Origin of the sequence: Rhodoferax sp. BAB1 (assembly GCF_013334205.1) — a bacterium.
GTDB lineage: Bacteria > Pseudomonadota > Gammaproteobacteria > Burkholderiales > Burkholderiaceae_C > Hylemonella.
The window spans coordinates 3,155,564-3,263,847 of the sequence record NZ_CP054424.1 but is presented as its reverse complement, the minus strand read 5'-3'; the positions used below and the strand labels follow the sequence as shown (position 1 = coordinate 3,263,847).

Sequence of the window (108,284 nt, the reverse complement as noted above, 5' to 3'; positions counted from 1 at the left end):
CGGTCCACTAGCGGCGCCCAGGCCCACTTGAAGGCATAGGCCAGGCCGACCCAGCTCAGGTGGCCGATGGTGGCGCGGTCAATGCCGGCCTCACGCAGGCGAAAACTCAGTGTGCCCAGCACCAGCAGCAGGGGCAGGCCGGCGGCGAAACCCAGGGCCAGCATGCGCAGGGTGGCGGGTTCGAGGTAAACGCGCAGCGTGTCGGCCCAGGAGGGCTTGAGTTGGCCCGGTCCGGGCGCACTTGGTGTCATGCGGGGAATAATAAGCGCAGCACGTCGTACACCTCTACATCCATGATCGACATCCGACCTTTCCTGATCCGGCGCCTGGCCACGGTGCTGGCCGGCCTGTTGTTGGCGGCAGGCAGCCATGCGGCGCCCGAACGCGAGGGGGTGGACGTGGGCAGGAACTCGGCCTTCACCAAGCTGGCCCCGGCGGAGGAGGTCGAGCGTATGGCTTTGCAGCAGTACCGCCAGCAGTTGTCCCAGGCCGCCGAAAAGCGCGCTTTGGCCCCGCCCGACCACCCGCAGCTCAAGCGCCTGCGCGCCATCGCGCAGCGCGTCATCCCGCATGCCCTTGCCTGGAACCCGCGCGCCAGGGACTGGAAGTGGGAGGTCAACCTGATCGGCTCGAAGCAGATCAACGCCTATTGCATGCCCGGCGGCAAGATCGCCTTCTACACCGGCATCCTGGACCAGCTGCAGCTCAGCGACGATGAGGTGGCCATGATCATGGGACACGAGATTGCCCATGCCTTGCGCGAGCATGCGCGTGAGCGCATGGGCAAGAGCGCGGTGACCGAGGGGGTGGCGAGGGTCGGGGGCGCCGTGCTGTCCGCCTGGCTGGGCATCGACCCGCGCCTGACCGACGGGGTGGCGCGTGGTGGCGCCAACCTGGCGGTCCTGAGCTTCAGCCGCAGCGATGAGAGCGAGGCCGACCTCGTGGGCATGGAACTGGCGGCGCGTGCCGGCTACGACCCGCGTGCCGGCGTGACGCTGTGGCAGAAGATGGGCGCCGCCAGCAAGGGGGCACCACCGCAGTGGCTGTCCACCCACCCCGCGGGCAAGACGCGTATCGCCGAGATCGAGCAGAACCTGCCCAAGGTGTTGCCGTTGTACGAGCGGGCCCGCCGCGAGGGCCAGCGCCGGTAATAAAAATCGGCAAGCCCGGGGCGACTGCTCAGTAGCGGTAGATCAGGCCCAGGGACACGCTGGGCAGGTAACGAAAGCCCAGCGCGCCATTGCTCTGGGTCCGCCAGCCGTCCAGGCCAATGGCGGAACTGCTGGCCCCGCTGCTTTCCAGGTCGCTGGACAGGGTACCCAGTGCAACACCCATGTCGGCGTAAACCCCCAGCCCCTTGCTGGCCAGGCCGTGCTGGCCGTAGCCGATGCCCAGGTAGGTCGAGGCGGTCTGGGATTTCGGACGCAACTGGTAGGTGCTGGCCCCCAGGCCGGCCCAGGCACTGCCCAGGCTGTTGGCCGACAGGCCGGCTGGCGTGTCGCCGAAGCTCAAGCCGCCAACCAGGCGGAAACCGCTGCTGGCGAAGGGAAACCAGTCCGCATAGAGGCTGGCCCGGCTGCTCTCGTAGTCGGGGCGCGGGCCTTCAGAGCCTGCCCACTTCAGGCCCGGGCTGTAGTCGCTGCGCAAGGTCCAGCCGCCGCTTGACGGCTGGGCATGCCCCAGGCTGTAGGGGCTGGTTTGCAGGGATTGAGCCGACGCGGAGCCAGCCGTCACGGTAAAGACGGCCAACGCCAGCAGTGCGGCGCGCAGCGGATTCATGAAAAGTCCTGAGTTTCAAACTGGATTTGATTATTCAGGATATCGGGCCGGCCGGTGGTTTACTCAAGTGCCGCTCATGGTCTCTGTGCGGCATTGCAACATGGAGGAAAAGACAGTAGCAGGCGCTTACGTTCCGCCCACGAAAGGATTGGTCTGGCGCTCGCGGCCGAAGGTGCTTTCCGGGCCGTGGCCGGGGATGAAGACAGTGTCGTTGCCCATGGGCCACAGTCGCTCGGTGATGCTGCTGATCAGGTCGTCGTGGTTGCCCTGGGGGAAATCGGTGCGCCCGATGGAGCCGGCAAACAGCACATCACCGACAAAGGCGCGCTGCGCCTCGGGCGAGTGGAAGACCACATGGCCGGGGGTGTGGCCCGGGCAGTGCCGTACGTTCAGGGTGCAGTGGCCGATGCTGACGGTGTCGCCATCCTGCAGCCAGCGGGTGGGGATGAAACGTTCCGACTGCGGGAAACGGAACATGCGGCTCTGCTCGGCCAGCTGGTCGATCCAGAACTGGTCGCCCGGGTGCGGGCCGATGATGGGCAGGCCCAGCTGGCGGGCCAGCTCGGCGGTGCCGCCGGCGTGGTCGATGTGGGCATGGGTCAACCAGATGGCCTTGAGCGTGAGACCCAGGCGGGCGGCGGTGGCGGTGATGCGCGGCAGGTCGCCGCCGGGGTCGATGACCGCAGCTTCCATGGTCTCGTCGCACCAGACGATGGAGCAGTTCTGTTCGAAAGCGGTCACGGGGACGGTCTGGTACTTGAGCATGGCCGGGCAGCAGGGGGGCGGATGAAGAAAACGGTATTTTGCACGGCAGCGTCACGTTATGCCGGCAAAATGCTGCCCATGAATGTGAACGTGTCTGCCGAAACCACCCGCCTGCTGCCTGACGATGACGCGCTGCGTGCCATGTTGCACAACGAGGTGCACGCGCGTCCGTCGGCCCGTATCCGCCTGCCCGCCCTGGTCGTGTACGTGGCCGTGCTCAACGAAGGCATCAGCCGCGAGCAGGAGTGCGAGCACCTGCGCCGCTTGCCCGGCCAGCAGGAGCTGACGCCCGAGCGCCTGCAGGGCAACTTCCTGCGTCTGCGCTTCGAGGGTTACACCGTCAAGTGGGAGCGGCACACCGAGTTCACGCGCTATTCCATCGTGCAGCCGCTGCCCGCGCATGCGCACCTGGGCGCCAGCGACCCCGAGCTGCTGTCCGCCCTGGTGGTGGCACCGCAGTGGTTGCGCGAGATACCGGGCCGTACCATCGCCGCCATCAAGCTGGCCATGGTGCACGGCGACCTGACGACGCCCGAGGCGACCATGGCCCAGGCGCGTGCCTGGTTCGGCGGCCATCCCCTGGTGGCCTCGGTCATGGGCAACAACGGCCACTCGCTGGCGGTCACCGATTTCCAGCTGCGCGACAGCGGCTTCGAGCGCCTGCTGGTCATCGCGCCGCCAGCCACGAGTGAAACGCGTGCCGGCCGTGTCTCGCAGCGCCTGCTGGAGCTGGAGACCTACCGCCTCATGGCCCTGCGCGGCCTGCCCGTGGCCAAGGGCCTGGGCCCCATGCTGAGCGAAGCCGAGCGGCAGCTGGCCGACATCACGGCGCAGCTGGAGAACAAGTCGGCCTCCGAGCAGGCCTTGCTGGACACGCTGGTGTCGCTGGCCGGTCGGGTCGAGCGCGCCACGGCCGAGCACGACTACCGCTTCTCGGCCACGCGTGCCTATGACACCCTGGTGGGGCAGCGCCTGACCGAGCTGCGCGAGCAGCCCGTTTCCGGCACCCAGACCCTGGGCGAGTTCCTGCAGCGCCGCCTCTCGCCGGCCATGGCCACGGTGGTGGCCACTGCGCAGCGCCTGGCCTCCTTGTCCGAGCGCGTGTCGCGCGCCAGCGCCCTGCTGCGCACGCGTGTGGACATCGCCACCGAGGTGCAGAACCAGCAACTGCTGGCCAAGCTCACACGCGGACAGGAACTGCAGTTGCGCCTGCAGTCCACCGTGGAAGGCCTGTCCATCGCGGCCATTTCCTACTATGTGGTCAGCCTGCTGCTCTACGCGGTCAAGGCCGTCAAGGCGGTGGGTGTGCCGCTCAATGCAGAGGTGGCCGTTGGCGCGCTGATCCCGCTGGTGCTCTGGGGGGTGTGGCGCACGACACGGCGTATCCACCAGAGGCTCCACGCAGGTCGCTGAAACGCCGGTCGGCCCTCGCCGGTGCCGACGGCCCCCGAAGTAAGGTTCAGGACCGCCAGTCGTAGTCGATACACAGGGGGGCGTGATCGCTGAAACGCTGTCCCTTGTAAACCTCGGCTGCCCGCGCGCCCTGCGCCAGCGTCGGCGTGGCCAGCTGGTAGTCGATACGCCAGCCCACATTCTTGGCATAGGCCTGGCCCCGGTTGCTCCACCAAGTGTAGGCCTCACCCGTGGTGTCGGGATGCAGCTGGCGGTAGACGTCGACCAGGCCGCCGTCGTTCAGCAGCCGCGTCATCCAGGCGCGCTCCTCAGGCAGGAAACCCGAGTTCTTGAGGTTGCCCTTCCAGTTCTTCAGATCCATCTCCTGGTGCGCGATGTTGACGTCGCCCACCAGGATGAATTCACGTTCCTGCTTGAGCTGCTGCAGGTGCGGATAGATTTCGTCGAGGAAGCGGAATTTGGCCAACTGCCGGTCCTCGCCCGAGGAGCCGCTGGGGAAGTAGCAGCTGATCAGCGAGAACTTGTTGTGAGGCGTGTCGAAACGCAGTTCCACGTATCGGCCCTCGGCATCGAATTCGGAGGAGCCGTAGCCGATGGCCACGTCGCTGGGCTCGTGCCGGGTGTAGAGGCCCACGCCCGAATAGCCCTTTTTCTCGGCGTAGTGGAAGTAGCCGCGCAGGCCGGCGAGTTCCTCGAAGCGCCCGGCCACGTCGCCGGCCTGGGCCTTGACCTCCTGCACGCCCATACAATCCGGACGAGTCTGGTCCAGCCAGGCCTCCAGCCCCTTGCTGGTGGCCGAGCGTATGCCGTTGAGGTTGAGGCTGACGAGTTTGAACAAGGAATTTGCCATGGCGGACGGTGTGGAGAGTGGACGGGATGGCCTGGCCCAGGATTTTGTGGCCTTTGCGGTCGAGTGCGGCGTGCTGCGTTTCGGTGAATTCAAGACCAAGGCGGGCCGGCTTTCCCCGTATTTTTTTAATGCGGGCCTGTTCGACGACGGCGCCCGGCTGGGCCGGCTGGCCGAATTCTATGCCCGCCGGGTGATGGCCTCTGGCATCGAGTTCGACATGATCTTCGGCCCGGCCTACAAGGGCATCCCGCTGGGCGCGGCGCTGGCCGTGGAGCTGGCGCGGCACGGGCGCAACGTGCCCTTTGCCTACAACCGCAAGGAAGCCAAGGACCACGGCGAAGGCGGCACCCTGGTGGGCGCACCATTGAAGGGCAGGGTGCTGATCGTCGACGACGTGATGTCCGCCGGCACCGCCGCGCGCGAGTCCATCGCCCTGATCGAAGCCGCGGGTGCCACGCCCCATGCGGTCCTGATCGCGCTGGACCGGCAGGAAATGGCGACCGAAAACGGCCAGGACGTCCCCTACAGCGCCGTGCAATACGTACGAAATCGCTTGGGATTGCAGGTGGCCGCAATTGCGAAATTGGCCGATTTGCTGCAGTATCTGGAACAGCACAGCAAGGACGGCCTGGCCGCCGATCATGCGCGTGTGTTGGCATATCGACAGCGCTACGGCGTCCAGGACACTTGAACATGAAGCGATTGGCAGAGATGGTAGGGCTGGGGTTGCTGCTGGCAGGGTGTGCCTGGCAGGCCCATGCCCAGGGTGGCGTGGAGGGCGGCATCTATACCTGCATCGATGCCAAGGGGCGCAAGCTCACCTCCGATCGCCCCATCCGCGAATGCGCTGACCGCGAACAAAGACTGCTCAACCCCAGCGGCACGGTGCGCGCCGTCATTCCCCCCACCCTGACCGGGCCGGAACGCGCCGCCCTGGAAGCCAGGCAGCGCCGGGAGGCCGAGGAACGCGCCCGCCAGGCCGAAGAGAAGCGGCGCGAACGGGCCCTGCTGGTGCGCTACCCCAGCCGCTCCGTGCACGACAAGGAGCGCTCCGAGGCTCTGGCCTCGATCAGCATCGTGCGCCAGGCGGCGATGAACCGTGTCAAGGAACTTGAGCGCCAGCGCAAGGAGCTTGACACCGAACTGGAGTTCTACGCCAAGGACCCGAGCAAGGTGCCCCCTTCGCTGCAGCGCCTGGTCGATGAGAATGCGAAGAGCATGGCGGTGCAGGAGCGTTTCATCGCCGACCAGGAAGCCGAGATGGGGCGGGTCAACGGCCGTTTCGACGAGGAACTGGCGCGACTGCAGCAACTCTGGGCCCAGATCGGCGCACCGGCCAACTGAGTCTACCGGCCGGCTTGATCCGGCCTCCAGGAAACTCAAGCCAGCTTGCTGCGCAACAGGTCGTTGACCTGCTGCGGGTTGGCCTTGCCCTTGCTGGCCTTCATGATCTGACCCACCAGCGCATTGAAGGCCTTGTCCTTGCCGGCCTTGAACTGGGCGACGTTGTCGGCGTTGGCGGCGATCACCTCGTCGATGATTTTTTCCAGCGCGCCGGAGTCGTTCATCTGCTTCAGCCCTTTGGCCTCGATGAGGGTATCGACGTCCTGGCCTTCGCCGCTCCACAACGCGTCGAAGACCTGCCGGCCAGCGTTGTTGGAAATGGTGCCGTCTGCGATGCGGGTGATCAGGGCGGCCAGCTGGGTTGCGCTGACCGGCGCCAGCTCAATGGCGAGTTCGCCGGCGTTCAGGCGACGCGAGACTTCACCCATGATCCAGTTGCTGGCCAGCTTGGCTTGCTTGCAGGCCCGGGCCGTTGTCTCGAAGTAGTTCGCCATGGCCTTGCTCTGCGTGAGCGTGGTGGCGTCGTATTCGGGCAGGCCATAGTCGCTCACGAAGCGTGCCGCCATGACGCGCGGCAGTTCCGGCAGTTCGCTGCGCACACGCTCGATCCACTCCGGCTCGATCACCAGCGGCGGCAGATCCGGGTCGGGGAAGTAGCGGTAGTCGGCCGCGTCTTCCTTGGTGCGCATGGACCGCGTCTCGCCGGTGTCGGGGTCGAACAGCACGGTGGCCTGCTGGATGCCGTGGCCATCCTCGATCTGCTCGATCTGCCAGCGCACCTCGTAGTCGATGGCCTGCTGCATGAACTTGAAGCTGTTCAGGTTCTTGATCTCGCGGCGGGTGCCCAGCGGGGCCCCGGGCTTGCGCACCGAGACATTGGCGTCGCAGCGGAAACTGCCCTCCTGCATATTGCCGTCGCAGATGCCGATCCAGGTCACGATCTTGTGCAGTTCCTTGGCGTAGGCCACGGCCTCGTCGCTGGAGCGCATGTCGGGCTCGGTCACGATCTCCAGCAGCGGCGTGCCGGCGCGGTTCAGGTCGATGCCGCTCTGGCCGATGAAGTCCTCGTGCAGGGACTTGCCCGCGTCCTCTTCCAGGTGGGCGCGCACTAGGCGCACGGTCTTCTTTTCGTCGCCGAGAAAGAAGCTCACCTCGCCACCCTGCACCACCGGGATCTCGAACTGGCTGATCTGGTAGCCCTTGGGCAGGTCGGGGTAGAAGTAGTTCTTGCGCGCAAAGATGCTGCGCGGCGCGATATGCGAGCCGATGGCCAGGCCCAGGCGGATGGCACGCTCGACCGCGCCGCGGTTCATCACCGGCAGGGTGCCGGGCAGGGCCAGGTCCACCGCGCAGGCCTGGGTGTTGGGCTCGGCACCGAAGGCTACTGAAGCGCGGCTGAAGATCTTGCTCTGGGTGGAGAGCTGGGCGTGGGTCTCGAAGCCGATCACGACTTCGTAGCCCTGGACGAGTTTGGCTGTCATCTCAAAAGCCTCCCGGGGTGCGGAGGTGGAAGTCGGTCACCTGCTGGTAGCGGTGGGCGATGTTGAGCAGCTTGCCTTCCTGCAGGTAGTTGCCGATCAGCTGCAGGCCTACCGGCATGTGGCCAGCACCGAAACCCACGGGCAGGCTCATGCCCGGCAGGCCGGCCAGCGAGCCGGGCAGGGTGTAGATGTCGGCCAGGTAGGCGGCGACCGGATCGTCGCTCTTGTCGCCGAGCTGCCAGGCCACGGTGGGCGCCACCGGGCCGGCGATCACGTCACAACTCTTGAAGGCCTGCTGGAAGTCGTCGGCGATCATGCGGCGGATCTTCTGTGCCTGCAGGTAGTAGGCGTCGTAATAGCCGTGGCTCAGCACATAGGTGCCCACCATGATGCGGCGCTTGACCTCGTCGCCGAAACCCTCGGCGCGGGTGTTCTTGTACATCTCGAGCAGGTCGGTGTACTTGCCCGTGCGATGCCCGAACTTCACACCGTCGAAGCGCGAGAGGTTGGAGCTGGCTTCGGCCGGTGCGATGATGTAGTAAACCGGGATGGCCAGTTCGGTGCGCGGCAGCGAGATCTCGACCAGCTTGGCGCCCAGCTTCTCGTATTCCTTGAGCGCGGCATCGATGGCGGCGCGCACGTCGGCGGCCAGGCCGGTGCCGAAGAATTCTTTCGGAATGCCGATGCGCAGGCCGTCGAGCTTGTCATTCAGGCTGCGGCTGAAATCCTCCGCGGGTACATCGAGCGAGGTCGAGTCGCGGTCCAGGTCCGGGCCGCACAGGGCCGACAGCAGCAGGGCGCAGTCTTCAGCCGAGCGGGCCATGGGGCCGGCCTGGTCCAGGCTGGAGGCGTAGGCGATCATGCCGTAGCGGCTGGCGCGCCCGTAGGTGGGTTTGATGCCGGTGATGCCGCAGAAGGCGGCGGGCTGGCGGATCGAGCCGCCGGTGTCGGTGCCGCTGGCGGCCGGGGCCAGGCGTGCGGCCACGGCCGCGGCGCTGCCACCCGAGGAGCCGCCGGCCACACGCTGCTTGTCCCAGGGGTTGCGCACCGGGGTCGGCGCGTCGTGGCCCACGGCCGGCACGGCCACGCTTTCGTTGGCCGAGCCCATGGCGAACTCGTCGCAGCTGAGCTTGCCCAGGGTCACGGTGCCGGCCTGCGCCAAGCGAGAGACGACCGTGGCGTCGAAGGGCGAGCGGTAGCCGGCCAGCATCTTCGAGCCGGCGGTGGAGACGAAGTCTTTCGTGACGAAGATGTCCTTGTGCGCGATCGGCACACCGGCCAGCGGGCCGGCCGTACCGGCCGCCAGTGCCGCGTCGGCCGCGCGGGCCTGGGCCAGGGTGATGTCCTCGTCCACGGCTACAAAGGCAGCGAGGTCCTGGTGGGCGCGCTGGCGCGCAAGGAAATGCTGCGCAGTCTCCACGGCGGAGACCTTTTTGTCGCGCAGCTGGCGGGCCAGCTCGGCCACGCTTTGTTGGTGCAGTTCGGAAGACATCATTCGATCACTTTGGGAACCAGGAACAGGCCGCGCTCGACGGCCGGGGCGCTTTGCTGGTTGGCCTCGCGCTGATTCGGTTCGCTGGCCACGTCCTCGCGCAGGCGCAGGGCGGCCTGTCCGGTGATGGCGCCCATGGTGGGATGGGCCAGGGGCTCGATGCCCGTGGTGTCGACGGCGCGCATCTGCTCGACGATGGCAAAAAAGCCGTTGATGCGCTCCCGCATGCGCTCGCTCTCCTCTGGGGAGAGGGCCAGGCGGGCCAGATTGGCGATGCGCGAGATGTCGTCAGGGGTCAGGGACATGGCAGCTGGGGTTGAAACCGGGTGTAATCCCGGGGCCCGGAAGGCCCTGGAACAGGGGTTATACACAGGGGATAAGGTATTATCCCGCCTTTATAGGCGTCGACTGGCTTAGTGGCTGTTTTGGCGTCTCCCCGCAAGAATTTGGAACCGCGTCCAGTGCGCACATGGGCGGTGGCGGCCCGACGGGCCGGTCACGCCCACAGAGAGGATTGAGTAATGTTTGGAGCCTTCCGTCAGTATTTTTCGACTGATCTGGCCATTGACCTGGGTACCGCCAATACCCTGATCTACGTGCGCGATCGCGGCATCGTGCTGGACGAGCCCTCGGTGGTCGCCATCCGCCACGAAGGCGGCCCGCAAGGCAAGAAGACCATCCAGGCCGTGGGCCACGAGGCCAAGGCCATGCTGGGCAAGGTGCCCGGCAACATCGAGGCGATCCGCCCGATGAAGGACGGCGTGATCGCCGACTTCACCGTTACCGAGCAGATGCTCAAGCAGTTCATCAAGATGGTGCACCCGCGCGGCGTGTTCAAGCCCAGCCCGCGCATCATCATCTGCGTGCCCTGCGGCTCGACCCAGGTCGAGCGCCGCGCCATCCGTGAGTCGGCCCTGGGCGCGGGCGCCAGCGACGTCTACCTGATCGAGGAACCCATGGCCGCGGCCATCGGCTCCGGCCTGCCCGTCAGCGAGGCCAGCGGCTCCATGGTGGTGGACATCGGCGGCGGCACCACCGAGGTCGGCGTGATCTCCCTGGGCGGCATGGTCTACAAGGGCTCGGTGCGCGTCGGCGGCGACAAGTTCGACGAGGCCATCATCAACTACATCCGCCGCAACTACGGCATGCTCATCGGCGAGCCCACGGCCGAAGCCATCAAGAAGAACATCGGCTCGGCCTTCCCCGGCAGCGAGGTGCGCGAGATGGAAGTGCGTGGCCGCAACCTGTCCGAAGGCGTGCCACGCAGCTTCACGATTTCCTCCAACGAGATCCTGGAAGCGCTGACCGACCCGCTCAACAACATCGTCTCCGCCGTGAAGAACGCGCTGGAGCAGACCCCGCCCGAACTCGGTGCCGACATCGCCGACCGCGGCATGATGCTGACCGGTGGCGGCGCGTTGCTGCGCGACCTGGATCGTCTGCTGTCCGAGGAAACCGGTCTGCCCGTGCTGGTGGCCGAGGATCCGCTGACCTGTGTGGTGCGCGGTTGCGGCATCGCCCTGGAACGCATGGACCGTCTGGGCGCCATCTTCACCAACGAGTAATCACCAGGGTCTGCTAGCGCTCATTTCGCAAGATGCGTTGCGGATCAAAAACGTCATGCGCAAGGCGCGAAACGCAGCCGGGGTCGGCCCCCGGCAAGGCTTCGCAACGCCGCGCATGGCATTTTTGGCCGCAACCCGGAGGGAACGTGCTTAAAACCGCGCCACTCGTTGTTGCACTCCTAGCCCAGGCGGCCAGCCTGGGCGTCGTCGTGCGCCTAGATTGGCGCGGTTTTAAGCGCGTTCGCACTTGCGAAATGAGCGCTAGCAGGCCCTAGGATCAGCGATGCCACTCGGTACGCTGGACAGGACTCCTCCTCCCTTCTTCCGGCAGGGCGCCTCGGCCCTGTCCAAGCTCATGCTGTTCAGCGCCCTGGCGCTGTTCCTCATGGTGGCTGACACACGCTTCAAGCTCACCGGTCCGGTGCGCGTGGGCATCGCCTCGGTGCTCTACCCCCTGCAATGGGCGCTGCTGCAGCCGGTGCAGTGGACGCGTGACGGCTTTCACCATGTGCGATCCCTGCGCACCGCGCAGGATGATGCGCAGCTGCTGCATGAACAGCTGCGTCTGCAGGCGCCGCGGGTGCAGCAGTTCGACCAGCTGGCCCAGGAGAACGAGCGCCTGCGCCAGCTGCTGGAACTGCGCGAGCGCATGCCCACACCCGGGCTGGCTGCGCAGGTCCTGTACGACGCGGCCGATCCCTATGCGCACAAGGTCATCATCGACAAGGGCCTGATCCACGGCGTGAGCGCCGGCTCGCCGGTGCTCGACGAATCCGGCGTGCTGGGCCAGGTGACCCAGGTCTATCCCTCGATGAGCGAGGTGACGCTGGTGATCGACGCCGACCAGGCCATCCCGGTGCTCAATATCCGCACCGGCGTGCGCGCCGTGGCCTTCGGCGACCCCAGCCTGCATGGCGGCGCCCTGGAGCTGCGTTACATGGGCAGCAATGCCGACGTGCAGCCCGGCGACATCCTGACCACCAGCGGCATCGACGGCGTGTTCCCGCCGGGCTTGCCGGTGGCGCGGGTCGAGAAGGTCGAGCGCCGCGTTGAACTGCCCTTTGCCCTCATCTATTGTGTGCCGCAGGCCCGGGTGGCCGGCGCGACCCAGGTGCTGGTGCTGCCCACGCTTGCCGGCCAGCAGCCGCAGCGACCGCAGGACCTGACGGTGGCCGCGCCGGGCAAGAAGGACGCCGGCACCGGCAAGAGGGGCGTGCAGCGATGATCATGCGTCCTGGTCAGCAACTGCTGCTGCCCGCCAACCCCCTGTTCATCTGGGGCAGCCTGGCCGGCGCCTTCGGGCTCAACCTGCTGTTCAACATGGCCCTCTGGGGCCGAGCGGCCTGGGCACCGGACCTGCTGGCCCTGGCCCTGGTGTTCTGGGGCGTGCACCAGCCGCAGCGCATCGGCATCGGCGCGGCTTTCGTGTTCGGCCTGCTGATGGACGTGCACCAGGGCAGCGTGCTGGGGCAGCACGCCCTGGCCTACGCGGTGCTGAATTTCCTGGCCATCGCCATCCATCGCCGGCTGCTGTGGTTCACGCTCGCCTCGCAGTCGGTGCATGTGCTGCCCATGCTGATCGCGGCCCATGCGGTGGCCCTGGCCGTGCGCCTGATGGTGGGCGGCAATTTCCCGGGCTGGTCCCTGCTGCTGGCGCCGCTGATCGAGGCCGTGCTGTGGCCGCTGGCCTCCATGCTGCTGCTCTTGCCGCAGCGCCGTGCGCCCGACCCCGACGCCAACCGGCCCTTGTAATATGGCCCCCACGCTTGCCACTGCGTGTGCTGCGCTGCCCCCCGAGGGGGCTGGTTCGCCTTGGGGCGGCCCGGCGGCGAACCGGCTGGCGATCGACCAGTAACCCTGACCCATGACCGAACTGCGCAACGTCGAAGCCGACCTGCATCGCTTCCGCGCGCGTGTGTTGGTCGTCTCTGGGTTGGTGTTCGCCTGTTTCCTCATCCTTTTCCTGCGGCTGGTCTACCTGCAGGTGATCCGCCATGCCGAACTCCAGGAGCAGGCCGAGATCAACCGCACCACCGTCGTGCCCTTGGTGCCCACGCGCGGCCTGATCCTGGACCGCAACGGCATCCCGCTGGCCACCAATTACTCCGCCTACACGCTGGAGATCACGCCGGCGCAGGTGGACAAGCTGGAGCAGACCATCAACGAGCTGGCCGAGCTGGTGGAGATCACCCCGCGCGACCGCCGGCGCTTTCGCAAGCTGATGGAGGAGACCAAGGGTGTCGAGTCCCTGCCCATCCGCACCCGCCTGTCCGACGAGGAGGTGGCGCGCTTTGCGGTGCAGCGCTACCGCTTCACGGGCGTGGACATCCGCGCGCGCCTGTTCCGCAACTACCCCTGGGGTGAACTCGGCAGCCATGTGGTGGGCTACATCGGCCGCATCAACCCGGCCGAGAAGAAGGAGCAGGAGGAGTGGGAGGACGAGGACCAGGCCAATTACCGCGGCACCGACTACATCGGCAAGCTGGGCGTGGAGCAGAGCTTCGAGAAGCATCTGCACGGCATCACCGGCTTCGAGCGCGTCGAGACCTCGGCCGGCGGTCGGGCGGTGCGCAAGCTGGCCAGCAGTTCGGCCAAACCCGGCAACAACGTGGTGCTGTCCATCGACATCAAGCTGCAGAACCTGGTGGAAGAGATGTTCGGCCAGCGGCGCGGCGCGCTGGTGGCGCTCGACCCGAACAACGGCGAGATCCTGGCCTTTGTCAGCAAGCCCACCTTCGATCCGAACATGTTCGTCGAAGGCATCGACTCCGAATCCTGGCAGGCGCTCAATGAATCGATCGAGAAGCCGCTGCTCAACCGTGCGCTGCGCGGCACCTACCCGCCGGGCTCGACCTACAAACCATTCATGGCCATGGCGGCGCTGGAAACCGGCAAGCGCACACCGAGCCAGATCACCCAGGACAACGGCTCATGGTTCTTTGGCGGCCACGTCTTTCGCAGCCACGGCGACGCCGGGCTGGGACCGGTGGACATGTACCGCAGCATCGTCAAGTCCAGCAACGTCTACTACTACTCGCTGGCCAATGACCTGGGGGTGGACCTGATCCACGACTTCATGAAACCCCTGGGGTTTGGCCAGCTCACCGGCATCGATATCCAGGGTGAGGTGCGCGGCGTGCTGCCCAGCCAGGAGTGGAAGCGCCGCTTCTACAAACGGCCCGAGCAGCAGAAGTGGTACGCGGGTGAGACCATCTCCCTGGGCATCGGCCAGGGTTACAACACCTTCACCATGCTGCAGTTGGCCTCGGCCACGGCCACGCTGGCCAACAACGGCATCAAGTACACACCCCATCTGACGCTTGGCACCCAGGCCGCCGGCAGCCAGGAGGTGGTGCCCGTGGCCAAGCTGCCGCAACAGGACCTGCGCTACAAGCCCCAGAACCTGGCCATCGTGCGCCGCGCGCTGGCGGCCGTGACCCAGGAGGGCACCTCGGCCCGCTCCTTCATCGGTGCCAAGTACCTCAGTGCGGGCAAGACCGGCACCGCGCAGGCCGTGACCATCGGCCAGAAGGAAAAGTACGACGCGAAGAAGATGGAAGAACACCAGCGCGACCACGCCCTGTACATGGCTTTCGCGCCCGTGGACGATCCCAAGATCGCCCTGGCCGTGATCGTGGAGAACTCCGGTTTCGGTGCCGAACACGCGGCCCCGATGGCGCGGCGCGTGTTCGATTACTGGCTGCTGGGCCAGTACCCGAGCGAGGAAGACCTGGCCGCCGTCAAGCAGGGGCGCGCTGCCTTTCCCCTGGGCAAGCCGCGCCTGGCCGCCGAGGTGGCCTGGCCGCCCAAGGGCAAGGCCGGCGTGCAGGTGCCCATCCAGCCCTGAGAACTTATGAATAAATCTACTGCGCTACCCGATCGCCGCGTTGGGCGGTGTTGGCTCCGGCCGCTACGCTTAACTTTCGCTGTGCGAAAGTTAGCCTGTACCGCAACTTCGTTGTCGCCATCCTCACGTACCTAAAGTACGTTCCGGTGGCTGCGCTCCGTCCGCCTTGCGCTCGGGCCGCTCGCTACGATTTCTTCACAAGTTCTGAGGCTGTTCAGACCTGGCGCAGGAAAGCGTCGTAGCCGGTCTTGAGGATCAGGGCGCTGACGACTACGATGAAAACGCCGCGCACGAAGCCGGCCCCGTGTTTGAGCGCCAGCCGCGTGCCCAGCAGGCTGCCCACGATGTTGGCCAGGGCCAGGGGCAGGGCCAGGTGCCACCAGACATGGCCCTTGAGCGTGAACAGCAGCAGCGCCGAAAGGTTGCTGCTCAGATTGAGCAGCTTGGCCCCGGCCGAGGCGTGCAGGAAGTCATACCCCAGCCAGCGCACGAAGAGGAAGACGAAGAAGCTGCCCGTGCCCGGCCCGAAGAAACCGTCGTAGAAGCCGATCAGCAGGCCCACGCTGCCGGCGGCCAGCAGTTCCTGGCGGCCGGCAAAACGCGGCGCATGGTGGCGGCCCAATTCCTTTTTCATCAGCGTGTAGATCAGCACCAGCAGCAGCACGGCCGGCAACAGCTTGCGCAGGAAATCCGGCGAGATCAGCGTGACCAGCCAGGCCCCGGCCAGCGCACCGGCAAAAGACAGGGCCATGGCCGGGAGCATGGTGCGCCAGCGCAGGTCCACGCGCCGCACGTACTGCACCGAAGCGAAGGCCGTGCCCCAGACCGAGGCGGACTTGTTGGTGCCGAAGAGGGTGGCCGCATGGGCCGTGGGGTAGGCGGCAAACAGGGCAGGCAGCAGGACCAGGCCGCCACCGCCGACGATGGCATCGACAAAACCCGCCAGCAGCGAAGCCAGCGTAACGAGGAAGAATTCCATGGAAGGGACCGGAAATAAAAAGGCACCGGGGTTAGCGGTGCCTTGGTGAACGCCATCTGCTCTGGATGGTATCAATTTTCTTGTTCGATACTTTCGCAGTCTTCCTCGGTTCCTCTCATGCGGCGCCCGGGGCGCGCTAGCGAGTGGGCGTACTGTAAGGCAGGGCCCAGGGGGCGGACATAGGGGTTTCCCCGGTCTGCCAGGAGGGGATTTCGTGTCGTGGCACGGATAGTGCTTTTTGGCTGGTCCGAGCCCTGCAGGAACCAACCATGCTTGAGAGTGAACGCATCGCCATCGCCGCCCATCTGCACGTTCAGCTGCGCCGCGTGACCGGTCGGGTGACCGATACGGAGTGGATGGCCCGCAATCTGGAATACGCCGACGAGGTGGTGCGTTTTGCCCGTGAGGCGGCCCGCGAGAAGGGGCTGGCCGATCTGTCCGAACTGGCGCAGCGCCTGGATGCCGCCATGCAGGCCTTGCGCCCTGCACCAAAACCGGCCAAGGCCGCCCCGGTCGCGGTGCCCCGGGAGGCGCCGGCACCCATGGTGGGGCTGGAGGCGCGCTACGTGGGCCGCCTGCGCTGAGCGCAGCGCCTTACTGGCCCGCGAGGATCAGCTGCGCCGCGCGTTCGGCAATCATCAGCGTCGGTGAGTTGGTGTTGCCGCTGGTGATGGTGGGCATGACACCCGCATCGACCACGCGCAGGCCGCGGATGCCGCGCACGCTCAAGTGCGGGTCCACCACGGCCATTGGGTCGTCGGCCCGGCCCATGCGGGTGGTGCCTACCGGGTGGAAGATGGTGGTGGCAATGTCGCCGGCCAGCCGCGCCAGGTCTTCGTCGCTCTGGTACTGCACACCCGGTTTCCACTCCTGCGGCTGGTACTTCGCCAGCGCCGCTTGCGCCACGATGCGGCGTGTCACGCGCAGCGAGTCGGCCGCTACCTTGCGGTCCTGCTCGGTGCTCAGGTAGTTGGGCGCGATGGCCGGGGCATCCTCGAAACGCGGGCTGCGGATCTGCACCGAACCACGGCTCGTCGGGTTCAGGTTGCAGACACTGGCCGTGAAGGCATTGAAGCTGTGCAGCGGCTCGCCGAAGGCGTCCAGCGAGAGCGGCTGCACGTGGTATTCGATGTTCGGCCAGGGCTGCGCCGGGTCGCTCCTGGTGAAGGCGCCCAGTTGCGAGGGCGCCATGCTCATGGGGCCGCTGCGCTTGAGTGCGTATTCCAGGCCGATCATGGCCTTGCCCCACAGGCTGTTGGCCATGGTGTTGAGCGTCTTCACCCCCTGCACCTTGTAGACCGAGCGGATCTGCAGGTGGTCCTGCAGGTTGGCACCGACACCGGGCAGCTCGTGCACCACGGGCACGCCGTGCTGCTGCAAGAGGGTGCCCGGGCCGACCCCCGAGAGCTGCAGGATCTGCACCGAGCCGATGCTCCCCGCGCTGAGGATCACCTCGCGCTGCGCCGTCACGCTGAGGGCGCGGCCCTCGCGCAGCAGCTCGGCGCCACTGCAGCGCAGCGCGCCGTCGGCATCGCGCGTGAAGTTCAGGCGCCGGGTCTGCGTCTGTGTCCAGACCGTCAGATTGGGGCGCTGCTGCACCGGGCGCAGGAAGGCCTTGGCCGTGTTCCAGCGCCAGCCGCTCTTCTGGTTGACTTCAAAATAACCCACACCCTCGTTGTTGCCGCGGTTGAAGTCCTCGCTGGCCGGTAGCCCCGCCTGCTGGGCCGCCTGCGAAAAGGCATCCAGCACGTCCCAGCGCAGGCGCTGCTTCTCGATGCGCCATTCACCACCGGCGCCGTGCAGGGCATCGGCGCCCTTGTGGTAATCCTCGTGCCGCTTGAACAGCGGCAGCACCTGCTCCCAGGACCAGCTCTTGTCGCCGGTGAGCTGCGCCCACTGATCGTAGTCACGCGACTGGCCACGCATGTAGATCATGCCGTTGATGCTGGAGCAGCCGCCCAGCGTCTTGCCGCGAGGGTAACGCAGCTTGCGGCCGTTGAGGCCCGGGTCCGGCTCGGTCTGGTAGAGCCAGTCGGTGCGCGGGTTGCCGATGCAGTAGAGGTAACCCACCGGAATGTGGATCCAGTGGTAGTCGTCCTTGCGGCCGGCTTCGACCAGCAGCACGCGCTTGCTGGCATCGGCGCTGAGCCGGTTAGCCAGCAGGCAACCGGCGGTGCCGGCGCCGATGATGATGTAGTCGAAGGTTGTTTCGCTCATGGTGTGCTCTGCTGGTTGGCGTTGGCGGGGCTGCCGCAAGCGGTAACTGGCCGGGCTCAGAGGCGCTGCGCTTTGCCACATCGCCCGGTCAGCCACCGCTTGCGGCAGGCGCGTGCGAACAGTGGTCAGAACATCACTTGCTCGTTGGCATGGCGAACTCGGCGCCTTTCCCGATGCTCTCAGGCCAGCGCTGCATCACCGACTTCTGCTTGGTATAGAAGCGCACGCCCTCTTCGCCATAGGCGTGCATGTCGCCGAACAGCGAACGCTTCCAGCCGCCGAAGCCGTGCCAGGCCATGGGCACGGGGATCGGCACGTTGATACCGACCATGCCGACCTGGATGCGGTGCGAGAACTCGCGCGCCACATGGCCGTCACGCGTGTAGCAGGACACGCCGTTGCCGAACTCGTGGTCGTTGATGAGTTTCACGGCGGTGCCGAAGTCCGGCACCCGCACACAGGACAGCACCGGGCCGAAGATCTCTTCCTTGTAGATCTTCATCTCGGGTGTCACGTGGTCGAACAGCGTGCCGCCCAGCCAGAAACCGTTGTCGCAGCCGCTACCGGCCGCGGAGCCCTTGAATGACCGGCCGTCCACCAGTAGCTTGGCGCCTTCCTTGGCGCCGTGCTCGATGTAGCCCGTGATGCGCTGGTGCGCGATGCCCGTCACGATGGGGCCCATCTCGGCGTCCAGTTCCATGCCGTTCTTGATCTTGAGCGCCTTGGTGCGCTCGATCAGCTTGGGCATGATCTTGTCGGCCACGTCACCCACCAGCACCGCGACGGAGATCGCCATGCAGCGCTCGCCGGCCGAACCATAGGCCGCGCCGATCAGACCGTCGATGGCCTGGTCCAGGTCGGCGTCGGGCATCACCACCATGTGGTTCTTGGCGCCGCCCAGGGCCTGCACCCGTTTGCCGTTGCGCGCGCCGGTCTCATAGATGTAGTTGGCAATCGGCGTGGAGCCCACGAAGCTGATGGCTTTCACGTCATGGTGGGCCAGCAGCGCGTCCACGGCTTCCTTGTCGCCCTGCACCACGTTGAACACGCCGTCGGGCAGGCCGGCCTTCTTGAGCAGATCGGCCATGAAGAGCGAGGGGCTGGGGTCGATCGGGCTGGGCTTGAGGATGAAGGTGTTGCCCGCGGCCAGCGCCACCGGGAACATCCACATCGGCACCATCACGGGGAAATTGAAAGGCGTGATGCCCGTCACCACGCCCAGGGGCTGGCGCATGGTCCAGTTGTCCATGCCGGTGGAGACCTGCTCGGTGAAGTCGCCCTTGAGCAGTTGCGGAATGCCGGTGGCGAATTCCAGGATTTCGATGCCGCGTGTCACTTCGCCCTGCGCGTCGGTAAACACTTTGCCGTGCTCGGCGGTGATCAGTCGGGCCAGGTCGTCGCGGTGGTGGTTCATCAGCTCCAGAAACTTGAACAGGATGCGTGCGCGACGCAGCGGCGAGGTCTGTGCCCAGGCGGGGAAGGCGGCTTGCGCGGCGGCCACGGCCTTGTCCACCTCGGCGGCACTGGCCAGGGCTGTGTGGCCGCTGACGGCGCCGGTGGCCGGGTTGAACACGTCCTGCGCGCGGCCCGAGGTGCCGGCGACGACCTTGCCGGCGATGTAGTGGTCAATATTTGCAATGCTCATGATGGAATCTCCGAAAGATGGGCAAGTGTCGTGCAAACGCGGGCATTTTTCCAATGATTTGCTTTGAAGAGTGATATAAATTCAGCAAATATGAATCCAGCGCCCGAGCCCCAGACCCTGCGCGCCTTCGTCGCCGTGGCGCGCGAGGGCAACGTCTCGCGTGCAGCCACCCGCCTGCATCTGAGCCAGCCCGCCGTGAGCCTGCAACTCAAGGCGCTGGCCGAAAGCACGGGCCTGCAGCTCTTCACCCGCACCCCGCACGGTCTGGCCCTCACGCCGGACGGCGCGGCCCTGCTGCCGCAGGCCGAAAAGGCGCTGGCGGCGCTGGCGGACTTCAGCCAGGCCGCGCAGAGCCTGCACAGCACGGTGCGCGGGCGCCTGCGCATCGGCACCATCCTCGACCCCGAGTTCACGCGCCTGGGCGCCTTCCTGTGCGAGCTGGTGGAGACCGCGCCGCAAATCGAGACCGAATTGCGCCAGGGCATGAGCGGCGAGGTGCTGGCGCAGATCGGCCGCGGTGAACTGGACGTGGGCTTCTACCTGGGTCTGCCGGGTGAGGCGGTGACCGAGAGCGGCGGGCCCTTCGAGGCGCGCGTGCTCTCGCATTTCAGCTACCGCGTGCTGGCCCCGGCCGGCTGGGGCGAGCAGGTGCTGGGCCGCGACTGGAAAGGCCTGGCCGCGCTGCCCTGGATCGCTACCCCGCCGGCCTCGGCCCACCACCGCCTGCTGGCGGGCGTGTTCGGCCCCCTGGGTGTGAGCCCGCGCCAGGTGGCGCTGGTGGACCAGGAAGCCTCGATGCTGGACCTGGTGCGCTCGGGCATCGGCTTGTCGCTGGTGCGCGATTCCATTGCCATCCGCGAAACGCAGGCGCGCGGCCTGGTAATTGCCGACCGCGTCAGCCTGGACTGCCAGTTGTGTTTCGTCAGCCTTGCTGCGCGGCGCGGCGAGCCCGTGCTGACCAGCGCCTGGACGGCGCTGGGGCAGGTGTGGCGGTGAGCGCTATTTGCCCAGATACCCCATCCACTGCCAGTAAGTCGCCCCCAGCAGCAACACAAGCGCAAAGCCGATCACCGTGAGCACCAGCCCCGTGCGCACGAAGTCGCGCACCGCAAAGGTGTCGGTGCCATAGGCCACCATGTTCTGTGGCGCGTTCACCGGCAGGATGAAACCGAAGCTCACCACGAACTGCAGCAGCATGGTCATGCCCACCAGGTTCATGGGCGCGGCATCGGGGCCACCGGCGATCTGCTGCAGCACGCTGATCATGATGGGGATCATGGCCGAGGCCAGGGCGGTGGCGCTGGCAAAACCCAGGTGCACCACGATCAGGAAGAGCGAGAGCAGGGCCAGGATCATGAAGGCCGAGGCGCCGGCCAGGCCCAGGTTGGCGACGATGATGTTGGCCAGCCAGGCGGCGGCCTTGGTCTGCAAGAGCGCCGTGCCCAGGCTGATGCCGGTGCCGAACAGCACGATGGTGCCCCACGGTATGCGCGACTGCGCCTGTTTCCAGCCCATGACACCGATGCCCGGGGTGAACATCAGCGCGATGGCGGCGATGGTGGTGGACGAGGTGTCGAAGGGGTGCAGCACCTTCTCGGTGGCCCAGAAGGCCAGCAGGGCCAGGGTGATGAACAGCAGTTTCTTCTCAGCCCAGCTCATGGGGCCCAAGGCGTGCAGCGCCAGGCGGATGGTTTCCTTGCCGCCGGCGATCTCCTTGGTCTCGGGCGGCATCATCTTGATCATCACGAAGTACAGCGCGATGGACATCAGGATGGACCAGGGGGCGGCGGCGACCAGCCAGTCGCCCCAGGTGATGGTCTGGCCGTAGGCCTTCTCGATGAAACCGATGGCCACCATGTTCTGCGCCGCCGCCGTCTTGACGCCCACGTTCCAGATCGAGGCGGACTGGGCGGTGGCGATCATCAGCATGCCGGCGAAACGCGAGCGCTGGTCGACACCGAAGGCCAGGATGATGCCCATGATGATGGGCACGAGACAGGCCACGCGCGCGGTGGTGGACGGCACCAGGAAGGACAGCACGATGCCGACCAGGATGGCGCCGATCAGCACGCGGTTGGTCCGCGCGCCGACCTTGGAGAGGATGAAGAGGGCAATGCGTTTGTCCAGCCCGGTGATGGTCATGGCCGCCGAGAGGAAACAGGCCGCTGCGACGAGAGCTAGCGCGGTGTTGGCAAAACCGCCCAGGGCCAGAGTCAGCGCGGGGCCGGTGCCGAGCACCGCTTCGGGTTTGGCCGCATTGGGCGCCATACCGAGCATGAAGGCCATCAGGGCGGTGATGAGCACGGCGCTGATGGCGTAGTCCACCGCCTCGCTCACCCAGAGGATGACGGAGAACAGCAGCAGACCCAGCATGATCTGCCCGGCCACCGGCAGCGCTGCCGGTTTGGGCAGCAGCATGACAACGATCAGGCCGGCGAGGGCTGCCAGCAGCCCGTAGACGTTGACCGATTCGCGGGCCGGGGCCCGGCTCGCTGTACCAGCTTCATTCGATGCCATGGCGGTCTCCTCCTGTGATGGAATGGTCAGCGCATGCTACGCCCGGTGCCTGGGCGTTTCTTGATATGCATCAAATGCCGGCCCCATCGGGCGCGGCGAACGGCTCAGCGCCCGGGCCAGACCGGCTTGCGCTTGTCCTTGAAGGCGGCCTGGCCTTCTTTCGCGTCTTCGGTCAGCGTGAACAGCGCGATCTGGCTTTCGGTGAAGGACATGCTTTCCTCGAAAGACATGCTCTCGATCTTTTTCATGGTGTACAGGCCACGACGGATGGCCGCCGGTGACTTGTCCAGCAGGCGCTCCAGCAGCCATTGCAGGCGGGCGTCGACATCGTCGTCCACGTAGTTCACCAGGCCGTACTCCAGCGCCTGGGCCGAGGTCAGCGGCTCGCCCGTGAGGCAGAGCTCGGCCAGCTTGCGGCGCGGGATCTGGTGCTGCAGCACGCTGAGCACCTGGGCCGGGAACACGCCCACCTTCACCTCGGGCAGGCCGAAGACCGCGTGGCGCGCGGCCACCGCCAGATCGCACATGCCCAGCAGGCCCATGCCGCCGGCCATGCAGGCGCCGTTGACGCGTGCGATCAGCGGCACGGTGCTGGCCTTGGCCGCGCGCAGCACACGCGCCACGTGGCCCTGTGGCTCGGAGTAGTCGGTGGTGAAGGCCTGGTCGGCCTGCAGGTCGGCGCCGGCGCAGAAGGCCTTGTCGCCCGCGCCCGTGATGACGATGGCGCGGACATCGCGCTGCGCCTGGGCCCCTTCGATGGCACGGGCCAGGGCGGCCAGCACGGCATGGCTCACGGCATTGCGGCGAGCCTCGCGCGCGATGGTCAGCCACAGCACGGGGCCGCGCAGCTCGATGCGCAATTCGTCGGTGGCGGGGGCGTTGCTCATGAACTCTCCTGTGGCGTGCTTGCCATGACGCCGTATTGTGACGGCGAAATCGGGCTTACCATCGGAAGCCAGCACCATCCAACCCAGACCGCCGTCCATGGCCGACACCTCACCCCGTATCAGCCGGCCGTCCCCCCCGGGGGGGCAGGCTGCCGTGCTGTTGGGGCAGTGGACGGCGGCGCGGCTGGCCGAGCCGGCCGCCTGGGCCGCGCTGCAGCAGGCCCTGCGTGAGCCGGCACCGGCCTGGGACCTGCGCCAGATCACGCGTTTTGACCACGTCGGCGCCCAGCTGCTGTGGAACAGCTGGGGCCGCCGCTGGCCGCAAGGGCTGGAGGCCCTGCCGGCGCAGCGCGCGGTGCTGGAGCACGTGGCGCGCCACACGGCGTCCCTGCCGCCGCGCGAACGACACGGGCTGGCCCATGCATGGTGGATGCTCGGGGCCCAGGTCTTGCGCGTGCTGGAGCATCTGCTGGGCATGTTGCGGCTGGTCGGTCAGCTGGCGCTGGACGTCGGCCGGTTGCTGCGCAAGCCCGCGCAAGGGCCCTGGCGCGATTTCTCCGGGCACCTGTACCACTTCGGTACCACGGCGCTGCCCATCACCGCGCTGGTGGGCTTCCTGATCGGGGTGGTGCTGGCCTACCTGATGGCGCAGCAGCTGCGCCTGTTCGGCGCCGACCCGTTCATCGTCAACATCATGGGCCTCTCCGTGATCCGCGAGCTGGGGCCCGTGCTCGCGGCGATCCTGATCGCGGGGCGCTCGGGTTCCACCATCACGGCGCAACTGGGCGTCATGCGCGTGACCGAGGAGATCGACGCCATGCGCGTCATGGGCATTGCGCGCAGCTTTCGCCTGGTGCTGCCGCGCGTGCTGGCCATGACGCTGGCCATGCCCCTGGTGTCGGTCTGGACCACGGTGGCGGCCCTGCTGGGCGGCATGCTGGCGGCGGACGTGACGCTGGATGTGTCGCCACGGTATTTCGTCACCGCGCTGCCTGATGCCGTGATGGTGTCCAACCTCGCGCTGGCCAGTTCCAAGTCGGCGGTCTTCGGGCTCATGATCGCGCTGGTAGGCTGCCATTTCGGCCTGCGCATCAAGCCCAACACCGAGAGCCTGGGGCAGGGCACGACGGCGTCGGTGGTGGTGTCGATCACCATGGTGATCCTGGTGGACGCGCTGTTCGCCGTCGTTTTCAGGAATGTGGGCATATGAGCGGTCGAGCTCTCGTCGAAATCGAGAACCTGAGCACGGTGTTTCGCGCGCCCGGCCGGCAGGCGGTGGTGCATCACCATCTCGACCTGCGGGTCGAGGAAGGCGAGGTGCTGGCCATCGTCGGGGCGTCGGGCAGCGGCAAGACGGTCTTGCTGCGCCAGATCCTGGGGCTGGAGCGGCCCAGCAGCGGCCGGGTCACCGTGCTGGGCCAGCCGGCCTCGCGCATGAGCGAGCCGGGCGCGAGCAGCCGTGTGGGCATGCTGTTCCAGCACGGCGCGCTCTTTCTGGCGTTCAGCGTGCTGGAAAACATCGCCTTCCCCCTGACGGAGCTGCGTACACTGCCGCCGGACCTGGTGCGCGATGCCGCGCTGGTCAAGCTGCAGATGGTGGGGCTGGAGCCCGTGCAGGCGCTCAAGATGCCCTCTGATCTGTCCGGCGGCATGATCAAGCGCGTGGCGCTCGCGCGCGCCCTCATCATGGACCCGCCCTTGCTGCTGCTGGACGAACCGACGGCCGGCCTGGATCCGGACAGCGCCGACGGCCTGTGCCGTCTGCTGCGTTCGCTGCACCGCGAACTGGGCCTGACGGTGGTGATGGTCACGCACGACCTGGACACGATCTTCGATCTGAGCACGCGGGTGGCGGTGCTGGCCGACCAGAAGGTGATAGTCAACGCGCCGGCGCGGGAGGTGGCCCGCTTCGATCACCCCTTCGTGCGTGAATTCTTCCAGGGCGAACGCGGGCGGCGCGCGCAAACCCTGTTGGCGGATACGGACCAGAAAGGCTAGACCTATGGAGAACAAGGCTCACGCGATCGCGGCCGGCATCTTTGTCCTCGGGGTGGCGGCGCTGCTCATTGCGCTGGCGGTCTGGCTCACCCGGGAAACAGGCCTGATGCGCCGCTACGAGATCGTCACGCGCAGCACCATCACCGGCCTGTTGCCGCAGGCCGCCGTGCGCTACCGGGGCGTCAAGGTGGGCAAGGTGGCCCGGATCGACCTCGACCCGAAGACGCCGGGCCAGGTCCTGGTGCTCATGGATATCGACCCCGACACGCCGATGACGCGTTCCACCTACGCGACCCTGGGCTACCAGGGTCTGACCGGCATCGCCTTCGTCCTGCTCGACGACAGCGGTGAGTCCCGCGAGCCGCTGCAGGCCCTTGCGGGAGAGCCGCCGCGCATACCCATGCGAGCCGGGTTCATGGAACAGTGGTCGCGCCAGGGCGAGCGCCTGCTGGGCGAACTCGAGGAAACCACCCGCCGCGTCAACCAGCTGCTGGCGCCCGAGAACCAGCAGGCCCTGCGCAGGAGCATCGACGCCCTGGGCGAGGCGGCCGCGGCCGTGCCGCCGGCCATGCGAGAGGCGGGCGCGTCATTCCGGTCCATGCGCGAGGCTGCCGGCACGGTGAGCGCCAGCGCCGAGCAGGTGCGCAAGACAGCCGACCACTATGCACGCCTGGCCCAGCGTCTGCAGCAGCCCGGCGGTACGCTGGAGCAGTTGCAACAGGGCGTGGGGGCCCTGGCGGCCACCGGCCAGACCGTGCAGCAAAGCAGCCTGCCGCGGCTCAACCGCACGCTCGAAGACACGGGCCGCGCGGTGCGTCAGGTCGGGCGCGCTGCCGCCTCGCTGGACGAACACCCTCAGGCCCTGATTTACGGCCCGGCCCTGTCCCTGCCGGGCCCGGGTGAACCTGGTTTTGTTGTGCCGCGAGGTGCGCGATGAGGAGTCTGCACGTGAACAAGCTTGTGGCCTGGCGCCGTTTTTTCCTGACCGTCCCGGTCGTCCTGCTCGCGGCCTGCGCTGCTTTGCCCGAGCGCGCCCCGGCACCGCTGCGGTATGACTTCGGTCCGTCCGCTGCCGTCCTTGCCCAGCCAGTGTCGGGCGCGCGGCCCTTGCTGGCCCTGCGCGTGCAAGCCAGCCCGGCGCTGGACAGCCCGGCCATGCTCTACCGCCTGGCTTATGCCGATGCCCAGCAGTTGCGCGCCTACAGCCAGTCGCGCTGGGCCATGGTGCCGGCTGAACTGGTGCAGCAGCGCCTGCGCGAGGGCCTGGGCCGGCAGTTTGTGCTACCCCCCGGTGATGTGGCGCCGCGTCTGCTGCTTATCGAGCTGGACGAGTTCAGCCAGCTCTTCAGCAGCCCGGAGCAGAGCGCCGGCCTGCTGCGCCTGCGCGCCACGCTGCTGCAGCGCACGGCCGGTGGCGAGCAGCTGCTGGCCCAACGCGAACTGCAGCTGCAGCAGCCGGCCGCCAGCGCCGACGCCGCGGGTGGCGTGCGCGCTTTGGGTGCGGCCACCGATGCCGCACTGACCGAATTGGTGCAGTGGCTGCAAATGCAACGGTAAGCATGCATATAACTTGGGGTTTGCCCCAAGACGGTGCAAACCCCAGTATCTTCAGTGCCCTGAATCAGGCACGCTCCTTGCGGATAGATGGATATCCATCCACAAACCAGGAGCTTCCTCATGAAACTGGACCGTCGTTCGTTTGTTTCCAAAACCGTCACTGCCGGCGCCGCTGCCGGTGCGCTGGCCTTCCCCATGGTGGCCAAGGCGCAGCAGAGTTTCAACTGGAAAATGACCAGTGCCTACCCCAAGGGCTCACCTTTTTATATGGACGGCCCGGGCAGCGCCACCGACCTGGCCAAGCGCATCAATGACATGTCGGGCGGCCGCCTGAAGATCCAGGTCTTCGGCGCTGGCGAACTGATCCCGGCTTTCGAGGGCTTCGACGCCGTGCGCGCCGGCACCGTGGAGATGAACCACGCCAACAGCTACTTCTGGACCGGCAAGACCTTTGCGGCCCAGTACTTCACGGCCGTGCCCTTCGGCCTGAACTTCCAGGGCATGAACGGCTGGCTCTACGACGGCGGCGGCATCGACCTGTGGAACGAGGTCTACGCGCCCTTCGGCATGGTGGCCATGCCCTGCGGCAACACCGGCGTGCAGATGACGGGCTGGTTCAAGAAGGAGATCAAGAGCGTTGCCGACCTCAAGGGCCTGAAGATGCGCATCCCCGGCCTGGCCGGCAAGGTCTACGCCAACCTAGGCGTGGACGTGAAGGTGCTGCCCGGCGGCGAGATCTTCCCGGCGCTGGAGCGCGGCGTGATCGACGCGGCCGAGTTCGTCGGCCCCTACCAGGACCGCCGCCTGGGCCTGCAGAAAGCGGCCAAGTACTACTACACCACAGGCTGGCACGAGGCCGCCACGGTGTCCGAGCTGTTGATCAACAAGGCCGCCTGGGACAAGCTGCCCAAGGACCTGCAGGCCATCGTGCAGAACGCCTCGGCCGCCTGCAACGTTATCAGCGAAGGCTGGTGCCAGAAGGCCAATTCCGAGGCCATGGACGATCTGGTCAAGAACCAGAAGGTCATTGCCAAGCCGCTGCCGGATTCGGTGATCAAGGCCCTGCGCACCGAGACCGAAAAGGTGCTGGCCGAGGCCGTGGCCAAGGACCCGCTGGTCAAGAAGGTGCACGATTCCTACATGGGCTTCAAGGCCAAGTACGACCGCTGGGTCGAGGTCAGCGAAGAGCAGTACCACAGCAAGGTGCGTGGTTAAGCGATAGCGTGTGTCGTCCCCTTGGCGCCGAGCCTGTCGAGGCGCCAAGGGGACAGTGTCAAGGACCTCGACCCATCCAGGCCCCGCAGGCGTGGCGTGGGTCGAGGTCTGTGTGAAAGGTATGTCATGAAAAACAAGGCGATCACCTCCGTGATGGAGAAGATTGAATCGCTGGTCGATGTCGTCGGGCGGGCCACTCTCTGGGTGGCTCTGGTCATGATCGGACTGGTCGCGGTCAATGTGCTGCTGCGCTACTCCTTCAGCTTCGGCTCGGTCTGGGCCCAGGAGCTGGAGTGGCACCTGCTGGCAGCCCTCATCCTGCTGGGCATGTGCTACGCCCTGCAACGTGGCGACAACGTGCGCGTGGACCTGTTCTACGCCAGCTACTCGGCGCGCAAGAAATTCATCGTCGACCTGATCTCGCTGCTGCTGCTGCTGGCCGTGGCGCTGATCTTCATCAAGGTGTCGATCGCCTACGTGATGCAGGCCTATTCCATCCAGGAGAGCTCGCCCGATCCGGGTGGCATCCCGCTGCGCTGGATCGTCAAGTCGCTGATCCCGATCGGTTATGGCCTGGTGGCCCTGCAGACGGTGGCGGCCTTGTTGCGCCTGTTCCACGAGCGTGCACAGTCGGTGGAGGGTGGCCATGTTTGAACCGCAGACCTATGCCATCCTGATGCTGGTGGGTTTTTTCGCCCTGCTGATGCTGGGCGTTCCGGTGGCCACCACGCTGGCGACCGTGGGTTTCATCTTCGGCTACCTGGGCTTCGGTGACAGCCTCTTCAGCCTGCTGCCGGCGCGTTTCTACGGCATCGTGGCCGGTTACCAGTGGATGGCGATCCCGCTCTTCGTCTTCATGGGCGTGATGCTGGAGAAATCCCGCCTGGCCGACGACCTGCTCGACGTCATGGGCCACATCGCCGGCGGCGTGCGCGGCGGCATGGGCGTGGGCATCATCCTGTTCGGCGTGCTCATGGGCGCGACCACCGGCATCGTCGGCGCCACCGTCATCACCCTGGGCCTGCTGACCCTGCCCACGCTGATCAAGCGTGGTTACAACAAGAGCATCGCCTGCGGCGCCATCTGCGCTTCCGGAACGCTGGGGCAGATCATCCCGCCCAGCCTGATCCTGATCCTGCTGTCCGACATCATGCAGCTCTCGGTGGGCACACTGTTCGCCGCGGCGGTCGGGCCGGGCATGCTGCTCTCGGCCGTGTACATCATCTTCCTGCTGGTGCTGGGCTGGCTCAAGCCCGACCTGATGCCGCCGATTCCGCAGGACGAGCGCGATGGCGTCACGCGCCGCCAGCTCTGGATCCGCTTCTGGAAAGTCGTGGTGCCGCCCATCATGCTGGTGGTGGCGGTGCTGGGCTCCATCGTCGGCGGCATCGCCGCGCCGACCGAGGCCGCCTCCATGGGTGCTGTGGGTGCGGTGCTGATCACCGTCCTTTCGAAGCGTTTCACCTGGAAGGTCCTGAAAGACGTGGCGCTGGAGACCAGCAAGATCACCGCCATCATGATGCTCATCCTCATGACGGCCCAGGTGTTTGCGCTGGCCTTCCGCGGCCTGCATGGCGAGGACCTGATCACGCGCATGTTCGAGGTGCTGCCCGGCGGCGTGAACAGCGACATCTGGTTCATGATGCTGCTGATCTTCGTGCTGGGTTTCTTCATCGAGTGGATCGAGATCAGCTACATCGCCGTGCCCCTGTTCCTGCCGGTACTGCTGGCTCAGGGGGTAGACCCGGTCTGGCTGGCCATGCTGATCACGGTGAACCTGCAGTCCTCCTTCCTGACGCCGCCTTTCGGCTGGGCCCTGTTCTATCTCAAGGGCGTGGCGCCGCCGGAGGTGACGATCAAGGACATCTACAAAGGTGTGATCCCCTTCATCACCATGCAGTTCCTGGCGCTGCTGCTGCTGTTCTTCTACCCGCAGATCGCGCTGTGGCTGCCCAAGGCCATCGGCTGGTAGCATGATGTGACCGTTTGGAAAGGCGCCTGTGGGCGCCTTTCCCTTTCCTGAGGAATTTCGTATGGCCCAATCCGTCTATGGCCGCCGCGGTATCGCGGTGGCGCCCCACTCCCTGGCCGCCGAGTCGGCCGTTGCCGTGCTGCGCGAAGGCGGCAACGCCCTGGAGGCCATGGTGGCCGCCGCAGCCACCATTGCCGTGGTCTACCCGCACATGAACTCCATCGGCGGCGACAGCTTCTGGGTCATCAACGGCCCGGGCAACCGCCCCGGCGGCATCGACGCCAGCGGTCGCAGTGCGCTGGCGGCCAGCCGCGACTGGTACGCCCAGCGCGGCATCAGCGGCAGCATTCCCTTTCGCGGCGGCACCGCCGCGCTGACCGTGGCCGGCACCATTTCGGGCTGGGGCGCAGCGCACCAGCTGTCGGCGCAATCGCTCGGTGGCCGCCTGCCTCTGAGCCGCCTGCTGGACGACGCGATCTTCCTGGCGCGCCAGGGTATCCCCGTCACGCGCAGCCAGGCCAGCACCACGCAGGCCAAGCTGGCCGAACTGAAAGACCGCCCGGGTTTTGCCGAGACCTTCCTGACCCAGGGCCAGGTGCCGCAGGTGGGGGCACTGTTCAAGCAGTCACGCCTGGCCGACACGCTGGCGCTGATCGCGCGCAAGGGCACGGACGAGTATTACCGCGGCGCGCTGGCGAAACAGATGGCGGCCGAGCTGGCCGCTGTGGGCAGCCCGCTCACGCTGGCCGACTTGCAGGCGCACCAGGCCAGACTGATCGACCCGCTGACCGTGCCGGTCGGCGGCGCGCAGCTGCACAATATGGTGCCGCCTTCGCAGGGCCTGGTGTCGCTGCTGATCCTGGCGCTGATGGAGCGTTTCCCGGGCTGGAAGCAGGCCGGCCCCGAGAGCGCGGCTTTCATCCATGCGCAGGTGGAAGCGACCAAGCTCGCTTTCCGTGTGCGCGACCGATACCTCACCGACCCCGACTTCATGGCCCTGCCGCCGGCCGAGCTTCTGACACCGGCGCGTATCGATGCGCTGGCGAAGGAATTCAAGTCCGACGTGGCCCTGCCCTGGGGCAAGAAGACCGATCCGGGCGACACCATCTGGATGGGCGTGATCGACCAGAATGGTCTCGCTGTCTCTTTCATCCAGAGCATCTACCATGAGTTCGGTTCCGGCGTGGTGCTGCCCAGCAGTGGCGTGAACTGGCAGAACCGCGGTTGCAGCTTCTCGCTGGACCCGAAGCACGTGAACACGCTGGAGCCGCGCAAGAAACCCTTCCACACGCTGAACCCGGCCATGGCCCAGCTGGCCAACGGCGGCAGCATGGTCTACGGCACCATGGGGGGCGACGGCCAGCCGCAGACGCAGGCCACCATCTTCAACCGCGTGATGCGTTTCGGCGACCACCCGCAACAGGCCATCGAGCGGCCGCGCTGGCTGCTGGGCCGCACCTGGGGCCAGTCCAGCGACTCGCTCAAGCTGGAGAGCCGTTTTGACCCGGCCGTGCTGACGCAGTTGCGCGCGCTGGGCCACGAAGTGGAGACCATCGGCGCCTGGGACGAGGGCGTGGGCCACGCCGGTATGCTGGTGCGCCACCCCAACGGCGTGCTGGAAGGCGGTTTCGATCCGCGTTCCAACGGTGCGGTGGCAGCGTTCTAGAAACGCTTCAACGTCCGAGGGCCGGGAACAGTTTCATCAGGCCATCGGACATCACCTCCACGGCCAGGGCCGCGAGGATCAGGCCCATCAGGCGGGTCATCACGTTGATGCCGGTCTTGCCCAGCACACGTGCGATCGGCTCGGCCAGCGCGAAGCAGAGGGCCGTGGCCAGCGCCACGACCACGCCGTAGCCCACCAGGGTGCCGAGCTGCAGCAGGTCTTTCGCCTTGTCGGCGTAGATCACCACGGTGGACATGGTGGCCGGGCCGGTGAGCAGCGGGATGGTCAGCGGCACCACGGCGATGCTGGCGCGCGCGGCCGAGCGTTCGGCCGCGCTCTGCATCTCTTCCGCGTTGGACTTGGCTTCGGCCGGTTGTGCATTGAGCATGGCCAGGGCCGAGGTCAGCAGCAGCATGCCGCCGCCCACCTGGAAGCTCGCCAGCGAGATGCCAAAGAAGGCCAGGATCTGCAGGCCCAGCAGGGCGCTGATGGCAATCACCGCGAAGGCGCTGAGCGAGGAGATCCAGATGGTGCGCAGGCGCTGCTCGCGCGTGAAACCCTGGGTGTAGTGGATGAAAAAGGGCACGATGGCCAGCGGGTTGACGATGGCCAGCAGGGTGACGAGGGGTTTGAAGTCCATGACGGGCTCAGGTGGTGGTGGCTGGCGTGCGGCGGCGGAACATGCCCCAGCCTTCCATGTGCAGCACCTTGTCGCCGCGCTGGTTGTGCATCTCCCACAGCGTGCGCACCAGGCCCACGTCGGGCCGGCTGCCCATGGGGCGGCTGTCCAGGATGGTGTGGCGCAGGCTCAGCGTGTCGCCGGGAAACACCGGTTTGGTCCACTTCAGGCTTTCCAGCCCGGGCGAGCCCAGGCCGGCCGCTTCGGACAGGAAGTTGTCGACCATCAGGCGCATGGCCATGGCGCAGGTGTGCCAGCCGCTGGCGCACAGGCTGCCGAAGACCGAGGCCTGGGCGGCGGCCTCGTCCAGGTGGAAGGGCTGCGGGTCGAACTGGCGCGCGAAGTCCATGATCTGTTCGCGCGTGGGGCTGACGCTGCCGAGCTCGCGCGTGCTGCCCACGGCCATGTCTTCCCAGTAGTACCTGAAGGTTTTCGTGCTCATCAGCGCCCTCCCGTCACGTCCAGGATGGAGCCGGTCGAGTAGCCAGCCTCATCCGACAGCAGCCAGACGATGGCGTTGGCGATTTCCTGCGCCGTGCCGGGGCGCTGCATCGGGATCTGTGGCGCCAGGCGTTGCGCGCGCCCGGGCTGGCCGCCGCTGGCGTGGATCTCGGTGTCGACGATGCCGGGCCGTACCGCATTGACGCGGATGCCTTCGGTGGCGACCTCGCGCGCCAGCCCCAGGGTGAACACGTCTACCGCACCCTTGGCGGCCGCGTAGTCCACGTACTGCCCGGCCGCGCCATGCACCGAGGCCACGCTGCCGACGTTGACGATGGCGCCGCCCGTGCCGCCATGGCGTGTGCTCATGCGGCGCACGGCTTCGCGTGCGCACAGCATGGTGCCGAAGACGTTGATCGCGAACATGCGCTGCCAGCGTGCCAGGCTCTGTTCGTCCACACGCTGGGTGGTGTCCACCACGCCGGCGTTGTTGGCCAGGGCCGTGAGGCGGCCGAGCTTGGCGTCGACCTGCTGGAACATGGATAGCACCTGGGCCTCGTCGGCTACATCGGCGCGCACCGCCATGGCCGTGCCGCCACCGGCGCGGATCTGCCGCACCACCTCGTCGGCTGCCAGCGAGTTGCTCGTGTAGTTGACGGCGACCGCGTAACCGCGCTGCGCGGCCAGCAGCGCCGTGGCGGCGCCGATGCCGCGGCCGCCCCCGGTGACCAGTAGAACCTTGTCCAAATCCCAGCTCCTGCAGGTGTGATGACGACAAGATACCATTGCCGCAGAAACAGCCGGAACATGCAAGAGGAGACACGATGAGCCGTACAGTGGACTACTATTTCGCGCCGCAAAGCCCCTGGACCTATCTGGGCCATGCGCGTTTTGCCGCCATGGCCAAGGCCGCCGGCGCCACCATCCGTGTGTTGCCGGTGGATCTGGGCGGCAAGGTGTTTCCCATTTCCGGCGGCCTGCCCTTGCCGAAGCGCGCGCCGCAGCGCCAGGCCTACCGCCTGGTGGAGCTGAAGCGCTACAGCGAATTCCTGAAGATCCCGCTGCATCCCCAACCCAAGTACTTCCCGGTCGGTGGCGACGATGCCGCCTGCCTGATCATCGCGGTGGATCAGCACGATGGCCCTGACGCCGCGATGAAGATCGCCGGCGCCATCATGGCAGCGGTCTGGGCGCAGGAGCGCAATATCGGCGACGATCAGGTGCTGGCCGCGCTGCTGGCTGAATGTGGTCTCGATGCCAAACGGCGGGCACAGGCCGACAGCCAGGAAGTGCGCGAACGTTACGAGGCCTATACGCAGCAGGCCATCGCTGCCGGTGTCTTCGGCGCACCGAGTTACGTCATCGACGGCGAGATTTTCTGGGGCCAGGACCGGCTCGATTTCGTGGCCCGCAAGCTGGGCGTATCCCCTTAAAAAGCAAACCAGGAGAACAGCGCATGGGACAGTTCATCGATCTGAAGGCCGCCGACGGTTTCACGTTCCCGGCCTACGTGGCACAACCGGCGACCAAACCGCGCGGCGGCGTGGTGGTGTTGCAGGAAATCTTCGGCGTCAACGCGCATATCCGCGCCGTGGCCGACGGTTATGCGGCCGCGGGTTATCTGGCGGTGGCACCGGCCACCTTCCACCGCGTCAAGCCCGGCGTCGAACTGGGCTATGCCCCTGACGACATGAGTGCCGGCATGGCGCTCAAGGCCACCGTGGAGGCACTGCCGGCGCCCGGCGTGCTGCAGGACATCCAGGCCGCCATCACCCATGCGGCCCAGGCCGGCAAGGTGGGCGTGGTCGGCTACTGCTGGGGTGGCCTGCTGACCTGGCGCACGGCCTGCCTGCTCAAGGGGGTGAGTGCGGCCGTGCCTTATTACGGTGGCGGTGTCACCACCGAGGCCGAGATCGCGCGCACGCCGAAGTGCCCGGTGCTGGCGCACTTCGGCGAGAAGGACCACTGGATTCCGCTGGAGGGCGTGGCGGCTTTCCAGAAGGCCCACCCGGAAACCGAGGTGCATGTCTATGCGGCCAACCACGGCTTCAACTGCGACCACCGCGGAGCCTGGGATGCCACGGCCGCGGCGCTGGCGCGCGAGCGCACCCTGGCCTTCTTTGCCAAACACCTGGGCTGACATCATGTGGCGCCCGCTGCTGGTGTTGTGTGGGCTGGCCTTGGCCGGCCCGGCCCATGCGGCCGACTACAGCGGCCCGCTGTTCGACGCCCACCTGCACTACAACGAAGAGGCCTATCAGGGCCCGCACCCGCTGGACGATGTGCTGGCCCGCATGCAGCGCAACGGTGTGCGCGCTGTCATCGCCAACAGCCGGCCCAATGACGGCACCAGGACCCTGGCCTCGGCCGGTGTGCAGACGCGCGCGGCCGGCGTGACGGTGGTGCCCTTCATCCGCCTCTACCGCAACCGGGCCGACTACGACAACTGGTTCCGCGACGAGAGCATCTACACCATGGTGCAGACCGAGTTCGCGCGTGGCACGGCGGCCGGGCCCTACCGCGGCATCGGTGAGTTCCATCTCTACGACAGCGCCAATGCCAACGGCCCGGTGGCGAAAAAGCTCATGCAGTTCGCCGCAGAGAAGCAGCTGGCCGTGCTGGCCCATGTGGATGACGTGGCCATCGACCTGCTGATGGCGCATGCGCCCGGCGCGCGGCTGATCTGGGCGCACACCGGCATCGGCGGCTCACCGGCGGCGCGTGTGGCGGCGCTGATGGAGAAGTACCCACTGCTCATGGGTGAGCTGTCCTACCGGCCGGGGCTGACATGCGACGAAAGCCGCCTGTGTCCTGAATGGCGTGCGCTGCTGCTGAAATACCCGGACCGCTTCCTGATCGGCTCCGACACCTGGGTCAACCAGCGCTGGATGTATTACGACGAACTGATGCGCGGCTACCGTCGCTGGCTGGGTGACCTGCCGCCCGAGGTGGCACGCCGCATCGCCTGGGACAACGGAGCGAGCCTGTTCCAGTTGAGCAGACCTTGAGATGAGTTCGACCTTCCAGCTGCCCCTGTTTCCCCTGCAGACCGTGCTGTTTCCCGGCAGTGTGCTGCCGCTGCGCATCTTCGAGGTGCGTTACCTGGACCTGATCCAGCGTTGCCAGAAGGAGGGCGCTCCCTTCGGCGTGGTCTGCCTCAGCAGCGGCAGTGAGGTGCGGCAGCCGCCACGCCCGGGCGAGGCGGGTGAGCCGGCCTTCGGGCCCGAAGTGTTCCACCTCGTGGGCACGATGGCACACATCACCTCCTTCGAGCGGCCGCAGCCGGGGCTGATGCTGGTGCGCTGCCGCGGTGGCCGACGCTTTCGCCTGCTGCGCAGCGAGCAGCTGAAACACGGCCTGTGGACCGGCGAGGCCGAATACCTGGAGGAGGACACGCCGGTGCCGGTGCCGGAGGACCTTGTCCATGTCCGCGTCGGCCTGCAGCGTCTGCTGCAACACATGCAGGCGCAGGCCAAACCCGGTGACGAGTTGCCGATCCAGCCCCCGCTGCAGTGGGACGACTGCGGTTGGCTGGCCAACCGCTGGTGCGACATCCTGCCGGTGAGCCCGCAGCTCAAGCAGCAGTTCCTGGCGGTGGACAGCCCCCTGGTGCGCCTGGAGCTGGTGGCCGATCTGCTGGTGCACCTGAAGATCGGTTCCGGTCCCGACGCCGGGACAGCGCCAGGACCGAACTGAGCTAACGCCCGCTGCGCTCAAGGTAGCGCTTGCGCCAGAACAGCAGGGCCAGGGCGACAGCGGTCAGCCCCATGGAGCCCATGGCCCACCAGAAGCCGCCGTCGCTGTGGATCAGCGGGATGGCATCGAAATTCATGCCGAAGATGCCGGCGATCAGGTTCAGCGGCAGGAAGATGGCGGTCAGCACCGTGAGCGTGCGCATGATGTCGTTGGTGCGGTTGCTCTGGGCGCTGAAGTGCATCTGGACCACGGTTTCGATGCTGTGCTCGAGGCGACGCACGTGGTGCACGACCCGTTCGATATGTTCCAGCAGGTCGCGGCTGCGCACCTGCAGTTGGTCGCGTTCCCGTTGGGCCATGGGTGTGCCGGCTTCGGGCCAGTCTTCGATCACCTCGATCCAGTCGATCACGGCCTGGCGCTGGTCCTCGCAAAGCTCGTCGAGCTGGCGCAGGGACAGGCGCGCATCCAGCAGCGAGGTCCAGTTGGAAAAGCGGGTGCGCGGGTTGAGCAGTTCGGCCTGCCAGTGGTCGAGCTGGCGCGTCAGTTCACGTCGCAGTTCCAGAAAACCGTCCACCATCAGGTTGACGATGCGCAAGGTCAGGTCGGCCGGTGAGGTCGGCAGGCGGCTGTTGGCGGTGCGCAGGTCGTGGGCACTGCTTTTCAGCCGGCTCGCATAGGCATCGCGTACGGCGCAGTCCGATGGATGGACCGACAGCAGCACATTCTCGAAGATGGCAAAGCCGACGGGGCTGGTGTCGATATGCCGCAGGATCGGCGGCCCACCGCGATGGTGGGCGGGCTGCATGGTCGTCGCCTCCCCATTCTGGGACTGGCTGGCCAGGCGACGGAAGACCAGCAGGTCGTACTGCGAGGTGTAGTCGAAGTGCGATGGCAGTTGCGTGTTGACCAGATCCGAGACGTGCAGATCCAGCAGCTGGATGCCGCACAGGGCCTGCAGGCAGGACTGGATCTCGGTCAGTCGCCCCTCCAGTTCCTGGCGGGTGCAGCCGATCCATATGAACCCCTGGTCGGGAGCCTGCGCTGGCAGCGCGTCGCTTTCGCTGATTGCGGTGGCCGTGATGCTGAAGACGCGCATGCCGCGGGGGCCTATTTCTGCAGCAGCCGCGCTGCCGCAATGGCGAAGTAGGTCAGCACGCCATCGGCACCGGCGCGCTTGAAGCCCAGCAGACTTTCCATCATGACGGCGTCGTGATCGAGCCAGCCGTTCTGCGCGGCGGCCTTGAGCATGGCGTACTCCCCCGAGACCTGGTAGGCGAAGGTGGGCACGCGGAACTCGTCCTTCACGCGGCGCACCACGTCCAGGTAGGGCATGCCGGGCTTGACCATCACCATGTCGGCGCCTTCGGCGATGTCCAGGGCCACCTCGCGCAGGGCTTCGTCGGTGTTGCCCGGATCCATCTGGTAGACCTTCTTGTCACTTTTGCCCAGATTGGCCGCCGAGCCCACTGCGTCCCGGAAAGGACCGTAGAAGGCGCTGGCGTACTTGGCGCTGTAGGCCATGATGCGCGTGTGCACCAGGCGGTTGGCTTCCAGGATGCTGCGGATGGCGCCGATGCGCCCGTCCATCATGTCGCTGGGTGCCACGATGTCCACGCCGGCCTGGGCCTGGGTCAGGGCCTGCCGCTCCAGGATCTCCACCGTCTCGTCGTTCAGGATGTAGCCGCTGGCGTCAAGCACGCCGTCCTGGCCGTGGCTGGTGTAGGGATCCAGCGCCACATCGGTCATGATGCCCAGCTCGGGAAAGCGCTCCTTCAGGCCGCGCACCACGCGCGGCACCAGGCCCTCGGGGTTATGGGCTTCCTTGCCGTCCAGGCTTTTGAGCCGGCTGTCGATCACCGGGAACAGGGCCATGGCCGGGATGCCCAGCTTGACGCATTCCTCGGCCACGGGCAGCAGCAGGTCCAGGCTCAGACGCTCGACACCAGGCATGGAGGCCACGGTCTCACGCCGGTTCTGCCCGTCGAGGACGAATACAGGATAAATCAGGTCGTTGACGCTGAGTGCGTGCTCGCGTACCAGCTTGCGGGTGAACTCGTCGCGGCGCAGCCGGCGGGGCCGGCCCATGGGGTAGGGGGCATAAGGTGTCATGGGGAAAATTGTGCCCGATTCCGTTGTGGCCGGGATGGGTATGCAAAAGTGCCAAAAATGTCCGTTCCCGCTGGATTCCGTGGTCCCGGCTTGCATTCCGGATACGTTTTTGTTAGATTCGGCTCTGGGTGGTTCGCCACCCCCCGCTTTTCCTCCCTGAGCGGGGCCTTGATGTGTGACAGCAAAAAAGGCTTGCAACCCCGGCTTATGGCCGGGGTTTTTTTTGTTTCGGCCGTTGCGCTTAACTTGCCCCTGCGGGCCAAGTTAGCCTTCGACGCAAGCCGCTGTGCGGCTTGTGCCCCCGTCACTAAGTCTCGGTCTAAACTCAGCGCATGCTCTGGGTCAAATCACTTCACATCGTTTTCGTCGCCAGCTGGTTTGCCGGTCTGTTTTACCTGCCGCGCATTTTCGTGAACCTGGCCATGGTGCCGGCCGATTCGGTGGCCGAGCGGGAGCGCCTGCTGCTGATGGCGGGCAAGCTGATGCGGTTCACCACGATCCTGGCCGTACCGGCTCTGGCCTTCGGCTTCTGGCTCTGGCTGGGTTACGGCATTGGGCGCGGCCCGGGCAATGGCTGGCTGCATGCCAAGCTGGCCGTGGTCGTGCTGGTGCTGGGTTACCACCATGCCTGCAGCGTTTTGCTCAAGAGATTCCAGCGCCGTGACAACCGGCGCAGCCATGTCTGGTACCGCTGGTTCAACGAAGCACCCGTGCTGCTCTTGCTGGTGGCCGTCGTGCTGGTGGTGGTCAAGCCTTTCTGAGCCCACGGGGCGCCATGCCGCACAAGACATCCGCCTGGCCCCTGAGTCTGGTCTATGTGGGGCTGGTGGTCTATGCCAGCTTGTATCCCTTTGCCGACTGGCGTGACCAGGGGCCCTTGCCCTGGGGGTTTCTCGTTGCGCCGTGGCCGCACTACTGGACGGCCTTCGATCTGCTGTCCAATGTGCTGGGGTATGCCCCTCTGGGTTTCTTGCTGGCCCTGGGTGCGCTGCGCACCGGCCAGGGCAGCCGTGCCGTACTGCTGGCCACCGTGGCAGGAGGCGCCCTGTCCCTGCTGATGGAGACCCTGCAGGGTTATCTGTCGTCGCGGGTTCCCTCCAACATCGACTTTCTGCTCAACCTGGGCGGTGCCTGGCTGGGGGCAGTGACGTCCACCCTGCTGGAAAAGCTGGGGGCCATCGACCGCTGGATCCGTTTTCGCGGCCGCTGGTTCGTGCCCGAGTCGCGCGGCGCCCTGGTGCTGCTGGCGCTGTGGCCCTTTGCCCTGCTGTTCCCTGCGGCGGTGCCGCTGGGTCTGGGCCAGGTGTTCGAGCGTGTGGAAGCGGGGCTGGCTGAACTGCTGCTGGACACGCCCTTTCTGGAGTGGTTGCCGCTGCGGGCCGTGGAATTGCAGCCCCTGGTGCCCGGCGCGGAAATGGCCTGCGTGTTGCTGGGGGCCCTGATTCCCTGCCTGCTGGGTTTCAGTGTCATACCGTCCCTGGGCCGGCGCGCAGGTTTTGTGCTGGCGGTTCTGCTGGCGGCCATGGGCGCCACGCTGCTGTCGGCCACGCTGAGTTATGGGCCGGTGCACGCCTGGGCCTGGTTCAGCCAGCCGGTCCAGGCCGGCCTGGTGCTGGCGGTCGCGCTGGCCCTGCTGCTCTTGCGCGTGCCGGCGCGTGTGTGCGCCGCCTTGCTGCTGCTGGTGCTGGGCTTGTACCTGGTCCTGATCAACCAGGCGCCGGCCAGTCCCTACTTTGCCCATAACCTGCAGATCTGGGAGCAGGGGCGTTTCATCCGTTTCCATGGTCTGGCCCAGTGGCTGGGTTGGCTCTGGCCCTACGCCGTACTGCTGTATGTGCTGGTCCGCGTCTGGGGCCTGAGCAGCCTGGACAGGGCTGCACCTAAAATCCGGGAATGAGCACCGACACCGTACCCTCTTATTACGAACGCCACGTCTTTTTCTGTCTCAACCAGCGCCCTGCCGGCGAGTCCTGCTGTGCCAACCACCAGGCAGAGGCGGCCTTCGAGCGCTGCAAGTCCCTGGTCAAGGCGGCGGGACTGGCCGGCCCGGGGAAAGTGCGCGTGAACCGCGCCGGTTGTCTGGACCGTTGCGCAGGCGGACCGGTGGCCGTGGTCTACCCTGAGGCGGTCTGGTATTCCTATGTGGACGTGAGCGACATCGACGAGATCGTCGAATCGCACCTCAAGAAGGGCCAGGTGGTCGAGCGCCTGCTGACGCCCCCCCATCTGGGGCGCTGACGTGAATGCCCAGACCGAGAGATTGACGCTGGTCGGCCCGGTGGGCCGCATCGAAGCCCTGCGCGACGCCCCGGCGGATGATGCGCCCCCGAAGGGGGTCGCCGTCATCGCCCACCCTCATCCGCTGTTCGGCGGCACCATGGACAACAAGGTGGTGCAGACGCTGGCGCGCGCTTTTGTGCAATGCGGCTGGCAGGCCGTGCGCTTCAATTTTCGCGGGGTCGGCGCCAGCGAGGGGGTGCATGACGAGGGCCGGGGCGAGGCGCAGGACTTTCTGGCGCTGGTGCAGCAGTGTGCTCCCTCGGGTCCGCTGGCACTGGCTGGTTTTTCCTTCGGCTCCTTCGTCATGAGCCAGACCTTGTCAGCACTCTGGCCGGCGCGCCAGATCGACAAGCTGGTGCTGGTCGGCGCCGCCGCCAGTCGTTTCCAGGTGGCCCAGGTGCCCCCGGACCTGCACGAGCGTACCCTGGTGATCCACGGCGAGCACGACGACACCGTGCCGCTGGCGGCCGTGATGGACTGGGCTCGTCCCCAGGTGTTGCCGGTAACGGTGGTGCCTGGCGGCAGCCATTTCTTTCACGGGCAACTGCCCCTGCTCAAGAGCCTGGTGGTACGCCACCTTACTTCCAGTACCTGATGAAAAAGCTGTTTTGCTGGCTGGCTGCGCTGGTGGGCCTGACGATGAGTGCCGTCTCGGCCCAGACGGCTCCCCAGCCCCCCGAAATCGCGGCACGCTCCTACCTGCTGCTGGACCTGAGCAGTGACCAAGTCCTGGCCGCACGCGAGGCGGACAGCCCGGTCCAGCCCGCTTCCCTGAGCAAGCTGATGACGGCGTACCTGGTCTTCGATGCCCTGCGCCTGGAGCGGCTGGGGCTGAAGCAGAGCCTGTCGGTCAGCGAGCGCGCCTGGCGTCAACCCGGCTCGCGCATGTTCATCGACACCCGGATGAGGGTGCCGGTGGAGGACCTGCTCAAGGGCTTGCTGGTGCAATCCGGCAACGATGCCGCCATGGTGCTGGCCGAAGGCGTGGCGGGCAGCGAAGAGCGGTTTGTCCAGCTCATGAACGAACAGGCCCGGGCTCTGGGCATGCAGTCGACCCGTTTTGTCAACCCGACGGGCCTGCCCCAGCCGGGACAGCAGAGCACGGCGCGCGATCTGGCGGTCCTGGCTTCGCGTTTGCTGCGCGACTTCCCGGAGCGGGCCCACCTGCATGCCATCCGCAAGTACCACTACGAGGGGACACCGCCAGCGAATGACAGCAACCGCAACCTGCTGCTGTTTCGCGATCCCTCGGTGGACGGACTCAAGACCGGTCATACCGAGACGGCCGGTTATTGCCTCATAGCGACGGCACAACGCGAGTTTCCCCGTCTGGGGCCGGCTGGCGCGCCCGGCGCCCGGCGCCTGCTGGCCGTGGTGCTCGGAGCCGACAGTGAAAACGCCCGCGCCAGCGAGGCGCAGAAGCTGCTGAACTGGGGTTATGCCGCTTTCGAGGCGGTCAAATTGTTCGAGGCCAACCAGCCGGTTCTGACCCCGGCGGTCTGGAAAGGACAGTCCGCCCAGGTTCGCCTGGGACGCCCGCAGGCCGTGGTGGTGACGGTGCCGGCCGGACAGGCCGGTCGCCTGCAGACCGAGGCCGTGCGCCCCGATCCCCTGATCGCCCCGCTCAAAAAAGGGCAGATCAGCGGCACTTTGAAAGTAAAAATAGGTGAGCACACGCTTTCAAATATCCCATTGATTGCGCTGGAATCAGTGGAGGAGGCGGGCCTGATCGGTCGCGCCTGGGATGCCTTCAGGCTCTGGATCCAGTAAGCCGAATGTCCCCTGCCCGGGCCTCGGTCACGGGCGGCATGGCGAGAGAGTCGTTGCGGGGCTGGGGCTGACCTGATACACTCGAAGGCTTTTCGGAATTTCCGAAGGGTTTCACGTTTTCGTTTTTATCAAACGTTGAGGGACGTTTTTAAATGCCAACCATTAACCAGCTAGTGCGTCAAGGCCGTGAGGTCGAGACCATCAAGTCGAAGAGCCCTGCCATGCAGAACTCTCCGCAGCGCCGAGGCGTGTGCACCCGTGTGTACACCACGACGCCCAAGAAGCCGAATTCCGCTTTGCGTAAGGTCGCCAAGGTGCGCTTGACCAACGGCTTCGAAGTCATTTCCTACATCGGCGGTGAAGGCCACAACCTGCAGGAACACAGCGTGGTGCTGGTTCGTGGCGGTCGTGTCAAGGACCTGCCGGGTGTGCGTTACCACATCGTGCGTGGCTCGCTCGACCTGCAAGGCGTGAAAGACCGCAAGCAGTCGCGTTCCAAGTACGGCGCCAAGCGCCCCAAGAAGGCTTGATTCTCGAGTCCTGATTTTCCGGTGTTCGAGTCGTCTGGCCGACGGTTTGAACGGAGTGACCCGAAGCTCGGAATTGTCCGGGTGGGTCGAGTAAGTGAGAGTCCTGTATGGCTCTCGCGGTGTCTGAAAAGATGCCAACTGAAGCAATTGAGGTGAAATATGCCACGTCGTCGCGAAGTCCCTAAACGTGAAATCCTGCCGGATCCGAAATTCGGCAATGTCGAGCTCTCCAAGTTCATGAACGTGATCATGGAAGGCGGCAAGAAGGCGGTTGCCGAGCGCATCATTTACGGTGCCCTCGAAACCATTGGACAGAAAACCGGCAAGGATGCGCTGGAGCTGTTCACGATCGCCATCAACAATGTCAAGCCGATGGTCGAGGTGAAGTCCCGCCGTGTCGGCGGCGCCAACTACCAGGTCCCCGTCGAAGTGCGTCCGGTCCGTCGTCTGGCCCTGTCCATGCGCTGGATCAAGGAGGCCGCCCGCAAGCGTGGCGAGAAGTCCATGGCCCTGCGCCTGGCCAACGAGATCATCGAGGCCACCGAAGGCCGTGGCGGTGCAATGAAGCGCCGCGATGAAGTGCACCGCATGGCCGAAGCCAACAAGGCCTTCAGCCACTTCCGCTTCTAAGCGTCATCAGTTTTCCCTGGTGTGCAGGCCCGCCAAAAGCGGGCCTGACCCGTTAACGAAAGATCATCATGGCACGCAAAACGCCCATTGAGCGCTATCGCAATATCGGTATTTCCGCTCACATCGACGCCGGCAAGACCACCACGACCGAGCGCATTCTCTTTTATACCGGCGTGAACCACAAGATTGGTGAAGTGCACGATGGTGCCGCCACCATGGACTGGATGGAGCAGGAGCAGGAGCGTGGCATCACGATCACGTCCGCCGCCACCACCTGCTTCTGGAAGGGCATGGAAATGTCCTACCCGGAGCACCGCTTCAACATCATCGACACCCCCGGCCACGTGGACTTCACCATCGAGGTGGAGCGTTCCATGCGCGTGCTGGACGGCGCTTGCATGGTCTATTGCGCCGTGGGTGGCGTGCAGCCGCAGTCGGAAACGGTCTGGCGCCAGGCCAACAAGTACAAGGTGCCGCGTCTGGCCTTTGTGAACAAGATGGACCGTACCGGTGCCAACTTCTTCAAGGTCTATGACCAGATGCGCCTGCGTCTGAAGGCCAATCCCGTGCCGATCGTGATCCCGATCGGTGCCGAGGAAAACTTCACTGGCGTGGTCGATCTGATCAAGATGAAGGCCATCATCTGGGATGAAGCTTCCCAGGGCATGAAGTTCGAATACAAGGAGATTCCCGCCGATCTGGTGGAGTCTGCCAAGAAGTGGCGCGAAGGCATGGTCGAGGCCGCCGCTGAAGCCAGCGAAGAGCTGATGAACAAGTACCTGGAAGAGGGCGATCTGAGCGAAGCCGAGATCAAGCTGGGCATCCGCACCCGCACGATCGGTGCCGAGATCCAGCCCATGCTGTGTGGTACCGCCTTCAAGAACAAGGGTGTGCAGCGCATGCTGGACGCCGTGATCGACTTCCTGCCCTCGCCGGTGGACATTCCCCCGGTCGGCGGCATGGACGAGAACGAGAAGGAAACGTCCCGCAAGGCCGACGACAGCGAGAAATTCTCCGCGCTGGCGTTCAAGCTGATGACCGACCCCTTCGTCGGCCAGCTGACCTTCGTGCGCGTCTACTCCGGCGTGCTCACCAAGGGCGACACCGTCTACAACCCGATCAAGGGCAAGAAAGAGCGTATCGGCCGTATCGTGCAGATGCATGCCAACAACCGCGAGGAAGTTGAAGAAATCCGCGCCGGCGACATCGCTGCCTGCGTGGGCCTCAAGGACGTGACCACCGGCGAAACCCTGTGCGATCCGGCGGCCATCCTGACCCTGGAGCGCATGGTGTTCCCCGAGCCCGTGATTGCGCAGGCTGTCGAGCCCAAGACCAAGGCCGACCAGGAAAAGATGGGCATCGCCCTGCAGCGACTGGCTGCAGAAGATCCTTCCTTCCGCGTCAAGACCGACGAAGAGTCCGGCCAGACCATCATCGCCGGCATGGGCGAGTTGCACCTCGAAATCATCGTGGACCGCATGAAGCGCGAGTTCGGTGTGGAAGCCAACGTGGGCAAGCCGCAGGTGGCCTATCGCGAAACCATCCGCAAGAAGGTCACCGAAGTCGAAGGCAAGTTCGTGCGACAGTCCGGCGGCAAGGGCCAGTACGGTCACGTGGTGTTCACGGTCGAGCCGAACGAGGCAGGCAAGGGCTTTGAGTTCGTCGACGCCATCAAGGGCGGCGTGGTTCCGCGTGAATTTATCCCGGCCGTCGAGAAGGGCGTGATCGAAGCCATCAACTCCGGCGTGCTGGCCGGTTTCCCGGTGGTGGACGTCAAGGTCACCCTGACCTTCGGTTCCTACCATGACGTGGACTCGAACGAAAACGCCTTCAAGATGGCCGCCATCTTCGGCTTCAAGGAAGGCTGCCGCAAGGCCAACCCCGTCATCCTCGAGCCCATGATGGCCGTGGAAGTCGAGACGCCTGAGGACTACGCCGGTACCGTGATGGGCGACCTGTCCTCGCGTCGCGGCATGGTGCAGGGCATGGAAGACATGGTCGGTGGCGGTAAGGCCATCAAGGCCGAGGTGCCCCTGTCCGAAATGTTCGGCTACTCGACCACGCTCCGTTCCGCAACGCAAGGCCGCGCCACGTACACGATGGAGTTCAAGCACTACAGCGAAGCTCCGCGCAACGTGTCCGAGGCCATCGTGGCGGCACGCGCCAAGTAAGGATCCGCATCCCTGCGCGAGCGGGGATGCTTTTTTTGTTGTCTGCGATCCGGTGCCGCCCTGTTCCCGTGCGGGGCGAACCAGCAACCGGATGCAGACGTAAAACCAATACACGGGAATGCTCTTTGGAGATTTGAAAAATGGCAAAAGAGAAATTTGAGCGGACCAAGCCGCACGTCAACGTGGGCACCATCGGTCACGTGGACCACGGCAAGACCACGCTGACGGCGGCCATCACCACCGTGCTGGCCTCCAAGTTCGGTGGCCAGGCCAAGGCCTACGACCAGATCGATGCGGCTCCTGAAGAGAAGGCCCGCGGCATTACGATCAATACCGCCCACGTCGAGTACGAGACCAAGAACCGTCACTACGCCCACGTGGACTGCCCCGGCCACGCCGACTACGTCAAGAACATGATCACCGGTGCCGCCCAGATGGACGGCGCCATCCTGGTGGTTTCTGCCGCTGACGGCCCCATGCCCCAGACCCGCGAGCACATCCTGCTGGCTCGTCAGGTCGGCGTGCCCTACATCATCGTCTTCCTGAACAAGTGCGACATGGTCGACGACGCCGAGCTGCTGGAGCTGGTCGAGATGGAAGTGCGTGAACTCCTCTCCAAGTACGACTTCCCCGGCGACGACACCCCCATCGTCAAGGGCTCGGCCAAGCTGGCCCTGGAAGGCGACAAGGGCGAGCTGGGCGAAGGCGCCATCATGAAGCTGGCCGACGCCCTGGACAGCTACATCCCCACCCCTGAGCGTGCCGTGGACGGCGCCTTCCTGATGCCCGTGGAAGACGTGTTCTCCATCTCCGGTCGTGGCACCGTGGTGACCGGCCGTATCGAGCGCGGTATCGTCAAGGTCGGCGAAGAAATCGAAATCGTCGGCATCAAGGTCACCCAGAAGACCACCTGCACCGGCGTGGAAATGTTCCGCAAGCTGCTGGACCAGGGCCAGGCTGGCGACAACGTCGGTATCCTGCTGCGCGGCACCAAGCGTGAAGAAGTCGAGCGCGGCCAGGTGCTGTGCAAGCCCGGCTCCATCAAGCCCCACACCCACTTCACCGGTGAGGTGTACGTGCTGAGCAAGGACGAAGGCGGCCGCCACACCCCCTTCTTCAACAACTACCGCCCGCAGTTCTACTTCCGTACCACGGACGTGACCGGTGCCATCGAGCTGCCCGAGGGCAAGGAAATGGTCATGCCGGGTGACAACGTGTCGATCACCGTCAAGCTGATCGCCCCCATCGCCATGGAAGAAGGCCTGCGCTTCGCCATCCGCGAAGGCGGCAAGACCGTGGGCGCCGGTGTGGTGGCCAAGATCCTGGCGTAATTCGCTAGCAACAAGGAATTACCATGGCTACCAAACAGAAAATCCGCATCCGCCTCAAGGCGTTTGACTACAAGCTGATCGACCAGTCGGCTGCCGAGATCGTGGACACGGCCAAGCGAACCGGCGCCATCGTCAAGGGCCCCGTGCCCCTGCCGACGCGCATGAAGCGTTTCGACATCCTGCGTTCACCGCACGTCAACAAGACCAGCCGTGACCAGTTCGAAATCCGCACCCACCAGCGTCTGATGGACATCGTGGACCCGACCGACAAGACGGTCGACGCCCTGATGAAGCTCGACCTGCCGGCTGGCGTGGACGTCGAAATCAAGCTGCAGTAAGGCGAGTTCGGGGTTCCAGGTCGAAAGGCCGGGGCCCCAAAACCGACGGAAATAGCCGGGTTTGCCAGAAATGGCAAACCCGGCTATACTGTCAGGCTCTGTCGAATTTCGACCGAGTTTTATTAACCCTCTTTCACATTCCAACGTCCACGACCAATTGAAGTCGTGGCGGTGAAAGCAAAGGAGAAAAAATGAGTCTGAGCAATCGATTGGGGTTGCTGGGGCGCAAGGTGGGCATGATGCGTCTGTTCACTGATGACGGCGATGCAGTGCCTGTCACGGTGGTGGATGTGTCCAACAACCGAGTGACCCAGATCAAAACCCAGGACAACGACGGCTATGTCGCCCTCCAGGTGACCTTTGGCTCGCGCAAAGCTTCGCGCGTGACCAAGCCGGAAGCTGGCCACCTTGCCAAGGCAGGGGTTGAGGCTGGTGAAATCATCCAGGAATTCCGTGTCGAAGCCGACACCGCCGCCAAGTACCAGGCCGGCGCCGCTGTGCCCGTGAGCGACGTGTTCGCCGTGGGCCAGAAGGTCGACGTGCAGGGCACTTCGATCGGCAAGGGCTTTGCCGGCACGATCAAGCGTCACAACTTCAGCTCGCAGCGTGCCTCGCACGGTAACAGCCGCTCGCACAACGTTCCGGGCTCCATCTCGATGGCGCAGGATCCGGGCCGCGTGTTTCCGGGCAAGCGCATGACGGGCCACATGGGCGACCAGACCAAGACGATCCAGAACCTGGACGTCATCCGCATCGACGAAGCCCGTCAGCTGCTGCTGATCAAGGGCGCGATCCCCGGTTCCGCCGGCGGTTTCGTGACCGTCAGCCCGGCCGTCAAGGTCAAAGCCAAGAACGCGAAGGGAGCGAACTGATGCAGATCGAACTCCTGAACGACCAGGGCCAGGCCGCCTCCAAGATGGAAGCCCCTGATACCGTGTTCGGTCGTGAATACAACGAAGCGCTGGTGCACCAGATCGTGGTGGCCTTCCAGGCCAACGCCCGCCAGGGCACCCGTGCCCAGAAGGACCGCGAACAGGTCAAGCACTCGACCAAGAAGCCGTTCAAGCAGAAGGGCACCGGCCGCGCTCGCGCCGGTATGACTTCCTCCCCGCTGTGGCGTGGCGGTGGTCGCATCTTCCCGAACATGCCTGACGAGAACTTCACCCAGAAGATCAACAAGAAGATGTACCGCGCCGGTATGGCTTCGATCTTCTCGCAGCTGGCCCGCGAAGGCCGCCTGGCCGTGGTCGAGTCCCTCAAGGTGGATTCGCCCAAGACCAAGCAGCTGGCTGACAAGTTCAAGGCCATGAAGCTGGACTCCGTGCTGGTGATTGCCGACCAGGTCGACGAGAACCTGTACCTGGCCTCGCGCAACCTGACCAACGTCCTGGTGGTCGAGCCGCGTTACGCCGATCCGCTGTCGCTGGTGCACTACCGCAAGGTGCTGGTCACCAAGGCCGCCATGGACCAACTCAAGGAGATGTTCGCATGAGCACCGCCAAGTTTGAAGAAGGTCGTCTGATGCAGGTGCTCGTGGCCCCCATCGTGTCCGAGAAGGCCACCATGGTTGCCGAGAAGAGCAATGCAGTGACGTTCAAGGTGCTGCAGGACGCGACCAAGCCTGAAATCAAGGCCGCCGTTGAACTGATGTTCAAGGTCGAGGTCAAGGGCGTGTCTGTGGTCAATACCAAAGGCAAGACCAAGCGCTATGGCAAGTCCGTCGGCCGCCGCGACAACGTTCGCAAGGCCTATGTGACGCTGAAGCCGGGTCAAGAGCTGAACCTCTCTGGGGAGGCTGCGTAATCATGGCTGTCATCAAAATGAAACCGACTTCGCCGGGCCGTCGTGGCGTGGTGAAGATCTCGCGTGACCACCTGTACAAGGGTGAGGCCTACGCTCCCCTGCTCGAACCCCAGTTCCAGCAGGCCGGCCGCAACAACAACGGCCATATCACCACCCGTCACAAGGGCGGTGGTCACAAGCACCACTACCGTGTGGTCGACTTCAAGCGCAACAAGGACGGCATCCCCGCCAAGGTCGAGCGCATCGAGTACGACCCGAACCGTTCGGCCCACATCGCTCTGGTGTGTTATGCCGACGGCGAGCGTCGCTACATCATTGCGCCGCGTGGTCTGGAAGTGGGCGCAACCATCGTGAACGGTGCCGAGGCGCCGATCCGTGTGGGCAACACCCTGCCGATCCGCAACATCCCGGTGGGCTCGATCATTCACTGCATCGAGCTGCAGGCTGGCAAGGGTGCCCAGGTGGTTCGTTCCGCCGGCGCTTCTGCCACGCTGCTGGCGCGTGAAGGAACCTACGCCCAGGTGCGCATGCGCTCGGGTGAAGTTCGCAAGATCCACATCGAGTGCCGCGCGACGATTGGCCAGGTGGCCAACGAAGAACACAGCCTGCGCCAGCTCGGCAAGGCCGGTGTCAAGCGCTGGATGGGTATTCGCCCGACCGTTCGCGGTGTGGTGATGAACCCGGTTGACCACCCGCACGGTGGCGGCGAGGGCAAGACCGGCGAAGGCCGTCATCCAGTCGACCCGTGGGGCAATCTGACCAAGGGTTACCGTACCCGCAACAACAAGCGCACGCAGGTCATGATCGTGTCGCGTCGCAAGAAGTAAGGGGAACGCACAATGACACGCTCTCTGAAAAAAGGTCCCTTTGTGGATCATCACCTGGTGGCCAAGGTCGACAAGGCCGTTGCCACCAAGGACAAGAAGCCGATCAAGACCTGGTCGCGTCGCTCCATGATCCTGCCCGAGTTCATCGGTCTGACGATCGCCGTGCACAACGGCAAGCAGCACGTACCTGTCTACATCACTGACCAAATGGTGGGCCACAAGCTGGGTGAGTTCGCACTGACCCGCACCTTCAAGGGCCACCCTGCGGACAAAAAAGTCCAGAAGAAATAAGGGAATTGAACATGGAAACACGTGCAACCCTTCGTGGTGTCCGCCTGTCGGTGGACAAGGGCCGTCTGGTCGCGGATCTGATCCGTGGCAAGAAGGTCGACCAAGCCCTGAACATCCTGCAGTTCACGCAGAAAAAAGCTGCCGTGATCATCAAGAAGGTTCTGGAGTCCGCCATTGCCAACGCCGAGCACAACGACGGCGCCGATATCGACGAACTGAAGGTCAAGACCATCTACGTCGAGCAAGGCACCACGCTCAAGCGTTTTACCGCCCGTGCCAAGGGCCGCGGCAACCGTATCAGCAAGCCCACGTGCCATGTGTACGTGACGGTCGGCAACTAAAGAGGTCAGAAGGATATGGGACAAAAAATCAACCCGACCGGCTTCCGCCTCGCCGTCAGCCGTAACTGGGCTTCGCGTTGGTACGCGAGCAACCGTGACTTCGCCGGCATGCTGGCCGAAGACATCAAGGTGCGCGAGTACCTGAAGGCCAAGCTGAAGAACGCCTCCGTTTCGCGCGTGCTGATCGAGCGCCCCGCCAAGAACGCCCGCATCACGATTTTCTCGGCTCGTCCGGGTGTCGTGATCGGCAAGAAGGGCGAGGACATCGAGAACCTCAAGCGTGACCTGGGCAAGCAGCTGGGCGTGCCGGTGGCCGTCAACATCGAAGAAGTGCGCAAGCCCGAAATCGATGCCAAGCTGATCGCCGACAGCATCACCCAGCAGCTCGAGAAGCGGATCATGTTCCGCCGCGCCATGAAGCGCGCCATGCAGAACGCCATGCGTCTGGGTGCCCTGGGCATCAAGATCATGTCGGCTGGCCGCCTGAACGGCATCGAGATCGCCCGGACCGAGTGGTACCGCGAAGGCCGTGTGCCGCTGCACACCCTGCGCGCCGACATCGACTACGGCACCTCGGAAGCCAAGACCACCTACGGCGTCATCGGCGTCAAGGTCTGGGTCTACAAGGGTGACACCCTGGGCCGTAACGATCTGCCCGCAGCCACCGAGCCGCGTGCCGAAGAAGAGCGTCGTCCGCGTGGTCCGCGTCGCGAAGGCCGTCCTGCTGGTGACCGTCCCGCGGCTCCCCGCGGTGCCCGTCGCCCGGCCGGCTCTGCCGCCGCGCCCGCTGACGGCAGCGACAAACCCGCAGAGGCCACTGGTGCCGATGCCCCGAAAACCGCCGTTAAGCGCGTCCGCAAAGTCGCCGCGCCAGCTGCAGCAGCTGACGGCGCCAAAGGAGAATAAACATGCTGCAACCTGCACGTAGAAAATACCGCAAGGAGCAAAAAGGCCGCAACACCGGTATTGCCACCCGTGGCAGTTCGGTGGCCTTTGGCGACTTCGGCCTGAAATGTACCGACCGCGGCCGTCTGACGGCTCGCCAGATCGAGGCGGCACGTCGTGCCATCTCCCGTCACGTCAAGCGTGGCGGCCGCATCTGGATCCGCGTGTTCCCCGACAAGCCGATCTCCCAGAAGCCCGCTGAAGTGCGTATGGGTAACGGCAAGGGCAACCCGGAGTACTACGTGGCTGAAATCCAGCCCGGCAAGATCGTGTTCGAGATCGTCGGTGTGCCCGAAGAGCTGGCCCGTGAAGCGTTCAAGCTGGCTGCCGCCAAGCTGCCGTTGCGCACCACCTTTGTGGCCCGCATGATCGGCCAGTAATCAGGAGAATGAAGAAATGAAAGCTGCTGAACTGCGCCAGAAAGACGTTGCCGGCCTGCAAGCCGAGGTCAAGGAGCTGCAAAAGGCTCACTTCGGCCTGCGCATGCAAAAAGCCACGCAACAACTGAACAACACGGCCACGCTGGGCAACACCCGCCGTGACATCGCCCGTGCCAAGACCATCCTTGCTGAAAAGCAAGCCGCCAAATAAGGAGCACTGAATGACGGAAGCTAAAAAATCCCTCAAGCGCACCTTGGTTGGCAAGGTGGTCAGCGACAAACGCACCAAGACCGTGACCGTGCTGGTCGAGCGCCGTGTGATGCACGAGCTCTACGGCAAGATCGTGGCCAAGTCGAGCAAGTACCACGCCCATGACGAAAAGGGCGAGTACAAGCTGGGCGACGTGATCGAAATCACCGAAAGCAAGCCGATTTCCAAGACCAAGAACTGGGTTGCCACCCGTCTGGTCGAAAAGGCTGCAGCGGTCTAAGTTCATTGCAGCGCACGCTGCAGGACACACAAAAACGGCTCACAATGCGTGAGCCGTTTTTTTTGGCCAACCCCAACTGCTAATTCGAGGAGCACAACATGATCAAAGTCGGTGATAACCTGCCGGGCGCCACGCTGATGGAATATTCCGAAGTGGAAGGCAATGGCTGCAGCATCGGTCCCAACCCGGTGGATGTGAGCAAGGCCGTGGCGGGCAAGACGATCGCCATCTTTGGCTTGCCCGGCGCCTATACCCCGACCTGCTCCGCCAAGCACGTGCCTGGTTATGTCGAGAAGTACAACGAGCTCAAGGCGGCCGGTGTCGACGAGATCTGGTGCGTCAGCGTGAATGATGCCTTTGTCATGGGGGCCTGGGCGCGTGACCAGAAGAGCAATGGCAAAGTGCGCATGCTGGGCGACGGCAGCGCCGATTTCGCCAAGGCCACCGGCCTCACGCTGGACCTGACGGCCCGTGGCATGGGCCTGCGCAGCAACCGTTACTCCATGCTGGTCAAGGATGGCAAGGTGAAGACCCTGAACATCGAGGCCCCGGGCAAATTCGAGGTCAGCGACGCCGCGACCCTGCTGGCCCAGGCCAAGGGCTGATCCGCGGCCAACACCTCGCAGGCCGGCACCGCCTGTGAAAAAAGCCACTGCAGACCTGCAGTGGCTTTTTAATTGGGGACCTCAGCGCATCGTTCCCTGCAGGGTCGCCTTCAGGTAGTGGGCACCAGCTATCGGATTGTGATAATAGGGCGGAACTTCAACAAAGCCGAGTTCATCGTACAGGGTCCGGGCGGCTTCCATGTCGTCCAGGGTGTCGAGGAGGACGTGGTCGTAGCCATGCAGGCGGGCCGCATCCAGCACGGCTTCGGCCAGTTGCCGTCCCAGGCCAAGCCCACGGAATGCCTTGCGGACAAACAGGCGTTTCATCTCGCAGGCGTTGGGATAATCAATGCTGTCCAGGGGGCGCAAGGCGCAGCAACCCGCGACTTGACCGTCCACCCGGGCCAGCAGCAGGGCACCGCGCGGCATGTCATAGTCGCCCGGCAAGGTGGCGAGTTCCTGCTCAAAACCCTGGAAGCACAGATCGATGTTGAGGCTGGTGGCGTACTCGCGGAAAATCTCGCGCACGGTGTCGAACTCGGCGGGCAGTTGTGGCGTCAGGATCTCGACGATGGGTGAGGTCACGGCAAGGATGATCGGCAAATGAACAGCAAGTTTAGCGTGGGGCACAAGCAGGCGCTGTGGGCAGGCGCACGGCCGTTGTGGCAGTTGTTGGCCCTGGGGCTGGCGGCCAGTCTGCTGGCCGCTTGCCAGACGGTGCAGACCACCTCGGCGGGCCAGGTCGGCGTCACGCGCAACCAGTACATGGGGGTGAGCGCCGCGCAAGTGGATGCCGCTTCTGCCCAGTCCTATCGCAAGATGCTGGAGGAGGCCGGACGCAAGAAGCAACTCAACCTGGATGCCGTCATGCTGGCGCGGGTGCAGGGCATTGCCACGCGTCTGATCGCGCAGACATCGCACTTCCGCCCCGATGCCCCGGGCTGGCGCTGGGAGACCAATGTCTTTCACACCGACCAGGTCAATGCCTTCTGCATGGCGGGCGGCAAGATCGGCATCTACAGCGGCCTGATCCAGAAGCTGAAGATCACCGACGACGAACTGGCCGCCGTGATGGGGCATGAAATCGCGCATGCCCTGCGCGAGCATGTGCGTGAACAGGTGTCCTTGCAGCAGGCGGCGCGGTTGCCAGGCGTGGTGCTGGCTGTCGTGACCGGCAACCAGGCCCTGGCGGACCTGGGGGACATGATCACGGACGTCAGCCTGACCCTGCCGCGCAGCCGCGGGGCGGAAAAGGAGGCCGATGTGATCGGGGTCGAACTGGCGGCGCGGGCGGGTTATGACCCGCGTGCCGCCATCAGCCTGTGGCAGAAGATGAACCAGCTGGGCGGGGGGCGACCGCCCGAATTTCTCAGCACCCACCCGGCACCGGAATCACGCCAGCAGGACCTGGCCCGCATCAGCGAAGTCGTGATGCCCTTGTACGAGCAGAGCCGCAGGCGCTGAGGCGCATTCAGGTGGCCGCCAGCCAGAGCAGCAGCGCGACGGCACCCGCGCTTACCAGCAGCAAGGCGAGGGCCAGCCAGCGGCTGCGGGCATCGTCACGCGAGGAGATGGCTGGCAGGGGTACTTCCTTGTCGCCCCAGATCATGGGGCGCACCAGGTTCTTCCGTTTGCGCCAGAGGTAATAAAGGATGACCAGGATGTGGGTGATCACAAGCACGATCAGCACCAGCTTGCCGACCTTGCCGTGATACCAGCTTGCCAGGCTTACGATCTCACCCGAAGCCAGCCGGGCCAGCGGCCCACTGGCGGCAATCTCATCGTCGCTGAACAGGCCTGTACCAACCTGCGCCAACAGGAAAAAAAGCAGTGCAAAGACGGACAGGGCCCCGGTCGGGCTGTGGCCGAGTTCATGGTTGGGTTCAGCGTGGCCACGGAGGTAGCGCCACAGGCTGGCGGGCGAGTAGAGGAAGGCTGAAAAGCGCGACCAGTGGCCACCGACCAAGCCCCAGAAAAGGCGGAAGATCAGCAGTGTCAGCACGCCGTAACCGAAACGGAAGTGCCACTCCATGTAACCCAGCTGGGCCGTGGTGACCAGGCCGATGACACAGAGTGCCAGCAGCCAGTGGAAGAGGCGGGTCGGAAGGTCCCAGATTCTGACAAGATGTGGCATGAGGAGTCCTGGTCAGGAAAGATGAACAGCAGGGCGTGCTGCTCGGTATTTTCCCTGAGATGAGGCAGATCGTGCGAACTTTGGCGCAGATCATCGCTCCCAAGAGCGGGAACCTTCCCGTTTACCAGCAAAGGAAGAACATGAAAGAAGTCAGCATCCTGATCGCCGCGGCGGCGCTCATCGGTTTCAGTGGCGCGGCCTCGGCCCAGTTTGCCAAGCCCGAAGACGCCATCAAATACCGCAAGAATGCCTTGTTCGTGATGCAGCAGCACTATGCGCGCGTGGGTGCCATGGCCAGCGGCCGGGCGCCGTTTGACGCCAAGGTGGCGGCCGAGAATGCAGCTATCGCCGAAACCATGTCACGCCTGCCCTGGGCTGCTTTTGGCGAGGGAACGGACAAGGGGGACACCAAGGCCCTGCCGGAAATCTGGAAGGAGCAGGCCAAGTTCAAGGCCGCCGCAGAGAAGATGCAGGGCGAGATGGGCAAGCTGGCCGCCGCAGCCCGTACAGGCAATCTGGACAGCATCAAGACCGCCTTCCAGTCCACCTCGGGCAGTTGCAAGGCCTGCCACGACGATTTCAGGGGTAAATAAACCCAGCCAGTACGCGGGACACCGTTCACAGGGGCAGCGCGTGCTGCCCCTGCTTCATTGCGGTGGCAGGGATGCGAAAACCTCAGGTCTGGGCCAGCAGGTCTTCGATCAGGCGGTGCAGTTCGGCGAAATCGGGCTCGCCCACATAACGCTTGACGATCTGCCCGCGCTTGTCGACCAGGTAGGTGGTTGGGGTCAGCCGTACATCGCCCCAGGCCGAGGCCACCGCACCGGTGTTGTCGATGGCCACCTTGAAGGGCAGCTTGCGCGTCTGGCTGAAGTTCACGACATAACTCGGCGGGTCGTAGCTCATGGCCACGGCCACGGTGTCGTAGCCGAGCTCACGGTACTTGTCATAGGTGGCCACGAGCTTGGGCATCTCGGCCACGCAGCTGGTGCAACTGGTCGCCCAGAAATTCACCAGCACCACCTTGCCGCGAAAATCGGCGGTCTTCTGCTGGGACCCGTCCAGCAGCACAAAGGCGGAGTCCGGCGCCGGTCCGAAACCCGGGGTGCGCAGGAGCAGCCAGCCAGCGACGGCGATGGCCACAACTGCGGCAAGATAGAGGGAACGTTTCATCGGGATGGGAAAAGACATGGATCGACGCAAGTTTAGTCAACTTGGACTTGGACCGCTGCTGCTGGCCGGAGTTCCCGGCCTGCTGGCGCTGAGGGCCCAGGCGCTCACCCTGGCCGAACTCACCCAGGGGGAGGCCGTGCAAGCGCTGAAGACGGCGCTGGAGCGCGGCTCCAGGCTGGCCATCAGCCAGTTGAGCCAGCCCAACGGCTTCCTGGGCAATGACAAGGTCAGGATTCCCCTGCCAAAGCAGTTGCAGGAAAACGAGAAGATGCTGCGCAAGCTGGGCCAGGGCCGGCGGCTGGACGAGCTGGTAAGCACCATGAACCGGGCCGCAGAAGCGGCGGTTCCCCAGGCGCAGGAGCTCATGCTGGCGGCGGTACGCGGCATGAGCGTGGAGGACGGCAAGAAGATCCTGCGGGGCGGCGATACCTCGGTCACTACCTTCTTTGCCGAGAAGACGCGCCTGCCGCTGGGCGCGAAGTTCCTGCCCGTGGTGACGCAGAGCACCGAGCGCGTCGGGTTGGCTGGCCAGTACAACCGTGTTGCGGGCAAGGCCGCCGACTTCGGCTTGCTGCGTCGCGAGGACGCGAGCATCGAACAATACGTGACGGGCAAGGCACTCGACGGGCTTTATTTCATGATCGGCGAAGAAGAGCGCAAGATCAGGCGCGATCCGGTCGGGACAGGCAGTGCGATCCTCGGCAAGGTGTTTGGCGCACTCAAGTAGTGCGTCCTGAGCGAGCACCAGTCAGCGGCGGGGATAATCCGCGCATGCCGCGCCGTTTACTGCTTACCAGCCTTGTTCTCCTGCTGCTTGCCTGCAGCCCTGCCCTCAACTGGCGCGAAGTCCGCCTGGCCGGCGGCGAACTGAAGGCCTTGCTGCCCTGCAAGCCGGATCAGGCCGATAGGCGCCAGAGCATCGCAGGGCGGGAACTGGAGCTGCGCATGCTGGGCTGCGAAGCCGGCGGCGCCCTGTACGCCCTGTCCGTGGTCGAACTCGGCGATGCAGCCCATGCGCTGGCTGTGCAGGTGCAATGGCAGGCCAGCCTGCTGGGCACCCTGCAGGCCAGCACCTCGGCCAGCAGCCCCTGGGCGCTCAGGGGCGCTGGCCTGTCCCTGGAGCCTGTGCAGCTGAGCGCCCAGGGTTTACGACCCGATGGCCGGCCGATCGTGGCACGGGCGGTGTGGTTCGCGCGGGGCACGCGCCTGTACCACGCCGTGGTCTATGCCGATCGCATCAGCACCGAGATGAGCGAACCCTTCTTCAGCGGCCTGGAGTTGCCATGAACACCCTGAGCCGCCGCGGGGCCATGCTGGTGTTTCTGGCCTTTGCCTTTGCCTATTTCTTCTCGGCCCTGATCCGCGCCATCACCGCCACGCTCTCGCCGCAGCTGACCCAGGAGTTCTCGCTGCATGCGCGCGATCTGGGCCTGCTGGCCGGGGGTTACTTCCTGGGTTTTGCCGCCATGCAGTTGCCCTTGGGACGCTGGCTGGACCGGCAGGGGCCGAAGACGGTGATCCTCGGTTTCCTGGCGGTTGCCGTCGGCGGCTGCGTGGCGTTTTCACTGGCCAACAGTTTCGGGGGCCTGCTGCTGGCGCGCGTGCTCTGCGGCGTCGGGCTGGCGGCCTGCCTGATGGCACCGCTGACCGGTTTCCGCCGCTGGCTGGATCCGGCCAGCCAGCTGCGCGCCAATTCCTGGATGCTGATGACCGGCTCCATGGGCATGGTGGCTTCCACGTTGCCGGTGCAGTGGCTGTTGCCGGCCTACGGCTGGCGTCCCCTGTTCTGGGGGCTGGCGGCCATGCTGCTGCTGTCCATGGTCGTCATCGCCTGGCAGGTGCCGCGCTGGCAGCACAGCGTGGCACCGGCGGCAACAGGCACAGGCGCAGGGAGCTACGCCGAAGTCTGGCGTCATCCCTACTTCCGCCGCATGACACCCGTGGGTTTTTTCAATTACGGCGGCATGGTCGCCATCCAGACCCTGTGGGCCGTGCCCTGGATGATCCGGGTGGGGGGTTACACACCGGTGCAGGCGGCCACCGGCCTGTTCTGGATCAACGTCACCATGCTGGCCGCCTTCTGGTCCTGGGGCCTGCTGATTCCGCGCCTGACCCGCCGCGGCGTGCATACCAACCAGCTGATCGCCTGGGGCACCCCCCTGAGCCTGCTGGTGCTGGCGGTCATCGTGTTCAGCGGCGAAGCCGCCGCGGCCCATGCCGGTCTGCTGTGGGCCCTGTTCTGTCTGACCTCCACCTTTCTCTCGCTGGCGCAGCCGGCCGTGGGCATGGCGTTTGCCACCGAACTGGCCGGGCGGGCCCTGTCGGCCTACAACCTTGTCATCTTCGCAGGTGTGTTCGTAGTGCAGTGGGGCATCGGCCTGCTGATCGATGCGTTTGTCGCACAGGGCTGGGCGCAGGCACAGGCCTTCCAGGGGGCGCTCGGTGTGTTCCTCTTGCTGAACCTGCTGTCCTACATCTATTTCCTGGCAGCGAAAAAGACATAATCAGGTCAGCATGAGCACCGGCATCGTCATCATCGCCCACGCGCCGCTGGCCAGTGCGCTGCGCCAGTGCGTGGCCCATGTGTTTGCCGACCGGGTGGGAGGCGTGGTGGCCGTGGACGTGTTGCCGGACGCTGCCGTCGACCAGAGCGTTGCGCTGGCGCGGCAGGCTGCGGCCTCCCTGGGGCCGGCACCGCTGCTGCTGCTGACCGATGTGCTGGGGGCCACGCCCTGCAATGTGGCCCGCCAGTTGCAGGAGGGGCGCGAGGCGCGGCTGCTCGCCGGTGTCAACCTGCCCATGCTGCTGCGGGCGGTGACCTACCAGCACGAGCCATTGGACGATCTGATGGCGCGGGCTTTGCAAGGCGGGATCCAGGGTGTGCTGCAGGTCACGGGCGGCACAAGCGTTTGAACAAGGTTAAGACGGGGAACCAAGGAATGATCAAGGCCAGTGCCACCATCAGCAACAAGCTCGGGCTGCATGCCCGTGCCTCGGCCAAGCTCACCAAGCTGGCGGGCAGTTTCCCCTGCGAGATTTTTCTGGCGCGCGGCGAACGTCGCGTGAACGCCAAGAGCATCATGGGCGTGATGATGCTGGCCGCCGGCCTGGGGAGTGCCATCGAGATCGAGGCCCAGGGCGACAAGGCCCAGGAAGCGATCGATGCGCTGCTGGCGCTGATCAACGACAAGTTTGGCGAGGGCGAGTGACATGACCCCCACGGTTGCCCACTGCGTGTGGCTCCCTGCCCCTCGAGGGGGCCGTGTTTCGCCTTGGGGCGGCCCGGCGGCGAAACCGGCTAGGAATTCACCATGACCTTTTCCATCCACGGCCTGGCAGTCGCGCGCGGCATCGCCATCGGGCGCGCCGTGCTGGTGGCCAGCAGCCGCGTGGATGTGGCGCACTACTTCATCGAGCCCGCCCAGGTGGAACGCGAAATCGAGCGCGTGAAGCGCGGGCGCGACGCGGTGGTCGACGAGCTCCACCGCCTGCAGCAGACCATCTCGCAACTGGGCCCCAAGGATGCGCCCCATGAACTCAAGGCCCTGCTCGACGTGCACCTCATGCTGCTGCAGGACGAGGAGATGGTGGGCGGCGTCAAGCACTGGATCCGCGACCGGCTCTACAACGCCGAGTGGGCGCTGACCACCCAGCTGGAGATGGTGGCGCGGCAGTTCGACGAGATGGAGGACGAGTACCTGCGCGAGCGCAAGGCCGATCTGGAGCAGATCACCGAGAAGGTGCTGCGCGCCATGCTGGGCCAGACCACCTCCGGCCTGCCCGCCGGCAAGGACACCGCCCGCAAGACGTCCTCGGCCGAGTTGCAGCTGGAGGACACCGACACGCCGCTGGTGCTGATCGCGCACGAGATCTCGCCTTCGGACATGCTGCAGTTCAAGCAGGGCGTGTTTGCGGGTTTCGTCACCGACGTCGGCGGCAAGACTTCGCACACCGCCATCGTGGCGCGCAGCATGGACATCCCGGCCGTGGTGGGCGCGCGCACGGCCAGCCAGCTGGTGCGCCAGGACGACTGGGTCATCATCGACGGCGATGCCGGCGTGGTGATCGTCGACCCCTCGCCCATCATCCTGGCCGAGTACCAGTACAAGCAACGCCAGCTGGACCTGGAGCGTAGCCGCCTGGGGCGCCTGCTGGACACGCCCGCGGTCACGCTGGACGGCGAGAAAGTCGAGCTGCTGGCCAATATCGAGATGCCGGAAGACGCGCATGCGGCCATGAAGGCCGGTGCCGTGGGCGTCGGCCTGTTCCGCAGCGAATTCCTCTTCATGGGTCGCCAGGGCCACCTGCCCGACGAGGAAGAACAGTACCGGGCCTATTGCCGTGCCGTCGAAGGCATGGGGGGCTTGCCGGTCACCATCCGCACCGTGGACATAGGCGCCGACAAGCCCATGGACAGCAACGTGATCGAAGGCAATCACCTCAACCCGGCCCTGGGCCTGCGCGCCATCCGCTGGAGCCTGGCCGACCCGTCCATGTTCCTGACGCAGTTGCGCGCCATCCTGCGCGCCGCGGCGCATGGTCCGGTGAAGATGCTGATCCCCATGCTGGCGCACCTGAGCGAGATCCGCCAGACCCTGGCCCTGGTCGAACAGGCGCGCGCCGAGCTGCAGCGCGAGGGTCGTCCTTACGGTCCGGTGCTGCTGGGCGCCATGATCGAGATTCCGGCGGCGGCCCTGATGCTCAAGACCTTCCTCAGGCATTTCGACTACCTGTCGGTGGGCACCAACGATCTGATCCAGTACACCTTGGCGATCGACCGCGCCGACGAGTCGGTGGCGCATCTCTACGATCCCCTGCATCCCGCCGTCCTGCGCCTGCTGGCCGACACGATTGCCGAATGCCGGACCCAGGGCAAGGAAGTCAGCGTCTGCGGCGAGATGGCCGGTGATGTGGCCATGACCCGCCTGCTGCTGGGCCTGGGGCTGCGCAGCTTCTCCATGCACCCGGCCCAGATCCTGGCGGTCAAGCAGGAGGTGCTGCGCGCCGACACCGGCCGCCTGCAGCCCTGGGCACAAGGCGTGCTGGCTGCCGACGAGCCCTCCATCGCGATCAACGCCTGAACGCGGCTTTGCGCTGCATCAAGGCCGGGGTGCCGGTGCCGGTTGATACTTGCCCGGGTATCAACCCTTCCGCAGTCTGTCCATGAGCACCTTTGACCACCCAGGCCTGATCCAGGACATCAATGAAAGCTTGGCCCCCTTCCGCAAGGCGCAGACCGAGGCCATGGCCGGGTTTGGCCAACTGGCGCGCGCGTCCATGGCCGAAGGGGCGCTCAGCACCAAGCACAAGGAACTGATGGCGCTGGCCATCGGGGTCACGCAACGCTGCTCGGGCTGTATCGGTTTTCACGTCAAGGCCCTGCGCCGGCTCGATTGCACACGGGCCGAACTCGAAGAGACGCTGGCGGTGTGTGTCTACATGGGCGGCGGCCCGGCCCTGATGTATGCGGCCGAGGCCCTCAAGGCCTGGGACGCCATGGCGCCGGCCTGAGTTGCGGGGAGCCGGCGCTCAGCGCGCCAGGCTGGCGGCGTGGGCCTGCTGGTCGGCGTGGTAGCTCGAGCGCACCATGGCGCCGACGGCGGCGTGCGTGAAACCCATCTTGTAGGCCTCTTCCTCGAACATCCTGAAGGTGTCGGGGTGCACGTAGCGCTTGACCGGCAGGTGGGAGGAGGACGGGGCCAGGTACTGGCCGATGGTCAGCATCTCGATGTCGTGGGCGCGCATGTCACGCATCACGTCCAGAATTTCCTCGTCGGTCTCGCCCAGGCCCACCATCAGGCCGCTCTTGGTTGGCACCTCGGGGAACAGGGCCTTGAACTTCTTCAGCAGGTTCAGCGAGAACTGGTAGTCGCTGCCCGGGCGGGCCTGTTTGTACAGGCGCGGCACGGTTTCCATATTGTGGTTCATCACGTCGGGCGGCGCGGCCTTGAGGATGTCCAGTGCGCGGTCGTCGCGGCCGCGGAAGTCGGGCACCAGCACCTCGATCTGCGTGTCGGGTGAGAGTTCGCGTGTCTTGCGGATGCAGTCGACGAAGTGGCCGGCGCCACCGTCACGCAGGTCGTCACGGTCCACGCTGGTGATGACCACGTACTTGAGCTTGAGCGCGGCGATGGTCTTGGCCAGGTTCTCCGGCTCGTTCACGTCCAGCGGATCGGGGCGGCCATGGCCCACGTCGCAGAAAGGGCAGCGGCGCGTGCACTTGTCGCCCATGATCATGAAGGTGGCGGTGCCCTTGCCGAAGCATTCGCCGATATTGGGGCAGCTGGCTTCCTCGCAGACCGTCACCAGCTTGTTGGCGCGCAGGATGTCCTTGATCTCGTAGAAACGTGTGCTCGGCGAGCCGGCCTTGACGCGGATCCAGTCGGGTTTCTTGAGCACCTCGCCGGCCTCCACCTTGACCGGGATGCGCGAGAGCTTGGCGGCGGCCTTCTGTTTGGCGGCCGGGTCGTAGGTCTCGACGCTTTGTGCGTCGCGCACGGTGGTGGGGGTGCTCATGGCGGGGGCCTTCAGGGCTGGAGGTGGTTCTGGAGCTTGTGGCTCAACACGTGGGCGGCGTCCGTCCAGTCGACGGATACCCCGATTGTAGAAAGGTCCACGGAGGGCAGCCCGGCGTAGCCGCAGGGGTTGATCCGCAAGTAGGGTTCCAGGTCCATGGCCACGTTCAGCGCCAGGCCGTGGTAGGTGCAGTTGCGGCTGACCTTGATGCCCAGGGCGGCGATCTTGCCCAGGCCCGTGAAATCGGGCGTGCCGGTGGTGGCGCCCTTTTGCGGGCGCTGCGGCAGCGGTGCGTGGCCGCGCGGATCGTCCAGGCGGACATAGATGCCGGGGGCGCCCGCCACACGGTGGCCCGTCACGCCGTAATGCGCCAGGGTGCGGATCACGGCCTCTTCGAGCCGGTAGACGTATTCCTTGACGAAATAACCGGCCCGCTTGAGATCGATGAGCGGGTAGGCCACGACCTGGCCCGGCCCATGGTAGGTCACCTGGCCACCGCGGTTGCTGGCGACCACCGGGATGTCGCCCGGCACCAGCACATGGTCGGCCTGGCCGGCCAGGCCTTGCGTGAACACCGGCGGGTGTTCGCAGACCCAGAGCGCGTCGGGCGTGTCGGCCGTGCGCGTGGCCGTGTAGTCCTGCATGGCCGCATAGGTCGGTCCATAGTCCACCCGGCCGAGCAGACGCAGGTCCATCAGAGCACGACCTTCACCATGGGGTGGGTCGAGAGGGTGCGGTAGAGCTCGTCGAGCTGCTCGCGGCTGGTGGCCGTGATGGTGATGGTCACGCCCAGGTAGTTGCCACCCTTGCTTTCGCGCAACTCGACGGTGGCAGCGTCGAAGCCAGGGTCGAACTGGCGGGCGACCGTGGTCACGGCGTGCACGAAACCCTCGACCTTGGCGCCCATCACCTTGATGGGGAAGCGGCAGGGGTACTCGATCAGGCTGTCGGTGCGCGAGGGGCTGGGGGGCGGGGTACTCACTGGGGAACCTCCGTGCTGTGCACTGCGGTGCGAGCGCCTGCTGGCGGCCGGGCGGCGCTCATGCGGGTCGGCGCAGGCGGGCCTGCAGTTTGGCGGCCTGGTAGCCGGCGTAAAGTTGGGCGTAGACGGGGCCGGGGTGGCCGTCCCCCACGGGCTGGCCATCGATGCGGGTCACGGGCAGCACCTCCTTGGTGGCTGAGCTCAGCAGGACTTCGTCGGCTGCCTGCACTTCCTGGCGGGAGATGCCGCGCAGCTCGAAGGGAATGCCGTGCGTCTTGCAGATTTCTTCCAGCAGGCCGTAGCGTATGCCTTCGAGCACGAGATTGTCGCGCGGCGGGCCGAGCAGCACACCGTCCTTCACGATCCAGACATTGCTGGACGCGCCTTCACTGAGTTGGCCCGCGCGGAACATGATGGTCTCGGTGGCCCCGGCGTCCACGCTGATCTGGCGCGCCAGCACCGCACCCAGCAGGCTGGTGCTCTTGATGTGCGCCTTCTCCCAGCGGAAGTCCTCGGCCGTCACGCAGCTCACGCCGTTCTGGCGCAGGCCCTCGGCGGGGAGCTTCATGGTGTTGGTCATGACAAACACCGTGGGCGTGAGGCCGGGCAGCATGGCATGGTCGCGCATGGCCACCCCGCGTGTGACCTGGATGTAGACCATCTGCTCGGTCTTTTCCGGGTCTTCGCCCGTGCCGCGGGTGAAGTCGGCGACCAGTCGCTCGGCAATGGCGCGCCATTGGCTGCGTGTGTGCGGGTTGGGTATGCGCAGTTCGGCCAGGCTGCGCTCCAGCCGGGCCATGTGCTGCTCGAAGCGGAACAGGCAGCGGCCATAAACGGGGACCACTTCATAGATGCCGTCGCCGAAGATGAAACCGCGGTCCATGACGCTGACCTTGGCGTCGGGCAACAGCGTGTACTCACCGTTCAGGTAACAGGGCAGGGGGGGCAGCATCGTGGCAGTCCTCGCGAAATCGGGAAAGGGGGTTCAGGCCAGGAAGCTGACAGCGGCGATCGCCAGCCAGCCGAGCACGAAGTTGACGGTGACCAGTTTGGATAGGCCGCCGGCTTTGCGGCCTGCGGTCGGCCAGTCGCTGGCGGCGATGGCGCGCTGAATAGGTCGGTAAAAGGCGAAATAGATATGACCAAAAATAAGAAACATCAGGGTGCCGATGCCCGTCATCAGGTGCCAGCCGATCGGCGCCGCCTGTCCCCCGGCGTGGCCCAGCATATAGGCGCCGCTGAGCAGCAGCACCCCGATCGAGACCCAGACCGCGGCGAAAAAGCGGCGCAGCACCGCCGCCAGCAGGGGCAGGCGCTGGGCGGGCGTCTGCAGCGTACCCAGGCTGGGGCGCAGCGCCAGCAGCACGAAGGCCATGCCACCCAGCCAGACGATGGCGGCGGCCAGGTGGAAGAACTTGAGCAAGGTGTACATGGCGGTTTTCCTGGTGCGGGGCGCTGTCGACGCCATTTTTTCGGGGTGGGACGGCTTTGTCCTGCGATGCTGGTCGGATATGGGCGGGAAGCCCGGACTTTCTAACTATAATCAGCGGCTTTGCAGAAGTTTACGGCAGCAGGCGGGGTGCTGAAAATGTCCAACAACACGCCCCCACAGGGAAAGCCGGCTTTTGCAGATGAGGCAGATGCGTCGCCTGAGGATGATTTCAAGCCGCTGAGCGCCGATGAGGCGCGGCGCTGGCGTGAGACGCAGCAGCCCCTTTCGCCCTGGCGGATTGTGGCGTGGCAGGCGATGGCGGGGATGGGGGCGACCCTGGTGGCTTGGCTGTTCGGTCGGGAACTGGCGCTGTCGGTGGCTTACGGAGCGCTGGCAGTGGTGCTGCCGGCGGCCGTGCTGGCCCGGGCACTGTCGCGTCAGACGGGTACGGCAGGGGCTGCACTCGCAGGTTTTTTTGTGTGGGAACTGGTCAAGATCGCCCTGACGGTGGTGATCCTGCTGGCAGCGCCGAAGCTGGTTCCGCACTTGAGCTGGCTGGCGCTGCTGGCCGGTTTTGTGGTGACGATGAAGGTGTACTGGGTGGCCGCGTGGTTGCGCCCGGTGCGTCCCAAGTCGCCGGAATAGATTTTTGAATTGACGAACTGGTGATTTATGTCTGCTGAAAACACTGGAGCACAGGCCCCGACGGCCGGCGAATACATCGTCCACCACCTGCAGCACCTGCAGAAGGATTTCTCCTTCAACAGCGTGAAGCAGACCAGCATTGTGGATTTCGGTGTCTTCAACCTGGACTCGGTCTTCTTCTCGGTCGTGCTGGGCGTGCTGGGCTGCTTCATCCTGTGGATGGCCGCGCGCAAGGCCACGGCCGGCGTGCCGGGGCGTTTCCAGGCCGCTGTCGAAATTCTGGTCGAGATGGTCGAGAACCAGGCCAAGGGCGTGATCCACAACGCCAAGAGCCGCAAGCTGATCTCCCCGCTGGCCCTGACCGTGTTCCTCTGGATCTTCCTGATGAACTTCATGGACATGCTGCCGGTCGATGCGATCCCCAGCCTCTGGCACAACGCCGGTCCGGCCATGGGCTTCAAGGACTACATGCGCGTGGTGCCGACCGCCGACCTCTCCACCACGCTGGGCCTCTCGTGCTCGGTGCTGCTGATCTGCCTGTTCTACAACATCAAGATCAAGGGCCTGGGCGGCTGGGCGCACGAGCTGATTGCCGCCCCCTTTGGCGACCATTGGGCCCTGTACCCGATCAACTTCCTGATGCAGATGATCGAGTACCTGGCCAAGACCGTGTCCCATGGCATGCGACTGTTCGGCAACATGTTTGCCGGTGAACTGGTGTTCATGCTGATCGCCCTGATGGGTGGCGTTTGGGCCTGGCAGTTCAATCCCCTGGAAGGCGGGTTCTGGCTGGGGTTCGGTCATGTGGTGGCGGGGACGGTGTGGACGCTGTTCCACATTCTGATCATCACCCTGCAAGCCTTCATTTTCATGATGCTGACGCTGATTTACACCGGCCAGGCGCACGACGCACACTGATCCTTTTATCTGTTTGTTTTTTCTTTTCACTTAACTTTTAGGAGCTTCTCATGGAAAACATTCTCGGCCTCGTCGCTCTGGCTTGCGGCATCATCGTTGGTCTCGGCGCTATCGGCGCTTCGATCGGTATCGCCCTGATGGGTGGCAAGTTCCTGGAGTCTTCGGCTCGTCAGCCCGAGCTGATGAACGAACTGCAGACCAAGATGTTCATTCTGGCTGGTCTGATCGACGCCGCCTTCCTGATCGGTGTGGCCATCGCCCTGCTGTTCGCTTTTGCCAACCCCTTCGTTCTGCGCTGATTTCCCGGCCCTTTCACGACCGAAAGGATTAAGCCGTGAACATTAATGCAACCCTGTTCCTGCAGGCTGTTGTCTTCGCGATCCTGGTCTGGTTCACGATGAAGTTCGTGTGGCCGCCGATCGCCAAGGCGCTCGACGAGCGGGCCCAGAAGATCGCCGACGGCCTGGCTGCCGCCGACAAGGCCAAGACCGAACTCGCCGCCGCCAACAAGCGCGTCGAGGCCGAACTGGCCACGTCGCGCAACGAGACGGCCAGCCGTCTGGCGGACGCGGAGCGTCGTGCCCAGGCCTTGATCGAAGAGGCCAAGGGCCGCGCCACCGAAGAAGGCAACAAGATCATCGCCGCGGCCAAGGCCGAAGCCGAGCAGCAGACCGTCAAGGCGCGGGAGGCCCTGCGCGAGCAGGTCGCTGCGCTGGCCGTCAAGGGCGCCGAGCAGATTCTCCGCAAGGAAGTCAATGCCGGTGTCCATGCTGATCTGCTCAATCGCCTGAAGACCGAGCTGTAAGGTGAACCATGGCTGAACTTGCCACCATTGCCCGCCCTTATGCCGAAGCACTGTTCCAGTCGACCAAGTCGGACCTGAACGGCGCCCAGGCCTGGGTGGAAGAGCTTGCTGCAATCGCCGGTGATGCCGGCCTGCAGCAGTTTGCCGGCAATCCGCGTGTGACGACGAACCAGGTGTTCGACCTGATCGCCGGCCTTGCCAAGACCGCGCTGCCCGATCAGGCCAGGAACTTCCTGCGCACCGTCATTGAAAACGGTCGCCTGAACGCCTTGCCCGAGATGGCCGAGCAGTTCCGTGCCCTCAAGAACGCACAAGGTGGTTCGTCAGACGCGGTGGTCTACAGTGCGTTCCCGATCGATGGCGCAGCCTTGGCCAATGTGGCGGCAACGCTCGAAAAGCGTTTTGACCGCAAACTCAACGTGAAGGTCGAGCTCGATGCCGACCTGATCGGTGGCATCCGTGTGGTGGTGGGTGACGAGGTGCTCGACACTTCTGTCAAGGCCCGTCTGGAACAAATGAAAGTGGCTCTCACGGCCTGAGGCTTTTTGCTTCGCTGTCAGCCCAACCCAAGGAAAGAAGGAAAGAGTCATGCAACTCAATCCCGCAGAGATTTCTGAACTCATCAAGAGCCGGATCCAAGGCCTGTCCGCCAGCGCCGACATCCGTAACCAGGGCACCGTGGTCTCCGTGACCGACGGTATCGTCCGCATCCACGGCCTGTCCGATGTGATGCAGGGCGAAATGCTCGAGTTCCCGGCCGGCAAGGATGGCCAGCCCACCTACGGCCTGGCCCTGAACCTCGAGCGCGACTCCGTCGGCTCCGTGATTCTGGGCGAGTACGAGCACATCTCCGAAGGCGACACCGTCAAGTGCACGGGCCGCATTCTGGAAGTGCCGGTCGGCCCCGAGCTGATCGGCCGTGTGGTGAACGCCCTCGGCCAGCCCATCGACGGCAAGGGCCCGATCAACGCCAAGATGACCGACGTGATCGAAAAGGTCGCTCCGGGCGTGATCGCGCGTCAATCCGTGGACCAGCCCATGCAGTCTGGCCTGAAGTCGATCGACGCCATGGTGCCGGTCGGCCGCGGCCAGCGCGAGCTGATCATCGGCGACCGCCAGACCGGCAAGACCGCCGTGGCCATCGACGCCATCATCAACCAGAAGGGTCAGAACATGACCTGCGTTTATGTCGCGATCGGCCAGAAGGCCTCCAGCGTCAAGAACGTGGTGCGTGCCCTGGAGCAGGCCGGCGCGATGGAATACACCATCGTCGTGGCCGCCACCGCCTCTGAATCCGCTGCCATGCAGTACGTGTCGGCCTACTCCGGCTGCACCATGGGCGAATACTTCCGCGACCGCGGCCAGGACGCCCTGATCGTTTATGACGACCTGTCCAAGCAGGCCGTGGCCTACCGCCAGGTCTCGCTGCTGCTGCGCCGTCCCCCGGGCCGCGAAGCCTACCCCGGCGACGTGTTCTATCTGCACAGCCGTCTGCTGGAGCGTGCCGCCCGCGTGAACGCCGACTACGTCGAAGCCTTCACCAAGGGTGCCGTCAAGGGCAAGACCGGTTCGCTGACGGCCCTGCCGATCATCGAGACGCAGGCCGGCGACGTGTCCGCCTTCGTGCCGACCAACGTGATCTCGATCACCGACGGCCAGATCTTCCTGGAAACCAGCCTGTTCAACGCCGGTATCCGCCCCGCCATCAACGCCGGTATCTCGGTGTCGCGCGTCGGTGGTGCTGCCCAGACCAAGCTGATCAAGAACCTGTCCGGCGGTATCCGTACCGACCTGGCCCAGTACCGTGAGCTGGCTGCCTTCGCGCAGTTCGCCTCCGACCTGGACGCCTCGACCAAGAAGCAGCTGGACCGCGGTGCCCGCGTGACCGAACTGCTCAAGCAGGCCCAGTACAGCCCGCAGTCCATCAGCCTGATGGCCGCCTCGCTGTTCTCCGTGAACAAGGGTTTCATGGACGACATCGAAGTCAAGAAGGTGCTGCCCTTCGAGCACGGCCTGCACGCCTACCTCAAGGACAAGCACGCCGCGCTGCTGGCCAAGCTGGAAGCTGCCAAGGCCATGGACAAGGATGCCGAAGCCGAACTGACCGCCGCCATCGGCGCGTTCAAGAAGACTTTCGCCTGATATTTCCGACCTGAAGATTCCCAAGGAGCCCTCATGGCAGCAGGTAAGGAAATACGCGGCAAGATCAAATCGGTGGAGAACACCAAGAAGATCACCAAGGCCATGGAAATGGTGGCCGCATCCAAGATGCGCAAGGCGCAGCAGCGGATGCAGGCCGCCCGTCCCTACAGCGAGAAGGTGCGCAACATCGCCGCCAACCTCGGTCGTGCCAATCCCGAGTACGTGCACGCCTTCATGCAGACGAACGAAGCCAAGAGCGCCGGCATGATCGTGGTGACCACGGACAAGGGCCTGTGCGGCGGCCTCAACACCAACGTGCTGCGCGGCGTGACCAACAAGCTGCGCGAGCTGCAGGCTGCGGGCGTGAGCACGCAGGCCGTGGCCATCGGCAACAAGGGTCTGGGCTTCCTCAACCGCATCGGTGCGAAGGTGGTCTCGCAGTCCATCCAGCTCGGCGACACGCCGCATCTGGACAAGCTGATCGGCCCCGTCAAAGTGCTGCTGGACGCCTACACGCGTGGTGAAGTGAACGCGGTGTACCTGTGCTACACCAAGTTCATCAACACCATGCGCCAGGAGCCCGTGGTCGAGCAACTGCTGCCCCTGTCGGCCGCCAAGATGCTGGACGAGGCGCAAGCCAGCGGCCCGCAGCACGACTGGGACTACATCTACGAACCCGACGCGCAGTCCGTCATCGACGAGCTGCTGGTGCGTTACGTGGAAGCACTGGTCTACCAGGCCGTGGCCGAAAACATGGCCTCGGAACAGTCCGCCCGCATGGTGGCCATGAAGGCCGCCACCGACAACGCGGGGAGCGTGATCGCCGAACTCAAGCTGGTCTACAACAAGACCCGCCAGGCCGGCATCACCAAAGAGCTGTCGGAAATCGTGGCAGGCGCCGCGGCGGTCTGACGTTCGACAGGTAACAGATTCAAATTATTGGAGCGAAAAATGGCTCAAGCAAACACGCAAGTGCAAGGCAAGATTGTTCAGTGTATCGGCGCCGTGGTGGACGTGGAGTTCCCGCGCGACCAGATGCCCAAGGTCTATGACGCCCTGAAGATGGACGGTTCGGCCCTGACGCTCGAGGTGCAACAGCAGCTCGGCGACGGCGTGGTCCGTACCATCGCCCTGGGTTCTTCCGACGGCCTGCGCCGCGGCCTGATGGTCAGCAACACCGGCAAGGCCATCACCGTGCCCGTGGGCAAGGCGACCCTGGGCCGCATCATGGACGTGCTGGGCAATCCCATCGACGAACGCGGTCCCGTGGCCCAGACCCAGACTGCTTCCATCCACCGCAAGGCCCCGGCGTATGACGAGCTGTCGCCTTCCACCGAACTGCTGGAAACCGGCATCAAGGTGATCGACCTGGTGTGCCCGTTTGCCAAGGGCGGCAAGGTCGGCCTGTTCGGTGGCGCCGGCGTGGGCAAGACCGTGAACATGATGGAACTCATCAACAACATCGCCAAGGCGCACTCGGGTCTGTCCGTGTTTGCCGGCGTGGGTGAGCGTACCCGTGAGGGCAACGACTTCTATCACGAGATGTCGGACGCCGGTGTGGTCAACCAGGAAAGCCTGGGCGACTCCAAGGTGGCCATGGTCTACGGCCAGATGAACGAGCCCCCGGGCAACCGTCTGCGCGTGGCCCTGACCGGTCTGACGATGGCCGAAGCCTTCCGTGACGAAGGCAAGGACGTGCTGTTCTTCGTGGACAACATCTACCGTTACACCCTGGCCGGTACCGAAGTGTCTGCCCTGCTGGGTCGTATGCCTTCCGCCGTGGGCTACCAGCCGACGCTGGCCGAGGAAATGGGCCGTCTGCAAGAGCGTATTACCTCCACCAAGACCGGCTCGATCACCTCGATCCAGGCCGTCTACGTGCCGGCCGACGACCTGACCGACCCGTCCCCCGCCACCACCTTCGCCCACCTGGATTCCACCGTGGTGCTGTCGCGTGACATCGCCTCGCTGGGTATCTACCCCGCCGTGGACCCGCTGGACTCCACCAGCCGCCAGCTCGACCCGCAAGTCGTGGGCGAAGAGCACTATGCAACGGCCCGCGCCGTGCAGGGCACGCTGCAGCGCTACAAGGAACTGCGCGACATCATCGCGATCCTGGGCATGGACGAACTGGCACCGGAAGACAAGCTCACCGTGGCCCGCGCGCGCAAGATCCAGCGTTTCCTGTCGCAGCCCTTCCACGTGGCCGAGGTGTTCACCGGCGCCCCGGGCAAGTACGTGCCGCTGTCGGAAACCATCCGCGGTTTCAAGATGATCGTGGCTGGCGAATGCGACCACCTGCCCGAGCAGGCCTTCTACATGGTCGGCACCATTGACGAAGCCTTCGAAAAAGCCAAGAAGGTCTAAGCCAGCGGGCCAACCGGAGTCACCATGAACACCATCCACGTCGATGTGGTCAGTGCCGAAGAGTCCATCTTCTCGGGCGAGGCGCGATTCGTCGCGCTGCCCGGCGAAGCGGGCGAGCTCGGCATCTACCCGCGTCACACCCCGCTGATCACGCGCATCCGCCCCGGCTCGGTGCGCATCGAGATGGCTGACGGCAAGGAAGAGTTCGTCTTCGTCGCCGGCGGTATCCTGGAAGTCCAGCCCGACTGCGTGACCGTCCTGTCCGACACCGCCGTGCGCGGCAAGGACCTGGACGAGGAGAAGGCCAACGAAGCCAAGCTGGCCGCCGAAGAAGCACTCAAGAACGCCAAGAGCGATTTGGACCTGGCCAAGGCCCAGTCCGAGCTGGCTGTCATGGCCGCTCAGATCGCAGCGCTACGCAAGTACCGCCAGAAGAAATAAGCGCGCTTCAGCCGCGGCCCCTGCGACCGCACTGTCAACAAGGCCCTGTCGTGTGAACGCAGGGCCTTTGTTCCTTCAGGGCTGGGGGTCGCCCAGGATGGGCCGCGGTCCCAGGCCCAGGACCCGGGCCGTCAGGCTGGAGGGAAAACTGTCGACCAGGCTGTTGTAGCGCTGGGTGGCCAGCTCGTAGCGCTTGCGGGCCACGGTGATACGGTTCTCCAGGCCATCGAACTGACCGCTCAGGGGCTGCAGGCCCGGTGCGCGGCGTGCCGCCTGCAGGACAGGTGCCAGCGCAGCGCCCAGTGCCGCTTGAGCAGCGGTATGACGCTGCAGCAGTGCAGCGTCCTCAGGCAGGGCGGGCGTCGCTGGCAAGGCAATCGCCTGGACGCGGGCCTCAGCCAGCCGGACCAGCTGGGCGGGATCGATCCCGGGCAGGGGCCGGGACGCCGTGAGCAGGTTGGTGAGCAGGGCGGTGCGTTGCTGGTACAGCGGTGTCAAGGCCGCCCAGGCGGCCTGGCGCTCGGCATCGAGCTGCTGGAAGTCGCGGTAGCCGCAGCCGGACAGCAGAACAAGCAAGAGCAAGACAAGTGAGCGGGACCGCATGGTGAACTCCGGGACGAAGGCGTGGCAAGAATACACCGCTGACAGCCATGGCGTGTGCGGTGGAGGAAAATCGGGCCAACCGACCTCTCTGGCATGAACTACACCTCACCCTTCTGGCTGCCCGGCGGCCACCTGCAGACCATCTGGGCGGCGCTGTATGCCCGCCGTGGGCATGGGCCGCGGCCGCAGTTCAGGCGCGAGCGCTGGGATACACCGGACGGCGACTTCATCGACGTCGACTGGCTGCAGGACGCGCCGGGACAGACCCTGCTGGTGCTTTTCCACGGACTGGAGGGATCCTCGGAAAGCCAGTACGCACAGGCCTTTGCCGGCTTCGCCCGGCAGCAGGGCCTGGCCTATGCCGTGCCGCATTTCCGTGGTTGCAGCGGTGAACTCAATCGCGCGCCGCGCGCCTACCACTCGGGTGACTGGCAGGAGATCGACTGGATCCTGCGCCAGCTGCGCAGCCGGCACCCTGGCCCCATCGTGGCCCTGGGCATCTCGCTGGGCGGCAATGCGCTGCTGCGCTGGGCCGCAGAGCTGGGCGACGCCGCCGCCTCGGTGGTCTCGGCCGTGGCCAGTGTCTGTTCGCCGCTGGACCTGGCCGCGGGCGGGCACGCCATCGGACGCGGCTTCAACCGGCAGGTCTACACCCGCATGTTCCTGCGCAGCATGAAACCCAAGGCCCTGGCCAAGTGGCACCAGCACCCGGGCCTGTTCGACCGGGAGGCCTTGCTGCGTACGCGCGACCTCTATGAATTTGACAACCTGTTCACCGCGCCGCTGCACGGCTTCAAGAGCACCGACGACTACTGGGCACGCGCCTCGGCCAAACCCCATCTGCACCGCATCCGCATCCCGGCGCTGGCGCTCAATGCGCGCAACGATCCCTTTGTGCCGGCGGGCAGCCTGCCGCGTCCAGGCGAGGTGGGCCAGTGGGTGACCCTGTGGCAGCCCGCGCAGGGGGGGCATGTGGGTTTCCCCGCCGGGCGCTGGCCGGGCCATGTGTGCTCCATGCCCGAGGCGGTGGGCACCTGGCTGCTGCAGGCGGCCGGCCTCAAGGAGCAGGCGCATGGATGACATCGTCCGCCAGGCCATGGCCAAGTGGCCCAATGTGCCCGACTGCTACGGCTGGCTTGGGCTGGATGCGCGCGGCAACTGGTACATGCGTGACGACCGATCGCAGGCGGCGGGCGCCTTCGACAGCGGCCGGCCTGGGGCCAAGGGCTCGCTGCTCAGGCACGAGAAGCTGATCGACTTCATCCAGCGCAACTACGCGGCCGACGCCCAGGGGCGCTGGTTTTTCCAGAACGGGCCGCAGCGTGTCTACGTGGAGCTGGAAGCCACGCCCTGGATCTGGCGCATGGAAGCGGACGGAACGGTACGCGCGCACAGCGGTGAGCCGGTGAGCGTGCAGCGCTGCGTGGTGGATGAAATCGGCCATGTGTACCTGCAGACCGAGCGTGGCCTGGGACTGGTGCACACGCAGGACGTGGCCCGCGTCGCGGAGGCGGTCGAATCCGGCCGCTGGTTACCCGAAGAAGAGCCGCAGGCCAGCCTGCCGCAGCGTTACGCTTATGTGCGCAGTCCACAGCGCGACAGGCCGGCACCGGGCAAGAGCCCATAATTCCCTCGCCCTCCGTCACGTGCGCGTGCGCGGGGCAGACGAGGAGACAGCATGCAAGCGGCCCACAACACACGGCATTTCGCGCACTGGCCCCCGGGCCTGCCCCGGCAGCTGACCCTGCCGCAGACCAGCCTCTGGTACAACGTCGAAGTCTCGGCGACGCGTTATCCGGACAAGCCTTACCTCATCTATTACGACAGCCCGCTGAGTTACGAGCAGTTCCGCGACGAATGCGAGCGCATCGCCGGCTGGCTTCAGCAGGTGGGCGGCGTGAAGGCCGGTGACCGGGTCCTGCTCTACATGCAGAACAGCCCGCAGTGGGTGCTGGCCTATTACGCCATCCTGCGCGCCAACGCGGTGGTGGTGCCCGTCAACCCCATGAACCGCACGGAAGAGCTGCGGCATTACGTCGGCGACAGTGGCGCCAGCGTGGCCCTGGTGGCGCAGGACCTGTACCCCCAGATGGCGCCGCTGCAGGGCGAAGTCGCCGGTGCCGGGTTGCAGCAGGTGCTGGTGGCAGCCTACAGCGACTACCTGCACAAACCCACGGACCTGGCCGTCCCGCCCTTTGTCGCCGCAGCGCGCGAGCCCATCAGCGCGCCGGGTGTGACGCTGTGGGCCGATATGCTGCAGCAGAAGCTGCGCCCCGGCCCGCACACCGCCGGCCCGGACGACCTGTGCGTGATGCCCTACACCTCGGGCACCACGGGCCAGCCCAAGGGCTGCATGCACACGCACCGCAGCACCATGAGCACGCTGGTGGGTGGTGTGCAGTGGTTCGGCCGCACGCAAGACGCGGTCTACCTGGCCGTGCTGCCCTTTTTCCATGTGACGGGCATGTCGGGCAGCATGAACGGGCCGCTTTTTGCCGGCGCCACCATCGTCATCCTCTCGCGCTGGGACCGCGACGTGGCGGCGAAATGCATCCAGCGCCACCGCATCGGCATCTGGCAGGCCATCTCCACCATGGTGGTGGATTTCCTCTCCAACCCGCGCCTGGGTGACTACGACCTCTCCAGCCTCCAGGGCGTGCGCGGCGGCGGCGCGGCCATGCCCGAGGCCATCGCCAAGAAGCTCAAGGACCTGACGGGCCTGGATTACGTGGAAGGTTATGGCATGTCGGAGACGCTGGCTGCCACGCACATCAACCCGCCGCATCGGCCCAAACCCCAATGCCTGGGCATCCCGGTCTACGACGTCGATGCCCGCGTGCTGGACCCGGTGTCGCAGCAGGAAGTGGCGGCTGGTGAGACCGGCGAGATCGTGCTGCATGCGCCGCAGGTCATGCAGGGCTACTGGCGTCAGCCCCAGGCCACCGCCCAGGCCTTCATCGAGATCGATGGCCGGCGCTTTCTGCGCACCGGTGACCTGGCCTATGTGGACCAGGATGGTTATTTTTTCATGGTCGACCGGCTCAAGCGCATGATCAATGCCTCGGGCTACAAGGTCTGGCCGGCCGAGGTCGAGGCGCTGATGTACAAACACCCGGCCATCCTCGAGGCCTGCGTGATCGGTGCCCATGATGCCAGGCGCGGCGAGACCGTGAAGGCGCTGGTGGTGCTCAAGGAAGAGGCGCGCGGTCAGGTCAGCGAGCACGACATCATCCACTGGTCGCACGAGCACATGGCGGCCTACAAGAGCCCGCGCATCGTGGAGTTCGTGGCCGCCTTGCCCAAATCGGGTACCGGCAAGATCCTGTGGCGCGAGCTGCAGGAGCGGGAGTTGGCGCGCCCATGACTGCGTCTCTGGAACAGGCCCTGGCCGCCCCTTTCGGCACCATCGCCGGCCTCATCCACCAGCACGCACTGCAGGCGCCCGCACGGCGCGCCCTGGTGCAGGAGGGCCAGGCCCTCAGCTACGCCGAACTCGATGCCCGGATGGACCGCGTAGCCGCGGCGCTTCAGCGCGATGGCGTGTTGCCCGGCGAGGTGATCGCCATCTGCGCCGGCACCTCCATCGCTTATGCGGTGACCTACCTCGGCGCCCTGCGTGCCGGTGTGGTGGTGGCGCCGCTGGCACCGGGCGCCACCGCCGAGAGCCTGGCCGGCATGTTGAACGACGCGGGCGCGCGACTGCTCTTCACGGACCGCAGCGTGGCCGAAACGCTGGGCAGCCATGCCGCCAGCGTGCCGCGCATCGCACTCGATGAATCTGCGGCGGGCAGCCCCTGGACTTCATGGCTGGGCCCGGACCCGGCCCGTCCGCAGGCGGTACAGGTCGATGCCCCGTGGCCGTTCAATATCATCTATTCCTCCGGCACCACGGGCCAGCCCAAGGGCATCGTGCAGCCGCACGGCATGCGCTGGGCGCATGTGCAGCGCGGCGCGACCTACGGCTACGGCGCCGACGCGGTCACCCTGCTGTCCACCCCGCTGTACTCCAACACCACCCTGGTGGTGTTCTTCCCCACGCTGGCTTATGGTGGCACCGTGTTGCTGATGGGCAAGTTCGATGCGGCCGCCTATCTGGCGCTGGCCGCGCAAGAGCACGTCACGCACACCATGCTGGTGCCGGTGCAATACCAGCGCCTCATGGCGCGACCGGACTTCGGAGACTACGACCTGGCCAGCTTCCAGGTGAAATTCTCGACCAGTGCACCGTTTTCAGCGGCCCTCAAGGCCGATGTGCTCCAGCGCTGGCCGGGTGGCCTGGTCGAGTTCTACGGCATGACCGAGGGCGGCGGTACCTGCATCCTGGAAGCGCATCTGCACCCGGACAAGTTGCACACCGTGGGGCGGCCGGCGCAGGGCCACGATATCCGCCTGATCGACGAAGCCGGCGCCGAGGTGCCGTCGGGTGCGGCGGGTGAAGTCGTGGGCCACTCGCCCGGCATGATGAAGGGCTACCACCAGCGTCCCGAGCTGACGCGCGAGGCCGAGTGGTTCGACCCGCAGGGCAAACGCTTCATCCGTACCGGTGACATTGGCCGCTTCGATGCCGACGGTTTCCTCATCCTGTTCGATCGCCGCAAGGACATGATCATCTCGGGCGGTTTCAACATCTACCCCAGTGACCTGGAGACCGTGCTGCGTGAGCACCCTGCTGTGCACGATGTGGCGGTGGTGGGGGTGCCGTCCGAGTCATGGGGCGAGACGCCGGTGGCCTTTGTCGTGCGCCAGCCCGGTCAGGAACTTGCGGCCGAGACCTTGCGGCTGTGGGCCAACGAACGCGTGGGCAAGACCCAGCGACTGGCGGATCTGCGTTACATCACCGAGCTGCCGCGCAGTCCCATCGGCAAGGTACTCAAGCGCGAGTTGCGCGAGCAGTACGCGGGGCAGATGCGGAAATGAAAAAGCCGGTCGACGACCGGCTTTTTCATGGGGGCGTGGCGTCGCTTACTTGGCGGCTTCCGGTGCCTTGGGCTCGGTGAACTTGGCGCCACCGGCATTGGCCAGGTAGACCACGGCACGCGCGATCTCGACATCGGAGTGATCACCGCCGCCTTGCGGGGCCATGGCCCCCTTGCCCTTGAGCGCGGAGCTCACCATGGCATCCAGGCCGGTCTTGATGCGGGCCGACCAAGCCGCCTTGTCGGCCAGCTTGGGGGCACCGGCCACACCGGCGCCGTGGCAGGCCACGCACTGGGCCTGGTAGACGGCTTCGCCACTCTTGAGCGCGCGGTTGGCGTCACGGATCTCGACCGTGCCGACCTTCTGCACGCGCTCGGACACCGACTTTTCCATATTGGTGGCACCGGCAGCGGGCTTCTTGTCGGAGGTCACGAAGAACACCAGGCCGATGATGATGAAAACAGGCAAGACGAAGGAAAAAATGGAAACCCACATCATCTGCTTGGGCGTCTTGATCGGGCCGGTATGGTCTTCGTGCTGCTGCTCGCTCATAGTGTCCTCGGTAATTCTGATGGTTTGATCTAAATCAGCCGCTGATTATAACTGTCGCCCGGGCTGAAACCGCCTACAATCCCAGGCTCCACCGAACGCGGCTGTAGCTCAGTGGATAGAGTATTGGCCTCCGAAGCCAAGGGTCGTGGGTTCGATCCCCGCCAGCCGCACCAATCTCCCCGTTTCCCCTGTCAGTTCACGCCGTCGCCGGCGTGGGCTGCGCCAGCGTGGGCTGATCGTCGCCGGCGCGGGCGATGGCCAGCAGTTCGCGTTTGGTTTCGGTGATGTGTTCTTCCAGCAGCTGCACCACCGCCGGCACATCACGCCGCCGGCAGGCTTCCAGGATGCGGTAGTGGTCGGACTGCGGGCCTTCCTTGCCCGTGGCCTTGGACATCAGCACATGGGTGTAGCGGTCGGTGTTGAGGCAGAAGTCCTCGATCAGGCGGCGCAGCCGGCGGTTGTTGGCGGCGGAACCCAGCGCCAGATGGAAACGCCGGTTGTACTCGGCCCATTCCTGCACGGTCTCGGCCTTCGAATAGGCCTCCAGGATCTTCTCCATGGTCTGGTAGTCCTGCTCGACCATATTGGACACGGCCAGCCTGGCCGCATGGCATTCCAGCGCAATGCGGATGTCCAGCATCTCGAGGATCTGGTCCATGCTCATGCCCGCCACCACCGCGCCGCGGTTCAGCTGGTGCACGACCAGGCCTTCGGACTCCAGCTGGCGCAGGGCTTCACGCACGGGGATGCGGCTGGCGTTGAAACGCTGGGCCAGGGCGTCCTGCTTCAGGGGCTGGCCCACGGGCAGCAATCCGCTGAGGATTTCGTAGCGCAGCTGGGTCCGGATGGTCTCGTGCAGGGCTTGCTGGGCGCGGGTCGTGCTCATGGGCGCAGGGCTTTTTGTAGAAATCTTGGATACACGATTGTCCATCTGAATCCTGCCGCCTATAATTGGATCCAATTTAAATATAAATGGATTACATAAATCATGTCTTATATCCATAAAACATTCAAGGCCAGCAATGAAGCGGTGCTGGCCTATCGCCCTGGATCAGCCGAACGCAGCGGACTGGAGCAGGAACTGGCGCGCCAGTACGGTGAGCCGATCGAGATTCCCCTGGTCCTCGGCGGCAAGCGCGTCCAGACCGCGCAGCGCGAGCCGGTGGTCTGTCCCCACGAGCACCGGCACGTGCTGGCCACCCTGCATCAGGCCACGCCACTGGAAACCCGGCAGGCGATCGACGCGGCCGTATCGGCGCAGCGGGAGTGGTCGCGTCGGACGCTGGAGGAGCGTTCCGCGGTGTTCCTGAAAGCGGCCGACCTGCTGGCCGGCCCCTGGCGCGCGCGGCTCAACGCCGCGACCATGCTGGGCCAGAGCAAAAGCGTGCAGCAGGCCGAGATCGACGCAGCCTGCGAGCTGATCGACTTTCTGCGCTTCAACGTGCAGTTCGCGCAGGAGATCAGCCAGCAGCAGCCCTTGTCCAGCGCCGGCGTCAGCAACAGCATGGACCACCGCCCGCTGGAGGGTTTTGTCTACGCGATCACGCCTTTCAACTTCACGGCCATCGGCGGCAACCTGGCCACGGCCCCGGTGCTGATGGGCAACGCGGTGGTGTGGAAGCCTTCGGCCACGGCGGCGCTGAGCAACTACCTGGTGCTGCAACTGCTGGAAGAGGCGGGCCTGCCGCCGGGCGTGATCAACTTCGTGCCGGGCGAACCGGTGGGCGTGAGCGCGGCCGTGCTGGCCAGCCCGCACCTGGCCGGCATCCACTTCACCGGCTCGACGGCGGTGTTCGACCGCCTCTGGCTGCAGACCGCGCAGAACCTTGGCCACTACCGCGCCTACCCGCGCCTGGTGGGCGAGACCGGGGGCAAGGACTTCGTGCTGGCCCATGCCTCGGCCGACGTGGATGCGCTGGCCGTGGGCCTGCTGCGGGGCGCCTTCGAATACCAGGGCCAGAAATGCAGCGCGGCTTCGCGCGCCTACATCGCCGCTTCCATCTGGCCGCACGTGAAGGCGCGCCTGCTGGAGATGCTGGAGACGGTGCGTATGGGGGATGTGCGCGACTTCCAGACCTTCATGGGAGCGGTCATCGACAGCAAGGCCTATGCGCGCATCAAGGGCTGCATCGACGCCGCCCGGGCCGATGCGGCCTGCCGGCTGATCGCGGGGGGCGACTGTGACGATACGCAGGGCTATTTCATCGCGCCCACGGTGATCGAGGTCAGCCAGCCCGATCACGCGCTGATGCGCGAGGAAATCTTCGGCCCGGTGCTGGGCGTGTACGTCTACCAGGATGCCCTGTGGGAGCAGATGCTGCAGACAGTCGACCAGACCAGCCCCTATGCCTTGACCGGCGCCGTTTTCGCGCAGGACCGCAGCGCCATCCAGCAGGCGATGGAGGCCCTGCGTTTTGCGGCAGGCAATTTCTACATCAACGACAAGCCGACCGGCGCCGTGGTGGGACAGCAGCCTTTCGGCGGCGCGCGGCGCAGCGGCACCAACGACAAGGCGGGATCGGCCTTGAACCTGCAGCGCTGGGTCTCGCCCCGCACGGTGAAGGAGACCCGTGTGCCGCCGCGGGACTACACCTACGCGCATATGCAGTTGCGCGGCTGTGCGGGCTGGCCTTGAACCGGATCCGGGAATAAAGTGGCATGGCGCACATTCTTGCCGGACGCAACAGGAGCCCACCATGAGCAGCCAAAACACCCTTCCTTCCTACCTGAACCCCCTGGAGCTGGGGCCCTGGGCGACCTATCTGGAGCAGGTCGAGCGCGTGCTGCCGCACCTGGGCCGGCTCAGTGTCTGGGCCGACACCCTGCGCCGGCCCAAACGCTGCCTCATCGTCGACGTGCCCATCCACATGGACGACGGCACGGTACGGCATTTCGAGGGCTACCGTGTGCAGCACAACGTCTCGCGCGGACCGGGCAAGGGCGGGGTGCGTTACCACCCGGGCGTGACCCTGTCCGAGGTGATGGCCCTGGCGGGCTGGATGACGGTGAAAAACGCCGCGCTCAACCTGCCCTATGGCGGCGCCAAGGGGGGCATCCGTGTCGACCCGAAGCAGTTGTCGCTGAGCGAGCTGGAGCGCATGACACGCCGTTACACCAGCGAGATCGGCATCATCATCGGCCCGGACCGCGACATCCCCGCGCCCGACGTGAACACCAACGAACGTGTCATGGCCTGGATGATGGACACCTATTCCATGAACGTGGGCTCCACCAGCCCGGGCGTGGTGACGGGCAAGCCCCTGTCCCTGGGTGGCAGCCTGGGCCGGCGCGACGCCACGGGGCGCGGCTGTTTCGTGGTGGCGCGTGAGGCCATGTTGCGCCTGGGCATGGAGATGAAGGGTGCGCGCGTGGCGCTGCAGGGCTTCGGCAATGTGGGCAACGCCGCGGCACGGGTGCTGCACGAGCAGGGCGCGCGCATCGTGGCCATCCAGGACGTGGCCGGCACCATCTACAAGCCGTCAGGTATCGACCCGCATGCTTTGGGCAAGTTTCTGGCCGCCGGCACGGGCACGCTGCTGGACTTCCCGGGCATCGAGTGCATCTCCAACGACAAGTTCTGGGAGGTGGAGTGCGAGATCCTGCTGCCCGCCGCGCTGGAGAACCAGATCACCGCCGAGAACGCCGGGCGCATCCGCGCCAGGCTCATCGTGGAAGGCGCCAACGGGCCGACCACACCGCAGGCCGAAGACATCCTGCTGGCGCGCGGCGCCATCATCCTGCCCGACGTGCTGGCCAATGCCGGCGGCGTGACGGTGAGTTATTTCGAGTGGGTGCAGAACGCCTCGTCCTTCTTCTGGACCGAGGCCGACATCAATGCGCGCCTGGACCGCGCGCTCAGCGAGGCCTTCCGGGCCATCTGGGATCTGGCCCAGGAGCGCCGCCTGCCGCTGCGCACGGCAGCCTTCGTGATTGCCTGCACGCGCGTGCTGGAAGCCCGTGAACTGCGCGGCCTTTATCCCTGAGCTTCCAGCTGGGTTTGCACATGGGCCAGCAGGCCGGCGCAGGCGTCCTCGACCAGGTCCAGCACCTGCTCGAAGCCCTGCTCGCCACCGTAGTAGGGGTCGGGCACCACCTGTGCCGTGCGCTGCAGGCAGAACTCGGTGAAGCGCCGCAGCTTGTGCAAGTGCCCGGGTGGGCAGAGTTCGCGCGCGTGTTCGTGGTTGTCCTGGTCCATGACCAGGACGAGGTCGTAGCGCTCGAAATCCCGGGGCAGCAGCTGGCGTGCGCGCAGGTCCGACAGGTCGTAGCCGCGCTGGGCTGCATGCACCTGGGAGCGTTCGTCGGGCGGGCGGCCGGCGTGGTAGCCGTGGGTGCCGGCTGAATCGACCTCCACCCGGGCGGACAAGCCGCGTTCAAGCAATTGGTGGCGAAAGACCCCGTGCGCGGTCGGGCTGCGGCAGATATTGCCCATGCAGACGAAAAGCACGGCGTAGGGTTTCATGCGTCGGCATCCTTCTTGAGCTGCAACGCGGCCTCGTACAGCGTGTTGCGCGGTGTGCCCGTGATCTCGGCCGCCAGGCGCACCGCGCTCTTCAGCGGCAGTTCGGCCAGCAGCAGGGTAAGCACGCGCAGGTCAGGGCCGCCCTCGTTCTGCTGCGCCTGCAGCGGGTGCAGCACCAGCACGAATTCACCGCGTTCGCGCTTTTCGTCGGCGGCCAGCCAGGCCTCCAGCTCCGCCGCCGGCAGGGTGACCAGCTGCTCGAACTGCTTGGTCAACTCGCGCGCGACGGTGAGAGGACGGGAGCCCAGCACGGCAAGCGCGCTGGCCAGCACAGCGATGCGGTGTGGCGCCTCCAGCAGCACCACGGCCCGCTGCTCGCTGGCCAGGGCCTGCACGGCAGCCGTGCGCTCGCCGGCCTTGGCGGGCAGGAAACCGGCAAAGACAAAAGCACCGGCTTCGTCGACCACCCCCGCCACGCTGAGCGCGGCGGTGATGCTGCTGGCGCCCGGCAGGGGCACGATGGGCAGGCCGGCGGCGCGTACTGCGGCCACCAGGCGCGCCCCCGGGTCGCTGATGGCGGGCGTGCCCGCGTCGCTGACATAGGCCAGGCGCTGGCCAGCCTGCAGGCGCGTGATGACCTGCAACGCGGCCTCGGCCTCGTTGTGCTGGTGCAGGGCCAGCAGGGCGGCCGAGGGGCGCTCAATGCCATAGGCCCGCAGCAGGCTCTGGGTGTGGCGCGTGTCCTCGCAGGCCAGGGCGTCGACCAGCTGCAGCACGTGCAGGGCCCGCAGGGTGATGTCGGCCAGGTTGCCGATGGGGGTGGCCACCACGTAGAGCGCGCCCTGCGGATAATGCTGGGCAGCGGCCGCGTCATGCGCGGCGGACAGGGCGGAGGCGTAAGTAGCGTTCAATGGTGTTCCCCAAGTGGCCGGCGGCAGCCGGCAAGCCCAGCACCCGGCAGGCCGGTGAGGCCGCCGAGGCGCAGGCCCTGCAGCATCTGCAGGCGGCCGGTCTGCGCCTGCTCGAACGCAATTATCGGACGCCCGGGCGCGGTGGCGGCGAGATCGACCTGATCATGCGCGCGGCCGACGGTACCCTGGTCTTCGTGGAGGTGCGCCAGCGCGCCGGCACCGGGCACGGCGGGGCGGCGGCCAGTGTCGGCGCCACCAAGCAGCGGCGCATCGTTCTGGCGGCGCGCCACTACCTGCAGCGCTGGCAGGTGCCGCCACCCTGCCGTTTCGACGTGGTGGCCCTGGACGGCGAGGGCCTGCAGTGGCTGCCGGCGGCCTTCGACGCAGGCTGAGCGGCAGTGGCCCCTGGAATACCGGGGATGGTGGGTGGCGGTTATCATAGGCACCATGCTTGAGCAACGCATTGAACAACACTTCATCGACAGTGCCGACCTGAAGTACCAGGCGGCGCAGGTCCTGAGCAAACCCATCGCAGCGGCGGTGCAGGCCATCCTGACCTGCGTCACCAACGGCGGCAAGGTGCTTGTTTGCGGCAACGGCGGCTCGGCGGCCGACGCCCAGCATTTCGCGGCCGAGTTCATCGGCCGCTTCGAGCGCGAGCGCCCCGAGCTCGCCGCCATTGCGCTGACCACCGACAGCTCCATCCTGACGGCGATCGCCAACGACTATGATTTCAACGTGATCTTCTCGCGCCAGGTGCGCGCCCTGGGCCAGCCCGGCGACGTGCTGCTGGCGATCTCGACCAGCGGCAACTCGGGCAATGTGCTGGCCGCCATCGATGCCGCGCACGAGCGCGAAATGGTGGTGGTGGGCCTGAGCGGGCGCAACGGCGGCAAGATGGCCAGCGCCCTGCGCGAGACCGACGTGCATATCTGCGTGCCGCACGAGCGCACCGCCCGCATCCAGGAAGTCCACCTTCTGACGCTGCATTGCATCTGCGATGCGGTGGATCACCAGTTGCTTGGAGAACAGGAAAACAATCCATGATGAAGTTGCCGGCCCGTCCTTTCTCCGTGACCCTGCTGGCCTGCGTGCTGGCCGGCGCCGGCCTGAGCGCTTGCGCCCCCCTGATGCTGGGTGGCGCCGTCGTGACCGGCATCTCGGCGGCCGACCGCCGCACCACGGGCACGCAGATCGAGGACGAGCGCATCGAGACCCGTGGCAGCGCGCGTCTGCGCGAGCATCTGGGCGAGCGCGTGCACATCAACATCACCAGTTACAACCGGCAGGTGCTGCTGACGGGCGAGGTGCCCAGCGAGCAGGACAAGCAACTGGCCGAGCAGGTGGTGTCGCGCATCGAGAACGTGCGCTCCATCATCAACGAGCTGACGGTGCTGGGGCACTCCACCCTCACGCAGCGATCTTCGGACGCGCTGGTGACCGGCCGTGTCAAGGCCAACCTGATCGACGCCAAGGACGTGAGCACCAGCGCCTTCAAGGTGGTGACCGAGCGGGGCATCACCTACCTGCTGGGCCGGGTCACCTTGCGCGAGGCTGACCGTGCGACCGATCTCGCGCGCCGCACCAGCGGTGTGCAGAAGGTCGTGCGCCTGTTCGAGATCATCACCGAGGAAGAGCTGCTGGAGATGCAGTCTCAGTCCACCAGCACGGGCGGACAGACGCCCACACCCGCCAGCGGCCGGCCGATGTGATGATGGCCCCGGTCCGTCCAGGGCCGGGGGTTTACTTGCGCAGGCGTCGCACCAGGCTGGACGTGTCCCAGCGCCCTCCGCCCATCTCCTGCACATCCCCGTAGAACTGGTCCACCAGGGCCGTCACCGGCAGGCGCGCGCCGTTGCGGCGCGCCTCGTCCAGCACGAGCCCCAGGTCCTTGCGCATCCAGTCCACGGCAAAGCCGAACTCGAACTGGTCGGCCACCATGGTCTTGCCGCGGTTGTCCATCTGCCAGCTTTGCGCGGCGCCCTTGCCGATCACGTCCAGTACCAGGGCCATGTCCAGCCCGGCCTGCTGGCCGAAGGCCACGGCCTCGGCCAGGCCCTGGATCACGCCGATGCAGCAGACCTGGTTGACCATCTTGGCCAGCTGGCCGGCCCCGCTGTTGCCGATGCGTGTGAAGGCGCGTGCGTAGGCCATGGCAGCCGGCCGGGCCGTATCGAAAGCGGCCAAGTCACCGCCACACATGACCGTGAGCATGCCGTTCTGGGCGCCGGCCTGGCCGCCGGACACTGGCGCGTCGACGAAGTGCAGGCCGCGCTCACGCGCGGCGGCATACAGCTCGCGCGCCACCTCGGCCGAGGCCGTGGTGTGGTCGGCAAAGACCGCGCCGGTCTTCATGCCGGCGAAAGCGCCGTCCGGCCCCAGCACCACGCTGCGCAGGTCTGCGTCATTGCCTACGCAGGCGTAGACGATGTCCGCTGCGGCCGCAGCCTCACGTGGCGTGGGGGCGGCGCTGCCGCCGAACTCCTGCACCCAGGCCTGTGCCTTGGCGGGCGTGCGGTTGTAGACCGTGACCTGGTGCCCGGCACGTGCCAGATGCCCGGCCATGGGATAACCCATGACACCCAGGCCGAGGAAGGCCACCTTGCGCGCGGGGGTGGGGTCGTAGGTCTTGGGGTTGATGCTGCCCATGCTGTGCTCCTGAAGCAAAAGCGCCGCGGGAAATGCCGCGCTTGAAGAAACCCGTCAGGCGTGGCGAGCGGGCTTCAGGCGAGGCGGCCGCAGCGCAGAAACCGGAACGTACTTGTGAGTACGTGAGGATTTCGAGCAGCGCCCAACGAAGCATCAAGCCCGCGCAGTAGCCCTTACACGATGGCGAAGTTTTCGGTGCCGGCGCTCAAGTCCTGTGTCTTGCCTCGCTGGCTGTTGAGCTTGATCTGCAGGCGCAGGTCGTTGACCGAGTCGGCGTTGCGCAGCGCGTCCTCGTAGGTGATCTGGTTGCCTTCGTACAGGTCGAACAGGGCCTGGTCGAAGGTCTGCATGCCCATGTTGCGGCTCTTTTTCATGATCTCCTTGATCTCGGAGATCTCGCCCTTGAAGATCAGGTCGGAAATCAGCGGCGAGTTGAGCATGACCTCCACCGCCGCCGAGCGGCCCTTGCCGTCCTGCTTGGGGACGAGGCGCTGCGACACCAGGGCGCGCAGGTTGAGCGACAGGTCCATCAGCAGTTGCGGACGACGTTCTTCGGGGAAGAAGTTGATGATGCGGTCCAGTGCCTGGTTGGCGCTGTTGGCGTGCAGGGTGGCCAGGCACAGGTGGCCGGTTTCGGCAAAGGCCACGGCGTGTTCCATGGTCTCGCGGTCGCGGATCTCACCCATGAGGATCACGTCGGGCGCCTGGCGCAGCGTGTTCTTGAGGGCGATTTCCCAGCTGTCGGTGTCCAGCCCCACTTCGCGCTGTGTCACCACGCAGTTCTTGTGCGGGTGCACGAACTCGACCGGGTCCTCGATGGTGATGATGTGGCCGTGGGAGTTCTCATTGCGCCAGTCCACCATGGCGGCCAGCGTGGTGGACTTGCCCGAGCCGGTGGCGCCCACCATGATGCACAGGCCGCGCTTGGCCATGGTCACTTCCTTGAGCACCTGGGGCACGCCCAGGGTGTCGATGGTCGGCAGCGTGGCGGGAATCACGCGCAGCACCAGGCCGACCTTGCCCTGCTGGATGAAGGCGTTGGCACGGAAGCGCCCGACATTGGGTGGCGAGATCGCGAAGTTGCACTCCTTGGTGCGTTCGAACTCGGCGATCTGCTTGTCGTTCATGATCGAACGCGCCAGCGCCATGGTGTGGGCCGAGCTCAGGGGCTGGGGCGACACCTTGGTCACCTTGCCGTCGACCTTGATGGCGGGCGGGAAGTCGGCGGTGATGAACAGATCGCTGCCGTTGCGGCTGATCATCAGCCGCAGCAGGTCGTTGATGAACTTGGTTGCCTGGTCGCGCTCCATGAGAGCACCTCCTTCCTGGTGCGCCCCGCCTCAGCGGCGGGACGCGTGGGTTGTCCGTACCCCCCACGGCTTCAGCCGGGGAAGTTCTCGGGGATCTTGGCCTTGCCGCGGGCTTCCGCGGCGCTGATGATGTTGCGCTTGACCAAGTCGGTCAGGTTCTGGTCCAGCGTCTGCATGCCCACGCTGTTGCCGGTCTGGATGCTGGAATACATCTGCGCCACCTTGGCCTCGCGGATCAGGTTGCGGATGGCCGGCGTGCCCAGCATGATCTCGTGCGCCGCCACCCGGCCGCTGCCGTCCTTGGTCTTGCACAGGGTCTGCGAGATCACGGCCTGCAGCGATTCGGACAGCATGGCGCGGATCATTTCCTTTTCCTCGGCCGGGAACACGTCGATGATGCGGTCGATGGTCTTGGCGGCGCTGGAGGTGTGCAGGGTGCCGAATACCAGGTGACCGGTCTCGGCTGCGGTCATGGCCAGGCGGATGGTTTCCAGGTCGCGCATTTCGCCCACCAGGATGGCGTCCGGGTCTTCGCGCAGGGCCGATTTCAGGGCGGCGGCGAAACTCAGGGTGTGCGGGCCGACTTCACGCTGGTTGATCAGGCACTTCTTGGATTCGTGCACGAACTCGATCGGGTCTTCCACCGTCAGGATGTGGCCGAACTCGGTCTCGTTGAGGTAGTTGACCATGGCCGCCAGGGTGGTGGACTTGCCCGAGCCCGTGGGGCCGGTCACCAGCACCATGCCGCGCGGCCTGAGCGCCAGTTCACCGAAGATCTTGGGGGCGTTGAGCTGCTCCAGGGTCAGGATCTTGCTCGGGATGGTCCGGAACACGGCGCCCGCGCCGCGGTTGTGGTTGAAGGCATTGACCCGGAAGCGCGCCAGGCCATCGATCTCAAAGGAGAAGTCGACTTCCAGGAATTCTTCGTAATTCTTGCGCTGGGTGTCGTTCATGATGTCGTACACCATGGCGTGCACTTCCTTGTGCCCCAGGGCCTCGACGTTGATGCGGCGCACGTCGCCGTGCACGCGGATCATGGGCGGCAGGCCGGCGGAGAGGTGCAGGTCGGAGGCCTTGTTCTTGACGCTGAATGCCAGCAGTTGGGTAATGTCCACGTGTCCCTCTATCGATCGGTGTAGGCGTACTTTGCTAAGCTTGCCGGACAATTATGACCGTGATTGCCGCCCAGCTCCAAGCCGTTCATGCCCGCATCGCTGCCGCATGTCATGCCGCCGGGCGTGACCCGGCCAGCGTCGGCTTGCTGGCGGTTTCAAAAACCTTCGGCCCCGAGGCAGTGCGCGCTGCCCATGCCGCCGGCCAGACGGCCTTCGGCGAGAACTACATCCAGGAGGCCGTGGACAAGATGGCCGTGCTGGGGGACCTGCCCCTGCAGTGGCACTGCATCGGTCCGATCCAGAGCAACAAGACGCGCCTGGTGGCCGAGCACTTCGCCTGGGCGCAGACCGTGGATCGCCTCAAGATCGCGCAGCGACTCAGCGAACAGCGCCCGGTCCACCTGCCCCCGCTGCAGATCTGCCTGCAGGTCAATGTGGACGGCGGGACGAGCAAGTCTGGCGTGGCGCCGGGGGACCTGCCGGCCCTGGCCCATGCGGTGGCGGCGCTGCCACGTCTGCAGCTGCGCGGCCTGATGTGCATCCCCGATCCGCAGCCGGACTTCGAGGCCATGAAGGCCGTGTTCCTGCGGGCCAAGGATATGTTGGAGCAGCTGCGTGCCGACGGGCTGGCGCTGGACACCCTGTCCATGGGCATGAGCGCCGACCTGGAGGCCGCCATCCACGCCGGCAGTACCCTGGTGCGCGTGGGCACGGCCATCTTCGGTGGTCGTGACTACGGCCGCGCCAGAGCCTAGGTCTTGCCGATGGCCGCGTTCAGGCGCGGCATCACCTCTTCGGCCATGAGCTGCATGGAGCGCTGGCCCAGGGCCGGGTCCAGCCAGTCGTGGCAGGCGTAGAGCAAGGTACCGAAGTCACCCACCTGCGCACGGAAAGACAGCAGCTGTTCCACCACCGTATCCACCGTGCCGGCGATCACCAGCTTTTGCGTCACGTACTCGGGCGTGATGGCCTCGTTGGGCATGTCGGGATCGGTCTTGAAGAGGTTGCCGCGTCCGCCGGCACCCACCAGCTTGCGGATCAGCTGCTTGAAGTAGAAGTGGTAGGGGCCGTCGGCGCTGTGCCCGTAACGCCGGGCGGTGGCCGCGTCGTCGGCCACGAAGATGCTCTTGGCCACGCGCCATTCGGCCGGGCTGGCCTGGGCGCCCACCGCCTCGCGGCCTTCGACGTACTTGGGCCAGTGCGACTTCACCCACTCGGGCATCAGGAAGTTGGCCGAGATCGGCTGCCAGCCGCGCTTGGCCATCTCGGTCACGCCCTGGGAGTGCGGCGCCACCGCGGTGCCCACGATCAGCGGGTGGGGCTTCTGTAGCGGTTTCATGATGAAACCCTGACCGATCTCGGGGATCATGGTCTTGGCCACCGAGACCTTCCAGTACTTGCCCTCGATGTCGTAGGGCGGCTCGGAGGCCCAGATCTTCAGCACCGTATCGATGCCCTCGACGAACATCTCGTTGCGGTTGGCGCCGAAATTGCCGAAGACCTCGGCATCCGACATCAGGCCGCCCGGGCTGATGCCCATGATGAAGCGCCCGTCCAGCAGGTGGTCCAGCATGGCCGCCTGCGCTGCCACCGCTGCCGGATGGCTGTTGGGGATGTTGATGGTGCCGGTGCCGAGCTTGATCTGCTTCGTCTCGGCCGCCAGGCTGGCCAGGAAGATCATGGACGAGGTGATGTTCTCGGCCGCGTCGGTGACGTGCTCGCCCACGTAGGCCTCGCTGTAGCCCAGGCGGTCGGCCAGCAGCACGGCTTCGCGGTCCTCGCGCAGCGTTGCGCGGATGTCGCGCCCCGGCGGGTGGATGGGCATCATGAACATGCCGAGTTTCATGGTTTTCCTCTCAATGTGGATCGGTGACTTTGTCAACAGGCCCTGAGCCCCACGCCCTGCTGGAACTGGCCATTGCAGAACAGCAGCGGCGTGCTGGCGCTGTGGGCGTAACGCTCCACCTCGCCCAGGAAGAGAACGTGGTCGCCCACGTGCTGGTCGCCGACGATGCGGCACTCGATGCTGGCGGCGCAGCCCCCCAGCACCGGCTGCTCGTGCAGGCCCGCCAGGCAGTCGATGCCGGCAAACTTGTCGGCAGCCGGGCGCGCAAAGCGCTGCGCCAGTTCCAGTTGGTCCAGTGCCAGCACGTTGACCACGAAGCGCCCGGCGGCACGAAAACCGGCCAGGCTGGGCGAACGTTCTGCCAGGCTCCACAGCACGATGGGCGGGGCCAGCGAGACCGTGTTGAAGGAATTGGCCGTCACGCCCAGGCGTAACCCGTCGGGCGTGCGCGTGGTGACCACGGTCACCCCGGTGCCGAAGCGGCCGAAGGCGCGGCGCAGGTCCAGCGGGTCGGAGGGAGGGCGGGGGGCATGGGGGGAGGCCATGCCCGGATTTTGGTGATCACTTGATCAATATCAAATCAGGGTAAACCCGAGAAAGGGCGCCCAGCGAGTTCAGTGCCGGCCCAGGAAATCGAGGGCACTGCGGCTGAAGCCCTCCGGGTTCTCGAGGTGCAGGATGTGCGGGCCGACCAGGGCCTCGAAGCGGGCGCCCGGGCTCAGGCGGGCGTAGGTCTGGACCTGGTCTGCCGAAACCGCCTTGTCGTCCTGACCGGCCAGGAAGAGGGTGGGGACGTGCAAGCCGGCGAGCTGTTTTTGCAGATGCAGTCCGGCCAGGGCACGGGCGCAGGCCGCAAAACCGCGCGGCGGGCAGGCCAGCAACAACTGGCCCACCCAGTCCACCGTGGCGGGCTGGCGGGACAGGAAGTCCGGGGTGAACCAGCGCTCCAGCGTGGGTGCGAGCACCGGTGCCATGCCCTGCTGCTCCACCAGGGTGGCGCGCTGCTGCCACATGGCAGTGGCGGCGGCATCCATCTCCAGCCGTGAGCAGGCCACGACCAGGGAACGCAGGCGTTCCGGGGCCGACAGGGCCAGGGCCGTGCCGATGCAGCCGCCCAGCGAGAGTCCGAGAAAGTGGCTCTGCGTGATGGCCAGTTGCTGCCAGAGCTGCAGCACGTCGGCGGCCAGTTCGTCCATGCTGCAGGCGGCGTCGGGGGCGGCCGAGCCGCCGTGTCCGCGCGTGTCGACGGCCAGCACGCGGTAGTGCGGGGTCAGCAGGGGCAGCAGGGGATCCCAGATCCGCCGGTCGACCCCGATGGGGTGGCTCAGGGTCAGCCAGGGGGCGTGTTCCGGGCCGTGGATGCTGTGCGCGAGGGCTGGGGTCATGGGGCGCAGGAAGAGCTTGCGAGGGTGAGCATTAGATCATTAAGATCGCGGCCATGACAAGCCGCAAAACCCTGCCAACGCCGCCGACGGCACCGCCGCGGCGGCGGCCGGCCGGCGAAGCGCGCGAGCGGGCCATCGTCGAGGCGGCGGTGAAGTTCTTCGCCGAGGTCGGCTTCGACGGCGACACGCGCGAGCTGGCGCGGCGCGTGGGCGTGACACAGTCGCTGATCTTCAAGTACTTCCCCAGCAAGGCGGCCCTCATCGAGCGGGTCTACCAGGAGGTCTACGTCGGGCGCTGGAATCCCTACTGGGAAGTCATCCTCGCCGACCGGCGTGTGCCGCTGGAGGAGCGCCTGGTGCGCCTGTACACCGACTACGCGAAAACCGCGCTGACCTGGGACTGGGTGCGCCTGTTCATGTTCTCCGGCCTCAAGGGCGAGGCCATCAACCAGCGCTACCTGCAGTTCCTGCGCAGCCGTGTGCTGGAGCCGGTGGCCATCGAGCTGCGTGCCGAGCTGGGCCTGCCGGGGCCGCAGGCGCTGCCGCTGAGCGAACTGGAGATCGAACTGGTCTGGGGCATCAACGCGCGCATCTTCTACTTCGGCCAGCGCCGCTGGATCTTCGACGTGCCGCTGCAGGCCGATCTGGACGAACTGATCCGGCTGACCATCCGCCACTTCATGGCCGGTGCGCGCGAGGTCTTGCCGGGGCTGGGGGTGTTCCAGGCCCGCAGTGCGGCACTGCCCCGGGTCGTGGCGCAGCAAAACGTGGAATAAGTCACAAGTAAGCTGCCACTGGGGGTGGGGGACGGGCTTACCCGCTGGCGCAGCCGTGCTTGTTACATAAAATTACAATCCAGGCCTGACCATGTACCCCCCTGCTGTCCCGGCACCTTGCCGATCCTCCGGAATGACCCTCATCGAGCTGCTGCTCGTGGTGGCCATGGTCGGAGTGCTTGCGGCCATTGCCCTGCCCATGTACCAGAGCTACCAGGAGCGCATCAAGCAGACACAGGCCATCCAGGACATCAAGATCCTGCAGACCCTGGTCCAGGACTTCCGCATCAACAGCGGCAGTTACCCGGACACGCTGGCGGAGGTCGGCAATGCCGACCGGCGTGATCCCTGGGGCCGTCCCTACGTCTACCAGGAACTGGCCAGCGCCGAGGGCAAAGGCAAGGCGCGCAAGGACCGCAAGCTCAATCCGCTGAACTCCGATTTCGATCTCTACAGCCCGGGCCGGGACGGGGCATCGAAAACGCAGCTGACCAACAAGGAAAGCCTGGACGACATCGTGCGGGCCAATGATGGTGCTTTTGTCGGCCTCGCCGCCGACTACACCCAATGAGCGCGCTGCGACCATCATGTTCCCCCTGCTGAAACTCCCCATCCAGGGCCTGTTCCTGCGCAGCCGGGTGGCGCGGCGTGTGTTCCTGCTGTTCCTGCTGTCGGCCCTGGTGCCGGCCGTGCTGCTGGCCGTGCTGGCCTACGGGCACATGCGCAATATGGACCAGCAGCACGTGAGCCGCCAGCTGGCGCTGGAAGGCGGCAACTACGCCAGCGGCCTGTACGAGCGTCTGCTGGGTGCGCATTTCATGCTCAGCGTGCAGGCCGCCGGCCTGCGCCAGGGGCTGGCGGTGGCCGACACCAGCCCGGACCAGGCGCACCGGGTGTTCAAGCGCATCGATGTGCACGCGCAGGCGCTGTCCGGCAGCCCGGCAGACGCCTGGCCTGGCCAGCGGCTGCAGGAGCCCCAGGCACTGGCCCAGCTGGCACGCGGTGACAGCGTGCTGCTCACGCAGCCCGATGCGACGGGCGTCCGCATCTTTCTGGCCACGGCGGTCGACCCGGCCCAGGCCGCACGCGGCGTGCTGCTGGCCGAGCTGGCGCCGGCGCATGTGTGGGGCGAGGCGGAGGACCTGGCGCATCAGACCCAGGCCTGTGTGCTCGATGACGCGGGCCACGTCCTGTACTGTTCGCAGGCCCGGCTCACGGCCGTCGCCGCCGGGATCGCAGCACAGCAGCAGGCGCGGACCACGGGTGTCAGCGATGCCTGGCAGTTCAATACACGCGCTCTGTTCCTGCGCGCGCGCTTCGCGGTCGATGACTGGGCCGTCATCACGCTGCGCCCGCAGGGTGCGAGTGATGCCGGCTGGGGCCAGCTGGCCTATGTCTTTCTCGGCATCATCCTGCTGACCCTGCTGCTGGTGGCGCTGCTCAGCGGGGTACAGTTGCGGCGCATGCTGATCCCGCTGGAGCGGCTGATCGACGGCACGCGACGCATCGCGCACGAGGAGTTCAATCAGCCCGTGCTGGTGCGGCGCGACGACGAGTTCGGCCAGCTGGCGCAGGCGCTCAACAAGATGGCCGCGCGCCTGGGTCGGCAGATCGGCACGCTGCGCGCGCTGGCCGAGATCGATCACGAAATCCTCGCGCGCGTGGACATGGAGCAGATCATCACCCGCGTCCAGGAGCGCCTGCACGAGCTCTGGCCGAAGGCCGTGACCAGCATGGTGGTGTTCGACCAGCAGGCCGCGGACTTCGGCATCGTGCATCTCTATGCCGGCGAGCAGGAGATGACGTCCAAGGTGCCCAGCAAGCTGGAGCCCTGGCTGCTGGAGCAGCTGGCGCGCGACTACGACGGTATGTGGTTCGAGGTGGGCGGCGGCGAGCTGCCGGACTTCCTGTCCATGGTGGCCGACGCCGGCGCACGGCGCATCCTGGTGCTGCCCATCTTCTGGGACGAGAAGGTCAGCGGCTTGCTGGCCATCGGCCTGCTGGAGCCGCGCGAATTCAGCAACGAGCTGGTGCAGCAGGCGCGCGACCTGGTCAACCGCATCGGCGTGGCCCTGGCGGCCCATGCGCGTGACGAGCAGCTCAAGTTCCGCGCCTACCACGATGCCCTGACCGGCCTGCCCAACCGGCCCTTGCTGCTCGAGCGCCTGAACCAGGAGATGGCCCACACGCGGCGCAATGGCAAACAGCTGGCCGTGCTGTTCATCGACCTGGACCGCTTCAAGAAGATCAATGACAGCCTGGGGCACGAGGGCGGTGACCGCCTGCTGTGCCAGGTGGCCGAGCGCCTGAGCTCCTGCACGCGCGAAGGCGACACCGTGGCCCGCCTGGGGGGCGACGAGTTCGTCGTGTTGCTGCCCAGCCTGGGCCAGGCGCAGCAGGCGGCCCGCCTGGCCAGCGAGATGCTGGGTCTGCTGGCCGAGCCCTTCATGATCGACGGCAGCACCAGCTACCTGAGCGCGAGCATCGGCGTGGCCATCTTCCCGGACGACGGCAGCCTTGCGCCGGAACTGCTCAAGAAGGCCGACATGGCCATGTACCGGGGCAAGGCGACAGGGCGCGGGCGCGTCATCTTCTTCGAGGAGAGCATGAACCTCGCCCAGCAGGAGCAGTCCGTGCTGGAGCGCGAGCTGCGACAGGCCATCGCGCGCGGCCAGCTCTCGCTGCGTTACCAGCCGCGTGTGCGGTTGAGCGACGGCCAGCTCTCGGGCGCCGAGGCGCTGCTGCGCTGGTTTCATCCGGAGCTGGGCTGGGTCAGTCCCGAGAAGTTCATCCCGCTGGCCGAGGAGGTCGGGCTGATCGACGAGATCGGGGGCTGGGTGCTGGACCAGGTCTGCGAGCAGCTGGGGCACTGGCAGGCGGCGGGTTACCGCATCACCCTGTCCGTCAATGTCTCGGGCCGCCAGCTCAAGTCGGGACGCCTGGGCCAGCGGGTGCAGCAGGCGCTGCAGGCCAGCGGCGTGGTGCCGGCAGCCCTCGAACTCGAGGTCACCGAGGGCACGCTGATCGACAACATCGAAGCGGTGGGCGAGCAGCTCGGCCAGATCAAGCGGACCGGCGTGGTCATCGCGCTGGACGATTTCGGCACCGGCTACTCCTCGCTGAGCTACCTGCAGCGCCTGCCGATCGACATCCTCAAGATCGACCGCGCCTTCACCCGGGATCTGGGGCGCAACGACGGCGCCGGCAGCATCGTGCATTCCATCATCGCGCTGGCGCATGCCCTGGGCAAGACGGTCGTGGCCGAAGGTGTGGAGCGCGAAGAGCAGGCCGAACTGCTGCGCATCTGGCAGTGCGAGCAGGCCCAGGGCAACCATTACAGCCTGCCGATCACGGCCGACGAACTCGAAGCGCTGATGACCCCCTCACGCCCGGCCGAAATCGCCTGACGCGCGGCGGGCCGGACCCGTAGCCAGCAGTTCGGCGATGAGATCGACCGCATGGCGAACGGTCTGCTGGTTCTGATCCAGCGACGGGTTGAGTTCCATCACGTCCAGTGAGCCCAGCCGGCCGCTGCGGGCGATCCACTGCAGGCATGAGCGGGCCTGTTCCAGGCTCGCGCCACCGGCCACCACCGTGCCCGTGCCGGGCGCGACGGCGGGGTCCAGGAAGTCCAGGTCCAGGCTGACATGCAGATGTGCGTCTGCCGGCAGCGCTTCCAGCGCGTGCGCCATCACGGCGTCCGCGCCCGCCGTGCGCAAGGTGTCCATGCCGGTGACCTCCAGCCCCAGGCGCTGCACCAGCTGCGCCTCGCCGGGGTCCACGCTGCGTACGCCGATCAGGCGCAGTTGCGCCGGGGCCAGCGCCGGCACCTGGCCGGTCAGGCCGGTCAGCGCCATGGGCCCCACCCCGCACAGACAGGCCACCGGCATGCCGTGCAGATTGGCGCTGGGGCTGGTGCGGCGGCTGTTGCAGTCGGCATGGGCGTCGAACCAGAGCACGCGCAAGGGCCGACCGGTGTTGCGGCACTGTCGCGCCACGGCGCTGATGGAGCCGATGGCCAGGCTGTGGTCACCACCCAGCAGCAGGGGCAGGCGTCCCCGGTTCAGCGCCAGCGTCACGGCATCGTGCACGGCCCGGTTCCAGGCCGTGACTTCTGCGAGGTTGCGGTAGCCCTCGATCACCGTCTGCGCAGGCGCTGAGGGGCCGTCCAGGTCACCGGTATCGTGCACGGCGCAGCCCTGTGCCAGCAAACGCGTGACCAGCCCCGCCTCGCGCAGTGCACCGGGCCCCAGGCGGGCGCCCGCCACGCTGGCCCCGGCATCACACGGGGCCCCGATGAGTTCGATCTCGTGCTTCAATAGCGGCGGCATGGTGCCATTCTGCGGGAGACAGTCATGTTCCGTGACCGAATTCAAGCTGCCGAGCAATTGGCCGTCGCACTCGCGGCCTACCGGGGCCAGCATCCGCTGGTGCTGGCCATCCCGCGCGGTGCCGTGCCCATGGCCAGGCTCATAGCCGAGCGCCTGAAGGGCGATTTCGACGTGGTGCTGGTGCGCAAGCTGCGCGCGCCCGGCCAGCCCGAACTGGCGATCGGCTCGGTGGACGAAAGCGGCTGGACCTATACCGCCCCCTTTGCCGCCAGTACCGGGGCCGATGCTCAACACATCGAAGCGGAAAAGCGCAGGCAATTGGAGACGATACGCCAGCGTCGCGCCCAGTACACCCCCTTGCGCGCGCACATCAAGCCGGCCGGCCGCACCGTGATCGTGGTCGACGACGGCCTGGCCACCGGCGCCACCATGATCGCGGCCTTGCACGGGCTGCGCCAGCAGAAGCCAGCCAAACTGGTGTGTGCCGTGCCGGTGGCCCCGCCCGACACGCTGGAGAAAGTGCGGACGCTGGCGGATGAGGTGGTGTGCCTGGAAACGCCCGAGTGGTTCCAGGCCGTGGGCCAGTTCTACCAGGATTTCCAGCAGGTGGAAGACGAGGAAGTGATCGCGCTGCTGAAGGATTAAAGGCTTATTTCCAGTGCCTGCCGAACCAGTCGGCGGCCTGGCGCGCCACCTCGTCCAGCGCGCCCGGCTCCTCGAAGAGATGGGTGGCGTCCGGGATCACCGACAGTTCCTTCTCGCACTGCAGCTTCGCGTAGGCCACGCGATTGAGCTGCAGCACCTCGCTGTCGGCTTCCCCCACCAGCAGCAGGGTGGGGGCACGTACCTTGGCCAGTTCGTGCGCGCCGGCCAGGTCGGCGCGGCCGCCGCGCGAGACCACGGCCTGCACCTCATCGCCCAGGGCGGCTGCGGCCTGCAAGGCGGCCGCAGCGCCGGTACTGGCACCGAAATAGCCGATGGGCAGGTGGCGGCTGGCCGGCGTGTGTTGCATGACATAGGCACTCGCCACCAGCAGGCGGTGCGTCAGCAGGCTGATGTCGAAGCGCGTGTGGTAATCCAGGTCCTCGCTCAGCGTGAGCAGATCCAGCAGCAGCGTGCCGCTGCCCCGTGCATGCAGCATCCTGGCCACGTGGTTGTTGCGCGGGCTGTGCCGGCTGCTGCCGCTGCCGTGCGCGAACAGCACCAAACCGCGGGCGTTCGCCGGCAGCTCCAGCATGCCCTCGATGTGCACGTCGTCGGCCGGGATGCGCAGCAGTTCCTGTATGGGCATGGTCATGCTCCTAGGCCCCGATCGCGATCGGAATGCGTCGCCGGCCGAAGTTGCCGGCCTGTTCTGCAAAGCGCCCGGCGATCGCCGTGTCGCAATGCGGGCAGCGGCCGTCGGGCCTGAGGCGGTAATTGGCGATCCGGTGCCAGTCACGCTCGATCAGCGACTGGCGGCAGTGCGGGCAGAAGGTGGTGTCGCCTTCCGCGTTGCGCACATTGCCGGTGTAGACGTAGTGCAGGCCGTGGTCCAGGGCGATGCGGCGGGCCCGGATCAGGGTGGACGCCGGCGTGGCCGGCACGTCCGGCATCTTGTGGTCCGGGTGGAAGGCGGTGAAGTGCAGCGGCACGTCCGGACCGAGCTCGCGCATGATCCAGCGGCTCATGGCCGTGATCTCCTCGTCGCTGTCGTTGTGGCCGGGGATCAGCAGGGTGGTGATCTCGAACCAGACCTGGGTTTCGTGCCTCAGGTAGACGAGGGTGTCGAGCACCGGCTGCAGGTGCGAGCCGGTCAGCCTGAAATAGAAGTCGTCGCTGAAGGCCTTCAGGTCCACGTTGGCGGCGTCCATCTTGGCGTAGAACTCGCGCCGTGCCTGGTCGTGCATGTAGCCGGCGGTCACCGCCACCGTCTGCACGCCGCGCGCGTGGCAGGCATCGGCCACGTCCATGGCGTATTCGGCAAAGATCACCGGGTCGTTGTAGGTGAAGGCCACGCTGCGGCAGCCCGATTCCGCAGCAGCCTGTGCAATGGCTTGCGGCGAGGCCTGGTCCATCAGGCGGTCCATGTCGCGCGATTTGCTGATGTCCCAGTTCTGGCAGAACTTGCAGGCCAGGTTGCAGCCGGCGGTGCCGAAGGACAGCACGCTGCTGCCGGGGTAGTAGTGGTTCAGCGGCTTCTTCTCGATCGGGTCGATGCAAAACCCGGACGAACGTCCATACGTGGTCAGGATCATGCGATCCCCCTCGCGCATGCGCACGAAGCAGGCGCCGCGCTGGCCCGCGTGCAGCTTGCAGTCGCGCGGGCACAGGTCGCACTGCAGGCGGCCGTCCTCGATGGCGTGCCACCAGCGGGCCGGGTAGGCGTCGATGTCGTCTCTTGCACCCATCTCAGTGCGCGAGCGCGAACTCGCCCTCTTTCCACTTGCTCACCGTGTAGCGTTGCAGACGGACTTCCTCATGCCAGAAGCTGGTGGGCAGGCCGGCCTTGCGCTTCAGGTGGGCCATGAAGTCGTCCACCGCGGGCAACTGCTCCCATACCTGGGGCAGGAAGGTGCTGCGTCGCGATCCGAACTGGAACACCACACCGTCCACGCCGGGGCGCAACTGCGCCAGCGCTTCGGCCTCGCTGCCGAAGTCCAGCGCCTGCATGGGCGAGAGCAGGGAGACTTCCACTTCGGTGCGCTCCAGTTCGCGCTCTGCCAGCGGCGCAAAGCGCGGGTCGTGGAAGGCGGCGGCCAGGGCATTGGCGCGCACATCCACCAGCAAGGGGCGGTGTGGCTGCAGCGTGCCGATGCAGCCGCGCAGCTGCTCGTCCTGCGTGAGCGTGACGAAACAGGCGCCAGGCTCGCGCAGCCAGGGCGCCGTGTCATTGGCCGCGTGGCTGCGGCCGAACGCCTGCATGATGGCGGCGCGCGCCAGCGGCAGCAGCACCCTGCCCTGCGGTGCGTCAGTGCGTGACATGCACCGGCTCCGTGAAGCTGATGGCGGCATAACCGACCACGCGCTGTTTGTCGCCGGCGGTATCGCCGGAATTGCACAGGCCCAGCAGCAGCGGCTGCAGGTGGCGCCGGCGCGCGGCCAGCAGCAGGCCGTTGATGGGCGTGCCGCCGCAGGCCTGCTCGTGCGTGAGCGTCGGCTCCAGGGCCAGGATGCGCTCCACGGTCTCGCTGTCGATGTTCTGCGCAGCGCGGTAGGGCAGGTAGTGCGAAAGGTCGGAGCTGATGACGATGAGCGTTTCCGGCCCGCCCCACAGCGCGTCCAGCACCTGGGCCACCTCGTGCGGCTCGGCGTCGCCCACGGCCAGCGGCAACAGCTTGAAAGGGCCCAGCACGCTTTGCAGGAAGGGCAGCTGGACTTCGAGCGAATGCTCCAGCGCATGGGCGGCCGGGCTCACCACGACCTGGCGCAGGGACTTGAGCGCCGCCACCGCGTCCTGGTCGATCCCGATCTCCCCCAACGGTGTGGCAAAGGCCTCGGATCCGGGCAGGGCCAGGCCACGCACCGGCACACGGTGCACCGGGCCCAGCAGCACGACGCGACGCACCGTGTCACGCACGCTGGCCAGTTGCGCATAGGCGCGTGCGGCCATGGAGCCGGAGTAGATGTAGCCCGCATGCGGGACGATCAGGACCTTGGGTGAGGCAGGCGTGGCGGCGTTGTGCTGCTCGGCACGTGCCGCCGCCAGCAGGCTGGCCAGGGTGCTGGCCAGCGCTCCGGCCTGGCCGGGGTAGAAGGCGCCGGCCACGGCCGGCTGGCGTATGGTGTGCATGCGCGGACTCTCTTGAAAACTTTTCCTGGGGTCGAGTTGGGGCCGGGGCCGGGCATGTCAAGCGCCCGACCGGGTGCATCGGATGAACGGTACTGCGCCGCGCAGTCAGCGTCAACCATGGCCGCAAGGCCGGAGTCCGCGCTGGCGAGGGGCAACTTTGCGGCAAATACCGGTCTTTTCCCTCTTTCCCGTTGCGACCTACTTATGCAGAATGACTCATAAGGCCTTTTGCCCTGAAACAGGTGGTCCTCATGAGCACGATGAAATCAACGGGCTGGCGCGACCTGAGTCTGGCCATCAAGCTGGCCCTCAGCATCCTGGCGGTCGTGGGCGCGGTTTTCCTGGCCTTCGTGCTCGGGATCGGCTATGCCCTGATGGGCTCGGTCGAGGAACGCGCCAGCGAGGAGGTGGCCAGCAAGACACGGCTGATCACCGAACTCATCGACGCTTCCGACAAGGATCTGCGCCTGCGCGCGGCAGCGCTGGCCAAGGCCCTGCAGGCGCGCCTGGCCGGGCGTTTCGAGCTCGATCCGGCCATCACCGAGGTCAACGGCAAGCCGGCCCCGACGCTCAAGCTCGATGGCAAGGTGCTGAACATGGACTTCAGCGTGGCCGACCAGTTCACCCAGGCCACCGGCGCGGTGGCCACCGTGTTCGCCAAGACCGGCGACGACTTCATCCGCGTCACGACCTCGCTCAAGACCGACAAGGGAGCACGTGCCATCGGCACCCTGCTGGACCGTGCCCACCCGGGCTACAAGGCCACGCTGGAAGGCAAGACCTATAACGGCCCCGCCGTGCTGTTCGGCAAGCCCTACATCACCCAGTACGACCCGATCGTGGATGCGCAGGGCAAGGTCGTCGGCCTGTCCTTCATCGGGCTCGATTACAGCGACTACCTGACCCAGCTCAAGAGCACCATCCGCGGCATGAAGATCGGCAAGTCCGGCTATTTTTATGTCCTGGATGCTCGCCCGGGTGCCAATCTGGGAACCTATGTGGTTCACCCGACGGAAGAGGGCAAGAACGTGTTGGGGAACAAGGATGTCGACGGGCGTGAATTCATCAAGGACATTCTGGACAAGAAGAACGGCGTGACCAGCTATCCCTATGCTGACCGCGAGGGCGGAGTGAGTCGGACCCGCGAGAAGATCGCGGCCTTCACCCACTTTCAGGGCTGGCAGTGGGTGGTCGTGGGCGGCGCCTATGTGGAAGAGTTCAGCGAAGAGGTGCGTACGCTGCGCAACCGTTTCGGTTTCATCGGCGGGGTGCTGGTGCTGCTGGTCGCCGGCGCACTTTATGTCGTGATCGGCCGGCTGGTGATCCGGCCACTGGGCCAGGCGACCCAGGCGGCCCAGGCGCTGGCGCAGGGCGACCTGACCGTGCGCCTGCAGGCCGACCGCGGCGACGAACTGGGCCAGCTCATGGCGTCCATGGACCGCATCGGCAGTGGTCTGGCCGAGGTGGTGCAGACGGTGCGCCACGGCAGCGAATCGGTGTCCACCGCCAGCGCCGAGATTGCCCAGGGCAACCAGGACCTGTCGGCGCGCACCGAGAGCCAGGCCAGTTCGCTGGAGGAAACGGCGGCGTCCATGGAGCAGCTCGGCTCCACGGTGCGCCAGAACGCCGACAACGCCAAGCAGGCCAACCAGCTGGCACAAAGCGCCAGCACGGTGGCAGTCAAGGGCGGCGAGGTGGTGGCCGAGGTGGTCGACACCATGAAGGGCATCAACGACAGTGCCCGCAAGATCCACGACATCATCAGCGTGATCGACGGTATCGCCTTCCAGACCAACATCCTGGCGCTCAATGCCGCGGTGGAAGCCGCGCGGGCCGGCGAGCAGGGCCGGGGCTTTGCCGTGGTGGCCAGCGAGGTGCGCTCGCTGGCCGGTCGCAGCGCCGAGGCCGCCAAGGAGATCAAGAACCTGATCACCGACAGCGTGCAGCGCGTCGAGCAGGGCAGTGCCCAGGTCGACCAGGCCGGGACCACCATGAACGAGGTGGTGGCCGCCATCCGGCGTGTGACCGACATCATGGCCGAGATCAGTGCGGCCAGCGGCGAGCAGAGCGCCGGTGTGTCTCAGGTCGGCGAGGCGGTGACGAACATGGACCAGGCCACGCAGCAGAACGCCGCCCTGGTGGAGGAGATGGCCGCAGCCGCCAGCAGTCTCAAGACCCAGGCGCAGGATCTGGTCCACGCGGTCAGTGTCTTCAAGCTGGCCTAGGGCCTGTTCACACTAATTTCTCAAGTGCGAACGGGGTGAAAACAGCGCCAATCTAGGCGCGCGACGATGCTCTGGCTGGCCGCCAGGGCGAGGAGTGCAACAACGAGTGGCGCTGTTTTCACCCCGTTCCCTGCGGGTTGCGGCCAAAAAAGCCATGCGGGGTGTTATGCGGACTGGCCGGGAGGTAACCCCGGCGGCGTCCACGCGCCTACCGCATGGCTTTTTTGATCCGCAACGCATCTTGAGAAATTAGTGTGAACAGGCCCTGGTTGAGCCGGCCGCGCTGGGGTGAGGCTGGCTGGCGCCAGCCCGGACCATGCGGCACACTGCGCATGGTCGGCAGTCATCAGGAGGTCAGACGCCATGGCAACACCCGAAGTACGACAGACCCCGGTCTACGGCAGTACGGAACTGGGCCGTGTGCTCGACGCCATGGCAGCGCATCTGGCCGCCTTGTTACAGGGGGCGGGGCCGGTGACGCTGGTCGGCGTGCGCCGCCGAGGTGCTCCGCTGGCCGACGAGCTGCTGGCGCGGTTGCGGCAGGCGGGCGTGGCAGGGGAGGTGGAGCGCCTGGACTTGCTGATCAAGCGTTATGCCGACGATCTGAGCCTGCTCCATCCGGAAACGCGCCTGACCGAAAGCCAGGAGCATGCCGGCCTGGACCTCACCGGCCGTACCGTGGTGGTGATCGATGACGTGCTCTACCAGGGCCATTCGCTCAACAAGGCCGTGCAGTACCTGCTGGCCAAGGGGGCCGGCCGCATCCTGACGGCGGTGCTGGTGGACCGGGTCTGTGCCACCCTGCCCATCCACGCTGACGTGGCGGGCCTGAAGCTGCAGGTGGCGCCGGGCCAGATTGTGGAATGCCACGTGCCGCCCTTCGAGCCGATTTTCCAGATCGTGCTGGTGCAGCCCATCCCCCTCTGAGACGAAAAAAAGCCGGGCAGAAACCCGGCTCGTGCGCTACGGCGGAACGCTTACTGCGCCTGGAAGCCGCTGGCCTTGATGATGCGCGCCCAGCTCTCGCTGTAGGCGCGCTCGCGCTGGCCCAGCTGCTCGGACGTCATGTGGCCCACGCTCAGGCCCATGGCGGTCAGTCGCTCGTGCACCTCGGGCAGGGCGATGACCTTGGCCAGCGCGGCCGAGTAGCGGTCCAGGGTGGCCTTGGGTGTGCCCTTGGGGGCGAAGATGCCGTAGTAGGGCAGGTCTTCGAAGCCGCTCAGCCCCAGTTCGGCAAAGGTCGGCACCTCGGGCAGGATGGCCTGGCGCTTGGTGCCGATCACGGCCACCATGCGGATCTTGCCGGCCTTGTGGTTCTCGATGAAGTCCGGCACCGAGCCCACGCCGGCGGCGATCTGGTTGCCCAGCATGTCGCCCATCATGGGAGCGCTGCCGCGGTAGGGCGCGGCCTGCAGGTCCAGGCCGTTTTTCTGGCCCATCACCTTGACCAGGAATTCGGGGGTGGAGGCCGGGGCCGGCACGCCCACCGTGCCACGCGCCTTGACGTTCTCGCGTACCCAGGCCAGGTACTCCTTGTAGCTTTTGGCCGGTGTGCCGCCCGAGAGCGCCAGGCCGTTGACGAAGGTGGCGAAACCGGCCACCGGCACGAAGTCCTGCGCCGGGTCGAAGCCCGGGTTCTTCAGCGTCAGCGGCAGGATGGAAATGCTGTGGTCATGCGAGAGGAAAAGCACCGAGCCGTCGGCCGGCGCGGCCTTGAGAGCCTGGGCGGCCAGCTGGCCGCCGGCACCGGCCTTGTTCTCGACGATGACGTTGGCACCCAGCTGGTCCTTGAGTTTCTCGGCCAGCACGCGCGCGATGGCATCGGTGCCGCCGCCGGGCGGGAAACCCACCATGATCTTGATGGTGGACGGGTCGGCCAGGGCCGGGCCGGCAAGGAGCAGGGCGGCCGCGGCCAGGCCCAGGGTGCGGCGCTTGAGGTTCAGGAACATGGTGTCACTCCAGAGGGGTAAATAAACGGGGAGAAGGCAAATTTTGCATCACTGAAGTTCCGTGGGAGTCCCGTGGCAGGGAAATGCAAGGGAAAGCTCTTACACTGGCCCGATAAGGTTTTCGATCGGACCCGTGCTGGCGCAGTGAGCGTGGTTCCGTGGAAAACAAGAACAGGGGGTGTCGGTGTCATGTCGTGTCGTCTATGCCCCTGTTCCATCCGAAAGATCATTCATCAGAGCATGGCTCAGCCGGGCTGCCCTCCCTGACGTCCCTGTCCGGGCGTCCGCCGCGACGGTCCTGGCGGCAGGAGGTGCTGGGCCTGTACGGTCTGGTGGGCGTGATCCTGCTGGCGCTCTGGGGCCTGGTCATCGGTTTTTCGGCCTTCCAGAAGCAGAGCCTGGTCGAGGATGCGCAGCGCGAGCTGGGCTACCTGCGCAGCGCCGTGGCGCAGCATACCGAGAGCCTGTTTCGCACGGTCGAGACCGATCTGCGGGTGATCGACCGCTGGTTGCAGGAACGCCCCGGCATCGACCCGCTGCGTGACCCCGGCTTCAACAACCTGGTGGATGACATGCGCAAGGCCTCGGGCGGGCTGATCGACCCGCGCATGGTCTCGACCCGGGGCCAGCTGCACTATCTGCCGGCGCGTGCTGGCCGGCCGCTGGCCGATGTCAGCGACCGGCCCTACTACCGCGAAGCCCTCAAGCTCGATGCGGGTCAGCTTTACATCGGCGACCCGGTGCTCAGCCGCGTGACCGGCAAATGGGGCATCCCGGTCTCGATGCGCCTGACGAAACCGGTCGGTGACATGCAGGTGGTGTTCGCTGCCGTCGAACTGGACCGCCTGCAGGCCTACCATGAACAGTTCCGTGTCAAACCCTCGGGCGCGGTCGCCGTGCTGCGGCGCGACGGTGTCTTCCTGTCGCGCACACCCTTCCTGCCCGGGCTCATGGGCCGCAACTTCTCGGATCAGCCCTGGTTCGCGCTGATGCGCCAGGGTCCGCGTGGCGCCACCATCACGGACGGCACCCTGAGCAACAATCCGCCGCGCCTGCAGAACTTCGAGCAGTTGCAGGCTTATCCGCTGATCGTGAGCGTGAGCCGTAATGTGGACGATGTGCTGGCCAGTTACTACGAGCGCCGGGACATGATTCTGGCGGTGGTGGCGGTCATCACCGTGCTGGGCCTGTTCTTTGCCTGGCGCCTGCACCGTGCCCAGCATGCCAGCCAGAAGGCGCAGCGCATGCTGACGGAAGTCTTCGAGCTCAGCACCGACCTCGTGGTGCAAAGCGACATGGACGGCAACTGCCTCTATGCCAACCCTGCCTTTCGCCGTTTCATCGGCCGTGCGCCCGATGCCCCCCTGGCTTCACTGTCGGCGCTGGACATCCTGGGGGAAGAACAGTTCGCCCGCCGCGAGTCCGAGGTGCTGCCCACGGCCCTGCGGCAGGGCTACTGGCAGGGCGAGACCCTGGCCAGGAATGCCCAGGGCGAGGCGCGCGTTCTGAGCCACCTGCTGATTGCGCACCGTTCACCCGACGGCTCGGCGCAGCATTTCTCGGGCATCCTGCGTGACATCACGGCCTCCAAGGCGGCCGAACGACAGCTGCACGAGAGCGAGCAGCGGCTGCGTGCGATCACCGACAGCGTGCCGGCCCTGATTGCGGAAGTCGGAGCGGACTATGTCTACCGCTTTGCCAACCGGGCCTATGAGGAGTGGCTGGGCATCGCGCGCGGCGACATGCTGGGGCGCAGCATCGAGCAGGTCATGGGCCGGCCGCTGTTCGAGCTCATCGGTCCCTACCATGCGCGCGCCTTCCGGGGCGAGCGCGTGGACTACGTGCGCGAGGCCCGCCACGCCGGCCAAACCCGCTGGTTGCGCATCACCCTGGTGCCGCGGCTGGACCAGGACGGCCAGCCCGACGGTTGTTATGCCATCGGTTTCGACATCACCGAGAACCGCAAGGTCGAGGCGGCCCTGCGCGAGAACGAGCAGCGCCTGCGCGCCATCGCCGACAACGTGCCGGCCCTGATCGCCGAAACGGGGGCCGACCTGCGCTTCCGTTTCGTGAACCGCCGTTATGAGCAATGGATGGGGCTGGACAAGCAGCAGCTGATCAATCACCGGTTTGAGGAGGCCTATCCCGAGGAGGTCACCCGGGCCGTGATGCCCAGGCTGCAGGCAGCCCTGCGCGGCGAAGCCGTCGAGTACGAGCGTCAGATCACGGAAGTGCCCGGGGGGCGCGTGCTGCAGTTCCACCTGGTGCCGCGCCGGGACGAGCAGACCGGCACGGTCCTGGGTTTCTACACCCTGGGGACGGACATCACGGCGGCGCGGCAGGCGGAAGCGGCCCTGCACCAGAACGAGCGCCTGCTCGTCAGCATCACGGATCGAATGCCGATGCGGGTGTCCTATGTGGACCATGCGCAGTGCTACCGCTTCGTCAACCTGGCCTATGAAAAGGCCTTTGCCCGGCCGCGCCAGGCCTGGTACGGGCGCACGGTGCGCGAGATGCTGGGCGAGGTGGCCTACCAGAAGGTCGAGCCCTATATCCTGCGGGCCCTGCAGGGGGAGGCCGTCAGTTTCGACGGCGAACTGACCACGGCCGAAGGCTACCGCAGCTACCGCTCCGACTACGTGCCGCAGTTTGCCGAGGATGGCCACAGCGTCGTGGGTTTTGTCTGCATCATCACCGACACCACGGGCCAGAAACTGGAAGAGCGGCGCCTGATCGCGCTGAGCCAGCGCGATCCGCTGACCGGGCTGCTCAACCGCTCGGGCTTCGACAGCCGGCTGCGCGATGCGCTCCAGCATGCCCAGGCCACGCAGTCCTGCCTGGCCGTGATGTACCTGGACATCGACCGTTTCAAGCAGATCAACGACCAGCTGGGCCACCTGACGGGGGACCTGCTGCTGCAGGGCTTCGGTGGCCGGCTTTCCAAGATCCTGCGCGCCACCGATACGGTGGTGCGGCTGGGCGGCGACGAGTTTGCGATCCTGCTGGAAGAGATCGACAGCCCGCTGTCCGCCGCCCGGGTGGCGGAGAACATCGTGCAAGCCATGCAGGAGCCTTTCAT

120 protein-coding genes and 1 tRNA gene (2 of these 121 running past the window's edge) are annotated in these 108,284 nt (G+C 66.0%); 79 read left to right on the top strand and 42 right to left on the bottom strand.

Annotated features, from left to right (window positions below; genetic code table 11):
- On the bottom strand, positions 1-251 hold the 5' end (the start) of the coding sequence (locus HTY51_RS15825) for an AmpG family muropeptide MFS transporter (RefSeq protein ID WP_174253623.1). The gene continues 1,081 nt to the left of window position 1, outside the view; the window shows 251 of its 1,332 coding nt (coding positions 1-251); it begins with the start codon at positions 249-251; the stop codon falls past the left edge of the window.
- 42 nt (positions 252-293) lie between these two features.
- Between HTY51_RS15825 and HTY51_RS15820 the strand changes: the two genes are divergently transcribed.
- On the top strand, positions 294-1,151 hold the full coding sequence (locus HTY51_RS15820; RefSeq protein WP_174253622.1) for a M48 family metallopeptidase: 858 nt from the start codon (positions 294-296) through the stop codon (positions 1,149-1,151).
- Positions 1,152-1,179: 28 nt separating this feature from the next.
- On the opposite strand, the gene HTY51_RS15815 is transcribed toward HTY51_RS15820, so the two are convergent.
- Both HTY51_RS15815 and HTY51_RS15810 read right to left on the bottom strand, forming a co-directional pair.
- On the bottom strand, positions 1,180-1,779 hold the full coding sequence (locus HTY51_RS15815) for a hypothetical protein (protein WP_174253621.1): 600 nt from the start codon (positions 1,777-1,779) through the stop codon (positions 1,180-1,182).
- A 126-nt stretch (positions 1,780-1,905) separates the two neighbouring features.
- A complete protein-coding gene (locus tag HTY51_RS15810) occupies positions 1,906-2,544 on the bottom strand; it encodes an MBL fold metallo-hydrolase (RefSeq protein ID WP_174253620.1) in 639 nt (212 codons plus the stop codon).
- Positions 2,545-2,634: 90 nt separating this feature from the next.
- Between HTY51_RS15810 and HTY51_RS15805 the strand changes: the two genes are divergently transcribed.
- Positions 2,635-3,957: a DUF3422 family protein gene (locus tag HTY51_RS15805; protein WP_254606904.1), complete on the top strand. Its 1,323-nt coding sequence runs from the start codon at positions 2,635-2,637 to the stop codon at positions 3,955-3,957.
- 46 nt (positions 3,958-4,003) lie between these two features.
- On the opposite strand, the gene HTY51_RS15800 is transcribed toward HTY51_RS15805, so the two are convergent.
- A complete protein-coding gene (locus tag HTY51_RS15800; protein WP_174253618.1) occupies positions 4,004-4,795 on the bottom strand; it encodes an exodeoxyribonuclease III in 792 nt (263 codons plus the stop codon).
- Positions 4,796-4,805: 10 nt separating this feature from the next.
- On the opposite strand from HTY51_RS15800, the gene pyrE reads away from it, so the two are divergent.
- Together pyrE and HTY51_RS15790 are read left to right on the top strand one after the other, a co-directional pair.
- Positions 4,806-5,498 carry an orotate phosphoribosyltransferase gene (pyrE, locus tag HTY51_RS15795; protein WP_174253617.1) on the top strand — a complete coding sequence of 231 codons (693 nt, stop codon included), beginning with the start codon at positions 4,806-4,808 and terminating at the stop codon, positions 5,496-5,498.
- A 2-nt stretch (positions 5,499-5,500) separates the two neighbouring features.
- Positions 5,501-6,151: a DUF4124 domain-containing protein gene (locus tag HTY51_RS15790; RefSeq protein ID WP_254606903.1), complete on the top strand. Its 651-nt coding sequence runs from the start codon at positions 5,501-5,503 to the stop codon at positions 6,149-6,151.
- A 35-nt stretch (positions 6,152-6,186) separates the two neighbouring features.
- On the opposite strand, the gene gatB is transcribed toward HTY51_RS15790, so the two are convergent.
- From gatB to gatC, 3 genes are read right to left on the bottom strand one after another with little or no spacing between them, the layout of a single operon-like run.
- Positions 6,187-7,632, bottom strand: a complete 1,446-nt coding sequence (gatB, locus tag HTY51_RS15785) for an Asp-tRNA(Asn)/Glu-tRNA(Gln) amidotransferase subunit GatB (protein ID WP_174253616.1) — start codon at positions 7,630-7,632, stop codon at positions 6,187-6,189.
- Position 7,633: 1 nt separating this feature from the next.
- Entirely contained in the window at positions 7,634-9,127 is a 1,494-nt protein-coding gene (gene gatA / locus HTY51_RS15780; RefSeq protein WP_174253615.1) for an Asp-tRNA(Asn)/Glu-tRNA(Gln) amidotransferase subunit GatA, read from the bottom strand.
- The gene (gene gatC, locus HTY51_RS15775) at positions 9,124-9,429 is read right to left on the bottom strand and encodes an Asp-tRNA(Asn)/Glu-tRNA(Gln) amidotransferase subunit GatC (protein ID WP_174253614.1); all 306 of its coding nucleotides are present in this window, start codon (positions 9,427-9,429) and stop codon (positions 9,124-9,126) included. The genes gatA and gatC overlap by 4 nt, the downstream gene beginning before the upstream one ends.
- A 216-nt stretch (positions 9,430-9,645) precedes the next feature.
- Between gatC and HTY51_RS15770 the strand changes: the two genes are divergently transcribed.
- From HTY51_RS15770 to mrdA, 4 genes are all read left to right on the top strand, one after another.
- Complete coding sequence (locus HTY51_RS15770) at positions 9,646-10,689, top strand: rod shape-determining protein (RefSeq protein WP_174253613.1); 1,044 nt, start codon at positions 9,646-9,648, stop codon at positions 10,687-10,689.
- Between the two features lie 283 nt (positions 10,690-10,972).
- The gene (gene mreC / locus HTY51_RS15765; RefSeq protein ID WP_174253612.1) at positions 10,973-11,914 is read left to right on the top strand and encodes a rod shape-determining protein MreC; all 942 of its coding nucleotides are present in this window, start codon (positions 10,973-10,975) and stop codon (positions 11,912-11,914) included.
- The gene (mreD, locus tag HTY51_RS15760) at positions 11,911-12,441 is read left to right on the top strand and encodes a rod shape-determining protein MreD (protein ID WP_174253611.1); all 531 of its coding nucleotides are present in this window, start codon (positions 11,911-11,913) and stop codon (positions 12,439-12,441) included. The genes mreC and mreD overlap by 4 nt, the downstream gene beginning before the upstream one ends.
- 112 nt (positions 12,442-12,553) lie before the next feature.
- Positions 12,554-14,536: a penicillin-binding protein 2 gene (gene mrdA, locus HTY51_RS15755; protein WP_174253610.1), complete on the top strand. Its 1,983-nt coding sequence runs from the start codon at positions 12,554-12,556 to the stop codon at positions 14,534-14,536.
- 214 nt (positions 14,537-14,750) lie between these two features.
- Here the strand turns inward: mrdA and HTY51_RS15750 are convergent, their stop codons facing one another.
- Complete coding sequence (locus HTY51_RS15750) at positions 14,751-15,515, bottom strand: TSUP family transporter (protein WP_174253609.1); 765 nt, start codon at positions 15,513-15,515, stop codon at positions 14,751-14,753.
- Between the two features lie 269 nt (positions 15,516-15,784).
- On the opposite strand from HTY51_RS15750, the gene HTY51_RS15745 reads away from it, so the two are divergent.
- On the top strand, positions 15,785-16,099 hold the full coding sequence (locus HTY51_RS15745; protein WP_174253608.1) for a hypothetical protein: 315 nt from the start codon (positions 15,785-15,787) through the stop codon (positions 16,097-16,099).
- A gap of 10 nt (positions 16,100-16,109) precedes the next feature.
- Here HTY51_RS15745 and HTY51_RS15740 read toward each other — a convergent pair whose 3' ends face one another.
- Both HTY51_RS15740 and HTY51_RS15735 read right to left on the bottom strand, forming a co-directional pair.
- Positions 16,110-17,732, bottom strand: coding sequence for a GMC family oxidoreductase (locus HTY51_RS15740; protein WP_174253607.1), 1,623 nt, complete (start codon positions 17,730-17,732; stop codon positions 16,110-16,112).
- A 133-nt stretch (positions 17,733-17,865) separates the two neighbouring features.
- Positions 17,866-19,377 (bottom strand): CoA-acylating methylmalonate-semialdehyde dehydrogenase, encoded by a 1,512-nt coding sequence (locus HTY51_RS15735; RefSeq protein WP_174253606.1) that lies wholly within the window; start codon positions 19,375-19,377, stop codon positions 17,866-17,868.
- A gap of 90 nt (positions 19,378-19,467) precedes the next feature.
- Here HTY51_RS15735 and HTY51_RS15730 point away from each other — a divergent pair, with 90 nt between their 5' ends.
- The gene (locus HTY51_RS15730; RefSeq protein WP_174253605.1) at positions 19,468-20,373 is read left to right on the top strand and encodes a LysR family transcriptional regulator; all 906 of its coding nucleotides are present in this window, start codon (positions 19,468-19,470) and stop codon (positions 20,371-20,373) included.
- A 3-nt stretch (positions 20,374-20,376) separates the two neighbouring features.
- Here HTY51_RS15730 and HTY51_RS15725 read toward each other — a convergent pair whose 3' ends face one another.
- Both HTY51_RS15725 and HTY51_RS15720 read right to left on the bottom strand, forming a co-directional pair.
- A complete protein-coding gene (locus HTY51_RS15725) occupies positions 20,377-21,894 on the bottom strand; it encodes a DASS family sodium-coupled anion symporter (RefSeq protein ID WP_174253604.1) in 1,518 nt (505 codons plus the stop codon).
- A 104-nt stretch (positions 21,895-21,998) separates the two neighbouring features.
- On the bottom strand, positions 21,999-22,781 hold the full coding sequence (locus HTY51_RS15720; protein ID WP_174253603.1) for an enoyl-CoA hydratase/isomerase family protein: 783 nt from the start codon (positions 22,779-22,781) through the stop codon (positions 21,999-22,001).
- A gap of 97 nt (positions 22,782-22,878) precedes the next feature.
- On the opposite strand from HTY51_RS15720, the gene HTY51_RS15715 reads away from it, so the two are divergent.
- From HTY51_RS15715 to HTY51_RS15680, 8 genes are all read left to right on the top strand, one after another.
- Positions 22,879-23,991 carry an ABC transporter permease gene (locus tag HTY51_RS15715; RefSeq protein ID WP_174253602.1) on the top strand — a complete coding sequence of 371 codons (1,113 nt, stop codon included), beginning with the start codon at positions 22,879-22,881 and terminating at the stop codon, positions 23,989-23,991.
- The gene (locus HTY51_RS15710) at positions 23,988-24,779 is read left to right on the top strand and encodes an ABC transporter ATP-binding protein (protein ID WP_174253601.1); all 792 of its coding nucleotides are present in this window, start codon (positions 23,988-23,990) and stop codon (positions 24,777-24,779) included. Before HTY51_RS15715 ends, HTY51_RS15710 begins: the two co-directional genes overlap by 4 nt.
- A 4-nt stretch (positions 24,780-24,783) precedes the next feature.
- A complete protein-coding gene (locus tag HTY51_RS15705; protein ID WP_174253600.1) occupies positions 24,784-25,716 on the top strand; it encodes an MlaD family protein in 933 nt (310 codons plus the stop codon).
- Between the two features lie 11 nt (positions 25,717-25,727).
- Positions 25,728-26,336 (top strand): ABC-type transport auxiliary lipoprotein family protein, encoded by a 609-nt coding sequence (locus HTY51_RS15700; protein WP_254606902.1) that lies wholly within the window; start codon positions 25,728-25,730, stop codon positions 26,334-26,336.
- A 120-nt stretch (positions 26,337-26,456) separates the two neighbouring features.
- Positions 26,457-27,551, top strand: coding sequence for a TRAP transporter substrate-binding protein (locus HTY51_RS15695; RefSeq protein ID WP_174253598.1), 1,095 nt, complete (start codon positions 26,457-26,459; stop codon positions 27,549-27,551).
- A gap of 126 nt (positions 27,552-27,677) precedes the next feature.
- Positions 27,678-28,205: a TRAP transporter small permease subunit gene (locus HTY51_RS15690; RefSeq protein ID WP_174253597.1), complete on the top strand. Its 528-nt coding sequence runs from the start codon at positions 27,678-27,680 to the stop codon at positions 28,203-28,205.
- A complete protein-coding gene (locus HTY51_RS15685) occupies positions 28,198-29,523 on the top strand; it encodes a TRAP transporter large permease subunit (RefSeq protein ID WP_174253596.1) in 1,326 nt (441 codons plus the stop codon). The genes HTY51_RS15690 and HTY51_RS15685 overlap by 8 nt, the downstream gene beginning before the upstream one ends.
- Before the next feature lie 61 nt (positions 29,524-29,584).
- On the top strand, positions 29,585-31,189 hold the full coding sequence (locus HTY51_RS15680) for a gamma-glutamyltransferase family protein (RefSeq protein WP_174253595.1): 1,605 nt from the start codon (positions 29,585-29,587) through the stop codon (positions 31,187-31,189).
- Between the two features lie 7 nt (positions 31,190-31,196).
- Here the strand turns inward: HTY51_RS15680 and HTY51_RS15675 are convergent, their stop codons facing one another.
- From HTY51_RS15675 to HTY51_RS15665, 3 genes are read right to left on the bottom strand one after another with little or no spacing between them, the layout of a single operon-like run.
- Positions 31,197-31,829: a MarC family protein gene (locus tag HTY51_RS15675; protein ID WP_174253594.1), complete on the bottom strand. Its 633-nt coding sequence runs from the start codon at positions 31,827-31,829 to the stop codon at positions 31,197-31,199.
- 7 nt (positions 31,830-31,836) lie between these two features.
- Positions 31,837-32,310, bottom strand: coding sequence for a MaoC family dehydratase (locus HTY51_RS15670; RefSeq protein WP_174253593.1), 474 nt, complete (start codon positions 32,308-32,310; stop codon positions 31,837-31,839).
- On the bottom strand, positions 32,310-33,056 hold the full coding sequence (locus HTY51_RS15665) for an SDR family oxidoreductase (RefSeq protein WP_174253592.1): 747 nt from the start codon (positions 33,054-33,056) through the stop codon (positions 32,310-32,312). Before HTY51_RS15665 ends, HTY51_RS15670 begins: the two co-directional genes overlap by 1 nt.
- A 77-nt stretch (positions 33,057-33,133) precedes the next feature.
- Here HTY51_RS15665 and HTY51_RS15660 point away from each other — a divergent pair, with 77 nt between their 5' ends.
- The 4 genes from HTY51_RS15660 to HTY51_RS15645 are packed head-to-tail and all read left to right on the top strand — an operon-like array spanning position 33,134 to position 36,005.
- A complete protein-coding gene (locus tag HTY51_RS15660; RefSeq protein ID WP_174253591.1) occupies positions 33,134-33,742 on the top strand; it encodes a 2-hydroxychromene-2-carboxylate isomerase in 609 nt (202 codons plus the stop codon).
- Between the two features lie 23 nt (positions 33,743-33,765).
- Positions 33,766-34,449: a dienelactone hydrolase family protein gene (locus HTY51_RS15655; RefSeq protein WP_174253590.1), complete on the top strand. Its 684-nt coding sequence runs from the start codon at positions 33,766-33,768 to the stop codon at positions 34,447-34,449.
- 4 nt (positions 34,450-34,453) lie between these two features.
- Positions 34,454-35,317: an amidohydrolase gene (locus tag HTY51_RS15650; RefSeq protein ID WP_174253589.1), complete on the top strand. Its 864-nt coding sequence runs from the start codon at positions 34,454-34,456 to the stop codon at positions 35,315-35,317.
- A gap of 1 nt (position 35,318) precedes the next feature.
- Positions 35,319-36,005 (top strand): LON peptidase substrate-binding domain-containing protein, encoded by a 687-nt coding sequence (locus HTY51_RS15645; protein ID WP_174253588.1) that lies wholly within the window; start codon positions 35,319-35,321, stop codon positions 36,003-36,005.
- A 1-nt stretch (position 36,006) separates the two neighbouring features.
- Here the strand turns inward: HTY51_RS15645 and HTY51_RS15640 are convergent, their stop codons facing one another.
- Entirely contained in the window at positions 36,007-37,101 is a 1,095-nt protein-coding gene (locus HTY51_RS15640) for a magnesium transporter CorA family protein (RefSeq protein ID WP_174253587.1), read from the bottom strand.
- 11 nt (positions 37,102-37,112) lie between these two features.
- Positions 37,113-38,114: a porphobilinogen synthase gene (hemB, locus tag HTY51_RS15635; protein ID WP_174253586.1), complete on the bottom strand. Its 1,002-nt coding sequence runs from the start codon at positions 38,112-38,114 to the stop codon at positions 37,113-37,115.
- Between the two features lie 332 nt (positions 38,115-38,446).
- Between hemB and HTY51_RS15630 the strand changes: the two genes are divergently transcribed.
- The 21 genes from HTY51_RS15630 (at position 38,447) to HTY51_RS15530 (ending at position 52,847) form a co-directional block, all read left to right on the top strand.
- Positions 38,447-38,875, top strand: a complete 429-nt coding sequence (locus HTY51_RS15630; RefSeq protein WP_174253585.1) for a CopD family protein — start codon at positions 38,447-38,449, stop codon at positions 38,873-38,875.
- A gap of 14 nt (positions 38,876-38,889) precedes the next feature.
- Complete coding sequence (locus HTY51_RS15625) at positions 38,890-40,011, top strand: VanZ family protein (protein ID WP_174253584.1); 1,122 nt, start codon at positions 38,890-38,892, stop codon at positions 40,009-40,011.
- Complete coding sequence (locus HTY51_RS15620) at positions 40,008-40,352, top strand: ferredoxin (RefSeq protein WP_174253583.1); 345 nt, start codon at positions 40,008-40,010, stop codon at positions 40,350-40,352. The genes HTY51_RS15625 and HTY51_RS15620 overlap by 4 nt, the downstream gene beginning before the upstream one ends.
- Position 40,353: 1 nt before the next feature.
- On the top strand, positions 40,354-40,989 hold the full coding sequence (locus tag HTY51_RS15615; protein WP_174253582.1) for an alpha/beta hydrolase: 636 nt from the start codon (positions 40,354-40,356) through the stop codon (positions 40,987-40,989).
- The gene (locus HTY51_RS15610) at positions 40,989-42,164 is read left to right on the top strand and encodes a D-alanyl-D-alanine carboxypeptidase family protein (RefSeq protein ID WP_174253581.1); all 1,176 of its coding nucleotides are present in this window, start codon (positions 40,989-40,991) and stop codon (positions 42,162-42,164) included. The genes HTY51_RS15615 and HTY51_RS15610 overlap by 1 nt, the downstream gene beginning before the upstream one ends.
- A 152-nt stretch (positions 42,165-42,316) precedes the next feature.
- Positions 42,317-42,694: a 30S ribosomal protein S12 gene (gene rpsL, locus HTY51_RS15605; RefSeq protein WP_057674148.1), complete on the top strand. Its 378-nt coding sequence runs from the start codon at positions 42,317-42,319 to the stop codon at positions 42,692-42,694.
- A gap of 159 nt (positions 42,695-42,853) precedes the next feature.
- The gene (rpsG, locus tag HTY51_RS15600) at positions 42,854-43,324 is read left to right on the top strand and encodes a 30S ribosomal protein S7 (RefSeq protein WP_174253580.1); all 471 of its coding nucleotides are present in this window, start codon (positions 42,854-42,856) and stop codon (positions 43,322-43,324) included.
- 68 nt (positions 43,325-43,392) lie between these two features.
- Positions 43,393-45,495 (top strand): elongation factor G, encoded by a 2,103-nt coding sequence (gene fusA, locus HTY51_RS15595; protein ID WP_174253579.1) that lies wholly within the window; start codon positions 43,393-43,395, stop codon positions 45,493-45,495.
- Positions 45,496-45,635: 140 nt separating this feature from the next.
- Complete coding sequence (gene tuf / locus HTY51_RS15590; RefSeq protein WP_174253578.1) at positions 45,636-46,826, top strand: elongation factor Tu; 1,191 nt, start codon at positions 45,636-45,638, stop codon at positions 46,824-46,826.
- Positions 46,827-46,849: 23 nt separating this feature from the next.
- On the top strand, positions 46,850-47,164 hold the full coding sequence (gene rpsJ, locus HTY51_RS15585; RefSeq protein WP_028250951.1) for a 30S ribosomal protein S10: 315 nt from the start codon (positions 46,850-46,852) through the stop codon (positions 47,162-47,164).
- A 191-nt stretch (positions 47,165-47,355) separates the two neighbouring features.
- Positions 47,356-48,036, top strand: coding sequence for a 50S ribosomal protein L3 (gene rplC, locus HTY51_RS15580; RefSeq protein WP_174253577.1), 681 nt, complete (start codon positions 47,356-47,358; stop codon positions 48,034-48,036).
- Positions 48,036-48,656 carry a 50S ribosomal protein L4 gene (gene rplD, locus HTY51_RS15575; protein ID WP_057674143.1) on the top strand — a complete coding sequence of 207 codons (621 nt, stop codon included), beginning with the start codon at positions 48,036-48,038 and terminating at the stop codon, positions 48,654-48,656. Before rplC ends, rplD begins: the two co-directional genes overlap by 1 nt.
- Positions 48,653-48,967: a 50S ribosomal protein L23 gene (gene rplW, locus HTY51_RS15570; RefSeq protein WP_174253576.1), complete on the top strand. Its 315-nt coding sequence runs from the start codon at positions 48,653-48,655 to the stop codon at positions 48,965-48,967. The genes rplD and rplW overlap by 4 nt, the downstream gene beginning before the upstream one ends.
- A 2-nt stretch (positions 48,968-48,969) precedes the next feature.
- The gene (rplB, locus tag HTY51_RS15565) at positions 48,970-49,794 is read left to right on the top strand and encodes a 50S ribosomal protein L2 (protein ID WP_174253575.1); all 825 of its coding nucleotides are present in this window, start codon (positions 48,970-48,972) and stop codon (positions 49,792-49,794) included.
- 12 nt (positions 49,795-49,806) lie between these two features.
- Positions 49,807-50,085, top strand: a complete 279-nt coding sequence (rpsS, locus tag HTY51_RS15560; RefSeq protein ID WP_057674140.1) for a 30S ribosomal protein S19 — start codon at positions 49,807-49,809, stop codon at positions 50,083-50,085.
- Positions 50,086-50,096: 11 nt separating this feature from the next.
- Positions 50,097-50,426, top strand: coding sequence for a 50S ribosomal protein L22 (rplV, locus tag HTY51_RS15555; protein ID WP_057674139.1), 330 nt, complete (start codon positions 50,097-50,099; stop codon positions 50,424-50,426).
- A gap of 15 nt (positions 50,427-50,441) precedes the next feature.
- On the top strand, positions 50,442-51,332 hold the full coding sequence (gene rpsC, locus HTY51_RS15550) for a 30S ribosomal protein S3 (protein WP_174253574.1): 891 nt from the start codon (positions 50,442-50,444) through the stop codon (positions 51,330-51,332).
- Positions 51,333-51,334: 2 nt separating this feature from the next.
- Positions 51,335-51,751: a 50S ribosomal protein L16 gene (rplP, locus tag HTY51_RS15545; protein WP_174253573.1), complete on the top strand. Its 417-nt coding sequence runs from the start codon at positions 51,335-51,337 to the stop codon at positions 51,749-51,751.
- Between the two features lie 16 nt (positions 51,752-51,767).
- A complete protein-coding gene (gene rpmC, locus HTY51_RS15540; RefSeq protein WP_174253572.1) occupies positions 51,768-51,962 on the top strand; it encodes a 50S ribosomal protein L29 in 195 nt (64 codons plus the stop codon).
- Positions 51,963-51,972: 10 nt separating this feature from the next.
- Positions 51,973-52,242, top strand: a complete 270-nt coding sequence (gene rpsQ / locus HTY51_RS15535; RefSeq protein ID WP_057674135.1) for a 30S ribosomal protein S17 — start codon at positions 51,973-51,975, stop codon at positions 52,240-52,242.
- Positions 52,243-52,340: 98 nt separating this feature from the next.
- Positions 52,341-52,847, top strand: a complete 507-nt coding sequence (locus HTY51_RS15530) for a peroxiredoxin (RefSeq protein WP_174253571.1) — start codon at positions 52,341-52,343, stop codon at positions 52,845-52,847.
- An 81-nt stretch (positions 52,848-52,928) separates the two neighbouring features.
- Here the strand turns inward: HTY51_RS15530 and HTY51_RS15525 are convergent, their stop codons facing one another.
- Positions 52,929-53,432 carry a GNAT family N-acetyltransferase gene (locus tag HTY51_RS15525; RefSeq protein WP_174253570.1) on the bottom strand — a complete coding sequence of 168 codons (504 nt, stop codon included), beginning with the start codon at positions 53,430-53,432 and terminating at the stop codon, positions 52,929-52,931.
- 18 nt (positions 53,433-53,450) lie between these two features.
- Between HTY51_RS15525 and HTY51_RS15520 the strand changes: the two genes are divergently transcribed.
- Positions 53,451-54,311 carry a M48 family metallopeptidase gene (locus HTY51_RS15520; RefSeq protein ID WP_174253569.1) on the top strand — a complete coding sequence of 287 codons (861 nt, stop codon included), beginning with the start codon at positions 53,451-53,453 and terminating at the stop codon, positions 54,309-54,311.
- Between the two features lie 7 nt (positions 54,312-54,318).
- On the opposite strand, the gene HTY51_RS15515 is transcribed toward HTY51_RS15520, so the two are convergent.
- Positions 54,319-54,981, bottom strand: coding sequence for a cytochrome b/b6 domain-containing protein (locus tag HTY51_RS15515; RefSeq protein ID WP_174253568.1), 663 nt, complete (start codon positions 54,979-54,981; stop codon positions 54,319-54,321).
- Between the two features lie 140 nt (positions 54,982-55,121).
- Here HTY51_RS15515 and HTY51_RS15510 point away from each other — a divergent pair, with 140 nt between their 5' ends.
- Positions 55,122-55,574 carry a cytochrome c gene (locus HTY51_RS15510; RefSeq protein ID WP_174253567.1) on the top strand — a complete coding sequence of 151 codons (453 nt, stop codon included), beginning with the start codon at positions 55,122-55,124 and terminating at the stop codon, positions 55,572-55,574.
- Positions 55,575-55,656: 82 nt separating this feature from the next.
- On the opposite strand, the gene HTY51_RS15505 is transcribed toward HTY51_RS15510, so the two are convergent.
- Positions 55,657-56,154, bottom strand: a complete 498-nt coding sequence (locus HTY51_RS15505; protein ID WP_174253566.1) for a TlpA disulfide reductase family protein — start codon at positions 56,152-56,154, stop codon at positions 55,657-55,659.
- A 16-nt stretch (positions 56,155-56,170) separates the two neighbouring features.
- Here HTY51_RS15505 and HTY51_RS15500 point away from each other — a divergent pair, with 16 nt between their 5' ends.
- The 7 genes from HTY51_RS15500 to HTY51_RS15470 all read left to right on the top strand — a co-directional run bounded on the left by HTY51_RS15500 (position 56,171) and on the right by HTY51_RS15470 (position 61,665).
- Positions 56,171-56,881, top strand: coding sequence for a DUF4197 domain-containing protein (locus HTY51_RS15500; protein ID WP_174253565.1), 711 nt, complete (start codon positions 56,171-56,173; stop codon positions 56,879-56,881).
- 44 nt (positions 56,882-56,925) lie between these two features.
- A complete protein-coding gene (locus HTY51_RS15495; protein ID WP_174253564.1) occupies positions 56,926-57,441 on the top strand; it encodes a hypothetical protein in 516 nt (171 codons plus the stop codon).
- Complete coding sequence (locus HTY51_RS15490; RefSeq protein ID WP_174253563.1) at positions 57,438-58,658, top strand: MFS transporter; 1,221 nt, start codon at positions 57,438-57,440, stop codon at positions 58,656-58,658. Before HTY51_RS15495 ends, HTY51_RS15490 begins: the two co-directional genes overlap by 4 nt.
- A gap of 10 nt (positions 58,659-58,668) precedes the next feature.
- Entirely contained in the window at positions 58,669-59,067 is a 399-nt protein-coding gene (locus HTY51_RS15485) for a PTS sugar transporter subunit IIA (RefSeq protein ID WP_174253562.1), read from the top strand.
- Between the two features lie 26 nt (positions 59,068-59,093).
- Positions 59,094-59,363: an HPr family phosphocarrier protein gene (locus tag HTY51_RS15480; protein ID WP_174253561.1), complete on the top strand. Its 270-nt coding sequence runs from the start codon at positions 59,094-59,096 to the stop codon at positions 59,361-59,363.
- A 102-nt stretch (positions 59,364-59,465) separates the two neighbouring features.
- A complete protein-coding gene (gene ptsP / locus HTY51_RS15475) occupies positions 59,466-61,235 on the top strand; it encodes a phosphoenolpyruvate--protein phosphotransferase (protein WP_174253560.1) in 1,770 nt (589 codons plus the stop codon).
- 82 nt (positions 61,236-61,317) lie between these two features.
- Entirely contained in the window at positions 61,318-61,665 is a 348-nt protein-coding gene (locus HTY51_RS15470) for a carboxymuconolactone decarboxylase family protein (protein ID WP_174253559.1), read from the top strand.
- An 18-nt stretch (positions 61,666-61,683) separates the two neighbouring features.
- Here the strand turns inward: HTY51_RS15470 and lipA are convergent, their stop codons facing one another.
- The 5 genes from lipA to HTY51_RS15445 all read right to left on the bottom strand — a co-directional run bounded on the left by lipA (position 61,684) and on the right by HTY51_RS15445 (position 65,084).
- Positions 61,684-62,670: a lipoyl synthase gene (gene lipA / locus HTY51_RS15465; protein ID WP_174253558.1), complete on the bottom strand. Its 987-nt coding sequence runs from the start codon at positions 62,668-62,670 to the stop codon at positions 61,684-61,686.
- An 11-nt stretch (positions 62,671-62,681) separates the two neighbouring features.
- Entirely contained in the window at positions 62,682-63,365 is a 684-nt protein-coding gene (gene lipB / locus HTY51_RS15460; RefSeq protein WP_174253557.1) for a lipoyl(octanoyl) transferase LipB, read from the bottom strand.
- Entirely contained in the window at positions 63,365-63,577 is a 213-nt protein-coding gene (locus HTY51_RS18675) for a YbeD family protein (protein ID WP_254607072.1), read from the bottom strand. Before HTY51_RS18675 ends, lipB begins: the two co-directional genes overlap by 1 nt.
- 133 nt (positions 63,578-63,710) lie before the next feature.
- Positions 63,711-64,604 carry a D-amino acid aminotransferase gene (locus HTY51_RS15450; protein ID WP_174253555.1) on the bottom strand — a complete coding sequence of 298 codons (894 nt, stop codon included), beginning with the start codon at positions 64,602-64,604 and terminating at the stop codon, positions 63,711-63,713.
- Positions 64,605-64,637: 33 nt separating this feature from the next.
- Positions 64,638-65,084, bottom strand: coding sequence for a CopD family protein (locus tag HTY51_RS15445; RefSeq protein WP_174253554.1), 447 nt, complete (start codon positions 65,082-65,084; stop codon positions 64,638-64,640).
- A gap of 156 nt (positions 65,085-65,240) precedes the next feature.
- On the opposite strand from HTY51_RS15445, the gene HTY51_RS15440 reads away from it, so the two are divergent.
- Genes HTY51_RS15440 through HTY51_RS15400 form a run of 9 tightly spaced genes read left to right on the top strand, consistent with a single transcriptional unit; the run spans position 65,241 to position 72,402 of the window.
- Entirely contained in the window at positions 65,241-65,729 is a 489-nt protein-coding gene (locus tag HTY51_RS15440; RefSeq protein WP_174253553.1) for an ATP synthase subunit I, read from the top strand.
- Between the two features lie 27 nt (positions 65,730-65,756).
- On the top strand, positions 65,757-66,647 hold the full coding sequence (gene atpB / locus HTY51_RS15435) for a F0F1 ATP synthase subunit A (RefSeq protein WP_174253552.1): 891 nt from the start codon (positions 65,757-65,759) through the stop codon (positions 66,645-66,647).
- Between the two features lie 50 nt (positions 66,648-66,697).
- Complete coding sequence (atpE, locus tag HTY51_RS15430) at positions 66,698-66,946, top strand: F0F1 ATP synthase subunit C (RefSeq protein WP_058933479.1); 249 nt, start codon at positions 66,698-66,700, stop codon at positions 66,944-66,946.
- 35 nt (positions 66,947-66,981) lie between these two features.
- Positions 66,982-67,452: a F0F1 ATP synthase subunit B gene (locus tag HTY51_RS15425; protein ID WP_174253551.1), complete on the top strand. Its 471-nt coding sequence runs from the start codon at positions 66,982-66,984 to the stop codon at positions 67,450-67,452.
- A gap of 8 nt (positions 67,453-67,460) precedes the next feature.
- A complete protein-coding gene (locus tag HTY51_RS15420; protein ID WP_174253550.1) occupies positions 67,461-67,991 on the top strand; it encodes a F0F1 ATP synthase subunit delta in 531 nt (176 codons plus the stop codon).
- A 49-nt stretch (positions 67,992-68,040) separates the two neighbouring features.
- Entirely contained in the window at positions 68,041-69,594 is a 1,554-nt protein-coding gene (gene atpA / locus HTY51_RS15415; protein WP_174253549.1) for a F0F1 ATP synthase subunit alpha, read from the top strand.
- 33 nt (positions 69,595-69,627) lie between these two features.
- A complete protein-coding gene (gene atpG / locus HTY51_RS15410) occupies positions 69,628-70,506 on the top strand; it encodes a F0F1 ATP synthase subunit gamma (RefSeq protein ID WP_174253548.1) in 879 nt (292 codons plus the stop codon).
- A gap of 39 nt (positions 70,507-70,545) precedes the next feature.
- Complete coding sequence (atpD, locus tag HTY51_RS15405) at positions 70,546-71,961, top strand: F0F1 ATP synthase subunit beta (protein ID WP_174253547.1); 1,416 nt, start codon at positions 70,546-70,548, stop codon at positions 71,959-71,961.
- 24 nt (positions 71,962-71,985) lie between these two features.
- Entirely contained in the window at positions 71,986-72,402 is a 417-nt protein-coding gene (locus HTY51_RS15400) for a F0F1 ATP synthase subunit epsilon (RefSeq protein ID WP_174253546.1), read from the top strand.
- 75 nt (positions 72,403-72,477) lie between these two features.
- Here the strand turns inward: HTY51_RS15400 and HTY51_RS15395 are convergent, their stop codons facing one another.
- Positions 72,478-73,005, bottom strand: a complete 528-nt coding sequence (locus HTY51_RS15395; protein WP_174253545.1) for a LemA family protein — start codon at positions 73,003-73,005, stop codon at positions 72,478-72,480.
- A 93-nt stretch (positions 73,006-73,098) separates the two neighbouring features.
- On the opposite strand from HTY51_RS15395, the gene HTY51_RS15390 reads away from it, so the two are divergent.
- From HTY51_RS15390 to HTY51_RS15375, 4 genes are read left to right on the top strand one after another with little or no spacing between them, the layout of a single operon-like run.
- Positions 73,099-74,085, top strand: a complete 987-nt coding sequence (locus HTY51_RS15390) for a YheT family hydrolase (protein WP_174253544.1) — start codon at positions 73,099-73,101, stop codon at positions 74,083-74,085.
- Positions 74,078-74,632, top strand: coding sequence for a DUF2946 family protein (locus HTY51_RS15385; protein WP_174253543.1), 555 nt, complete (start codon positions 74,078-74,080; stop codon positions 74,630-74,632). Before HTY51_RS15390 ends, HTY51_RS15385 begins: the two co-directional genes overlap by 8 nt.
- A gap of 51 nt (positions 74,633-74,683) precedes the next feature.
- Positions 74,684-76,369: a long-chain fatty acid--CoA ligase gene (locus HTY51_RS15380; protein WP_174253542.1), complete on the top strand. Its 1,686-nt coding sequence runs from the start codon at positions 74,684-74,686 to the stop codon at positions 76,367-76,369.
- A complete protein-coding gene (locus HTY51_RS15375; RefSeq protein WP_174253541.1) occupies positions 76,366-77,922 on the top strand; it encodes a class I adenylate-forming enzyme family protein in 1,557 nt (518 codons plus the stop codon). The genes HTY51_RS15380 and HTY51_RS15375 overlap by 4 nt, the downstream gene beginning before the upstream one ends.
- A 45-nt stretch (positions 77,923-77,967) precedes the next feature.
- Here HTY51_RS15375 and HTY51_RS15370 read toward each other — a convergent pair whose 3' ends face one another.
- On the bottom strand, positions 77,968-78,474 hold the full coding sequence (locus HTY51_RS15370; protein WP_174253540.1) for a cytochrome c5 family protein: 507 nt from the start codon (positions 78,472-78,474) through the stop codon (positions 77,968-77,970).
- Positions 78,475-78,571: 97 nt separating this feature from the next.
- Here HTY51_RS15370 and HTY51_RS15365 point away from each other — a divergent pair.
- Positions 78,572-78,647, top strand: a tRNA-Arg gene (locus tag HTY51_RS15365).
- 23 nt (positions 78,648-78,670) lie between these two features.
- On the opposite strand, the gene HTY51_RS15360 is transcribed toward HTY51_RS15365, so the two are convergent.
- Positions 78,671-79,360 carry a GntR family transcriptional regulator gene (locus HTY51_RS15360; RefSeq protein WP_174253539.1) on the bottom strand — a complete coding sequence of 230 codons (690 nt, stop codon included), beginning with the start codon at positions 79,358-79,360 and terminating at the stop codon, positions 78,671-78,673.
- 102 nt (positions 79,361-79,462) lie between these two features.
- Here HTY51_RS15360 and pruA point away from each other — a divergent pair, with 102 nt between their 5' ends.
- Together pruA and HTY51_RS15350 are read left to right on the top strand one after the other, a co-directional pair.
- Positions 79,463-81,109 (top strand): L-glutamate gamma-semialdehyde dehydrogenase, encoded by a 1,647-nt coding sequence (gene pruA, locus HTY51_RS15355; RefSeq protein WP_174253538.1) that lies wholly within the window; start codon positions 79,463-79,465, stop codon positions 81,107-81,109.
- 61 nt (positions 81,110-81,170) lie between these two features.
- Positions 81,171-82,457 (top strand): Glu/Leu/Phe/Val dehydrogenase, encoded by a 1,287-nt coding sequence (locus HTY51_RS15350; RefSeq protein WP_174253537.1) that lies wholly within the window; start codon positions 81,171-81,173, stop codon positions 82,455-82,457.
- On the opposite strand, the gene HTY51_RS15345 is transcribed toward HTY51_RS15350, so the two are convergent.
- Positions 82,448-82,936, bottom strand: coding sequence for a low molecular weight protein-tyrosine-phosphatase (locus tag HTY51_RS15345; protein ID WP_174253536.1), 489 nt, complete (start codon positions 82,934-82,936; stop codon positions 82,448-82,450). The two genes, HTY51_RS15350 and HTY51_RS15345, sit on opposite strands and share 10 nt — an antisense overlap.
- Entirely contained in the window at positions 82,933-83,847 is a 915-nt protein-coding gene (gene rsmI, locus HTY51_RS15340) for a 16S rRNA (cytidine(1402)-2'-O)-methyltransferase (RefSeq protein WP_174253535.1), read from the bottom strand. Before rsmI ends, HTY51_RS15345 begins: the two co-directional genes overlap by 4 nt.
- Between rsmI and HTY51_RS15335 the strand changes: the two genes are divergently transcribed.
- Genes HTY51_RS15335 through HTY51_RS15325 form a run of 3 tightly spaced genes read left to right on the top strand, consistent with a single transcriptional unit; the run spans position 83,847 to position 85,559 of the window.
- Positions 83,847-84,239, top strand: coding sequence for a YraN family protein (locus HTY51_RS15335; protein WP_174253534.1), 393 nt, complete (start codon positions 83,847-83,849; stop codon positions 84,237-84,239). The genes rsmI and HTY51_RS15335 overlap by 1 nt on opposite strands.
- Before the next feature lie 55 nt (positions 84,240-84,294).
- Entirely contained in the window at positions 84,295-84,894 is a 600-nt protein-coding gene (locus HTY51_RS15330; protein WP_174253533.1) for a phosphoheptose isomerase, read from the top strand.
- Entirely contained in the window at positions 84,891-85,559 is a 669-nt protein-coding gene (locus HTY51_RS15325) for a BON domain-containing protein (protein WP_371733841.1), read from the top strand. The genes HTY51_RS15330 and HTY51_RS15325 overlap by 4 nt, the downstream gene beginning before the upstream one ends.
- Before the next feature lie 31 nt (positions 85,560-85,590).
- Here the strand turns inward: HTY51_RS15325 and HTY51_RS15320 are convergent, their stop codons facing one another.
- The 3 genes from HTY51_RS15320 to HTY51_RS15310 all read right to left on the bottom strand — a co-directional run bounded on the left by HTY51_RS15320 (position 85,591) and on the right by HTY51_RS15310 (position 88,921).
- Complete coding sequence (locus tag HTY51_RS15320) at positions 85,591-86,496, bottom strand: NAD(P)-dependent oxidoreductase (protein ID WP_174253532.1); 906 nt, start codon at positions 86,494-86,496, stop codon at positions 85,591-85,593.
- A gap of 173 nt (positions 86,497-86,669) precedes the next feature.
- The gene (locus tag HTY51_RS15315) at positions 86,670-87,806 is read right to left on the bottom strand and encodes a PilT/PilU family type 4a pilus ATPase (protein ID WP_174253531.1); all 1,137 of its coding nucleotides are present in this window, start codon (positions 87,804-87,806) and stop codon (positions 86,670-86,672) included.
- 71 nt (positions 87,807-87,877) lie between these two features.
- Positions 87,878-88,921 carry a type IV pilus twitching motility protein PilT gene (locus HTY51_RS15310; protein WP_174253530.1) on the bottom strand — a complete coding sequence of 348 codons (1,044 nt, stop codon included), beginning with the start codon at positions 88,919-88,921 and terminating at the stop codon, positions 87,878-87,880.
- 53 nt (positions 88,922-88,974) lie between these two features.
- On the opposite strand from HTY51_RS15310, the gene HTY51_RS15305 reads away from it, so the two are divergent.
- Entirely contained in the window at positions 88,975-89,676 is a 702-nt protein-coding gene (locus HTY51_RS15305; RefSeq protein ID WP_174253529.1) for a YggS family pyridoxal phosphate-dependent enzyme, read from the top strand.
- Here HTY51_RS15305 and HTY51_RS15300 read toward each other — a convergent pair.
- From HTY51_RS15300 to HTY51_RS15290, 3 genes are all read right to left on the bottom strand, one after another.
- A complete protein-coding gene (locus HTY51_RS15300) occupies positions 89,673-90,767 on the bottom strand; it encodes an LLM class flavin-dependent oxidoreductase (protein WP_174253528.1) in 1,095 nt (364 codons plus the stop codon). The two genes, HTY51_RS15305 and HTY51_RS15300, sit on opposite strands and share 4 nt — an antisense overlap.
- 32 nt (positions 90,768-90,799) lie before the next feature.
- On the bottom strand, positions 90,800-91,312 hold the full coding sequence (locus HTY51_RS15295; RefSeq protein ID WP_174253527.1) for a flavin reductase family protein: 513 nt from the start codon (positions 91,310-91,312) through the stop codon (positions 90,800-90,802).
- Between the two features lie 69 nt (positions 91,313-91,381).
- Positions 91,382-92,152, bottom strand: a complete 771-nt coding sequence (locus tag HTY51_RS15290; RefSeq protein ID WP_174253526.1) for an alpha/beta fold hydrolase — start codon at positions 92,150-92,152, stop codon at positions 91,382-91,384.
- A gap of 53 nt (positions 92,153-92,205) precedes the next feature.
- Here HTY51_RS15290 and HTY51_RS15285 point away from each other — a divergent pair, with 53 nt between their 5' ends.
- The 3 genes from HTY51_RS15285 to HTY51_RS15275 all read left to right on the top strand — a co-directional run bounded on the left by HTY51_RS15285 (position 92,206) and on the right by HTY51_RS15275 (position 96,335).
- Positions 92,206-92,928: a TetR/AcrR family transcriptional regulator gene (locus HTY51_RS15285; protein WP_174253525.1), complete on the top strand. Its 723-nt coding sequence runs from the start codon at positions 92,206-92,208 to the stop codon at positions 92,926-92,928.
- A 133-nt stretch (positions 92,929-93,061) separates the two neighbouring features.
- Positions 93,062-93,499 carry a prepilin-type cleavage/methylation domain-containing protein gene (locus tag HTY51_RS18805; RefSeq protein ID WP_305791370.1) on the top strand — a complete coding sequence of 146 codons (438 nt, stop codon included), beginning with the start codon at positions 93,062-93,064 and terminating at the stop codon, positions 93,497-93,499.
- 16 nt (positions 93,500-93,515) lie between these two features.
- Positions 93,516-96,335 (top strand): bifunctional diguanylate cyclase/phosphodiesterase, encoded by a 2,820-nt coding sequence (locus tag HTY51_RS15275; protein ID WP_174253523.1) that lies wholly within the window; start codon positions 93,516-93,518, stop codon positions 96,333-96,335.
- On the opposite strand, the gene rocF is transcribed toward HTY51_RS15275, so the two are convergent.
- Positions 96,312-97,259 (bottom strand): arginase, encoded by a 948-nt coding sequence (rocF, locus tag HTY51_RS15270; protein ID WP_174253522.1) that lies wholly within the window; start codon positions 97,257-97,259, stop codon positions 96,312-96,314. The two genes, HTY51_RS15275 and rocF, sit on opposite strands and share 24 nt — an antisense overlap.
- Positions 97,260-97,283: 24 nt before the next feature.
- Here rocF and HTY51_RS15265 point away from each other — a divergent pair, with 24 nt between their 5' ends.
- Positions 97,284-97,904 (top strand): phosphoribosyltransferase, encoded by a 621-nt coding sequence (locus HTY51_RS15265; RefSeq protein WP_174253521.1) that lies wholly within the window; start codon positions 97,284-97,286, stop codon positions 97,902-97,904.
- Positions 97,905-97,908: 4 nt separating this feature from the next.
- Here HTY51_RS15265 and HTY51_RS15260 read toward each other — a convergent pair whose 3' ends face one another.
- From HTY51_RS15260 to amrB, 4 genes are read right to left on the bottom strand one after another with little or no spacing between them, the layout of a single operon-like run.
- Positions 97,909-98,556 (bottom strand): dienelactone hydrolase family protein, encoded by a 648-nt coding sequence (locus tag HTY51_RS15260; RefSeq protein ID WP_174253520.1) that lies wholly within the window; start codon positions 98,554-98,556, stop codon positions 97,909-97,911.
- Positions 98,557-98,560: 4 nt separating this feature from the next.
- Positions 98,561-99,649: an AmmeMemoRadiSam system radical SAM enzyme gene (amrS, locus tag HTY51_RS15255; RefSeq protein ID WP_174253519.1), complete on the bottom strand. Its 1,089-nt coding sequence runs from the start codon at positions 99,647-99,649 to the stop codon at positions 98,561-98,563.
- A gap of 1 nt (position 99,650) precedes the next feature.
- The gene (amrA, locus tag HTY51_RS15250) at positions 99,651-100,223 is read right to left on the bottom strand and encodes an AmmeMemoRadiSam system protein A (protein WP_174253518.1); all 573 of its coding nucleotides are present in this window, start codon (positions 100,221-100,223) and stop codon (positions 99,651-99,653) included.
- Entirely contained in the window at positions 100,210-101,031 is an 822-nt protein-coding gene (gene amrB / locus HTY51_RS15245; RefSeq protein ID WP_174253517.1) for an AmmeMemoRadiSam system protein B, read from the bottom strand. The genes amrA and amrB overlap by 14 nt, the downstream gene beginning before the upstream one ends.
- Before the next feature lie 251 nt (positions 101,032-101,282).
- On the opposite strand from amrB, the gene HTY51_RS18800 reads away from it, so the two are divergent.
- Together HTY51_RS18800 and HTY51_RS15235 are read left to right on the top strand one after the other, a co-directional pair.
- Positions 101,283-103,256: a methyl-accepting chemotaxis protein gene (locus HTY51_RS18800; protein WP_305791369.1), complete on the top strand. Its 1,974-nt coding sequence runs from the start codon at positions 101,283-101,285 to the stop codon at positions 103,254-103,256.
- 363 nt (positions 103,257-103,619) lie between these two features.
- Positions 103,620-104,183, top strand: coding sequence for a phosphoribosyltransferase family protein (locus HTY51_RS15235; RefSeq protein WP_174253516.1), 564 nt, complete (start codon positions 103,620-103,622; stop codon positions 104,181-104,183).
- Between the two features lie 50 nt (positions 104,184-104,233).
- Here the strand turns inward: HTY51_RS15235 and HTY51_RS15230 are convergent, their stop codons facing one another.
- The gene (locus tag HTY51_RS15230; protein WP_174253515.1) at positions 104,234-105,205 is read right to left on the bottom strand and encodes a Bug family tripartite tricarboxylate transporter substrate binding protein; all 972 of its coding nucleotides are present in this window, start codon (positions 105,203-105,205) and stop codon (positions 104,234-104,236) included.
- Positions 105,206-105,516: 311 nt separating this feature from the next.
- Between HTY51_RS15230 and HTY51_RS15225 the strand changes: the two genes are divergently transcribed.
- A protein-coding gene (locus HTY51_RS15225; protein ID WP_174253514.1) for a PAS domain-containing protein crosses the window boundary here: on the top strand, positions 105,517-108,284 show its 5' portion. Its footprint extends 169 nt past the window's final position; the window shows 2,768 of its 2,937 coding nt (coding positions 1-2,768); its start codon is at positions 105,517-105,519; its stop codon lies off the right edge, out of view.

Bases quoted from the DNA above. Each gene is read 5' to 3' on its own strand.
- lipB (WP_174253557.1), bottom strand. From the start codon at position 63,365: ATGGACCTGCGTCTGCTCGGCCGGGTGGACTATGGACCGACCTATGCG.
- HTY51_RS15235 (WP_174253516.1), top strand. From the start codon at position 103,620: ATGGCAACACCCGAAGTACGACAGACCCCGGTCTACGGCAGTACGGAA.
- HTY51_RS15300 (WP_174253528.1), bottom strand. From the start codon at position 90,767: ATGAAACTCGGCATGTTCATGATGCCCATCCACCCGCCGGGGCGCGAC.
- HTY51_RS15230 (WP_174253515.1), bottom strand. From the start codon at position 105,205: ATGTTCCTGAACCTCAAGCGCCGCACCCTGGGCCTGGCCGCGGCCGCC.
- HTY51_RS15265 (WP_174253521.1), top strand. From the start codon at position 97,284: ATGTTCCGTGACCGAATTCAAGCTGCCGAGCAATTGGCCGTCGCACTC.
- HTY51_RS15400 (WP_174253546.1), top strand. From the start codon at position 71,986: ATGAACACCATCCACGTCGATGTGGTCAGTGCCGAAGAGTCCATCTTC.
- HTY51_RS15510 (WP_174253567.1), top strand. From the start codon at position 55,122: ATGAAAGAAGTCAGCATCCTGATCGCCGCGGCGGCGCTCATCGGTTTC.
- HTY51_RS15295 (WP_174253527.1), bottom strand. From the start codon at position 91,312: ATGGCCTCCCCCCATGCCCCCCGCCCTCCCTCCGACCCGCTGGACCTG.
- rpmC (WP_174253572.1), top strand. From the start codon at position 51,768: ATGAAAGCTGCTGAACTGCGCCAGAAAGACGTTGCCGGCCTGCAAGCC.
- HTY51_RS15345 (WP_174253536.1), bottom strand. From the start codon at position 82,936: ATGAAACCCTACGCCGTGCTTTTCGTCTGCATGGGCAATATCTGCCGC.
- rpsC (WP_174253574.1), top strand. From the start codon at position 50,442: ATGGGACAAAAAATCAACCCGACCGGCTTCCGCCTCGCCGTCAGCCGT.
- HTY51_RS15690 (WP_174253597.1), top strand. From the start codon at position 27,678: ATGAAAAACAAGGCGATCACCTCCGTGATGGAGAAGATTGAATCGCTG.
- rpsL (WP_057674148.1), top strand. From the start codon at position 42,317: ATGCCAACCATTAACCAGCTAGTGCGTCAAGGCCGTGAGGTCGAGACC.
- HTY51_RS15625 (WP_174253584.1), top strand. From the start codon at position 38,890: ATGCCGCACAAGACATCCGCCTGGCCCCTGAGTCTGGTCTATGTGGGG.
- HTY51_RS15445 (WP_174253554.1), bottom strand. From the start codon at position 65,084: ATGTACACCTTGCTCAAGTTCTTCCACCTGGCCGCCGCCATCGTCTGG.
- rplV (WP_057674139.1), top strand. From the start codon at position 50,097: ATGGAAACACGTGCAACCCTTCGTGGTGTCCGCCTGTCGGTGGACAAG.
- atpD (WP_174253547.1), top strand. From the start codon at position 70,546: ATGGCTCAAGCAAACACGCAAGTGCAAGGCAAGATTGTTCAGTGTATC.
- HTY51_RS15390 (WP_174253544.1), top strand. From the start codon at position 73,099: ATGAACTACACCTCACCCTTCTGGCTGCCCGGCGGCCACCTGCAGACC.
- HTY51_RS15685 (WP_174253596.1), top strand. From the start codon at position 28,198: ATGTTTGAACCGCAGACCTATGCCATCCTGATGCTGGTGGGTTTTTTC.
- lipA (WP_174253558.1), bottom strand. From the start codon at position 62,670: ATGAGCACCCCCACCACCGTGCGCGACGCACAAAGCGTCGAGACCTAC.
- HTY51_RS15485 (WP_174253562.1), top strand. From the start codon at position 58,669: ATGAGCACCGGCATCGTCATCATCGCCCACGCGCCGCTGGCCAGTGCG.
- tuf (WP_174253578.1), top strand. From the start codon at position 45,636: ATGGCAAAAGAGAAATTTGAGCGGACCAAGCCGCACGTCAACGTGGGC.
- HTY51_RS15320 (WP_174253532.1), bottom strand. From the start codon at position 86,496: ATGGGCAGCATCAACCCCAAGACCTACGACCCCACCCCCGCGCGCAAG.
- HTY51_RS15655 (WP_174253590.1), top strand. From the start codon at position 33,766: ATGGGACAGTTCATCGATCTGAAGGCCGCCGACGGTTTCACGTTCCCG.
- HTY51_RS15660 (WP_174253591.1), top strand. From the start codon at position 33,134: ATGAGCCGTACAGTGGACTACTATTTCGCGCCGCAAAGCCCCTGGACC.
- HTY51_RS15480 (WP_174253561.1), top strand. From the start codon at position 59,094: ATGATCAAGGCCAGTGCCACCATCAGCAACAAGCTCGGGCTGCATGCC.
- HTY51_RS15440 (WP_174253553.1), top strand. From the start codon at position 65,241: ATGTCCAACAACACGCCCCCACAGGGAAAGCCGGCTTTTGCAGATGAG.
- gatB (WP_174253616.1), bottom strand. From the start codon at position 7,632: ATGACAGCCAAACTCGTCCAGGGCTACGAAGTCGTGATCGGCTTCGAG.
- HTY51_RS15505 (WP_174253566.1), bottom strand. From the start codon at position 56,154: ATGAAACGTTCCCTCTATCTTGCCGCAGTTGTGGCCATCGCCGTCGCT.
- HTY51_RS15305 (WP_174253529.1), top strand. From the start codon at position 88,975: ATGACCGTGATTGCCGCCCAGCTCCAAGCCGTTCATGCCCGCATCGCT.
- HTY51_RS15675 (WP_174253594.1), bottom strand. From the start codon at position 31,829: ATGGACTTCAAACCCCTCGTCACCCTGCTGGCCATCGTCAACCCGCTG.
- gatA (WP_174253615.1), bottom strand. From the start codon at position 9,127: ATGATGTCTTCCGAACTGCACCAACAAAGCGTGGCCGAGCTGGCCCGC.
- amrB (WP_174253517.1), bottom strand. From the start codon at position 101,031: ATGCACACCATACGCCAGCCGGCCGTGGCCGGCGCCTTCTACCCCGGC.
- HTY51_RS15325 (WP_371733841.1), top strand. From the start codon at position 84,891: ATGATGAAGTTGCCGGCCCGTCCTTTCTCCGTGACCCTGCTGGCCTGC.
- HTY51_RS15375 (WP_174253541.1), top strand. From the start codon at position 76,366: ATGACTGCGTCTCTGGAACAGGCCCTGGCCGCCCCTTTCGGCACCATC.
- HTY51_RS15810 (WP_174253620.1), bottom strand. From the start codon at position 2,544: ATGCTCAAGTACCAGACCGTCCCCGTGACCGCTTTCGAACAGAACTGC.
- HTY51_RS15770 (WP_174253613.1), top strand. From the start codon at position 9,646: ATGTTTGGAGCCTTCCGTCAGTATTTTTCGACTGATCTGGCCATTGAC.
- rplD (WP_057674143.1), top strand. From the start codon at position 48,036: ATGCAGATCGAACTCCTGAACGACCAGGGCCAGGCCGCCTCCAAGATG.
- HTY51_RS15720 (WP_174253603.1), bottom strand. From the start codon at position 22,781: ATGAGCAACGCCCCCGCCACCGACGAATTGCGCATCGAGCTGCGCGGC.
- atpG (WP_174253548.1), top strand. From the start codon at position 69,628: ATGGCAGCAGGTAAGGAAATACGCGGCAAGATCAAATCGGTGGAGAAC.
- HTY51_RS15815 (WP_174253621.1), bottom strand. From the start codon at position 1,779: ATGAATCCGCTGCGCGCCGCACTGCTGGCGTTGGCCGTCTTTACCGTG.
- HTY51_RS15500 (WP_174253565.1), top strand. From the start codon at position 56,171: ATGGATCGACGCAAGTTTAGTCAACTTGGACTTGGACCGCTGCTGCTG.
- HTY51_RS15725 (WP_174253604.1), bottom strand. From the start codon at position 21,894: ATGGCATCGAATGAAGCTGGTACAGCGAGCCGGGCCCCGGCCCGCGAA.
- rpsG (WP_174253580.1), top strand. From the start codon at position 42,854: ATGCCACGTCGTCGCGAAGTCCCTAAACGTGAAATCCTGCCGGATCCG.
- rpsQ (WP_057674135.1), top strand. From the start codon at position 51,973: ATGACGGAAGCTAAAAAATCCCTCAAGCGCACCTTGGTTGGCAAGGTG.
- HTY51_RS15750 (WP_174253609.1), bottom strand. From the start codon at position 15,515: ATGGAATTCTTCCTCGTTACGCTGGCTTCGCTGCTGGCGGGTTTTGTC.
- HTY51_RS15495 (WP_174253564.1), top strand. From the start codon at position 56,926: ATGCCGCGCCGTTTACTGCTTACCAGCCTTGTTCTCCTGCTGCTTGCC.
- HTY51_RS15745 (WP_174253608.1), top strand. From the start codon at position 15,785: ATGCTTGAGAGTGAACGCATCGCCATCGCCGCCCATCTGCACGTTCAG.
- HTY51_RS15630 (WP_174253585.1), top strand. From the start codon at position 38,447: ATGCTCTGGGTCAAATCACTTCACATCGTTTTCGTCGCCAGCTGGTTT.
- atpB (WP_174253552.1), top strand. From the start codon at position 65,757: ATGTCTGCTGAAAACACTGGAGCACAGGCCCCGACGGCCGGCGAATAC.
- HTY51_RS15680 (WP_174253595.1), top strand. From the start codon at position 29,585: ATGGCCCAATCCGTCTATGGCCGCCGCGGTATCGCGGTGGCGCCCCAC.
- mreD (WP_174253611.1), top strand. From the start codon at position 11,911: ATGATCATGCGTCCTGGTCAGCAACTGCTGCTGCCCGCCAACCCCCTG.
- HTY51_RS15705 (WP_174253600.1), top strand. From the start codon at position 24,784: ATGGAGAACAAGGCTCACGCGATCGCGGCCGGCATCTTTGTCCTCGGG.
- rplB (WP_174253575.1), top strand. From the start codon at position 48,970: ATGGCTGTCATCAAAATGAAACCGACTTCGCCGGGCCGTCGTGGCGTG.
- HTY51_RS15360 (WP_174253539.1), bottom strand. From the start codon at position 79,360: ATGAGCACGACCCGCGCCCAGCAAGCCCTGCACGAGACCATCCGGACC.
- HTY51_RS15330 (WP_174253533.1), top strand. From the start codon at position 84,295: ATGCTTGAGCAACGCATTGAACAACACTTCATCGACAGTGCCGACCTG.
- HTY51_RS15790 (WP_254606903.1), top strand. From the start codon at position 5,501: ATGAAGCGATTGGCAGAGATGGTAGGGCTGGGGTTGCTGCTGGCAGGG.
- HTY51_RS15315 (WP_174253531.1), bottom strand. From the start codon at position 87,806: ATGGAGCGCGACCAGGCAACCAAGTTCATCAACGACCTGCTGCGGCTG.
- HTY51_RS15735 (WP_174253606.1), bottom strand. From the start codon at position 19,377: ATGAGCATTGCAAATATTGACCACTACATCGCCGGCAAGGTCGTCGCC.
- HTY51_RS15275 (WP_174253523.1), top strand. From the start codon at position 93,516: ATGTTCCCCCTGCTGAAACTCCCCATCCAGGGCCTGTTCCTGCGCAGC.
- HTY51_RS15520 (WP_174253569.1), top strand. From the start codon at position 53,451: ATGAACAGCAAGTTTAGCGTGGGGCACAAGCAGGCGCTGTGGGCAGGC.
- atpA (WP_174253549.1), top strand. From the start codon at position 68,041: ATGCAACTCAATCCCGCAGAGATTTCTGAACTCATCAAGAGCCGGATC.
- HTY51_RS15420 (WP_174253550.1), top strand. From the start codon at position 67,461: ATGGCTGAACTTGCCACCATTGCCCGCCCTTATGCCGAAGCACTGTTC.
- HTY51_RS15670 (WP_174253593.1), bottom strand. From the start codon at position 32,310: ATGAGCACGAAAACCTTCAGGTACTACTGGGAAGACATGGCCGTGGGC.
- HTY51_RS15450 (WP_174253555.1), bottom strand. From the start codon at position 64,604: ATGCTGCCCCCCCTGCCCTGTTACCTGAACGGTGAGTACACGCTGTTG.
- HTY51_RS15385 (WP_174253543.1), top strand. From the start codon at position 74,078: ATGGATGACATCGTCCGCCAGGCCATGGCCAAGTGGCCCAATGTGCCC.
- HTY51_RS18800 (WP_305791369.1), top strand. From the start codon at position 101,283: ATGAGCACGATGAAATCAACGGGCTGGCGCGACCTGAGTCTGGCCATC.
- amrA (WP_174253518.1), bottom strand. From the start codon at position 100,223: ATGTCACGCACTGACGCACCGCAGGGCAGGGTGCTGCTGCCGCTGGCG.
- HTY51_RS15335 (WP_174253534.1), top strand. From the start codon at position 83,847: ATGGTGTTCCCCAAGTGGCCGGCGGCAGCCGGCAAGCCCAGCACCCGG.
- rplC (WP_174253577.1), top strand. From the start codon at position 47,356: ATGAGTCTGAGCAATCGATTGGGGTTGCTGGGGCGCAAGGTGGGCATG.
- hemB (WP_174253586.1), bottom strand. From the start codon at position 38,114: ATGACACCTTATGCCCCCTACCCCATGGGCCGGCCCCGCCGGCTGCGC.
- amrS (WP_174253519.1), bottom strand. From the start codon at position 99,649: ATGGGTGCAAGAGACGACATCGACGCCTACCCGGCCCGCTGGTGGCAC.
- HTY51_RS15740 (WP_174253607.1), bottom strand. From the start codon at position 17,732: ATGAGCGAAACAACCTTCGACTACATCATCATCGGCGCCGGCACCGCC.
- HTY51_RS15620 (WP_174253583.1), top strand. From the start codon at position 40,008: ATGAGCACCGACACCGTACCCTCTTATTACGAACGCCACGTCTTTTTC.
- pruA (WP_174253538.1), top strand. From the start codon at position 79,463: ATGTCTTATATCCATAAAACATTCAAGGCCAGCAATGAAGCGGTGCTG.
- HTY51_RS15645 (WP_174253588.1), top strand. From the start codon at position 35,319: ATGAGTTCGACCTTCCAGCTGCCCCTGTTTCCCCTGCAGACCGTGCTG.
- rocF (WP_174253522.1), bottom strand. From the start codon at position 97,259: ATGCCGCCGCTATTGAAGCACGAGATCGAACTCATCGGGGCCCCGTGT.
- HTY51_RS15370 (WP_174253540.1), bottom strand. From the start codon at position 78,474: ATGAGCGAGCAGCAGCACGAAGACCATACCGGCCCGATCAAGACGCCC.
- HTY51_RS15715 (WP_174253602.1), top strand. From the start codon at position 22,879: ATGGCCGACACCTCACCCCGTATCAGCCGGCCGTCCCCCCCGGGGGGG.
- fusA (WP_174253579.1), top strand. From the start codon at position 43,393: ATGGCACGCAAAACGCCCATTGAGCGCTATCGCAATATCGGTATTTCC.
- rpsJ (WP_028250951.1), top strand. From the start codon at position 46,850: ATGGCTACCAAACAGAAAATCCGCATCCGCCTCAAGGCGTTTGACTAC.
- rplW (WP_174253576.1), top strand. From the start codon at position 48,653: ATGAGCACCGCCAAGTTTGAAGAAGGTCGTCTGATGCAGGTGCTCGTG.
- HTY51_RS18675 (WP_254607072.1), bottom strand. From the start codon at position 63,577: ATGGGCGCCAAGGTCGAGGGTTTCGTGCACGCCGTGACCACGGTCGCC.
- mrdA (WP_174253610.1), top strand. From the start codon at position 12,554: ATGACCGAACTGCGCAACGTCGAAGCCGACCTGCATCGCTTCCGCGCG.
- HTY51_RS15640 (WP_174253587.1), bottom strand. From the start codon at position 37,101: ATGCGCGTCTTCAGCATCACGGCCACCGCAATCAGCGAAAGCGACGCG.
- pyrE (WP_174253617.1), top strand. From the start codon at position 4,806: ATGGCGGACGGTGTGGAGAGTGGACGGGATGGCCTGGCCCAGGATTTT.
- HTY51_RS15695 (WP_174253598.1), top strand. From the start codon at position 26,457: ATGAAACTGGACCGTCGTTCGTTTGTTTCCAAAACCGTCACTGCCGGC.
- rplP (WP_174253573.1), top strand. From the start codon at position 51,335: ATGCTGCAACCTGCACGTAGAAAATACCGCAAGGAGCAAAAAGGCCGC.
- HTY51_RS15490 (WP_174253563.1), top strand. From the start codon at position 57,438: ATGAACACCCTGAGCCGCCGCGGGGCCATGCTGGTGTTTCTGGCCTTT.
- HTY51_RS15710 (WP_174253601.1), top strand. From the start codon at position 23,988: ATGAGCGGTCGAGCTCTCGTCGAAATCGAGAACCTGAGCACGGTGTTT.
- HTY51_RS15395 (WP_174253545.1), bottom strand. From the start codon at position 73,005: ATGCGGTCCCGCTCACTTGTCTTGCTCTTGCTTGTTCTGCTGTCCGGC.
- mreC (WP_174253612.1), top strand. From the start codon at position 10,973: ATGCCACTCGGTACGCTGGACAGGACTCCTCCTCCCTTCTTCCGGCAG.
- HTY51_RS15285 (WP_174253525.1), top strand. From the start codon at position 92,206: ATGACAAGCCGCAAAACCCTGCCAACGCCGCCGACGGCACCGCCGCGG.
- rpsS (WP_057674140.1), top strand. From the start codon at position 49,807: ATGACACGCTCTCTGAAAAAAGGTCCCTTTGTGGATCATCACCTGGTG.
- HTY51_RS15610 (WP_174253581.1), top strand. From the start codon at position 40,989: ATGAAAAAGCTGTTTTGCTGGCTGGCTGCGCTGGTGGGCCTGACGATG.
- HTY51_RS15650 (WP_174253589.1), top strand. From the start codon at position 34,454: ATGTGGCGCCCGCTGCTGGTGTTGTGTGGGCTGGCCTTGGCCGGCCCG.
- HTY51_RS15515 (WP_174253568.1), bottom strand. From the start codon at position 54,981: ATGCCACATCTTGTCAGAATCTGGGACCTTCCGACCCGCCTCTTCCAC.
- HTY51_RS15530 (WP_174253571.1), top strand. From the start codon at position 52,341: ATGATCAAAGTCGGTGATAACCTGCCGGGCGCCACGCTGATGGAATAT.
- HTY51_RS18805 (WP_305791370.1), top strand. From the start codon at position 93,062: ATGACCCTCATCGAGCTGCTGCTCGTGGTGGCCATGGTCGGAGTGCTT.
- gatC (WP_174253614.1), bottom strand. From the start codon at position 9,429: ATGTCCCTGACCCCTGACGACATCTCGCGCATCGCCAATCTGGCCCGC.
- HTY51_RS15470 (WP_174253559.1), top strand. From the start codon at position 61,318: ATGAGCACCTTTGACCACCCAGGCCTGATCCAGGACATCAATGAAAGC.
- HTY51_RS15380 (WP_174253542.1), top strand. From the start codon at position 74,684: ATGCAAGCGGCCCACAACACACGGCATTTCGCGCACTGGCCCCCGGGC.
- HTY51_RS15730 (WP_174253605.1), top strand. From the start codon at position 19,468: ATGAATCCAGCGCCCGAGCCCCAGACCCTGCGCGCCTTCGTCGCCGTG.
- atpE (WP_058933479.1), top strand. From the start codon at position 66,698: ATGGAAAACATTCTCGGCCTCGTCGCTCTGGCTTGCGGCATCATCGTT.
- HTY51_RS15350 (WP_174253537.1), top strand. From the start codon at position 81,171: ATGAGCAGCCAAAACACCCTTCCTTCCTACCTGAACCCCCTGGAGCTG.
- HTY51_RS15820 (WP_174253622.1), top strand. From the start codon at position 294: ATGATCGACATCCGACCTTTCCTGATCCGGCGCCTGGCCACGGTGCTG.
- ptsP (WP_174253560.1), top strand. From the start codon at position 59,466: ATGACCTTTTCCATCCACGGCCTGGCAGTCGCGCGCGGCATCGCCATC.
- HTY51_RS15260 (WP_174253520.1), bottom strand. From the start codon at position 98,556: ATGACCATGCCCATACAGGAACTGCTGCGCATCCCGGCCGACGACGTG.
- HTY51_RS15290 (WP_174253526.1), bottom strand. From the start codon at position 92,152: ATGACCCCAGCCCTCGCGCACAGCATCCACGGCCCGGAACACGCCCCC.